The organism is Janthinobacterium sp. GW822-FHT07A03, from assembly GCF_058798815.1.
In genome coordinates this window covers 343,205-456,423 of the sequence record NZ_JBXAKW010000001.1, presented here as the reverse complement: position 1 = coordinate 456,423, position 113,219 = coordinate 343,205, and the positions used below count along the sequence as shown (strand labels likewise).

Annotated in this window: 104 protein-coding genes and 1 tRNA gene (2 of these 105 running past the window's edge); 68 read left to right on the top strand and 37 right to left on the bottom strand. The window is 62.2% G+C overall.

Annotated elements, in window-relative coordinates; translation table 11 throughout:
- From AC1RJW_RS02045 to AC1RJW_RS02030, 4 genes are all read left to right on the top strand, one after another.
- On the top strand, positions 1–240 hold the final stretch of the coding sequence (locus AC1RJW_RS02045) for a TorF family putative porin (protein WP_493043049.1). Its footprint begins 519 nt before the window's first position; only the last 240 of its 759 coding nucleotides appear in the window; its start codon lies beyond the left edge, outside the window; its stop codon occupies positions 238–240.
- A gap of 57 nt (positions 241–297) precedes the next feature.
- On the top strand, positions 298–2,385 hold the full coding sequence (locus AC1RJW_RS02040; protein ID WP_493043047.1) for a methyl-accepting chemotaxis protein: 2,088 nt from the start codon (positions 298–300) through the stop codon (positions 2,383–2,385).
- A 160-nt stretch (positions 2,386–2,545) separates the two neighbouring features.
- Positions 2,546–3,154 (top strand): hypothetical protein, encoded by a 609-nt coding sequence (locus tag AC1RJW_RS02035; protein ID WP_493043045.1) that lies wholly within the window; start codon positions 2,546–2,548, stop codon positions 3,152–3,154.
- A gap of 128 nt (positions 3,155–3,282) precedes the next feature.
- Complete coding sequence (locus AC1RJW_RS02030; RefSeq protein WP_493043043.1) at positions 3,283–4,311, top strand: acyl-CoA dehydrogenase family protein; 1,029 nt, start codon at positions 3,283–3,285, stop codon at positions 4,309–4,311.
- An 80-nt stretch (positions 4,312–4,391) separates the two neighbouring features.
- On the opposite strand, the gene AC1RJW_RS02025 is transcribed toward AC1RJW_RS02030, so the two are convergent.
- Entirely contained in the window at positions 4,392–13,049 is an 8,658-nt protein-coding gene (locus AC1RJW_RS02025) for a putative Ig domain-containing protein (RefSeq protein ID WP_493043041.1), read from the bottom strand.
- A 503-nt stretch (positions 13,050–13,552) separates the two neighbouring features.
- On the opposite strand from AC1RJW_RS02025, the gene AC1RJW_RS02020 reads away from it, so the two are divergent.
- The 3 genes from AC1RJW_RS02020 to AC1RJW_RS02010 are packed head-to-tail and all read left to right on the top strand — an operon-like array spanning position 13,553 to position 15,228.
- Positions 13,553–14,083 (top strand): phage tail protein, encoded by a 531-nt coding sequence (locus tag AC1RJW_RS02020; protein WP_493043039.1) that lies wholly within the window; start codon positions 13,553–13,555, stop codon positions 14,081–14,083.
- Positions 14,084–14,113: 30 nt separating this feature from the next.
- On the top strand, positions 14,114–14,647 hold the full coding sequence (locus AC1RJW_RS02015; protein ID WP_493043037.1) for a phage tail protein: 534 nt from the start codon (positions 14,114–14,116) through the stop codon (positions 14,645–14,647).
- Positions 14,648–14,694: 47 nt separating this feature from the next.
- Positions 14,695–15,228: a phage tail protein gene (locus AC1RJW_RS02010; protein WP_493043035.1), complete on the top strand. Its 534-nt coding sequence runs from the start codon at positions 14,695–14,697 to the stop codon at positions 15,226–15,228.
- Between the two features lie 84 nt (positions 15,229–15,312).
- On the opposite strand, the gene AC1RJW_RS02005 is transcribed toward AC1RJW_RS02010, so the two are convergent.
- The 5 genes from AC1RJW_RS02005 to AC1RJW_RS01985 all read right to left on the bottom strand — a co-directional run bounded on the left by AC1RJW_RS02005 (position 15,313) and on the right by AC1RJW_RS01985 (position 20,546).
- On the bottom strand, positions 15,313–15,606 hold the full coding sequence (locus AC1RJW_RS02005; protein WP_493043033.1) for a DUF6916 family protein: 294 nt from the start codon (positions 15,604–15,606) through the stop codon (positions 15,313–15,315).
- A gap of 180 nt (positions 15,607–15,786) precedes the next feature.
- Positions 15,787–17,799: a S9 family peptidase gene (locus AC1RJW_RS02000; protein WP_493043030.1), complete on the bottom strand. Its 2,013-nt coding sequence runs from the start codon at positions 17,797–17,799 to the stop codon at positions 15,787–15,789.
- A 250-nt stretch (positions 17,800–18,049) separates the two neighbouring features.
- On the bottom strand, positions 18,050–18,331 hold the full coding sequence (locus AC1RJW_RS01995; RefSeq protein ID WP_493043029.1) for a hypothetical protein: 282 nt from the start codon (positions 18,329–18,331) through the stop codon (positions 18,050–18,052).
- Between the two features lie 142 nt (positions 18,332–18,473).
- Positions 18,474–18,776, bottom strand: coding sequence for a hypothetical protein (locus tag AC1RJW_RS01990; RefSeq protein ID WP_493043027.1), 303 nt, complete (start codon positions 18,774–18,776; stop codon positions 18,474–18,476).
- 369 nt (positions 18,777–19,145) lie between these two features.
- Positions 19,146–20,546: an aminotransferase-like domain-containing protein gene (locus AC1RJW_RS01985; RefSeq protein WP_493043025.1), complete on the bottom strand. Its 1,401-nt coding sequence runs from the start codon at positions 20,544–20,546 to the stop codon at positions 19,146–19,148.
- 275 nt (positions 20,547–20,821) lie between these two features.
- Between AC1RJW_RS01985 and AC1RJW_RS01980 the strand changes: the two genes are divergently transcribed.
- Positions 20,822–21,067 carry a hypothetical protein gene (locus tag AC1RJW_RS01980; RefSeq protein WP_493043024.1) on the top strand — a complete coding sequence of 82 codons (246 nt, stop codon included), beginning with the start codon at positions 20,822–20,824 and terminating at the stop codon, positions 21,065–21,067.
- A gap of 1,119 nt (positions 21,068–22,186) precedes the next feature.
- Here the strand turns inward: AC1RJW_RS01980 and AC1RJW_RS01975 are convergent.
- The 5 genes from AC1RJW_RS01975 to AC1RJW_RS01955 all read right to left on the bottom strand — a co-directional run bounded on the left by AC1RJW_RS01975 (position 22,187) and on the right by AC1RJW_RS01955 (position 28,861).
- Positions 22,187–22,834 (bottom strand): hypothetical protein, encoded by a 648-nt coding sequence (locus AC1RJW_RS01975; protein WP_289899292.1) that lies wholly within the window; start codon positions 22,832–22,834, stop codon positions 22,187–22,189.
- Positions 22,835–23,890: 1,056 nt separating this feature from the next.
- Complete coding sequence (locus AC1RJW_RS01970) at positions 23,891–25,057, bottom strand: hypothetical protein (RefSeq protein ID WP_493043022.1); 1,167 nt, start codon at positions 25,055–25,057, stop codon at positions 23,891–23,893.
- A gap of 725 nt (positions 25,058–25,782) precedes the next feature.
- Positions 25,783–25,998, bottom strand: a complete 216-nt coding sequence (locus AC1RJW_RS01965) for a hypothetical protein (RefSeq protein ID WP_493043021.1) — start codon at positions 25,996–25,998, stop codon at positions 25,783–25,785.
- Positions 25,995–27,065, bottom strand: a complete 1,071-nt coding sequence (locus tag AC1RJW_RS01960; protein WP_493043019.1) for a phage portal protein — start codon at positions 27,063–27,065, stop codon at positions 25,995–25,997. Before AC1RJW_RS01960 ends, AC1RJW_RS01965 begins: the two co-directional genes overlap by 4 nt.
- Positions 27,062–28,861 (bottom strand): terminase ATPase subunit family protein, encoded by a 1,800-nt coding sequence (locus tag AC1RJW_RS01955; protein ID WP_493043017.1) that lies wholly within the window; start codon positions 28,859–28,861, stop codon positions 27,062–27,064. The genes AC1RJW_RS01960 and AC1RJW_RS01955 overlap by 4 nt, the downstream gene beginning before the upstream one ends.
- A 135-nt stretch (positions 28,862–28,996) precedes the next feature.
- Between AC1RJW_RS01955 and AC1RJW_RS01950 the strand changes: the two genes are divergently transcribed.
- The 24 genes from AC1RJW_RS01950 (at position 28,997) to AC1RJW_RS01835 (ending at position 48,264) form a co-directional block, all read left to right on the top strand.
- A complete protein-coding gene (locus tag AC1RJW_RS01950; protein WP_493043014.1) occupies positions 28,997–29,785 on the top strand; it encodes a GPO family capsid scaffolding protein in 789 nt (262 codons plus the stop codon).
- Between the two features lie 47 nt (positions 29,786–29,832).
- Positions 29,833–30,852 carry a phage major capsid protein, P2 family gene (locus AC1RJW_RS01945; protein ID WP_493043013.1) on the top strand — a complete coding sequence of 340 codons (1,020 nt, stop codon included), beginning with the start codon at positions 29,833–29,835 and terminating at the stop codon, positions 30,850–30,852.
- On the top strand, positions 30,852–31,568 hold the full coding sequence (gene gpM, locus AC1RJW_RS01940; RefSeq protein ID WP_493043012.1) for a phage terminase small subunit: 717 nt from the start codon (positions 30,852–30,854) through the stop codon (positions 31,566–31,568). Before AC1RJW_RS01945 ends, gpM begins: the two co-directional genes overlap by 1 nt.
- A gap of 96 nt (positions 31,569–31,664) precedes the next feature.
- A complete protein-coding gene (locus tag AC1RJW_RS01935) occupies positions 31,665–32,165 on the top strand; it encodes a head completion/stabilization protein (RefSeq protein WP_493043011.1) in 501 nt (166 codons plus the stop codon).
- Positions 32,165–32,374, top strand: a complete 210-nt coding sequence (locus AC1RJW_RS01930) for a tail protein X (RefSeq protein WP_493043009.1) — start codon at positions 32,165–32,167, stop codon at positions 32,372–32,374. Before AC1RJW_RS01935 ends, AC1RJW_RS01930 begins: the two co-directional genes overlap by 1 nt.
- 64 nt (positions 32,375–32,438) lie before the next feature.
- Positions 32,439–32,810, top strand: coding sequence for a hypothetical protein (locus tag AC1RJW_RS01925; protein WP_099388137.1), 372 nt, complete (start codon positions 32,439–32,441; stop codon positions 32,808–32,810).
- On the top strand, positions 32,810–33,370 hold the full coding sequence (locus AC1RJW_RS01920; RefSeq protein ID WP_493043006.1) for a glycoside hydrolase family 108 protein: 561 nt from the start codon (positions 32,810–32,812) through the stop codon (positions 33,368–33,370). Before AC1RJW_RS01925 ends, AC1RJW_RS01920 begins: the two co-directional genes overlap by 1 nt.
- A complete protein-coding gene (locus AC1RJW_RS01915; protein WP_493043005.1) occupies positions 33,367–33,879 on the top strand; it encodes a lysis system i-spanin subunit Rz in 513 nt (170 codons plus the stop codon). The genes AC1RJW_RS01920 and AC1RJW_RS01915 overlap by 4 nt, the downstream gene beginning before the upstream one ends.
- Positions 33,863–34,351: a phage tail protein gene (locus AC1RJW_RS01910; RefSeq protein ID WP_493043003.1), complete on the top strand. Its 489-nt coding sequence runs from the start codon at positions 33,863–33,865 to the stop codon at positions 34,349–34,351. The genes AC1RJW_RS01915 and AC1RJW_RS01910 overlap by 17 nt, the downstream gene beginning before the upstream one ends.
- Positions 34,348–34,815, top strand: a complete 468-nt coding sequence (locus AC1RJW_RS01905) for a phage virion morphogenesis protein (protein WP_493043001.1) — start codon at positions 34,348–34,350, stop codon at positions 34,813–34,815. Before AC1RJW_RS01910 ends, AC1RJW_RS01905 begins: the two co-directional genes overlap by 4 nt.
- Positions 34,816–34,936: 121 nt before the next feature.
- Entirely contained in the window at positions 34,937–36,154 is a 1,218-nt protein-coding gene (locus tag AC1RJW_RS01900; RefSeq protein ID WP_493042999.1) for a hypothetical protein, read from the top strand.
- A gap of 152 nt (positions 36,155–36,306) precedes the next feature.
- Entirely contained in the window at positions 36,307–36,969 is a 663-nt protein-coding gene (locus tag AC1RJW_RS01895; RefSeq protein ID WP_493042997.1) for a phage baseplate assembly protein V, read from the top strand.
- Entirely contained in the window at positions 36,966–37,310 is a 345-nt protein-coding gene (locus AC1RJW_RS01890) for a GPW/gp25 family protein (RefSeq protein WP_493042995.1), read from the top strand. The genes AC1RJW_RS01895 and AC1RJW_RS01890 overlap by 4 nt, the downstream gene beginning before the upstream one ends.
- Positions 37,307–38,218, top strand: coding sequence for a baseplate assembly protein (locus AC1RJW_RS01885; protein WP_493042994.1), 912 nt, complete (start codon positions 37,307–37,309; stop codon positions 38,216–38,218). The genes AC1RJW_RS01890 and AC1RJW_RS01885 overlap by 4 nt, the downstream gene beginning before the upstream one ends.
- Entirely contained in the window at positions 38,211–38,831 is a 621-nt protein-coding gene (locus AC1RJW_RS01880) for a phage tail protein I (protein WP_493042992.1), read from the top strand. Before AC1RJW_RS01885 ends, AC1RJW_RS01880 begins: the two co-directional genes overlap by 8 nt.
- Positions 38,828–40,552 (top strand): phage tail protein, encoded by a 1,725-nt coding sequence (locus AC1RJW_RS01875; RefSeq protein WP_493042990.1) that lies wholly within the window; start codon positions 38,828–38,830, stop codon positions 40,550–40,552. The genes AC1RJW_RS01880 and AC1RJW_RS01875 overlap by 4 nt, the downstream gene beginning before the upstream one ends.
- Before the next feature lies 1 nt (position 40,553).
- The gene (locus AC1RJW_RS01870; protein ID WP_493042989.1) at positions 40,554–41,060 is read left to right on the top strand and encodes a hypothetical protein; all 507 of its coding nucleotides are present in this window, start codon (positions 40,554–40,556) and stop codon (positions 41,058–41,060) included.
- Between the two features lie 30 nt (positions 41,061–41,090).
- On the top strand, positions 41,091–42,266 hold the full coding sequence (locus AC1RJW_RS01865; protein WP_493042987.1) for a phage tail sheath protein: 1,176 nt from the start codon (positions 41,091–41,093) through the stop codon (positions 42,264–42,266).
- Positions 42,267–42,333: 67 nt separating this feature from the next.
- A complete protein-coding gene (locus AC1RJW_RS01860) occupies positions 42,334–42,843 on the top strand; it encodes a phage major tail tube protein (protein WP_493042985.1) in 510 nt (169 codons plus the stop codon).
- 39 nt (positions 42,844–42,882) lie between these two features.
- Positions 42,883–43,191 (top strand): phage tail assembly protein, encoded by a 309-nt coding sequence (locus AC1RJW_RS01855; RefSeq protein ID WP_493042983.1) that lies wholly within the window; start codon positions 42,883–42,885, stop codon positions 43,189–43,191.
- Positions 43,192–43,199: 8 nt separating this feature from the next.
- The gene (locus AC1RJW_RS01850; protein WP_071650284.1) at positions 43,200–43,313 is read left to right on the top strand and encodes a GpE family phage tail protein; all 114 of its coding nucleotides are present in this window, start codon (positions 43,200–43,202) and stop codon (positions 43,311–43,313) included.
- Complete coding sequence (locus AC1RJW_RS01845; protein WP_493042981.1) at positions 43,314–46,400, top strand: phage tail tape measure protein; 3,087 nt, start codon at positions 43,314–43,316, stop codon at positions 46,398–46,400. It begins immediately after the preceding gene.
- 14 nt (positions 46,401–46,414) lie between these two features.
- Positions 46,415–47,023 (top strand): phage tail protein, encoded by a 609-nt coding sequence (locus AC1RJW_RS01840; RefSeq protein WP_493042980.1) that lies wholly within the window; start codon positions 46,415–46,417, stop codon positions 47,021–47,023.
- The gene (locus tag AC1RJW_RS01835; protein ID WP_493042978.1) at positions 47,020–48,264 is read left to right on the top strand and encodes a phage late control D family protein; all 1,245 of its coding nucleotides are present in this window, start codon (positions 47,020–47,022) and stop codon (positions 48,262–48,264) included. The genes AC1RJW_RS01840 and AC1RJW_RS01835 overlap by 4 nt, the downstream gene beginning before the upstream one ends.
- Before the next feature lie 27 nt (positions 48,265–48,291).
- On the opposite strand, the gene AC1RJW_RS01830 is transcribed toward AC1RJW_RS01835, so the two are convergent.
- The 3 genes from AC1RJW_RS01830 to AC1RJW_RS01820 form a co-directional block, all read right to left on the bottom strand.
- Entirely contained in the window at positions 48,292–48,972 is a 681-nt protein-coding gene (locus AC1RJW_RS01830; RefSeq protein WP_493042977.1) for a hypothetical protein, read from the bottom strand.
- A gap of 66 nt (positions 48,973–49,038) precedes the next feature.
- Positions 49,039–49,446 (bottom strand): hypothetical protein, encoded by a 408-nt coding sequence (locus AC1RJW_RS01825; RefSeq protein ID WP_493042975.1) that lies wholly within the window; start codon positions 49,444–49,446, stop codon positions 49,039–49,041.
- A complete protein-coding gene (locus tag AC1RJW_RS01820; RefSeq protein ID WP_121668706.1) occupies positions 49,443–49,886 on the bottom strand; it encodes a helix-turn-helix domain-containing protein in 444 nt (147 codons plus the stop codon). Before AC1RJW_RS01820 ends, AC1RJW_RS01825 begins: the two co-directional genes overlap by 4 nt.
- Positions 49,887–49,967: 81 nt before the next feature.
- Between AC1RJW_RS01820 and AC1RJW_RS01815 the strand changes: the two genes are divergently transcribed.
- The 12 genes from AC1RJW_RS01815 (at position 49,968) to AC1RJW_RS01760 (ending at position 55,762) form a co-directional block, all read left to right on the top strand.
- Positions 49,968–50,171: a hypothetical protein gene (locus AC1RJW_RS01815; protein ID WP_493042972.1), complete on the top strand. Its 204-nt coding sequence runs from the start codon at positions 49,968–49,970 to the stop codon at positions 50,169–50,171.
- A gap of 10 nt (positions 50,172–50,181) precedes the next feature.
- Entirely contained in the window at positions 50,182–50,385 is a 204-nt protein-coding gene (locus AC1RJW_RS01810) for a hypothetical protein (protein ID WP_493042970.1), read from the top strand.
- Between the two features lie 47 nt (positions 50,386–50,432).
- Positions 50,433–50,621: a hypothetical protein gene (locus AC1RJW_RS01805; protein WP_121668704.1), complete on the top strand. Its 189-nt coding sequence runs from the start codon at positions 50,433–50,435 to the stop codon at positions 50,619–50,621.
- On the top strand, positions 50,618–50,881 hold the full coding sequence (locus tag AC1RJW_RS01800; protein ID WP_493042967.1) for an Ogr/Delta-like zinc finger protein: 264 nt from the start codon (positions 50,618–50,620) through the stop codon (positions 50,879–50,881). The genes AC1RJW_RS01805 and AC1RJW_RS01800 overlap by 4 nt, the downstream gene beginning before the upstream one ends.
- A gap of 123 nt (positions 50,882–51,004) precedes the next feature.
- The gene (locus AC1RJW_RS01795; protein ID WP_493042965.1) at positions 51,005–51,406 is read left to right on the top strand and encodes a hypothetical protein; all 402 of its coding nucleotides are present in this window, start codon (positions 51,005–51,007) and stop codon (positions 51,404–51,406) included.
- Positions 51,407–51,507: 101 nt separating this feature from the next.
- A complete protein-coding gene (locus AC1RJW_RS01790; protein WP_493042964.1) occupies positions 51,508–51,885 on the top strand; it encodes a hypothetical protein in 378 nt (125 codons plus the stop codon).
- Entirely contained in the window at positions 51,875–53,785 is a 1,911-nt protein-coding gene (locus tag AC1RJW_RS01785; protein WP_493042962.1) for a replication endonuclease, read from the top strand. Before AC1RJW_RS01790 ends, AC1RJW_RS01785 begins: the two co-directional genes overlap by 11 nt.
- Positions 53,782–53,934 carry a hypothetical protein gene (locus tag AC1RJW_RS01780; protein ID WP_493042960.1) on the top strand — a complete coding sequence of 51 codons (153 nt, stop codon included), beginning with the start codon at positions 53,782–53,784 and terminating at the stop codon, positions 53,932–53,934. Before AC1RJW_RS01785 ends, AC1RJW_RS01780 begins: the two co-directional genes overlap by 4 nt.
- A complete protein-coding gene (locus AC1RJW_RS01775) occupies positions 53,928–54,149 on the top strand; it encodes a hypothetical protein (protein WP_493042958.1) in 222 nt (73 codons plus the stop codon). The genes AC1RJW_RS01780 and AC1RJW_RS01775 overlap by 7 nt, the downstream gene beginning before the upstream one ends.
- Positions 54,146–54,421 (top strand): hypothetical protein, encoded by a 276-nt coding sequence (locus AC1RJW_RS01770; protein ID WP_289944957.1) that lies wholly within the window; start codon positions 54,146–54,148, stop codon positions 54,419–54,421. The genes AC1RJW_RS01775 and AC1RJW_RS01770 overlap by 4 nt, the downstream gene beginning before the upstream one ends.
- Positions 54,422–54,443: 22 nt before the next feature.
- The gene (locus AC1RJW_RS01765; RefSeq protein WP_493042955.1) at positions 54,444–54,650 is read left to right on the top strand and encodes a DUF4224 domain-containing protein; all 207 of its coding nucleotides are present in this window, start codon (positions 54,444–54,446) and stop codon (positions 54,648–54,650) included.
- Positions 54,647–55,762, top strand: a complete 1,116-nt coding sequence (locus tag AC1RJW_RS01760) for a tyrosine-type recombinase/integrase (RefSeq protein WP_493042953.1) — start codon at positions 54,647–54,649, stop codon at positions 55,760–55,762. Before AC1RJW_RS01765 ends, AC1RJW_RS01760 begins: the two co-directional genes overlap by 4 nt.
- A gap of 126 nt (positions 55,763–55,888) precedes the next feature.
- Here AC1RJW_RS01760 and AC1RJW_RS01755 read toward each other — a convergent pair whose 3' ends face one another.
- The 6 genes from AC1RJW_RS01755 to AC1RJW_RS01730 all read right to left on the bottom strand — a co-directional run bounded on the left by AC1RJW_RS01755 (position 55,889) and on the right by AC1RJW_RS01730 (position 63,253).
- Positions 55,889–56,227 (bottom strand): YegP family protein, encoded by a 339-nt coding sequence (locus AC1RJW_RS01755; protein WP_493042951.1) that lies wholly within the window; start codon positions 56,225–56,227, stop codon positions 55,889–55,891.
- A gap of 317 nt (positions 56,228–56,544) precedes the next feature.
- Positions 56,545–56,621: transfer RNA gene (locus tag AC1RJW_RS01750), tRNA-Pro, on the bottom strand.
- Between the two features lie 103 nt (positions 56,622–56,724).
- Positions 56,725–57,339 carry a TetR/AcrR family transcriptional regulator gene (locus AC1RJW_RS01745; protein ID WP_070219162.1) on the bottom strand — a complete coding sequence of 205 codons (615 nt, stop codon included), beginning with the start codon at positions 57,337–57,339 and terminating at the stop codon, positions 56,725–56,727.
- Between the two features lie 63 nt (positions 57,340–57,402).
- The gene (gene adeC / locus AC1RJW_RS01740) at positions 57,403–58,851 is read right to left on the bottom strand and encodes an AdeC/AdeK/OprM family multidrug efflux complex outer membrane factor (protein WP_489630223.1); all 1,449 of its coding nucleotides are present in this window, start codon (positions 58,849–58,851) and stop codon (positions 57,403–57,405) included.
- A gap of 1 nt (position 58,852) precedes the next feature.
- A complete protein-coding gene (locus AC1RJW_RS01735; protein WP_493042948.1) occupies positions 58,853–62,017 on the bottom strand; it encodes an efflux RND transporter permease subunit in 3,165 nt (1,054 codons plus the stop codon).
- 15 nt (positions 62,018–62,032) lie between these two features.
- On the bottom strand, positions 62,033–63,253 hold the full coding sequence (locus tag AC1RJW_RS01730) for an efflux RND transporter periplasmic adaptor subunit (RefSeq protein WP_493042945.1): 1,221 nt from the start codon (positions 63,251–63,253) through the stop codon (positions 62,033–62,035).
- 424 nt (positions 63,254–63,677) lie between these two features.
- Between AC1RJW_RS01730 and AC1RJW_RS01725 the strand changes: the two genes are divergently transcribed.
- Together AC1RJW_RS01725 and AC1RJW_RS01720 are read left to right on the top strand one after the other, a co-directional pair.
- Positions 63,678–65,189 (top strand): ATPase domain-containing protein, encoded by a 1,512-nt coding sequence (locus AC1RJW_RS01725; RefSeq protein WP_493044197.1) that lies wholly within the window; start codon positions 63,678–63,680, stop codon positions 65,187–65,189.
- 8 nt (positions 65,190–65,197) lie between these two features.
- A complete protein-coding gene (locus AC1RJW_RS01720) occupies positions 65,198–66,745 on the top strand; it encodes a hybrid sensor histidine kinase/response regulator (protein WP_493042942.1) in 1,548 nt (515 codons plus the stop codon).
- Between the two features lie 3 nt (positions 66,746–66,748).
- Here AC1RJW_RS01720 and AC1RJW_RS01715 read toward each other — a convergent pair whose 3' ends face one another.
- On the bottom strand, positions 66,749–68,635 hold the full coding sequence (locus AC1RJW_RS01715) for an MFS transporter (protein WP_493042939.1): 1,887 nt from the start codon (positions 68,633–68,635) through the stop codon (positions 66,749–66,751).
- Positions 68,636–68,881: 246 nt separating this feature from the next.
- Here AC1RJW_RS01715 and AC1RJW_RS01710 point away from each other — a divergent pair, with 246 nt between their 5' ends.
- Both AC1RJW_RS01710 and AC1RJW_RS01705 read left to right on the top strand, forming a co-directional pair.
- Entirely contained in the window at positions 68,882–72,058 is a 3,177-nt protein-coding gene (locus AC1RJW_RS01710; protein WP_493042937.1) for a DUF2339 domain-containing protein, read from the top strand.
- The gene (locus tag AC1RJW_RS01705) at positions 72,055–73,509 is read left to right on the top strand and encodes a DUF3999 family protein (protein WP_493042936.1); all 1,455 of its coding nucleotides are present in this window, start codon (positions 72,055–72,057) and stop codon (positions 73,507–73,509) included. Before AC1RJW_RS01710 ends, AC1RJW_RS01705 begins: the two co-directional genes overlap by 4 nt.
- Before the next feature lie 25 nt (positions 73,510–73,534).
- On the opposite strand, the gene AC1RJW_RS01700 is transcribed toward AC1RJW_RS01705, so the two are convergent.
- On the bottom strand, positions 73,535–74,278 hold the full coding sequence (locus AC1RJW_RS01700; RefSeq protein ID WP_493042933.1) for a helix-turn-helix domain-containing protein: 744 nt from the start codon (positions 74,276–74,278) through the stop codon (positions 73,535–73,537).
- A 160-nt stretch (positions 74,279–74,438) separates the two neighbouring features.
- Here AC1RJW_RS01700 and AC1RJW_RS01695 point away from each other — a divergent pair, with 160 nt between their 5' ends.
- The 3 genes from AC1RJW_RS01695 to AC1RJW_RS01685 are packed head-to-tail and all read left to right on the top strand — an operon-like array spanning position 74,439 to position 76,082.
- Positions 74,439–74,861, top strand: coding sequence for a hypothetical protein (locus AC1RJW_RS01695; RefSeq protein WP_326456809.1), 423 nt, complete (start codon positions 74,439–74,441; stop codon positions 74,859–74,861).
- A 19-nt stretch (positions 74,862–74,880) separates the two neighbouring features.
- Positions 74,881–75,294 carry a hypothetical protein gene (locus AC1RJW_RS01690; protein WP_493042932.1) on the top strand — a complete coding sequence of 138 codons (414 nt, stop codon included), beginning with the start codon at positions 74,881–74,883 and terminating at the stop codon, positions 75,292–75,294.
- Positions 75,295–75,299: 5 nt separating this feature from the next.
- Entirely contained in the window at positions 75,300–76,082 is a 783-nt protein-coding gene (locus AC1RJW_RS01685; RefSeq protein WP_493042931.1) for a DUF2145 domain-containing protein, read from the top strand.
- Here AC1RJW_RS01685 and AC1RJW_RS01680 read toward each other — a convergent pair.
- From AC1RJW_RS01680 to AC1RJW_RS01655, 6 genes are all read right to left on the bottom strand, one after another.
- Entirely contained in the window at positions 76,079–77,125 is a 1,047-nt protein-coding gene (locus tag AC1RJW_RS01680; protein ID WP_493042930.1) for an AbrB family transcriptional regulator, read from the bottom strand. The two genes, AC1RJW_RS01685 and AC1RJW_RS01680, sit on opposite strands and share 4 nt — an antisense overlap.
- A 2-nt stretch (positions 77,126–77,127) precedes the next feature.
- A complete protein-coding gene (locus AC1RJW_RS01675; protein ID WP_493042928.1) occupies positions 77,128–78,201 on the bottom strand; it encodes an ABC transporter ATP-binding protein in 1,074 nt (357 codons plus the stop codon).
- 20 nt (positions 78,202–78,221) lie between these two features.
- Positions 78,222–80,012 (bottom strand): ABC transporter permease, encoded by a 1,791-nt coding sequence (locus AC1RJW_RS01670; RefSeq protein ID WP_070290558.1) that lies wholly within the window; start codon positions 80,010–80,012, stop codon positions 78,222–78,224.
- Between the two features lie 78 nt (positions 80,013–80,090).
- On the bottom strand, positions 80,091–81,188 hold the full coding sequence (locus AC1RJW_RS01665; protein WP_493042925.1) for an ABC transporter substrate-binding protein: 1,098 nt from the start codon (positions 81,186–81,188) through the stop codon (positions 80,091–80,093).
- A gap of 44 nt (positions 81,189–81,232) precedes the next feature.
- Positions 81,233–82,219 carry a Bug family tripartite tricarboxylate transporter substrate binding protein gene (locus tag AC1RJW_RS01660; protein ID WP_493042924.1) on the bottom strand — a complete coding sequence of 329 codons (987 nt, stop codon included), beginning with the start codon at positions 82,217–82,219 and terminating at the stop codon, positions 81,233–81,235.
- Positions 82,220–82,222: 3 nt separating this feature from the next.
- Positions 82,223–83,284 carry a porin gene (locus AC1RJW_RS01655; RefSeq protein WP_493042922.1) on the bottom strand — a complete coding sequence of 354 codons (1,062 nt, stop codon included), beginning with the start codon at positions 83,282–83,284 and terminating at the stop codon, positions 82,223–82,225.
- Positions 83,285–83,498: 214 nt separating this feature from the next.
- Here AC1RJW_RS01655 and AC1RJW_RS01650 point away from each other — a divergent pair, with 214 nt between their 5' ends.
- Both AC1RJW_RS01650 and AC1RJW_RS01645 read left to right on the top strand, forming a co-directional pair.
- Positions 83,499–84,221, top strand: a complete 723-nt coding sequence (locus tag AC1RJW_RS01650; RefSeq protein WP_493042920.1) for a response regulator — start codon at positions 83,499–83,501, stop codon at positions 84,219–84,221.
- Positions 84,218–85,723: a sensor histidine kinase N-terminal domain-containing protein gene (locus AC1RJW_RS01645; RefSeq protein ID WP_493042918.1), complete on the top strand. Its 1,506-nt coding sequence runs from the start codon at positions 84,218–84,220 to the stop codon at positions 85,721–85,723. Before AC1RJW_RS01650 ends, AC1RJW_RS01645 begins: the two co-directional genes overlap by 4 nt.
- A gap of 40 nt (positions 85,724–85,763) precedes the next feature.
- Here AC1RJW_RS01645 and AC1RJW_RS01640 read toward each other — a convergent pair whose 3' ends face one another.
- Positions 85,764–86,741: an alpha/beta hydrolase gene (locus AC1RJW_RS01640; RefSeq protein ID WP_493042916.1), complete on the bottom strand. Its 978-nt coding sequence runs from the start codon at positions 86,739–86,741 to the stop codon at positions 85,764–85,766.
- A gap of 80 nt (positions 86,742–86,821) precedes the next feature.
- Between AC1RJW_RS01640 and AC1RJW_RS01635 the strand changes: the two genes are divergently transcribed.
- Together AC1RJW_RS01635 and AC1RJW_RS01630 are read left to right on the top strand one after the other, a co-directional pair.
- The gene (locus tag AC1RJW_RS01635) at positions 86,822–87,730 is read left to right on the top strand and encodes a LysR family transcriptional regulator (protein WP_493042914.1); all 909 of its coding nucleotides are present in this window, start codon (positions 86,822–86,824) and stop codon (positions 87,728–87,730) included.
- An 81-nt stretch (positions 87,731–87,811) separates the two neighbouring features.
- Positions 87,812–88,177 carry a ribonuclease E inhibitor RraB gene (locus AC1RJW_RS01630; RefSeq protein WP_493042912.1) on the top strand — a complete coding sequence of 122 codons (366 nt, stop codon included), beginning with the start codon at positions 87,812–87,814 and terminating at the stop codon, positions 88,175–88,177.
- Positions 88,178–88,239: 62 nt separating this feature from the next.
- Here the strand turns inward: AC1RJW_RS01630 and AC1RJW_RS01625 are convergent, their stop codons facing one another.
- Together AC1RJW_RS01625 and AC1RJW_RS01620 are read right to left on the bottom strand one after the other, a co-directional pair.
- Entirely contained in the window at positions 88,240–89,562 is a 1,323-nt protein-coding gene (locus AC1RJW_RS01625; protein WP_070219142.1) for a homoserine dehydrogenase, read from the bottom strand.
- 71 nt (positions 89,563–89,633) lie between these two features.
- Positions 89,634–90,863: a pyridoxal phosphate-dependent aminotransferase gene (locus AC1RJW_RS01620; protein WP_034750427.1), complete on the bottom strand. Its 1,230-nt coding sequence runs from the start codon at positions 90,861–90,863 to the stop codon at positions 89,634–89,636.
- A 424-nt stretch (positions 90,864–91,287) separates the two neighbouring features.
- Between AC1RJW_RS01620 and AC1RJW_RS01615 the strand changes: the two genes are divergently transcribed.
- From AC1RJW_RS01615 to AC1RJW_RS01570, 10 genes are all read left to right on the top strand, one after another.
- Positions 91,288–91,680, top strand: a complete 393-nt coding sequence (locus tag AC1RJW_RS01615; protein ID WP_493042908.1) for an Mth938-like domain-containing protein — start codon at positions 91,288–91,290, stop codon at positions 91,678–91,680.
- Positions 91,677–93,350: a glycosyltransferase family 39 protein gene (locus AC1RJW_RS01610; protein ID WP_493042907.1), complete on the top strand. Its 1,674-nt coding sequence runs from the start codon at positions 91,677–91,679 to the stop codon at positions 93,348–93,350. Before AC1RJW_RS01615 ends, AC1RJW_RS01610 begins: the two co-directional genes overlap by 4 nt.
- A gap of 205 nt (positions 93,351–93,555) precedes the next feature.
- Entirely contained in the window at positions 93,556–94,692 is a 1,137-nt protein-coding gene (locus AC1RJW_RS01605; RefSeq protein ID WP_493042906.1) for a DegT/DnrJ/EryC1/StrS family aminotransferase, read from the top strand.
- An 11-nt stretch (positions 94,693–94,703) separates the two neighbouring features.
- Positions 94,704–95,699 carry a glycosyltransferase gene (locus AC1RJW_RS01600; protein WP_493042904.1) on the top strand — a complete coding sequence of 332 codons (996 nt, stop codon included), beginning with the start codon at positions 94,704–94,706 and terminating at the stop codon, positions 95,697–95,699.
- Positions 95,699–96,616: a formyltransferase gene (locus AC1RJW_RS01595; RefSeq protein ID WP_493042902.1), complete on the top strand. Its 918-nt coding sequence runs from the start codon at positions 95,699–95,701 to the stop codon at positions 96,614–96,616. The genes AC1RJW_RS01600 and AC1RJW_RS01595 overlap by 1 nt, the downstream gene beginning before the upstream one ends.
- 21 nt (positions 96,617–96,637) lie before the next feature.
- Complete coding sequence (locus tag AC1RJW_RS01590; RefSeq protein ID WP_070290550.1) at positions 96,638–97,690, top strand: bifunctional UDP-4-keto-pentose/UDP-xylose synthase; 1,053 nt, start codon at positions 96,638–96,640, stop codon at positions 97,688–97,690.
- Complete coding sequence (locus tag AC1RJW_RS01585) at positions 97,690–98,649, top strand: polysaccharide deacetylase family protein (protein ID WP_493042899.1); 960 nt, start codon at positions 97,690–97,692, stop codon at positions 98,647–98,649. The genes AC1RJW_RS01590 and AC1RJW_RS01585 overlap by 1 nt, the downstream gene beginning before the upstream one ends.
- A 75-nt stretch (positions 98,650–98,724) precedes the next feature.
- A complete protein-coding gene (locus AC1RJW_RS01580; RefSeq protein ID WP_493042898.1) occupies positions 98,725–99,195 on the top strand; it encodes a peroxiredoxin in 471 nt (156 codons plus the stop codon).
- Between the two features lie 289 nt (positions 99,196–99,484).
- Positions 99,485–101,296, top strand: coding sequence for a PhoH family protein (locus tag AC1RJW_RS01575; protein WP_493042896.1), 1,812 nt, complete (start codon positions 99,485–99,487; stop codon positions 101,294–101,296).
- 139 nt (positions 101,297–101,435) lie between these two features.
- The gene (locus AC1RJW_RS01570) at positions 101,436–102,110 is read left to right on the top strand and encodes a site-2 protease family protein (protein WP_493042894.1); all 675 of its coding nucleotides are present in this window, start codon (positions 101,436–101,438) and stop codon (positions 102,108–102,110) included.
- A gap of 38 nt (positions 102,111–102,148) precedes the next feature.
- On the opposite strand, the gene AC1RJW_RS01565 is transcribed toward AC1RJW_RS01570, so the two are convergent.
- A complete protein-coding gene (locus AC1RJW_RS01565; RefSeq protein WP_493042892.1) occupies positions 102,149–103,831 on the bottom strand; it encodes a serine hydrolase in 1,683 nt (560 codons plus the stop codon).
- Positions 103,832–104,067: 236 nt separating this feature from the next.
- Here AC1RJW_RS01565 and yidD point away from each other — a divergent pair, with 236 nt between their 5' ends.
- From yidD to AC1RJW_RS01550, 3 genes are all read left to right on the top strand, one after another.
- Positions 104,068–104,550 (top strand): membrane protein insertion efficiency factor YidD, encoded by a 483-nt coding sequence (yidD, locus tag AC1RJW_RS01560; RefSeq protein ID WP_493044196.1) that lies wholly within the window; start codon positions 104,068–104,070, stop codon positions 104,548–104,550.
- Positions 104,551–104,805: 255 nt separating this feature from the next.
- On the top strand, positions 104,806–105,747 hold the full coding sequence (locus AC1RJW_RS01555; protein ID WP_493042890.1) for a bestrophin family protein: 942 nt from the start codon (positions 104,806–104,808) through the stop codon (positions 105,745–105,747).
- A gap of 82 nt (positions 105,748–105,829) precedes the next feature.
- The gene (locus AC1RJW_RS01550) at positions 105,830–106,030 is read left to right on the top strand and encodes a heavy-metal-associated domain-containing protein (RefSeq protein WP_426070799.1); all 201 of its coding nucleotides are present in this window, start codon (positions 105,830–105,832) and stop codon (positions 106,028–106,030) included.
- Positions 106,031–106,076: 46 nt separating this feature from the next.
- On the opposite strand, the gene AC1RJW_RS01545 is transcribed toward AC1RJW_RS01550, so the two are convergent.
- From AC1RJW_RS01545 to AC1RJW_RS01525, 5 genes are all read right to left on the bottom strand, one after another.
- Complete coding sequence (locus AC1RJW_RS01545; protein WP_493042887.1) at positions 106,077–106,805, bottom strand: glutathione S-transferase; 729 nt, start codon at positions 106,803–106,805, stop codon at positions 106,077–106,079.
- Between the two features lie 20 nt (positions 106,806–106,825).
- Positions 106,826–107,245, bottom strand: coding sequence for a Cu(I)-responsive transcriptional regulator (gene cueR, locus AC1RJW_RS01540; RefSeq protein WP_493042885.1), 420 nt, complete (start codon positions 107,243–107,245; stop codon positions 106,826–106,828).
- Positions 107,246–107,247: 2 nt separating this feature from the next.
- A complete protein-coding gene (locus AC1RJW_RS01535; protein ID WP_493042883.1) occupies positions 107,248–109,689 on the bottom strand; it encodes a heavy metal translocating P-type ATPase in 2,442 nt (813 codons plus the stop codon).
- A gap of 91 nt (positions 109,690–109,780) precedes the next feature.
- Positions 109,781–110,542 (bottom strand): FecR family protein, encoded by a 762-nt coding sequence (locus AC1RJW_RS01530; RefSeq protein WP_493042882.1) that lies wholly within the window; start codon positions 110,540–110,542, stop codon positions 109,781–109,783.
- Positions 110,508–113,219, bottom strand: the end of a protein-coding gene (locus tag AC1RJW_RS01525) for a YDG domain-containing protein (protein ID WP_493042880.1). It continues 5,163 nt past the right edge of the window; only the last 2,712 of its 7,875 coding nucleotides appear in the window; its start codon lies off the right edge, out of view — the gene reads right to left on this strand; its stop codon occupies positions 110,508–110,510. Before AC1RJW_RS01525 ends, AC1RJW_RS01530 begins: the two co-directional genes overlap by 35 nt.

Genomic DNA, 113,219 nt, shown 5'->3' with positions numbered 1-113,219 from the left:
GCCGGCAATGGCCGCGTGGCGGGCACGGGCAATGCCATCTGGAACTGGCGTGACGCCAAGGTGGGCGTCACCCGCGCCTTCGACGGCGGCTGGAGCCTGAGCGGCGCCGTGACGCGGGCCTGGGGCGCCACCGACGTCTACGATCACTACACCCTGGGCATTCCGGATGCGGCCGGCCAGTTCGACACCTCGAATCCCGCCGCGGCCACGCTGGTCGTGGCCATCAGCAAGACGTTCTAGGCGCGCCACCCGCGACGCCCATGACACCAATACCCCTCCCCATCAAGGAACAGCATCATGCAACTCTCACTGAACAGTAAAATCTGCGTCGCCGCCACCGCGCTCGCCGTCCTCAGCCTGGGCGTCACGGCGGCCGTGATCGGCTACAAGAGCAGCGCCAGCGCCGAAGCGGCCGCTTTGGAACTGGCGCGCACGTCGGCGCGCGAAGTGGCGGGCGCCTTGCAGGCGCGCATCGCCAGCAACCTGTCCAGCGTGTCGGGCCTGGCCGGCGCCATGCGCGGTACCAGAAGCGCAAATTTGCCCCTGCAGCGCGAGCAGATCAATGAACTGACCAAGGCCACCCTGACCAGCTCGGAAGACTTGCTGGGCGCGGCCGTGACGTGGGAGCCGAATGCGCTCGACGGCAAGGATGCGGATTTCGCCAACCAGAAACCGAATTACGACGCCAGCGGCCGCTTCATGCCCTACTGGACGCGGGGTGCCGGCGGCAAGCTGCAAGTCGAACCCATCGTCTTCGACCCGAAACCGGGCGCCAACGACTGGTATGACGTGCCCAAGCGCACGGGCAAGACCTACTTTACGGAACCGTACATCTACCCCGTCGACGGCAAGAATGTGCTGATGGCCTCGCTGGTGGCACCCATCATGATCGATGGCAGCTTCAAGGGCACGGCCAGCGCCGACTTCATGCTCACGCGCCTGGCGACAATCCTGGCCGGCCTGAAGGTGATCGAGGGCGGCAAGCTGGCCCTGATCTCGAACGGCGGCCTGTACGCCAGCCACCCCGCGCCCGAGCGCCTGGGCAAGAAGGCCGACGACGTGCCGGCGGCCGGCCTGGACAAGGTGCGCCAGGGTCAGCCGTATGAATACGAGGATGGCCAGGGCTACATCCATTTGCTGCAGCCGCTGCAGATCCACCCCGATATCGCGCCGTGGAGCGTGGAACTGAACTTCCCGAAAAGCGTGGCCACGGCCTCGGCGCGCGACCTGATGATCTACACGCTGATCGTCGCCCTGCTGTGCGCGGCGGCCACGGCCGGCATCCTGATCCTCGTCGTCAACCAGCTGACGCGCCCCCTGCGCACCCTGGGCCGCACCATGACGGACCTGTCCAGCGGCGACGCCGACCTGCGCGTCAAGCTCGAAGTCAAGGGTACCGACGAGCTGGCCGTGATCGGCAAGGGCTTCAACGCCTTCGTGGAAAAGATCCACGCCGTACTGCTGCAAGTGCAGGCCAGCGCCGACAACGTGGCCCGTGCCAGCGCGGAAATTGCGCAAGGCAATAACGACCTGTCGGCCCGCACGGAACAGCAAGCCAGTTCGCTGGAAGAAACGGCCGCTTCGGTGGAAGAGCTGACGGGCACGGTGAAGGAAAACGCCGACCATGCGCGCCAGGCGAATCAACTGGCCGCTTCCGCCTCGAGTGTGGCACAGAAGAGCGGCGAGGTGGTCGGCAGGGTCATCGCAACCATGACCTCGATCAATGACTCGTCCAATAAAATCGTCGACATCATTTCCGTCATCGACGGCATCGCCTTCCAGACGAATATCCTGGCCCTGAACGCGGCCGTGGAAGCGGCCCGCGCGGGCGAACAGGGGCGCGGCTTCGCCGTCGTCGCCACGGAAGTGCGCAACCTGGCGCAACGCTCGGCCGCTGCCGCCAAGGAAATCAAGCAGCTGATCGACGATTCCGTCGGCAAGGTGGCGGCCGGCAGCAAGCTCGTCGATGAAGCGGGCGCCACCATGGAACAGGTGGTCGACAGCGTGCGCAAGGTGACCGCCATCATGGCCGACATCAGCGTCGCCACCACCGAGCAAAGCGACGGCATTGCCCAGGTCAACCAGGCGCTGGCGCAGATGGATGGCGTGACGCAGCAGAATGCAGCCCTGGTCGAGGAAGCGGCGGCCGCTGCCGAAAGCCTGCAAGACCAGGCCAGCCACCTGGCCGAGGTGGTCAGCGTGTTCAAGCTGGGCGCGCAAATGCAGCAACAAGTGACAGCGGCGCCAGTGCCAGCAGTCGCGCCGCGCACGCCACCCGCAATGAAGGCGCCGCCGCCAGGCAAGCGCCTCGCTGCGGCCAAACCCGCGCCAGCAGAAAGAACGCAGGCCAAGGCGCCAGCCGGGGATGACTGGGAAGAGTTTTAAGCCTGCCATCCCGGGCGGCAGCCGGCGCCGGTACTGCACCACGCTAATGTTGATCCAGATCAAATCACCAATACATTCGGTGAGAATTGCCCCTGATCCATCCTTTTATACTGTTGCCGCGCCTACGGCACGCATGCTTGCCGAAATAAAAGGATGGGGCATGAAAAAAATCGTGGCAGTATTCCTGACTTCAGGCACGGCACTGCTGGCTGGCTGCGGTGGTGGCGGCGGCAGTGATGCAGGCAATGTCAATGCCGGCGCGACGCTGCCATCCTACGTCGGCACTTGGCAAGCGCCATGCGACGAGCATGAACGCGAGACCATGGTCATCGCAGCCAAAGCCGATGGCAGCGGCACGCTGGAACTGACCTCCACCACCGAAACCTATCTCAAGACGGACTGCAGCGGCACCTTGCTGGGTACGGAAAGCATGAGCGCGAAAATCAGCGCGACACCCGATGGCGTGATCGACGTTTTCGTCAAGCTGACGGAAAACGGTACCGCGAGCAACGTGCGCATCGACAAGCTGAACCTGTCCATCCCCGCCTATGGCTTCAGCGTCACGGGGCCCGGCGTGCAATACGTGAAGAAAGATGGCAAGCAGCAATGGTGCATCGACTATGAAGGCGGCTCCACCTGCCTGCTCGACGAAGGCATGCGCCCGGCGCAAACCATCAAGGGCGGCATCCTCTTGCGCGACAACAAGCTCTACACCTTCTCGCATAACGGCACCAGCTATGTGCCCGACATGCTGTATATAAAAAAGTAAGCACATGACTTGCTGCGGGGCCCATGGTCCTGCGGCTTCATGGCCCCGGGTCCGTAAGCGGGGGCAGGTGTAGAATCGGACAGACATTGCAAAAGCACAAAGCCACCCTGTTGAAAAAGGAGCTTGCCATGTCGCTCAACGCTTTCTCCCTGCCGTCCAACGCTGCGCTGGCCACCCTGCTGCAGCCGCAAGACAGCGCTTTTCTCCCCATCGAAGGTTTGCGGCGCCTGCGCGACGCGGGGCTGGACCAGTTGCCCCTGCCCGGCCACGGCGCCACCCTGCAGCGCTGGCAAATGCTGGCCGCCGTCGCCGCCATCGACCTCTCCCTGCTCAAGCTGTACGAAGGCCATACGGACGCGCTCGCCATCCTGGCGGAAATCGGCGCTCCCGGCGTGCCGGCCGGCAGCCTGTGGGGCGTCTGGAGCGCGGACCTGCCGGGTGCGCGCGTCAGGCTGCGGCAAGCGGCCGATGGCCGCCATGTGCTCGACGGGCGCAAGGCCTGGTGTTCCGGTGCGAAGGGCCTCAGCCATGCCTTGATCAGCTGCTGGAACGACGATCACCAGGCTTGCCTCGCCTCGGTAGCCCTGTCGCAGCCGGGCGTGCACGTCACGGACGAGGGCTGGCAAGCCGTCGGCATGGCCGCCTGCGCCAGCGTCGACGTGACCTTTTCCGCCGCGCGCGCCTTTCCCGTGGGCGCGCCGGGTGCCTATTTGGCCCGCCCCGGCTTCTGGCATGGCGCCGCCGGGATCGCGGCCGCCTGGTATGGCGCCGCCTGCGCCATCGCCAGCCACCTGCATGCGCGCGCGCAGCACGCCGCCCCCGATCCCGTGCGCCTGGCGCAACTGGGGCAGATCGACTGCGCGCTGCACGCCGTGGGTGCCCTGCTGCGCGAAGGCGCCGCCGAAATCGACCGGCACCCGCAAAGCAATGCGATGGCCCTGGCGCTGCGCCTGCGCCTGGCAACGGAAGACGCGGCCACCCAGGTACTGCACCTGGCCACGCGCGCGCTGGGCGCCGCCCCCCTGTGCCGCGACGCCCATTTCGCGCGCCTGGCGGCCGACCTGCCCGTATTCCTGCGCCAGAGCCATGCCGAGCGCGACCAGGCCCTGCTGGGCGGCATCGTCGCCGGCGCGGAAGAACATCCGTGGGCGCTGTGACGGCGCACCGGTAAAAAAAATCGCCGGACCGGAAGTGTCTCCCGGGCCGGCGATCAGGGTTAGCCTGACTGCGTGACTGATTACTTGAGCGGCATGGCGATCCCGAACATCACCGACTGGGTACGCCCGCTATCGATATTCAGATTGCTGTTGTAGTCCAGGGTGATGGTCATGCCGTTCGACAGCAGCAATTTGACGCCCAGCCCCGCCGCCCAGTTGCCCGTCTGCTGCGGCACGGTACGGATCACGTACACGGGGCCGTCGGCCACCAGGTCGGCATATGCCAGGCGCGCATCATCGGCGCCCTGGAACTGGTGGCGATACTCGAGCCGCGCGCGCGGGAACCACGTGCCCAGGCCGCCGACATAGATGCCCTCGGCCCGCACGCCCAGCGCGCCGATGCGCGAACGCACGGTCTGCTTGAAGTAGCTCAAGGCATTGATGCCCGTCGCCTTCTCCGTGTACGGGTCGAGCTTGGCCGACATCAGTTCCACGCGGCCATATGGCGACCACATCCAGGTGTCATGGCGCATCTCGATACCGCCCACCAGCGCACCGAACACCTGTTTGCCGTCGCGTTCGCCCGTGGCGAAACCGCTGCCATCGGACAGGTAGCGCGAAGCGTCGTACTGCAAGGTGCCGTAGCCAAGCACGCCATCGAGGAAGACGCCCTTGCTCGGACGCAGGCTGCCATACACGGCCGCCACGGCGCTGTCGGCCGTGCTGCGGCTGCCGTTCTGGCCCACGTCGCTGCGGTCATGGCTGAAGCCGGCGCCCACGCCCAGGGTCGCCAGGTCGCTGAGGCGGTAATCGCCCCCCACGCTGACGCCATTGGTGCGGAAACGGAAGCCCGTATCGCGGCCATTCACATAGTGCTGGCCGAAGTCGACCGCGCCGCCGAGCCACAGCGCCAGCGCCTGCTTCTGCGTGTCCGGCTTCTGCGGCATGTCCGGCAAGCCGCTCGTGGCCTGGCTGACGTCCGCCTGCTGCCGCTCGCTGCTGAAACCACTGTCAGGCTGGCGCAAGGCCGCCTTGCGCATGAACGGTTTCACCGCCGTGCCGAAGACGCGGTCCGCTTCCTGCTCCTGCCAGCGCGCCAGCGCCGCCGTCGGATTACCGCTGTCGTTCGGCGGCGTCAGGCTCAGGCCAAAGTTCGAGCGTCCCCAGCCATCGCCATGCAGGCTTTCCAGGCGCTGCGTGAAGTTCGACAGCTGCGCGCTGGCGAAGCGCCGCGCCGCATCGGCTTGCGCCGCCTGCAGGCCGATCACTTCCGGATCGACCGACGGGTCGCGGCGCGCCGTCACGGTGACGTTGACCACGCCCGGTTTCGAAGTGGCAAAGGCATTGCTCAGGGTGTAGCTGACGACGGCCGCACCGGAGAACTTGCCCGACGCCGCAAAGCTCAGCTGGTACGACGGCTTGCCGGCCGTGCCCGCGTCGCGCACCACCACCTTGCCCGCCTCCGCCGGCGCCACGCTCAGTACATTCGCCGCCGTGAACGGGCCGCCCGTGGCGCCCGCCGTCAGGTCGACCGTCACCGTCAGGCCGGCCACCACCGTGACGCTCTGGCTGACCACTTGCGGCATCGGATTGACGGTGATCGTCGATTTCACCGGCGCCGAGGTGCCGAACACGTTCGACAAGGTGTAGCCAATGCTGACGTCGCCGCTGGTATTGATGCCCGGCGTGTAGACGATGTCCATGCCATTGACGACCGCCGTGCCGCTGGCAGGCGCCGTGGTGATGGCCACTGCCGTGAACGGCCCGCCCGTCGCGCCTTCCGTCACATGCAGGGTTACCGGCGTGCCGGCCAGTACCGTCGCCGTCTTGGCAACAGGCACCGGCACCGGCTGCGGCGCCACCGTCAGGCTGAACGTGGCCGGCGCCGATACGCCGCCGGGGCCCGTCAGCGTATAGCTGAAGCTGTCAGGACCGAAGTAATCCTTGTTCGGCGTATAGGTGACGATGAAGCGGCTGACAGCAGGGGCTGTTACTGCTGCTGCGACGCCGCGTGCCAGACCTGCCATGCGCGCCGACGAAACGATATCGACCCGTCCATGGCTGGGCGGCGTGACGATGGTCACTGCCGTGATGGGACTGCCGTCGGCCGCATCAATGGTCAGACTCACCTCCTGGTTGGCCGAAGTCGTCCCCGACTCATTGACCACGGGCGGCGGCGCCTGGTTCACCAGCAAGGTCAGCGCTTGCTGCACCGTGAACTGGTGCGCATCTTTCGCTTGCACGGTGAAGCTGAAGCTGCCAAACGCGGTCGGTGTGCCGCTCAGCACGCCACTAGCGGCATCAAGCACGAGGCCGGCCGGCAAGGCGCCGCTGCTCACCGAATACGCATACGGCGCGACGCCGCCGGCCGCCGTGAATGGCTGGCTGTAGGCATCACCGGCACGGATGGCGGCCAGGCTGGACGGTGCCAGGCTCAAGGCGGGTGCCGCCACGGCCAGCGTGTAGCTGTTGCTGGCGCTGAACGGCGCCCCCACGCCCGTGCTGCTGTCCGTCACCTTGATGCCGAACGTGAAACTGCCCGCCACATTCGTCGTGCCGGACAGCACGCCGGTGGCCGCATTCAGGCTCAGGCCAGCTGGCAAGGTGCCGCTGCCGACGCTGAACGCGTATGGCGCCGTGCCGCCCGCCGCCGTCAGGGTCGCGCTGTAAGTCGCTTCCGCCGTCGGATTCGGCAAGGTGGCAGGCGTCAGGCTGACCGTGGCCGACGCCACGACCAGGGTATAGCTTTGCGTGCCGGCAAACAGGTGTGCATCTTCCGCCTGCATCGTCACGGTGAAACTGCCGGCCGCCGTCGGCGTGCCACTGAGCAAGCCGCTGCTGTTCAGCGTGAGGCCGGCAGGCAGGCTGCCGACGGACACGGTGTAGGCATACGGAGCGACGCCGCCGCTGGCCATCAGTTGCTGGCTGTAGGCCGTGGCCACTGTCGCTGCCGGCAAGGTGCCTGGCGTCACCGTGATGGCCGGCGCGCCAACGCTCAGGGTATAACTGTTGGTGGCGCTGAACGGCGCCCCCGCCCCCGTACTGCTGTCGGTAACCTTGATGCTGACAGGGAAGCTGCCGGCCACATTCGTCGTGCCGGACAGCACGCCGGTGGATGCATTCAGAGTCAAGCCGGCAGGCAAGGTACCGCTGCTGACACTGAAGATGTAAGGCGCCGTGCCGCCCGCCGCCGTCAAGGTTGCCGTGTAGGCCGCTTCCGCCGTGGCATTGGGCAAAGTGGCCGGCGTCAGACTGACATTGGCCGACGACACCACCAGGGTATAGCTTTGCGTGCCGGTAAACTGGTGCGCGTCGGCCGCTTGCACGGTCAAGGTGACGCTGCCGGCCGCCGTTGGCGTACCGCTGAGCAAGCCGCTGCCGCTCAAGGTGAGGCCGGCAGGCAGGCTGCCGCTCGACACCGTATAGGTATACGGAGCGACGCCGCCGCTGGCCGCCAGTTGCTGGCTGTAGGCCGTGGCCACTTTCGGCGCCGGCAAGGTACCTGGCGTCACCGCGATGACGGGGGCAGCAACTGCCAAGGTATAGCTGTTGGTGGCGCTGAACGGCGCCCCCGTCCCCGTGCTGCTGTCGGTGACCTTGATGCTGACAGGGAAGCTGCCGGCCACATTCGTCGTGCCGGACAGGACACCGGTGGCCGTGTTCAGGCTCAGGCCAACGGGCAAGGTGCCGCTGCTGACACTGAAGGTGTACGGCGCCGTGCCGCCCGCCGCCGCCAGGGTTGCCGTGTAGACCGCTTCCGCTGTGGCATTGGGCAAGGTGGCCGGCGTCAGACTGATGCTGGGAACGCCCACCGCCACTGTCACAGTGGCGGGCGCCGAGGTACCGCTGGCATTAATAGCCTTATAGGTAAAGCTGTCGGCACCGGCATAACCTGGCGTCGGTGTATAGCTGATGCTGGTGCCGTTGGCCGTCGCCGTGCCGTGCGCCGCGGCGGAGGCCACCGCCACCGACGTCGCCGCGCCGCCCGTCAGATTCAGGGTGATCGCAGTGGCGCCGCTGCCGTATGGCACCGTAGCGTTGACGTTGCCCGCCACCGGCAGCGCCACCGCCACCGTTCCCGTGTAGCGCATCGTGCCAGCATACGGACCGCTGCCCGTGCTGTGGTCCGTCGCCGTGACGGTAAAGTCATACGCGCCTGCGGTCGTCGGTGTACCCGACAAAATACCGTTCGGATTCAGGGTCAGGCCGGCGGGCAAGGTGTTAGAAGTGACCGCAAAGTCATACGAGCCGGTACCGCCCGAAGCGCTGATGGTCTGGCTGTAGACGGTACCAACCATCATTGCCGGCAGGCTATTAGTCGTCACAGTCACCGTCGGCGCGCCGACCGTGATTGTCACGGTCGCCGTCGCGGACGTGCCGCCGGCGTTGATGGCCTGATAGGTAAAGTTGTCCGGACCGGCATAACCTGCCGTCGGCGTGTATGCGATGCTCGTGCCGCTGACCGTCGCCGTGCCATGGCTGGCGGCGGCGACCACCGCCACCGATGTCGCCGCGCCGCCGGTCAGGCTCAGGGGGATCGCCGTGCCGGTGCTGCCGTAGGCTACCGTGGCGTTGACGTTACCGGCAATGGGCGCACTAGGCGTCACCGTGATCGTCACGGTGGCAGCCGCCGACGTGCCGCCGGTATTGCTGGCCTTGTAGGTGAAGCTGTCGGTCCCGGAAAAACCTGCCGCCGGCGTATAACTGATACCGATGCCGTTGACCGTCGCCGTGCCATGGCTGGCGGCAGACGCCAACGTCACCGACGTCGCCACGCCGCCGGTCAGGCTCAGGGGGATCGCCGTGCCGGTGCTGCCGTAGGCCACCGTGGCGTCGACGTTACCGGCAATGGGCGCAACGTTCGCTACCGTGCCGGAATAGGTGCGCGCCCCCGTAAACGGAGCGCTAGCACCGGTGCTGCTGTCGGTCGCCGTGATGGTAAAACTGTACGCGCCTGCCGCCGTCGGCGTACCGGACAAGGTGCCGTTCGACGCCAGGCTCAGGCCCGCCGGCAGGCTGCCGCTGGAGACATAGCCATACGGCAATGCCCCGCCACTGGCAGTGATGGTCTCGCTATAAGCGACGCCGAACGTCATCGCCTGCAAGGCCGCCGGCGCCAACGTGATCACCGGCGGACTGACCGTGATTGTCACGATAGCTTGTGCCGAAGTGCCGACGCCATTGCTCGCCGTGTAGATAAAGCTGTCGGAACCGGCATATCCAGCCGCCGGCGTATAACTGATACCGATACCGTTGATCGTCGTCGTGCCATGGCTGGCGGCGGAGGCCACCGCTACCGACGTTGCCGCGCCGCCGCTCAGGTTCAAGGTGATCGGGTTAGCGCTGCTGCCATAGGCCACCGTGGCGCTGACGGCGCCGGCAATGGGCGCGCCAGCCGCCACCGTGACGGAATAGGCGCGCGATCCCGTGTAAGGCGAACCCACGCCCGTGCTGCTGTCGGTGGCCGTGACGGTAAAGTTATATGGTCCCGCCGCCGTCGGCGTGCCGGACAAAGTGCCGTCCGGCGCCAGGCTCAAACCCGTGGGCAGACTGCCGCCGGTGATGGCATAGCTGTACGCGGACGTTCCGCCACTGGCGACAATGTTCTGACTGTAGGCGACCCCTGCCGTCATTGCAGGCATGACCGTCGGCGTGATACCAATCGTCGGCGCGGCCACCGTCATCGAATAGGCGCGCGCGCCCACGTACGGGCCGCTGCCCGTCGAGCTGTCCGTGGCCCGCACGGTAAAGTTGAAGGTGCCGGCGGCTGTCGGCGTGCCGGACAGCGTACCGCCGCCGGACAGGCTCAGGCCGGCCGGCAAGGCGCCGGCGCTGATCGCATACGTGTACGGCGCCAGGCCGTTCGCGGCGGTGATGCTCTGACTATAGGCCGCGCCCACGGTAGCGCCGGGCACGGTTGATGGCGCGACCGTGATGGTCGGCGCACCGACGGTGATCGTCACGGTGGCTGGTGCCGACGTGCCGCTGCCATTGGTGGCCGTGTAGGTAAAGCTGTCGGGACCGCCATAGCCTGCCGTCGGCGTATAGGTGATGCTGGTGCCGCTGGCCGTCGCCGTGCCATGCGCAGCAGCGGACGCCACGGCCACCGAGGTAGCGGTACCGCCGCTCAAGACCAGGGTGATCGGATTGGCGCTGCTGCCATACGCCACCGTCGCACTGACGGCGCCGGCGACGGGTGCCGCCACATAGGTGAACTGGTCCGCGGCGCTGGTGCTGCTGGTGCCGCCAACCGTGGTAACGCGCACGTCCACCGTGCCCGTGCCGGCCGGCGCCGTCGCCGTGATCTGCGAGGCGCTGTTGACGGTGAAGCCGGTCGCCGCCGTGGCGCCGAAGGTCACGGCCGTCGTGCCGCTAAAATTCGAACCGGTGATGGTGACGCTGGCGCCGCCGCCTGCAGGACCAAATGTGGGGGAAATACCGCTCACGATCGGTGCGCCCACATACGTGAACTGATCCGCCGCACTGGTGGCACTGGTGCCGCCTGGCGTGGTGACGCGCACGTCGACCGTACCAGTGCCGGCAGGCGCCGTGGCCGTGATCTGCGTGGCACTGTTGACCGTGAAGCCGGTCGCCGCCGTGGCGCCGAAAGTGACCGCCGTCGCGCCGGTAAAGCCCGTGCCGCTGATGGTGACGGTGGTACCGCCAGTGGCCGGGCCGGCAGTCGGGGAAATGCTCGTCACCGCAGGTGCCGCCAGAAAGGTGTACTGGTCCGCCGCGCTGGTGGCGCTGGTGCCGCCCGTCGTGGTGACGCGCACGTCCACCGTGCCCGTGCCGCTTGGTGCCGTCGCCGTGATCTGCGTGGCGCTGTTGACGGTGAAGCCGGTGGCCGCCGTGGCGCCGAAGGTCACCGCCGTCGTGCCGCTAAATCCCGTTCCCGTGATAGTGACCGTGGTGCCGCCGGTTGCCGCACCGGCAGTCGGAGAAATGCTGGTGACCGCCGGTGCCGCGACATAGGTAAATTGGTCGGCGGCGCTGGTGGCGCTGGTGCCGCCTGCCGTGGTGACGCGCACGTCCACCGTGCCGGCGCTGCCGGCCGGTGCCGTCGCCGTGATCTGCGTGGCGCTGTTGACGGTAAAGCCCGTCGCCGCCGTGGCGCCGAAGGTCACCGCCGTGGTGCCGCTAAAGCCCGTGCCCGTGATGATGACGCTCGTACCGCCGCCAACCGGGCCCGAGGTGGGCGAAATGCTGCTCACCGCTGGTGCCGCGACATAGGTAAATTGGTCGGCGGCGCTGGTGGCGCTGGTGCCGCCAATGGTGGTCACGCGTACGTCGACCGTACCAGTGCCGGCCGGCGCCGTGGCCGTGATCTGCGTGGCACTGTTGACCGTGAAGCCGGTCGCCGCCGTGGCGCCGAAGGTCACCGCCGTCGTACTGGCGAAACCCGTGCCGGTGATGGTGACGGTGGTGCCGCCAGCGGCCGGGCCGGCAGTCGGGGAAATGCTCGTCACCGTCGGTGACGCCACAAAGGTGTACTGGTCCGCCGCGCTGGTAGCGCTGGTGCCGCCTGCCGTGGTAACGCGCACGTCTACCGTGCCGGTGCCGGCAGGCGCCGTCGCCGTGATCTGCGTGGCGCTGTTGACGGTAAAGCCGGTAGCCGCCGTGGCGCCGAAGGTCACTGCCGTGGCGCCGGTAAAACCAGTGCCCGTGATGGTGACGCTGGTGCCGCCGGCGGAGGGACCCGCCGTGGGAGAAATGCTGGTGACCGTTGGCGCAGGAATATACGTGAACTGGTTCGCGGCGCCGGTGGCGCTGGTGCCCCCGGTCGCCGTAACGGTCACGTTCACGGTGCCGGCACTGCCGGCTGGCGAGGTGGCGGTGATGGTCGTGGAATTGACGACGGTGACGCTGACGCCATTGTTGGCGCCAAACTTCAGCGCCGTGACGCCCGTAAAGCCGGTACCGGTGATGGTGACGGCCGTGCCGCCGGCCGTAGGGCCGGAGGCGGGCGACACGCCGGTGATGGTTGGCGGCGGCTGGGCGTTGATCACCATCGAGTAGCTTCTGGACGTGTTGTACGGCCCATTGCCGCCCGTGACATCCGTCGATTTGATCACAAAGTTATAGGTGTTGATGGCGCTGGGCGTGCCCGATAACAAACCGCTGGACGACAGGGTCAGGCCCGGTGGCAAGGAGCCCGATTCCACCACATACGTGTAGGGCGCGGTACCGCCGGAGGTGCTCAGTTGCTGGCTGTAGGGCGTCGATATTCCACCCGCCGTCAGCGTGGTGGGGGTGATGGACAAGGTGGGCACCGCGATCGACACCGAATAATTCTTGGTGACGGTCAGCGGCGTGCCTGATGTCGAGTCCGTCACCTTGATGGCGAACACATAGGCGCCGGTGGCCGTCACGGTGCCGGAAATCACGCCGCTCGACGACACGGTGATACCTGGCGGCAAGGTGCCGGAATCAAACGCGTAGGTGTAGGGGGCCACACCGCCGCTGGCCGACATGGCCTGGCTGTACGGCACGCCAATCACGGGCGCCGTCAAACTGCCCGGCGACACGGTAAAGGCCGCCGCGGCAGGCAGGACGGTCACCGTAAACGTCATTGTCTGGCTATCCTCATCCAGCAGGACAAAGCTGTCGGACAGCGCCCCGTCGCCATTGTTGATATAAGTCGCGATGCCGGTACCGTTGTTGACAAGGCCGGTAATCGTGCCGTGCTGCGCCCCGGGGTTGTTTTCCGTCAGGCCAAAACTGCTGCACACTGACATATCAATCACATAGGAGCCGCCGGAGGCGACGGTAAAACTCTGATTGGGAGGACATTTTATGCTCGGCCCCGCCTGTGCCGGGCCTGCGGCGAACGCCAGCACCAGCAGGCACAGCGAAGCGAACCAGTGCACGCAACGGCCGGACACTGACGGCCCGTCAGCGGCACGGCCTGGCATGCACCCCTTGTTTCCTGAAAAAAAATGAAACAGAAAAGAAAACGCCGGGCGGACGAGGATATCGTTGCTAGTACGCAACATATTTTCTCCAATACACAGTTTTTTAGACAAAAAAGGAACGTGAATTCAGGCTGCAAGCCAGGCCTGTCAAGGCTCTTCTACAGGGTCAACAGATGTTGACGCTTGCCATATGACAACGTATGCTACTCCGAGATTTCAATAAAGTAACTATAACAAAAAGGGTTTTTCAAAAAACAATATTGATTGCAAATGGAAAATGTTAACCATTTGGCATTTGATGACATTGCAACCGTGGGAGAACGACGATGGCTGATGTATATCTGGGACAAATCATGATGAGCGGATTTGGTTTTGTGCCGCGTGGGTTTGCAGCATGTAACGGGCAATTGCTACCAATTGCGCAGAATCAGGCGCTATTTGCACTGCTGGGCACCTACTACGGGGGCAACGGCTCGACCACCTTCGCCTTGCCCAACCTGCAGGGCACCACCCCTGTCGGCGCAGGCGCTTCGGTGGATGGTTCTTGGCAACCTGCGCCCTATCCGATCGGTATGCGTGCCGGTGCGGAAGCTATCACTTTGACACTGACTGAGATCCCGGCGCATACGCATGCGCTGAATGCCTCGACCACGCCCGGCACCACGAAGAACCCGACCAACACGCTGTACGGCGGCAGCGGCGCGGAAGCCATCTATGGCACGGCGGGCCCGCAAGTGGCCTTGAACAGCCAGACCCTGGCCCAGACAGGCGGCAACCTGGCGCATAACAATATGCAGCCATTCCAGGTACTCAATTTCAATATCGCCCTGAGCGGTATCTTCCCGTCGCGCAACTAACGTGCCAGCCACTTCCCACGGAGCATAGTCATGTCCACACCCTATGTCGGCGAAATCCGCCTGTTTTCCTTTCCCCGTATTCCTTCCGGCTGGTTTGCCTGCGACGGCAGCCTGAAACCGATCGCCAATAACGAAGTGCTGTACACCCTGCTGGGCACCACCTACGGCGGCGACGGCGTCAATACCTTCGGCGTGCCCGACCTGCGCGGCCAGGTTCCCCTGCACCAGGGTACGGGTCCTAGCCTGACGCCACGCGTCCTGGGGCAAAAAAGCGGCAGCGAAACGGTGACCTTGCTGCAGACCCAGCTTCCCGCGCATACGCACGTGGTCAGTGCGCTCAGCTCGCTGGCGACGGTGAATACGCCAGCGGTCAACACGCAACTGGCGGCCCCGGTCAGTAACGACAAGATGTACACCAGTAGTCTGACTGGCCTCACTACCTATGCATTGGCGCCGGCGGCAACGGGCAGCGCAGGCGGCAACTTGCCGCATGAGAACACCATGCCGACCCTGACCGCATCCTTCTGCATCGCATGGGCAGGCATTTTCCCGTCCCAGCAATAACAGCCAGCACGCATACACTGCCAACAGAACCGATCAGGAGAACTACCGTGTCCTCACCATACCTCGGCGAAATACAAGTCTTCGCTTTCAATTTCACACCTTACGGCTGGGCCAGCTGTAACGGCGCCACTCTGCAGATACGCCAATACGCCGCCCTGTTTTCATTAATCGGCACGCAATATGGCGGCGATGGGGTCAACACCTTCCAGCTACCCAACTTCACGGGACGCGCGCCCTGCGGCCAGGGACAAGGACCGGGACTCACCTCGCGCGTGATGGGCGAGACGTTCGGCACCAACACGGTCCAGCTGGGCGCCACCCAGATCCCTGTGCACACCCATCAACTGACATTGAGCCGCCAGACCAATGCCAGCCTGCAACGCAACGTGCCGCAAACGGGCGATGGCCTGACCAGCATCACCGGTACGAACGCCTTCGTGCCGGCGACCACCCCCAACACCACGTTCTCGCCACAGACCGTCGCCTCGGCGGGCGGCGGGCAGGCGCACGAAAACCGCCAGCCCATGTTGGCGCTGAATTTCTGCATCGCCCTGCAAGGCGAGTTTCCCGCATTTGATTGATACTTGAACAGGTGCATGGGCGGCGCCAGCGTGGCGCTCGCCTGGCCCTGCCTGTCCCCGCGTCTGTGCCCTTCGGCAACACGCTCAGTTGAACACCGCCTGATACAGAAAACCGTCGCTGTCACGTGCCACCGGCACCAGGAAAATGCCCACTTCGCCCAACGCATCATGCTGCAGTTGAAAGATTTTTTGGCTGAAGAGGATGGGGGAACGATTGTGGAACACCAAGCTGAACGGCGCGCGCAGCATGCCCTCCAGCGTGGCGGACGGCAAGGGACGCACCTCCTTCAGGATGAAAGCGGCATTCCCGTCGCTAACCGCGGCAAATGTATCGTTGACGCACGTGGCGAAGTGTTCCAGAGTCAATACAGTCATCATTGCAGGTAGTCCATTCCGTGAGCGCCGTGATTGAAGCAATGATTTATTCTAATGGAAGCATTGCCGCTCTGGCACAGCTTTTGACATGAAATTCTCCTCATCTGCACCCGGCAGCAATGCGGCGGCCCGGACCATCAAGCCCGGCCGCCAGCACTGCAACTGCCCTGCGGCTTTCGCCACCTAGCGCATCGCCTCCTGCAGCCCCGGCGCAAACTCGGCGCCATGCTTGACCTGCGCGGTGGACGCCTTCAGGGTGGCGCCGATCGGCTCGGCGCGGCCAGCCAGGCATTGGCCCAGGAAGTTTTCCGTCACGGCATTGAAGGCGATGTTGTTGACGGGCCGGGCAAAACCGTGACCTTCATCGGGGAACAGCACATACGTGACGGGAATATTCTTCGCCGCCATGGCCGCCACGATCTGGTCCGATTCCGCCACGTTGACGCGCGGGTCGTTGGCGCCCTGGCCGATCAGCAGCGGGCGCTGGATGTTCTGCGCAAAGTTCAGCGGCGAGCGCTCCTTGAGCAGCGCCCTGCCCTCTTCCGTAGTCGGGTCGCCCATGCGCTTGTAGAACTGCTGCTTGCCCGCTTCCCAATAAGGGGGGATGGTTTGCAGCAAGGTAAACAGGTTCGACGGACCGACGATGTCGACGCCGCAGGCAAACGTCGTCGGCGTGAACGCCATGCCGGCCAGGGTGGCGTAGCCGCCGTAGGAGCCGCCCATGATGGCCACCTTGTCGGCGCTCGTCACGCCACTCTGCACGGCCCACTGCACCGCGTCGAGCAAGTCGTCATGCATCTTGCGGCCCCACTGCAGGTCGCCGGCCGAGATGAATTGCTTGCCGAAGCCCGTCGAGCCCCGGTAGTTCACCGACAGCACGGCGTAGCCGCGGTTGGCCAGCCACTGGTGGTAGCCGTTGTAGCCGTAGGTGTCGCGCGCCCACGGGCCGCCGTGCACCAGCAGCACCATCGGCACCGCCTGCGTGGCCTTGCCGCCGGCGCTCGCCTTCGACGCCTGCGGCAGGGTCAGGTAAGACACCAGGTTCAGGCCGTCGCGCGCCTTGATTTGCTGTGGATACATGGGCACCAGCGGCGCTCCTTCCAGTTCCGGACGCGTCACGTACAGCTGCGTGAGCTTTTTGGTCTTGCGCTCGTACAGCCAGCTCGATGGCGGCGCCGTGACGGCATCGACGGCCACCAGCCATTTATCGTCGGCATCGGTGCGCGACGTCACCGTAAACTGGCCCTGGGTATTTTTCTTCAGGAAGGCCAGGTCGGCTTTCAGGTCGTCCGCCAGCGGCAGATATTCCTGCTGCAGGTAATTGACCGTATAGGCCTGCACGCGGCCCGTGCGCGTGTCGTACAGCGCATCGGCGATGTCGGCGCGCGGGTCTTGCGCCATGACCGTGGTCTTGCCGCTGGCCACGTCCTGCGCCAGCAGCGCCGACGTATTGCGGCCGCGCGAATCGGTCCAGTACAAAGTCTTGCCATCGACCGTAAACGCCAGCGGTGCCGTCGTCTGCGAGTCTTCCAGACCGACTTCGGTCAGCGGCGTGCTCTCGACCTTGCCGTCCGTCAGGCGGAAATACTGCATGCCGCCATCGGCGCGCGCCTTGCTGGCGATACGCAAGTTGAGCAATTCATCGGCCAGGTAGCCGCCATAGCCATCGTTCTGCTGCACCAGGGTCAGCTTGCCGCTGGCCAGGTCCAGGCTGTACACGTCGTGCCAGCGCGCATCGCGGTTATTGATGCCGACGAGGATGCGGTCCTTGACCTTGCTGCTGATCTGGACGATGCGCACGCGCGTCTTCTCGAACGGCGTGTAATTGATCTGCTTGCCGGTCGCCACGTTCACGCCGTACAGCAGGAAATTCTCGTCGCCGCCCTTGTCCTGGATGAACAGCAGGGTTGTCGAATCGGGCGACCAGAAGCTGCTGCGGATGGGCCGCAACTTTTCTTCCGTCAGCGGCCGCGCCTGCGCCAGGTCGCCGGCCGGCGCCACCCACACATTGAGCACGCCATCGCGCGGCGCGATCCACGACAGCCAACGTCCATCGGGGCTGAGCTTGCCACCGGACTTGCTGGGATTGCCGAACAGCTTGGCCCGCTCGATCAGCGGCGTTTCCTTGACGGGGGCTTGGGCGTGCGCCGGCAGTGCGCCGGCGAACAACAGGACAGGCAGGACATAGCGAATCATGGACACCTCATGGTTGTTGAATGAAGGGAAAACATAATCATTGTGCACGTGCCAGCCCATCATAGGCGAAAGCCGTGTTGCCAGGTTGATGACAGCGACAGGGGACGGAAATCGGGGGACAGAATGGCGAAAACGGGGGCTGGCTGGCGTGCACCGCGCAGCCATGGCGATGCAGCTTGCAGCGATGTCGGGCACGCGGCGGACAGGTCACTCAATTGCCAGCTCGACTAGCAAACCCCGCCAGCCTCGCTCATGCCCGTACGCAGGTCGGGTCCGAGCAGGCAGGTGTGCCGTTTTCCTTGCTGTAGACGCACAAAAGATGCCTTCTGCGCCGCTGGCGGAAATCCGGGTCGCTGCTACAGGCAAGCTCGCGCCGTACGTCAGGCCCGATACCATTGAACAAATCCCGGGCAGTCTGCCCTTTGAACCGGAATGAGACATGGCGGTCGTTCGGTGTCGGCGGCAGCATCTCGGCCAGACTGCCGCCGTACACCTGACGGCCGCTGAGAGCCTTGGCTTCAGCCGTTTCCACGCTCCTCTCGGCAGACTGTGCCAACGAAATCAGTGCGCATGCGCCAACAATTCCCGCTCTGCGAAAATTCACGCATACCTCCTGATCGTTGCCTCACGATCATAGGCAGGATCAAAACGCATCAATCGCGCCGCCGGCCCTGTCAGCTTGTCCCTCCGGACGGGCCGGATATCCATTTCAAGTCCCCTCTGATGCGTGACGTGGCCATCATATTCGGCGCCGCCGGCGAGACTGATGTTACCGATGCCAATTTACGCTCGTCAATCGCTTGCCACTCACGCTCAATGCACAGGATAAGCGTCATCAGGTTGGGGGGAGCATACTGGGCCAGGTGACCGGTATTGAGCCTGCCGCCCACATTTCCATAAACGTAATAGCCCGCCCCTTCAGGCACCTGGGGCAGCATGAAGTAGCCGCGCTTATCTTGCGGTTGAAGCTCCAGCATGATGGACTTCAACAGGTGACCATATGCATGGAAATGCCGAGGATATGAGGAATAGCATCGCTGACGACACGGGCCTCGGACATACACGCCACAAGATGTGACGAGGAAATATGATTGTTGCTCGCTTGCTGGTTCAATGACTTGGGATAAATCAATTCTGCATCGATAACAGAACGCCAGGCCAATCCAGGCCGTCGATATCGGCGTCACTTCTGACAGTGCCGAAGTGAGCGCCCGTGACTTGGAAATCATGTATGGACTGATCAGCCAGTCCGTGTTCCCGGCGCAAAAAAGCGGCGCCAATACCCGCTCCGGCCTCGGTTCGAGGTTGAGAGAATCCCCGGATGAAGCACCGTGTTTCCTGGACAGTCAAACCACGGCAGCGCTGAACGACTCGGGCCGCCGCGCAAGCAGATGAGACAGCCGTTGCAGACCTGCCTGCAGGCGTCCACGGTCCTGGATGCACCCCAAAGAGATCCGGATGGCGTTCACCGATGCGTTGCCCGTGGCGAATGCCTCGGCCGGCGTAACTGCGATGCCGGCGCTGGCGGCTGCGCGCGCAAGCTGCGAGGAGCTCCAATATGCGGGCAACTCGAGCCATACATGCAGGCCGTCGCCACAGCCGCGGTACCGCCCCGCCAGGATATCGCGCGCCATCCGGTGGCGCAGGCGCGCCTCGTTGCGTACGCCTGCCATCAACCCGTCAGCCGAACCGTCGAGTATCCACTGCGTGGCCAGTGCGGCCGTCAGCGGAGCGGCCATCAGCGCAAAGGACCGTAGCGCGACCAGGAAACGTTCGCGTTCAATCGGGTCGCGTAGCAGCACGAAGGCGACACGCAAGCCGGGCGTCAGGCATTTCGACAGGGTCGAGATGTAGACCACGTGTTCCGGGGCAAACGTGGCAATGGGCGGCGGCGGAGCATCGGCGAGGAGCCAGTAGGGATCGTCTTCGACGATGCGTGCATTGCAGCGCTGCGCGATGCTGGCGAGCTCCTTGCGCCGGCGTTCCGGCATGGTGATGGCGGTCGGGTTCTGCAAGGTCGGATTGAGATAGATCAAGCCAGGCTTGTGCTGGCGGCACGCTTCCTCGAGCATCCCGGGCAGCATCCCGTGCTGGTCCGCTTCCACCGCAATGACGTGCCGGCCGAATTGGCTCGCTGCGGCACGCAAGCCGGGATAACTCGTCGGTTCCGCCAGGATCACGTCGCCAGGCTCCGTCAGCGCAAGGATCAATGCGGCGATCGCCGCTTGCGCGCCCGGACAGACCACAAGCTGTCGAAAATCCAGGTATCCGAACATCGGTGCCAGCCAATGGGCTCCAGCCTTGCGGTCGGAATCGCTTCCCCCGCCCAGGTGGTAAGTCATCAGCAATTCATTATCTGCCCGCATCAATACTTGCGACAAACCTTGTTTCAGCATGTCGTCGAAGTCCACGCCCTCCGGCGGTGGCGGGGTGTTCATGCTCAGGTCGAGGATAGCGGTCAATTCGACTTTCGGCGCGGCGACATACGTGCCCCGGGCGCCGCGGCCCTCCAGCAAGTGGCGGCGCCTGGCTTCGTCGTATGCGCGCGTGATCGTCGTCAGGTCAACGCCCAGCTGTGCTGCCAACTGGCGCTGCGTCGGCAGGCGCTCGCCCGGTTTCACCGATCCGTCTGCCACCGCCGCCTGCAAGGCATCCGCAATCTGCAAGAAACGGGGCCCTTTGTTCCCGGCCAGGCGCGGCAACCAGATAGTCAAATGCTCATCTTGTATGGTTTTTATCTGGGACATTTTGTCCTAATGTATGGAAATTGTTTTCAAGTAGTATGCATCAGAACGTGCAGCAACACCATCCTTGCATGGCAGTCGCTGACGTTTTCTCTTCTCTCAACTGCATCATTCGGCAATTCACGGCGCTCGATGCCATGCTTATTTCATAGTAGATATAATGAAAGAGTCAAACAGGATGCCTGGGAGATGGTGTGAACAGAAGCTGCTGAAGCAGCGTGTTGAGGAAGTGCTCCTCACGATAGATAGTGTCAAGTAATAGACTGGAAATACGCAAAATGATCGATTGGACCCCTATAGTCTTCGTGACGTTCAAGGCTCTCGTGCTCGCCACGGGCATGTTCTTCGCCATCAAGTGGCATTACGATCAAGGGAAGAAGGATAAGGACAAGGCGAAGCAGAATCGCGCAGTGCTGCGCGCGAGCGGCAAGGTGGTGGGCGTCTTCGCGCTATTGCTGCTGGCCCTGGGGATCGTCACCTTCTTCGTCGTCAGGATGGTCGGTCTGGACATGACCCTGCCTTGACGGCAAGGAATACCGGCCGATATCCGCTGATGCGGCAGCAATTGCCCGCTGCGGCTCGGGCAGCTCGCCTGACGTCCTGACGTCCTGACGTCCTGACGTCCCGTCATCGCCGCCTCCGCCTTTTGTTTGCCGAGACAGCGGCAAATCGTGGAAATCGCATGCGCAACTGGCGCTCTTCAACGCGCCAGGCCGATAGCGGACATCGCCATGCAGCAATGAAATCATACGTCGCGTAAACGGAAAAACCCGACACCGATATTAGACAATTATCTAATATACAGTGCCGGGTTTTGATACAGCTTGCGCTGTAACTCCTTGAATCTAATGGTCGGGGCGAGAAGATTCGAACTTCCGACCCCATGCACCCCATGCTCGATGATACTTAGCCCGAACCCGCATGGATGCTACATATTGGGGGTGAATCGTATAATATACAGTACTTTTCGATAGGTACTCAAGCCCGCATGTTTCGGCGTTTTTTCTTCGAGAATTATACATTTTCGCGGCTGTTTTTCACGTCTCACTACCTCATGCACGCCGTGCTCAATTCCGGAAAAAAGCCGCTGAAGCGGTGTAATGCAAATGACTAATATTTATGCGGCTTTCCACAAGCTAAATAAGAACCGTACCTACTACGCTACCTACGAACGAACATCGGCACAAAAAAAGAACTTTGCGCACCTGCACCCCACGCGCGATACCTCTAAGCAGGAAAACGTACGGACGCTGTACTTTTTTGGTGGGAGTACCTAGCAAGGTGAGGCGGGTTCGATTCCCGCCGTCTCCACCACTGAATTCTTTAAAATCAAGTAGTTAGAAAAAAGAAGGCTGTCATTATTTGGGTTGTTTTTGGGCTGCTCTAGCCTAGGAATGACAACAAAATGACAGCTTTTTTTCGCCCGCAAACTAATCCTTCTCGCCATCACTCGGTGCCTCGGCTCTTCGCACTGACGTTACATAATTATCTTGACCAGCGCATACAGCGTTCACGAATTGCAACAATTTGGTAGTAGTCTTGCGGCATGAACCCGACTGATAGCTACATCAAAATGATGCCCGAAACACTGGATTGGCATTCCCCCAGTCTGGCGGACACTCTCGCAAGGTATGAAGTCACAATCAAAATTTTTCTGAGGCATCGTTTTGAGTTCGCTGCTCAGCCTCTAACCTTTGTGGCTCACTCATATCCACCTTCATGCTTTCGTTCATCATTTCAGAGTCAACGATGCGAAAACTATAACCGTTTGCCAAGTCTCCCTGGTAATAAATCACTGCAGATATGTACTTACCACCAATAATTTCCCTATCTTTGTAAGGGAAACGGCTAGGACGATAGATGCCTACGGGTGTTCGCAACCCTCCCCAAAGAAACGAAATAAATTTCGACTCAGGATTCACATCAGTTGCAGGAACGACATCTCCAGAAGTTATTCTGGGCTGTCCATACTTGGCCACAAGCATAACAATAAGACTGTCTCGATTAATGGCGGTACTAAAACCCTGGTCAACAAAAACACTGGCCAGAAGATCTCCCTGTGCTTTGCCAGAAAAAATAAAACGCGCTGATATACAATCTTGTTGCAAATCACTGGTTGCCGCGGAGCGGCATGAATTATCTATAATTCCTTGATCATCTCCAGCCATGATCGCAAGAATATCAAATGAATTCTCTCTAGACTCCAACTTAACGCGAGGAAACTCATTTTCTGCTAATTTCAACACTTTATCCGACGCATCGCCGAGAGAAATATTGCGATACTGCAGCATCGATTCAGCTCCTACACCTAGAGGAAGTCCCAGTAAATAGATCGGCAAAAATCGCCGTACCCACCGAGGAAGGTTTATCATTTTCATAGCTATAAAATTATTCAATTATTGCATCACGCACATAGTTTTGCGATCCGCAAGTATAAAAATTGCCATCAAACCAAAGCTGACACTTAACGAAGCCACACATATTACACGCACGGCCTGCTCTGCGACGACCTGTTCGAATGGCAGGGGATCAGCACGGAATTGAACCGTAGCGCGAATACGCCGCAAGCTGCCTCGCCGTTCGCCAGCCTCGAATAGATTTGGACCACAAGTCCGCAATACAGACCCGCTAGGACACGCAGGCTGAGGGTCAGCCCGCCATTCAGACACCGACTGATGCGTCGGGTGCTGTGAAAGCCGGCTCAGTCGAAAAGCTAATTGGAACCACAAACGCGCGCCTGGGGCGCGCGAAGCTGCCGCGCAGCGGCAGCTGGTGGCGGATTCGGGGCGGGCTGAGCTGCTAAGCCTCGCCCTTCGAATCTCACGAACAATTTAACCCGGCACTAGTTTTCAAGTCTTCCAAATACTTCATACACTTCAACGGCCTACGTGTAATTTCGTTCCGCACGTAATGTTTTTCCATCACCTTGCAACGTACTGTTTTCACTGCCCCACAACGGCGATGCGGAAACGTTTTTTTCGAGGAAGAGTGGTCAGTGCAGCCAACGTTTAGCCGTTGGATCGACCAGGTTCGCAACATCCATGATGCGGGTTCGACTCACGCCGTCCACCAATAAATTATTTAAAATCAAGTAGTTAGCAAAAAGAAAGCTGTCATTATTTGGGGTGCTTTTGGACTGTTTTAGCCTAGGAATGACAACAAAATAACAGCCTTTTTTCTATTCATGGGCTTCATACCATACATCGGGTATCGCACCTTGATCATAATTCCGCGACAATACTCAATGAAGCGGCAGTGCTAGCACTTACTTAGCGCCATGCGTGTTCATCATTTTTTGAAATTACATACGTGGCACACAAGAGTGACTATTTGCAAACCAACTCTCATCACTTGATTTGCTTCTGCAACCAATTACATATCGACATCTGCGCGACTCTAAAAAGAAGATCGTAGGTCGGCAATAATTCTTCAACAACGTCGTGGCCCTTATGAACGTAGCGGCTTTGAAAAAATCTTTCCATAGGTACAGATTCGGCGTTTGGCGGTTGCTTACCAGCATGGACAAATTGCGATCGATATTTATATGACGATCCTAAAGCTTCTCGTATAGCTGCATCATCTACATCGCCTGGGTACTTCTCATTTCCAGCCTTCAGATTTCCTGAAAAAACTGGGCCACCTTTACTTTGCACTTCACGCCAGAAGTCAATATTATGTTGCTGTATAGAGGGAATCGGGACACTTTTTTCCCATTCATCAATAGGACAAAACGTTAAAATAAAATGAAGATATCGCTCCTTCAAATATTGATTATTTCCGCGCAAATCCTTATAGGCTTTAAATATCTCCGCAAAATCTGAGTCATTTTTTGATCGCTCTGCCCAGGCGAGATCCTTTTCTTGTTTTATTTTAATCTTATCGCGGGGAACAGCGTTTTGTGCAATAGATTCTATCGCAGCTACTATTAACATGTAGGCCAAGCCAAAATCCTCTCGCTTCGCCAAGAGAGATAGGTGGGAAAGACGTACAGCTTGCATAACGGCCACGTATTTTTCATGGTCAACAGCCTGTAAAGCAGCGATAAATTCAGTAAGCTCAATTCTATATTGAGCTTGGACTTCGGGCGAAATATTGGTTTCGGTCAAGCCGGGTCCAAACATCTTAATAGGATGCAATAATCCCATTCCTTCTAGCTCGATGTCCATCTGCTCTCGGTAAAAACCAAATCCGTCTCGGGGTGATCGACAAACTCTACCCGTCACAAAAGAAACTATCGATGAAAGAGCAATACCAAAAAGATGAGATCCATCGCCATTCCACGATTCTGGATTATCAATTTTCGATATAAACGCCATAGCACGCATCGGCAACTCAATTTTCTTTGATGGGTAGACTTTAAAATCTGATAGATCCCACTCTGCTGTAAGCTCGAAATCAGTTAAGATGTATGACCAATACGGTTTTGATCTCTTCAAATCATTACCTGCCCCATTCGGGCGAAATGCGCGAATACACTCATCGAACATTATGTGATCTGCGCTAACCCTCGGCATAGAATTCTCCTAAAAATGTTTACGATACCCGATTTCCGAACGCTCAAGAAAAACAGCGGGGATATTTTTTTCCTATTTTCTAATACTCGGGCATAACCTCGTAGAAACTGGCTTCGTTTTGATAATTACAGATTCAGTAGGTAGCATGGCTGATATTCGCCATCACCGCCCGCCGTCGTAAGCACCGAAGATGCGCGCCGCTGGCTCAAGCGCAAGCTGGCGCCCGATGAGGCAATGCACGTTGCGCGCACGGCCATGCTCGACGGTGACCTTTTCGATGGCATGCTGTGAGCACGGAGTTGAACCGTGGAACGGGGGGCCGCAGGTTGCAACACCGAATAGAAATGGGCGTGCGACTGCTATACAGCCCTGCCAACGCACGAAAACCAGCCCTCCCACGCTAGTACACCGCCCGCACGAAAAACCGCTCAAAGTGCGTCAAAATGCGTCAAATCGCATGTCCCCTCTTCGCCCCGCCGCGCCAGTCCTCATGCGCCTTCGGCCATGGTGCAAATTTGAGTCAAAAGAGCCCTATATAGCGGGCAGGTGTGGAGGGGGGACAACTGCGCGCGCCGGGCCGAAATGGGCTTTTTTCTTGCTTATGATGCAACATCAATCGTCGGGACGTGAAAAAGCCGCCTCGTGGGCGGCTTGTGCGGTGGCTGGGGCGCTCTGGCGCGGCTGGGCTGCGCGGCCCCGCCCTGCCCGCTATCGCGGCGTGGCGCTCATCCTGCGCGGCCGGCGCGCGCCTTGGCCGCCTGCTCCTTCTCGTAATCGTCGCGGCAGTCCACGTTGCAGAACAGCAGCACGGGCGCCAGCGCCTCGTCGCAGTAGTGGCAGCAGCCGTGCGGCGCCAGGGCCGGCCGGCGGCGCACGGCGGCCAGGCCACGCGCCACCTCGGCGAAGATGATCTTGTCGGTGTTGTCGATGTGATCGCTCATGCTGCGCCCTCCCCGCCCGTGGCCAGGTCATACGGGGCGAAGCGCACCACTTCCACTCCCGCCCATTCGTTGATCGCCATGAACTGCGCCTGCAGCGGCACCAGCTCGTTACGCGCGAAGACGCGCGCGGCCGGTTCCACCGCGCCGAAGCCGCCGGCATTGTTCGGCAAGATGCCCATGAGCTGCGGCGGCACGCGGTGCGCGGCAAGCTGATCGTCGCGCGTGACGCTCTTGATGTTGAAAAACTCGTCCTTGGCGGCCACGTCGGACACGGGCAGAATCTGGATACCGTCCTTCTTGCCGTTCGGCGCGTACATGAACAGGTTGCGGAAGTTGCCCGGCCCCTTGCTGTCGCGCATGGCCTGGCGCAGGTTGTCCACGTCCTGCGTGTTGGCGGCGGCGTCCGTCATGTAGAACACGAAGCCCGCATGCGAGCCGTTCTTGTAGTACTTGCGGCGGAACAGGGTGGCCGCCTCGTTGAGCCAGGCCGATTGCAAGGCGCTCAGGTACTGCGGCACGCCGTACAGCTCTTGGTTCACGTCCGGCTCCATCAGGTGGAAGACGCGGCCTTTGTCGAACTGGTGCACGGCCTGGTAGCCGTTCACGAAAAAATACGTGTCCAGGTCGACGCCGCGCCGCATGTACTTGGCCAGCGCATGCTGGTACGCCAGCGCCTTGCCGCTGCGGCTGGGGCGGTCTTCCAGGTAGGCATTGCCGAAGGTCAGATAGTCCAGGGCCATGCGCTTGAATCCATCGCGCGACAGGTATTTCGTCGGCATCAAGGTGGAGGTCAGCACGTTGGCCTTGAAGTGGATGGCGCTGCTGTGGTGCACGCCGGCGTTGAATGACTTGGCCAAGCCGGCCAGGTTGACGGGCGGCTCGTACCAGTGGCCATTCTTCCAGCATTCGAAGCAATCGAGAATATCGGCGTGCTCGAGCACGGGCGTCGGGTCGCCAAAGGAAAACGCCTCGATGCCGGCGGCGGCCGGCGCCGTGGCCTTGGCCGCTGTTGATGGTGCGCTTCCGGCCTGGCGGCCGCGCGCGCGCAAGTGTCGTGCTTTGCTCAAGAATAAATCTCCATGAAAGAGTGGTGGTTGTCGGTCGTGCCTTCGAAGGGCTCGTGATCGAGGGCGTGCATGCAGGCCCACGCCAGATCGGCATGGCCGGTTTCATCGCTGCGGCCGGCGACATAGGTCACGTGCCGCCCGCTGGGGGTCAGGGTCTTGTGGATGGCCATGAAGGACTGCGCGATGTCGGTCCAGCCGGCGTCGAATTCCAGCCGGCCCTTGCTGATGATGTTTTTGGCTTTCAGCACCATGCGGGTTTTGACTTCGGGCGAGTAGTTCAGCGGCGTGACGGCCGGGAAGAAGCCGCGCACGATAGGCAGCACGCCAATGCCCATGCCAGTCGTGTCGATGCCGATGTACTCGACGTTGTAGCGCTGGGTCATCTGGCGGATGGCGTCGGCGTGATCCTCAAAGCTCTGCCCGCGCCACTGGTGGCGCTCCAAGATGCGGAACTTGCCGCCGGCCGTCATGGGCGGCGCCAGCACCACGCAACCGGCGCTGTCGCCGTTCAAGGCCGGGTCGTAGCCGATCCACACTGGCCGGTTGCCGAACGGACGCAGGCCCAGCAAGGGTTTGTAGTCGTCCCACTCGACCCAGGAATCGACCATGCAGCGCTGCAGCTCGGCCAGCGGGAAGACGCTGGTCGAGTCGTCGATAAAGTTGCACATCAGCAGGTTGTCGAACTGGTCCGGGCTGTATTCGAAGTTCCGCAGCTCGTCGATGTCGAACAGGTTGCAGCCGCCGCGCTCGGCATCCAGGATCGTGACAATCTGGCGCCAGATCTTGTCCTCGCCGGTAAAACCCGACGAGAGGCGGCCATGGCTGACGTCGATATTGACCTGGTCCGCCTTGGCGCGGCGCTTGTTGAACAGCTCACCCGTCCAGAACGGATAGGCCTGATGCGTGGTCGAGGATGGCGTCGAAAAATACGTCTTGCGCCATTTCTTGTGGATGGCCATGCCCGAGGCCACCTTGTTGAGCTCCTGGAAGTTCTGCGTCCAGAAAAATTCGTCAAAGTAGAAATTGCCGTGGTAGCCCTGCGCCGTGCGCGCATTGGTGCCCAGGAAGTACAGATGCGCGCCGTTCGGCAGCACGATGGGGTCGCCCGTCAGCTCGATGCCGGCCGCCTCGCGCGCGAATTGCACGATGTATTGCTTGAAGACGTGCGCCTGGCTCTTGGAGGCGGACAGGAAAATCTGATTGCGGCCCGTCGCCATAGCGTCGGCCAGCGCCTCGCGCGCGAAGTACCAGGTGGCGCCGATCTGGCGCGACTTGAGGATGGCGCGCGTGCGCTGGTCGCCGTTGCGGAACCAGACCTTTTGATAGTCGAAGAGCGAATCCTGGAAGGCGTCAAGCAGCTGAATGCGCTGCTCGTCGCTGAAGTCGTTGCGCGTCGGCTTCTTCTTCGGGCCAGCATTGCGGTTCGCCAACTTGGGATTGAGATCGACCTCGTTGCCGCCAGGCTGCTCATAGCGGCGCACGCGGGCCATCTGCACGATAGTGCGCGCCAGCAGGTCGATTTCCTTGTAGTCGCTGCCGCTCTTGACCTCTTTTTCGATCAGTTTCACCAGGCGCAGCTCGGCCGACGCCTCGACGTGCTCGATGGCCTGGGCCTTGTCCCATTCGTCGCGCTCTTTCCAGCTATTGATCGTGCTGCGCTTGATCCCCAGGTGGCGGGCGATGGACGAAATGCGCCAGCCCTTCCAGTACAGGGCACGCGCGGCACGGCGCGGCTCGGATTCGGGCACAGCCAGTTCGGCGATTATTTCTTCGGGTTTTTGTTCAATGGCTAGCATGCCGCCAGCGTAGGCCGCGCGCGCGCGGAGCGGGGAAAGGCAAAAGTCGCTATGGCCCATAGCAACCCGCGCCACATTGAATCGCAGCGCCAAGACGTTGACCATGGCGTTATCCGATCAACCGAGAGCGCCACCATGCCTAAATCCCAATTCTTCCGCGTCGCCACCGAAGGCGCCACCACGGACGGCCGCAACATCGACCGCGCCACCATCGAGCAGATCGCCGCGACCTACAACCCGAAAACTTATGGCGCCCGCATCTGGCTGGAGCACATTCGCGGCATCCTGCCCGACAGCCAGTTCAAAGCCTACGGCGACGTAATCGCCGTCAAGGCCGAAGAGGTAGACACCGATAGCGGCAAGAAACTGGCCCTGTTCGCGCAGATTGAACCGACGCCAGAGCTGGTCGCCATCAACAAGGCGAAACAGAAGCTCTATACCAGCCTGGAAATCCAGCCCGACTTTGCCGACTCGTCGCAGCCCTACCTGGTCGGCCTGGGCGTCACCGACAGCCCCGCCAGCCTGGGCACCGAAGCGCTGAAATTTTCCGCAGGCCGCAAGCAGCAAAGCGCCAACCTGTTCACCTCCGCCGTCGAGGTGACGCTGGAATTTGACGAGCCGCAGGGCATCAAGCTGGCCGATGCCGTGAAAAACCTGCTGTCGCGCTTCTCCAATAAATCCGGCACCGACGCCGCGCAGTTCGCCGACATCAGCGAAGCGGTGCAGGCGCTGGCCGGCCACGTCGTCACCGCCAACGACAACTACGCGGACGCCATGACGCGCCTGGAAAAAACCGAAACAGCATTGAAGGCCACGCAGGACGAGCTGGCCGCCTTCAAGGCGCAGATGGACGAGGCGCCCGGCAACGGCCCGCGCCGCCCGGCCGCCACCGGCAACGACGGCGCCGTGCAGACCGAGTTCTAAGCGCGCGCCATCCACCAATACCCCATTCAACAACGGAGCACTGATTTATGAAAAAGCAAACGCGCCAGGTATTTGGCCAGTACGAAACCCGCCTGGGCCAACTGAACGACACGGACAATGTGGCCAAGACGTTCAGCGTCACGCCCAGCGTGCAGCAAAAGCTGGAAACGAAGATGCAGGAGTCGAGCGAGTTCCTGTCGAAGGTCAACATCATCGGCGTGACCGAGCAGGAAGGCGAAAAGCTGGGCCTGGGCGTCTCCGGCCCGATTGCGGGTCGCACCAACACCAAGGACAAGGAACGCAAGACGCGCGACCTGTCCACCCTGGACGGCACCAAGTACCGCTGCGAACAGACCAACTTCGACACGCATCTGAACTATGCCAAGCTGGACGCCTGGGCCAAGTTCCCCGACTTCCAGTCGCGCGTGGCCAATGCCATTTTGACGCGCCAGGCGCTGGATCGCATCGTCATCGGCTTCAATGGCGTGAAAGCCATGGCCGACACCGACCTGGATGCCAATCCGCTGCTGCAGGACGTGAATAAAGGCTGGCTGCAGCACCTGCGTGAGCTGGCGCCCGAGCGCGTGCTGGGCCTGGTCGCCAACGGCATGCCGGGCAAGGTCATCATCGGCGACGTAGACGGCGCCGACTATGCCAACCTGGACGCGGCCGTCACGGATGCCGTCAACCTGCTGGACCCGTGGTATCAGGAAGACACCAATCTGGTGGCCATCGTCGGGCGCAAGCTCTTGAACGACAAGTATTTCCCACTGGTCAACACCAAGCAGGCGCCCACGGAAACCCTGGCGGCCGACATCATCATCAGCCAGAAACGCATCGGCGGCTTGCCGGCGGCGCGCGTGCCCTTCTTCCCAGATAACGCCATCCTCATCACGCGTTTCGACAATCTGTCGATCTACTTCCAGGAAGGCGCGCGCCGCCGCCGCGTGGTGGACGAGCCCAAGCGCGACCGCATCGAAAACTACGAGTCGTCGAATGACGCCTACGTGATCGAAGACCTGGGCCTGGCCGCGCTGGTGGAAAACATCGAGCTGAAAGACAAGTGATGGCGAATATCTCCCCTGCCCTGCGCCACCGCGCGCGCATGCTGGCCGAGCGCACGGCCGGCGCCGCCGCGCCGCAGGGCGTCACCACCGGCACGGCCTACGAGCTGATGCTTTATAAATTGTCCGACGACCGGCGCCGACTGAAGGCTATCCAGTCCGTCGAGCGCAAGATCGAAGTCAAGGCGACCTTGCTGCCGGATTACGCGCAATGGATCGACGGCGTGCTGGCCGGCGGCAAGGGCGCGCAGGATGACGTCTTCGCCACCCTGCTGGTGTGGCACATCGACACAGGCGAGTATGCGCGCGCCCTGGTCATGGCCGAATACGCGCTGGCGCACAAGTTCACCCTGCCAGATGGCTACAGCCGCGACATCGCCACCCTGATGCTGGACGAGTTTGCCGAAGGCTACTTGCACGGCAAGCTGGCCGCCGATCCACAGCACGCCGCCCAGGTGCTGGGCGCCGTCGAAGTACTGACGGCCGCCAGCGACGCGCCGGACCAGGCGCGCGCCAAGCTGCACAAGGCCATCGGCCTGGCCATGATCGCCGTGCTGGACCAAGCCGACGATACGGACATCGCCCCGGCGCTGGTGGCGCAGGCGGAAACGGCCATGGGCCAGTTGAAACGCGCCCGCGCCCTGTCGGAGTCCTGCGGCGTCAAGAAAGATATGGAACGGCTGGAACGGCGCCTCAAGCGCGCGGCCGGTTCCACGTAAAGAGCATCCCCCGCAGCACGGCGGCACGGGGGGATTCTGGCCAAACCAGCGGCCTGATGAGCCCCGTCCACCGCCCACTTTTTGAAAGCGCCCCGTATGTCCTTCATGGCCCTGCCCCCGTCCATCCCGCCCGGCACCGCCCCGGTGCCGGCGCCCTCCCCCGGCGTGATCGAGAACGATGGCTGGTTTCCCGACATCCTGCTCACCGATATGCGCGACGCCATGCGCCTGGACGGCACCGTCACCGACGCGCGCCTGGTGCAGGCCGTGGTCGATGCCATCCTGCAGGTCAACCGCGAGCTGGCCGAGTGGCAGGGCAAGCAGGCCGCTGCCGGTATCGCCTCCCTGGTGGACGTGCCGGCCACGCGTATCAACCGCGAGTCCCGCTTGCTGGCGCAGTACCGGCGCGCCGTCTACAGCACGGCGAAGGCCGACCTGATCGAGCGTTACCGCGACTACGACAGCACGGCCACGTCCGTCAGCGACAAGAAAAGCATGGAATGGCTGGACGAGGCTCCCGGTGCGCAGCGGCGCAATGCGCAATGGGCCATCGCCGATATGGTCGGCCGTACGCATCTGACCGTGGAACTGATCTGATGCAGGTGCGCACGCGGCAGCACGACACGGTAGACGCCCTGGTGTGGCGCTACCTGGGCGACGGCGCGGGATACGTCGAGCAAACCCTGGAAAGGAATCCCGCGCTGGCGCACCACGGCGCCGTGCTGCCGGCCGGCCTGGTCGTCACCCTGCCCGAGCCGGTGCCCAGCACGGCGCAGGTCGCGGACATCGTGCAGCTATGGGATTAACGCACGAATCAACCTTTTTACCCTTATGAAAAATCTCTCACCCCTCTCACCGGAGAATCAAGCAATGTCCGCAGAATCGTTTGGTGGTTTCGCCACCCTGGTCAAACTGTACGGCTTCAAGGCGGCGCTGGGCATGGTCGGCGCGGCCATGCTGTACATCGTGCTGCCGCCGCTGAACAGCGACGGCACCTTCAACAAGGGCGAATTCGTTGCCCGCCTGGCCTGCGCGGGCGTGTTCTCGTGCCTGCTGGGCGGCACCGCGTACCAGCTGCTGTGCGCCCAGCTCCCCGCCATCGGCGCCATGGTCAACGCCTCCGCCATCGACTTGATCGTGGGCGCGCCCGGCTGGTGGGTATCGCGCGCCGTGGCCCTGTGGTTCCAGCGCCGCAGCGACAAGGACATCGCCGAGCTGGTCAAGGACGCGAAGGAGCATTGATGGCCACCATGGACAATCCCCTGATCGCACGCGTCATCGACGCCATCCTGCGTGCCGAAGGCGGCTATGTGAATGACCCGCAGGACAAAGGCGGCGAAACCAATTACGGCATCACCGTGGCCGTGGCACGCGCCAACGGCTACACGGGACCGATGCGCGACCTGCCCGAGGCCGTGGCCCGCGCCATCTACACGGCCCGCTACATCACGGAACCCAAGTTCGACCGTGTGCTGGCGATCCACGCCGGCATCGGCGCCGAGCTGATCGACACGGGCGTGAACATGGGGCCGCACCGCGCGGCCGAGTTCCTGCAGCGCTGGCTGAACGGGTTCAATGACACGGGCGCGCGTTACCCCACCCTGTTTGTCGATGGCCGCCTGGGCGATATCTCGCTGGGCGCGCTGGCTACCTTCCTGAAATGGCGCGGCCAGGATGGCGCCACCGTGTTGCTGCGCGCCCTGAACGGCTTGCAGGCGGCGCGTTACCTGGAAATCACGGAGGCCAACAAGACCCAGCGCCGTTTCCTGTTCGGCTGGATCAAGGAACGGGTGGCCATGTGAGCACCACCACCTGGCGCCCGCTGGCGGCTTTTCTCCTGTGCGGCGCCCTCGCGGGCTGGGCGGCGCAGGGCTGGCGCAAGGACACTGCCATTGCCGAACTGCAGCGGCAGGTGGCCACCAGCAAGACCGCCGCCGCCACCGCACTGGCCCAGGCCACCGCCCGCGTGCTCACCCTGGAGCGTGCCGCCGGCGCCACCCTAGCGCAGCACGCCGACCACCTCAACCAGGAGCAAATCCATGCGAAAACTGAACGTGACCGTTTTAACGATGACGTGCGCAGCGGCACTGTGCGCCTGTCAATTCCCGTCGCCAGCGGCCACTGCGCCGCAACTACTGATACCGCCGCTGCCGCAGGCCATCAGCACCAAGCGCGCGCCGAAGTTGACCCAGCGACTGCGGCAGCTCTTGACGCCATTGCCGGCGACGGCGACGACGCCACCCGCCAGCTGAACGCCTGCATCGACGCCTACAACACCGTGCGAGACACCTACCATGTACAAACCGAATAGCCTGCGCCAGCACCTGGCCGCCGCGATTCCCCAGCTGCTGCGCGACCCCGATCGCCTGCTCGTCTTCTCCGACGAGGGCAACGTGGTGGCCAGTGCCACCGCCTCGCTGTCCTTCGAGTACCGCTTCAAACTCAACCTGATCGTCACCGATTACGCGGGCGACGCCGATGCCATCATGGTGGCCCTGATCGCCTGGCTCAAAGTCCACCAGCTCGACCTGATGGCCAACGAAGAAACGCGCAAGCACGGCATCGCCTTCGAAGTCGATTTTAATAACCATGAGACGGTCGATATTTCCATCAAGCTGAACCTGACCGAGCGCGTGGCCGTCAAGACCGGCGAGGCGGGCCGCCTGGACATCAAGCACCTGGCCGAGATACAGCACATGCCGGCCTACGCAGACGAGTTCTGGAAGCTGTATGACGGCGAGACGCTGCTGGCCGAATGGCGCACGCCCGAGGCGACTGCATGAGTGGCGACCTGCACGCGCTAGAAGCCTGGGCCGGCGCCCTGCTGGCCAAGCTGCAGCCAGCCCAGCGCCGCGCCATCAATCACAAGGTGGCCATCGACCTGCGTCGCAGCCAGGCGCAGCGCATCAAGGCGCAGCAGGGACCGGATGGCGCAGCCTATCCGGCACGCAAGCGGCGCAAGGAATTCAAGGGGAAGAATGGGCGGATCAAGCGGCAGAAGGCAGCGATGTTCGCCAGGATTCGCACTGCCAAACACCTGAAAGTAAAGGCGACTGGCGACCAGATCGAAGTCGGGTTCTTTGGCTGGGTGGCACGCGTGGCGCATGTGCATCAATTTGGCCAACCAGACCGCCTGTCAAAAAAAGGACAGATGTACAAGTACCCGGAGCGGCCGCTATTGGGAACAAACGAGGCGGATCGGACGTTGATACGCGAATCGCTGCTGCGTCACATGGAAAAAAACTAAGATGCTTCAATGCAATCATCAACTGACATTAGTTATCAAATGAGTTAGAGTTGTGTGGCATTGATCGCGACCACCGCCATTCGACTGTTCAAACCAGATAGCAAAAGGATATTTATTATCTATGCTCACCTTAACTTTCCCCCAAGTACACGCCTATATACGTGACGATTTTCATACTGGGCTACTCCCACTGAGATTCCTAAAAGACAATAAAATAATTTTAGTTATAAAAGCGCCGAAAGAAATGCTTTTAGCCGCAAAAATGAGGAAAGAATTTAGGATACACGTTGTACCAATTATGGAAAATGGAGCTAATGGATTTTCTCTCATAAGTGCATTCTATGACACAGATGCCGATCCACTTACCATCACAACACCTTTATTTGCAGAACTAAATACTGAACTTCTTCAAGAAATCCTTTTAACCGACGAAGTTGATGTATATTTTTTCGATGAAAATAGCGTCGAATATTTTGGATATCAAGCGAAAATTCAGTCTGTTGACGCAATTAGAAAAATTATTGCGGAGGCCAAATTCATAGAAATCAGCATAAATTCCGCAAAAAAAATAATTGAAAAGACAAACAATTGGTACATCCATAGGACAAATAGTGAAGACGCAATGGCAATAACAATAAAACTTGAAAACCCATTATACCCAGATGATCTTGTCATATTAGATGCTAGACCATCCAGCTCTCGCTATATATCTGATAGTGAAGTCTCAATTAACCAACTGGAAAGAGTTGAACCTGGTGCCTACCAGGAACGAGATATAGCGACGGTATTTTCTAGAATCTTCCCCGCTCATCGCATCTACCTAAATCCTTTGCGATGTGAAGACCGTGAAGAAATTGCCGACATTCTAATTATCGGTCAAGATCACATTCTTTTCGTCCAAGCAAAAGATAGCCCGAACACAGAGAAGGTTTTGCAAAATACAATTCAAAGAAAAAAATTAACGGCGGAAAAACACTTAGATAAAGCACTACGCCAGATGGAAGGTGCAATTAAGTACTCCCTTAGAACATATAAGCTAGATTTCCTAATAGGAGATCGTAAATTTTCAGTTCCTATAGATAAAAATAAAGTATATGGCCTCGTAATAATGAAAGAGCTATTTCTTGATGAGTATAAGAAATACACTGACGAAACAATGAAAATATGTGAATCCACCGAAAGGCCAACCATACTATTAGAATATAACGAACTCCATTCTTACACCATGAATCTCACTGATGAAGACAACCTCTTTGGCGCTTTTGACAAGGTTTTTTCTATTGGAAAAGAAAGCAAGATATTTCCTCGCCTTAGATTTGGTTTAGCGGTTAAAGATTAAATTCCAATTCAACAATCCTATTTTTAAATGACGAAATCAATTGGATTTTCAAGGCAGTCTAATTGAGGTGTTGGAAACAATAAGAGTCACTAAGTTTCATATCAACCCGCCCCCGCGTGCATCCGCACGCGGACTTCGGCAACATGCATTGCATGAACGCCGACCAGTCCGACCTCCTCCGCTTGCTGCAAAACCTGATCCGCCTGGGCACCATCGCCGAGGTCGACGGGGCCAAGGCGCGCGTGCGGCTCGGACCAACACTCACCACGGAATGGCTGAAATGGGCCACACGGCGCGCCGGCAGCACCCGCACCTGGTCAACGCCCACCATCGGCGAACAGGTGATCGTCTTTTCTCCCGGCGGCGACCTGACGCGCGGCATCATCCTGCCGGCGCTGTACTCGCAGGCGTTTGACGCGCCCGAAACCAGCCCCACCGTCCACACCACGCACTACCCCGACGGCGCCGTGGTCCAGTACGACCATGCGGCCCACGCCCTGACGGCCAATCTGCCCGGCGGCACGGCCACCATCACCGCCGACAAGGTGACGTCGAACGCACCGAGCACCATTTGCACGGGCGACCTGACCGTCATGAAAAACCTGATCGTCATGCAATCGGCCACCGTCAACGGCGCCACCGCCCTGAATGGCGGCGTGAACGCCAAGGCCGGTGCCGCTGGCGGCGTGGCCATGGCCGTGCAAGGGACAATAAAAGCGACCGATGACGTGCTGGCCGGCGCCATCAGCCTGGCCAGGCATCCGCACGGCGGCGTCAAACAAGGCGAAGACCAATCGGGCGGGCCGCAATCATGATGGGCATGCACGCCGCCACCGGGCGCAGCCTGACGGGCCTGGGCCACCTGCGCCAGTCGGTCACTGACATTCTCACCACGCCCATGGGTTCGCGCATCCGGCGCCGCCGCTATGGCTCCGAGGTGCCCGAGCTGATCGACCAGCCCCTGAACAGCGCCACGCAGTTGCGCATTTACGCGGCCACCGCCTTTGCCCTGCGCCGCTGGGAACCGCGTTTGCAGCTCGCCAGCGTACAGCTCACGCGCGACACGGACGGCGCCATGGCGCTGCTGCTCGATGGCACGGCGAATGGCCAGGGCATCACCCTGTCCGTGCCCGTCAAGCAAGGGGGCGCCGTATGAGCACGCCCATCGACCTGGCCCAGTTGCCCGCGCCCAGCGTGGTGGAGGTCCTGGACTTTGAGTCCATCCTCGCCACACGCAAAGCCCACTTGGTGAGCCTACTGCCGGAAGCCGAGCGCGCGGCCGTCACGGCCCTGCTGGAACTCGAATCGGAGCCGGCCACCAAGCTGCTGGAAGAGAACGCGTATCAGGAAACCATCCTGCGCAACCGCGTCAACGAGGCCGGCAAGGCCGTCATGCTGGCGTTTGCCCTCGATGGCGACCTGGACCAGCTGGGCGCCAACGTCAACGTGGCGCGCCTGGTCATCACGCCGGCCAATCCCAACGCCCTGCCGCCCGTGGCCGCCGTCATGGAAGACAACGACGCCTACCGCCTGCGCATCCAGGAAGCGCCGGATGGCCTGTCCGTGGCCGGCCCGAAGGCGTCGTATGAATTCCATGCGCGCAGCAGCGACGGCCGCGTCAAGGACGCGAGCGCCACCAGCCCCGCGCCCGCGCACGTCACCGTCACCGTGCTGGCCAACAACGACACGGGCATCGCCGACGCCGCGCTGCTGGCCATCTTGGCGCGCGCGCTCAACGCCGAGGAAGTGCGCCCCCTGGGCGACCGCCTGAGCGTGCAGGCCGCCCAGGTTATCGATTACCAGATCGAGGCCACCTTGTTTATCGGCGTCGGCCCGGAAGTGCCGATTCTGCTGGACGCCGCGCACGCCAACGCCGTGCGCGTGTCGCAGCCGCGCCGCCCGCTGGGGCATAGCATTTATCGATCCGCCTGCAGCGCTGCCGTGCACGTCGAAGGCGTGCGCAAGGTCGTCTTGACCAGCCCGGCGGCCGATATCGAACTGAACGCCACCCAGGCCGCGCGCTGCACGGCCATCAAGCTCAATGTGGTGGTGCTCGATGAATAGCTTTGTGCCCACCCTGCCGCCCAACACCACGGCGCTGGAACGCGCCATTGCCGTGGCCTGCGCCGAGCTGGTCAACGTGCCCGTGCCGCTGCGCGACCTGTGGAACGCCGACCGCTGCCCGGTCAACTTGCTGCCGTTCCTGGCTTGGGCCTGCTCCGTCGACCGCTGGGATGACAGCTGGCCCGAATCGATCAAGCGCGGGGCTATCAAGGCGGCCTATTTCATCCACAAGCACAAGGGCACGATTGCCGCCGTGCGCCGCGTGGTGGAATCTCTGGGCTATTTGATCCGCATCACCGAATGGTGGCAAACCACGCCATCCGGCGTACCGGGCACTTTTCGCCTCGACGTTGGCGTGCTGGACACGGGCATCACCGATGCCATGTTTCAGGAAATGGAACGGTTGATTGCCGACGCCAAGCCCGTCAGCCGCCATATGACGGGTCTGGCCATTTATCTGGAAAGTCGCGGCAGCATCTACGCGGGCGCTTGCGCGTACCACGGCGACGCCATGACCGTGTATCCGTGGATCGCGAAAACCATCGAAGTGCGCGGCACGCTGTTGCAAGCCGGCGCATCCCATACCATCGACACCCTGACCATCTATCCATGAGCACATATTTCGCCATTCTCACCGAAGTGGGCGAGGCCAAGCTGGCCAACGCCATCGCCCTGGGCCAAACCCTGAAACTGAAAAGCCTGGCCGTGGGCGACGGCAACGGCAATCTGCCCATGCCCGTGCGTACGCAAAAGGCACTGGTGCGCGAGGTGCGCCGCGCCGGCCTGAACCAGTTGACCGTCGATCCGGCCAACGCCAGCCAGATCATCGTCGAGCAAGTCTTGCCCGAGGACGTGGGCGGCTGGTGGATACGCGAGATCGGTATCTTCGACGAGGCCGGCGATCTGTGCGCGGTGGCCAACTGCCCGCCCAGCTACAAGCCCCTGATGGCCGAAGGCAGCGGGCGCACGCAAGTGGTGCGCATCGTGCTGATCGTCGCCAGCACGGCCGCCATTGAGCTGAAAATCGACCCGGCCATCATCCTGGCCACGCGCAAATACGTCGATGACCAGGACATTACCGTGCGCGCCTACAGCGACACGCAACTGGCCAAACACCTGGCCGCTGCCGACCCGCACCCGTTGCTGGCCAAGGTCACCTACGTCGATCAGCAGGACACCAGTGCACGCACCTACGGCGACCAGCAACTGGCCAAGCACCAGGCTGACGCCGACCCGCACCCGCTGCTGGCCAAAGTCGCCTATGTCGACCAACAGGACACCAGTGCGCGTACCTATGGCGATCAGCAACTGGCCAAGCACCAGGCCGCTGACGATCCCCATCCACTGTTGGCCAAGCGCAGCCACATGGATCAACAGGACAGGGCCGTCATGGACTACGCAGACGCGCAACTGGCCAAGCACCAGGCTGCCGCCGACCCGCACCCGCTCCTGGCGAAAGTCGCTTATGTCGATCAGCAAGACACCAGCGCACGCACCTACGGCGACCAGCAACTGGCCAAGCATCTGGCCGCTGACGATCCCCATCCACTGTTGGCCAAGCGCAGCCATATGGATCAACAGGACAAGGCCGTCATCGACTATGCAGACGCGCAACTGGCCAAGCACGCAGCGGCTGCTGATCCGCATCCGCAATACAGCATGAAGGAGGTGGCGACGCCACCAAAATTTGACGCATCGAACAAGTTGGTCAATGCCGATTTTGTGCAGCGCGCGCAAGGCAACATGGTGCGCTATTCCCACGTACTGGAGAGCCGCACGCTCATCGCTGAGGATATGGGCTGCGCCCTGTACTTCCCGTACCCGGGCAAGACTCTCACCATTCCCGATCCAGCATCGCTGGGCATTCCCCCCAACTCTGGCAAGTGCGTCCGGTTCTTCGGTGTCGCCTATAGCGGCACCATCCTTGCCGCGCCCGGTGTCGTCATTGGATTTGATGTGGGCAGTGTGCAAAACATCACGATCAAGCCGGGGCAATACCTGACCCTCATGGAGACCGGCCCCAACGCCTGGCAAGTCATCGAATCGACCGCCGAGCTGTGGCGCAATGCGGACTTTGCATCCAAGCTGCTGCCCGAAGGCGATCTGAAACTGCCGGGTGACTTCATCATGCAATGGGGTTCCGTGACGGCAGGGCCGGCTGGCACGCGCGTGGCTTTTCAGTTTGCTTTTCCAAAGGAATGCCTGCGCGTCTTCCTCACCGTATCGAACGGCAACTACCCTGGCTATGTCAGCTCGGACTCTCCCACCATTACCGGATTTAACGCCTATGCCGCCGCAGATGCCTCCGCCAATTTCCTTGCCATCGGAAAATAACATGACGATGCTTTATTCCAACAAGGTCCGTGGTTTCTTTCCGGCCAACATGCAAGCCGTGTATGAAGCGGCCGGCACCTGGCCGGCCGATGGGGTCGAGGTCACGCCCGAGGATGAAGCCAAGCTGCGCGCGGCAATTACCGCCGGCGCGACCATCCGTAAAAAATCCGGCGGCAAGTGGGACATCAGCGCACCGCCGCCGCCACCGTTTTCCGTGCTGGCCGCACCGTACCTGGCCAGCGTGCGCCAAACGCGCGACGCCATCCTCAACCGCCTGGCCGGCATCGGCTTTGCCGCCATGGCCGACGGCGACGCGGAGACCGTGCAAGCCATCGCGGCGGCGCGCGCCGGCCTGCTTGACATCACCATCTACCCGACGGTTGCCTCCGCGCGCGATCTGGACGAGCTGCAAGTGGCCGTCAACGCTGAATTCGCACGCATCGCCGCCACCCTGTCCGGCGAGGCGCGGCGCGCCTTCGATGATGCCGACACGGCAGCACCCCAGTAACGTCTTTTCACCACTCACCAGGAGAGCCCTATGGCCACCGACTACCACCATGGCGTGCGCGTCATTGAAATCAACGAAGGTTCGCGCCCCATCCGCACCGTGTCCACCGCCGTGCTGGGCCTGATCGCCACGGCAGACGATGCCGACCCGGCCGCTTTCCCGCTCGACACGCCCGTGCTCGTCACCAACGTGCTGGCCGCCATGGGCAAGGCCGGCAAGACGGGCACCCTGTACCGCAGCTTGGCGGCCATCGCCGCGCAGACCAAACCCTTGACGGTCGTGGTGCGCGTGGCCGAAGGCGAGACGGAAGCGGAAACCACCACCAACGCGGTGGGCGGTGTATCGCCTGACGGCAAGTACCTGGGCGCCAAGGCGCTGCTGGCAGCGCAAAGCAAGCTGGGCGTGAAACCGCGCATCCTGGGCGCGCCGGGGCTGGATACCCAGGCCGTCACCAATGCCCTGGCGAGCGTGGCGCAGCGCCTGCGCGGCTTCGTCTACGCGTCGGCCTATGGCTGCGCCACCGTCACCGCCGCCACCACCTATCGCGGCCAGTTCGGCCAGCGCGAAGTGATGGTCATCTGGCCCGATTTTGTGAACTGGGATACCGCCATCGATGCCGAGGCCAGTATGTCCGCCGTCGCTTACGCCATGGGCCTGCGCGCCAAAATCGACGAGGAAACGGGCTGGCACAAGACCTTGTCGAACGTGGTCGTCAACGGCCCGACCGGCATCACCAAGGACGTGTTTTTCGACTTGCAAGACCCGGCCACCGATGCCGGCGTGCTCAACGCCAAGGAAGTGACCACCCTGATTAACATGAGCGGCTACCGCTTCTGGGGTTCGCGCACCTGCGAGGAGCCGGGCGGCTTCTTCTATTTCGAAAGCTACACGCGCACGGCCCAGGTGCTGGCCGATACCATCGCCGAGGCACATTTCGCCTACGTCGATGTGCCCTTGCATCCGTCCCTGGTGCGCGATCTGCTGGAAAGCATCAATGCCAAGTTCCGCGACCTGAAATTGCAGGGCTACATCATCGACGGCCATGCCTGGTATGACGAGCAATACAACGACAAGACGGCGCTGAAAGACGGCAAGCTGGCCATCGACTACGACTACACGCCCGTGCCGCCGCTGGAAAACCTGAAATTCCAGCAGCGCATCACCGACCGCTACCTGGCCGACTTCGCCTCGCGCATCGCCGCATAGTCGTACCGGCGTCACCATCACCACCCTGCCCGCGCCTGCGCGGGCGCATTGAGCTACTGGAGAACTTATGGGCCTGCCCCGCAAACTGAAAAATTTCAACCTGTTCCAGGACGGTATGTCCTTCATGGGCATGGTGCCCGAAGTCACCTTGCCCAAGCTGAGCCGCAAGATGGAAGAGTACCGAGCCGGCGGCATGAGCGGCCCCGTGTCCGTGGACTTCGGCAACGAGGCGCTGTCGCTGGAATGGAGCGCCGGCGGTCTGATCGTGGAAGCCTTGAAGCGATACGGTGTGCACGCGCACGGCGCCGTGCAACTGCGCTTTGCCGGCGCCTACCAGGAAGACGATGAGGGCACCGTCGCCGCCGTCGAGGTCGTCGTGCGCGGCCGCTACAAGGAAATCGATATGGGCGGCGCCAAGATGGGCGACGACACCACCCATAAGTACACGATGGCCTGCAGCTATTACAAGCTGCTGATCGACGGCGCGACCGTCATCGAACTGGACTTCATGAGCGGCACCGAGAACTTCGGCGGCGGCGACACCAATGCGGCCATCCGCAAGGCCATCGGCCTGTAATCCCCCTTTTACTTACCACAACACCACAAGGACAACACCATGCACAACGATACCCAAAACAGCGCCATCATCGAACTGGACGACCCGATCAAACGCGGCGACACCTTCATCACCTCGCTGACCGTGCGCAAGCCCAAGGCGGGTGCCCTGCGCGGTATTTCCCTGATCGAGCTGGCCAACCTGAACGTGTCGGCCCTGCAGATCGTGCTGCCGCGCATCACCGAGCCGACCTTGACCGCGCACGACATCGCCAACATGGACCCGGCCGACCTGCTGGCCGTGGGCGTCGAGGTTGCCAGTTTTTTGGCGAGCAAAGTAGATCGCCTTTCGGTATCCCCGGCGAAGTAGAAGACGCCATGGCCGACATTGCCGGCGTCTTTCACTGGACGCCGGCAGCGATGGACGGTTTTACGATTGATGAGTTGATGGCCTGGCGCGAACGCGCCAGGCAAAGAAGCGGAGCGGAATAGATGGCTGGTCGGGATCTGAAATTACAGGTGGTATTTGCAGCGCTGGACAAGATTACCGGCCCGCTGAAAAAAATCATGGGCGGGTCCAGCGATACGGCCAAGGCGCTAAAGGCCACCAGCGACCGCCTGCGTGAGCTGAACACCCAGCAGAGAAACCTGGGGAAATTCCGCGAACTGCATAGCGGTATCAATGCGACGCGTACCAAGCTCAAGGAAGCGCAGGACAAACTGAATGATCTTGCTGCGAAAATGAAGCAGACCACGACGCCCACGCGCGCCCTAACGCGCGAATTTAACGCGGCAGTCAAAGTCACGCAGGCATTGACGCTGAAAAGCCGCGAACAAAGCCAGCAATTCCGCGTCCTGCGTACCAGCCTCAAGGAAGCCGGCATCGACACGCGCCAGCTCGGCAAGGCGCAGGAATGGCTCAAAAACAGCATCCAGCTGACGAACGTTGAACTGGCTTCGCAACAAAAGCGCCTGGCCGCCTCCGCCGCCAAGCAGCAGCGCGTCACCAATGCCACCCAGCACGCGGACAAGTTGCGCAACAAGGCGGGCAACCTGGCCATGGCCGGCGCTGGCGCCACCGCCACGGGCGCCGTCATCGGCGCGCCCGTCGTCAAGGGGCTGAACGAGGCCAAGCACTATCAAACGGAAGTGGGCAGGGTCAACGCGCTGGGCCTGGGCGACAAGGTATCCGCCGAGGCCGTCGCCTTCGCACGCAACATGAAGACCTACGGCACCAGCCAGCTCGACAACCTGCAGCTGATGCGCGACGGCATGAGCGCCTTTGCCGACGTGCACCATGCGGAAATGGTCGCCCCTACTCTGGCCAAGATGAAGTTTGCCAATCACGCCTTCTTTGGCGAGGCCGAAGGCGCCGACAACGAACGCAAGTTCATGGACATGCTCAAGGTCATCGAGCTGCGCGGCGGCCTGGAAAGCAAGGAAAAGTTCGAAGCCCAGGCCAACATCGTGCAGCAAGTCATCACCGCCACGGGGGGGCGGGTCGGTCCGAATGAATGGCTGAACATGATTAAAACGGGCGGCATCGCCGCCAAGGGCTTGAAGGATGACGCCTTTTACTACCAGATGGAACCGCTGGTGCAGGAAATGAGCGGCAACCGCGTCGGCACGTCCCTGATGAGCGCCTACCAGAACTTGTATCAGGGCCGCACTACCAAACGCTCGGCCAAGAAACTGGAAGAATTTGGCTTGATCGGCGACAAGAGCAAGGTCACGCATGATAAAGCGGGACAACTTTCCTTCCTCAATCCTGGCGCGCTGCTGGGTTCCGAGCTGTTCCGCGAAAACCAGTTCGAATGGATGGAAAAGGTGCTGTTGCCGCAACTGGCCAAGAAGGGCATCACGGAAAAGAAACAGGTGCTCGACGCCATCGGCAGCATCTTTTCGAACCGCACCGCGTCGAACCTGTATTCGCAGATGTATTTGCAGCGCGGGCAAATCCACAAGAACGAAAAGCTCAACCGTGGCGCCGCCGATATCGGCAAGCTGGAAAAGCTGGGCCGCGACTCGGCCGCCGGCAAGGAACTGGAAGCGCAATCGAAGCTGGCCAACCTCAAGCTCACCATGGGCGAAAAAATCCTGCCGCTGTACGCGCGGGGGCTGGAGCTGGCGATTTCCGCCGTCACGCGCCTGAACGGCTTCATGGAACGCAACCCGACCGTGGCCAAGGTAATGATTACCGCCTTTGCCGTGCTGGCCGGCCTGCTGCTGGTGCTCGGGCCGCTGATGCTGGGCATTGCCGCCCTGATCGGCCCGTATGCCATGCTGCACGTCATGTTCGCCAAGATGGGCGTGACCGGCGGCGTGCTCACGCCCATCCTGCGCAGCCTGGGCGGCGCCTTCATGTGGGCGGGCCGCGCCGTACTGTGGCTGGGCCGCGCTCTTCTGATGACCCCGATTGGCATCGCCGTCACGGTCATTGCCGGCGCCGCCTTCCTGATCTACAAATACTGGGAGCCGATCAAGGCTTTCTTTGGCGGCCTGTGGTCCAGCGTCAAGGAGGCGTTTGCCGGCGGATTCGTCGGCATCAATAGCCTGATCGCCAACTGGTCGCCGCTGGGCCTGTTCTATCGCGCCTTCGCGGGCGTGCTGGGCTGGTTCGGTGTTGCGCTGCCGGCCAGGTTCACCGACTTTGCCGCCGACATCCGGGGCCGCTTTGCCAAGGGTCTGGCGCCGCTGGCTGGCCTCTTCACTGGCATCTGGTCGCAGATCAAGATGGCCTTTGCCGGCGGCATTGGCGGCGTCAGCGCCCTGATCGCCAACTGGACACCGCTCGCCCTGTTCTATCGCGCCTTCGCGGGCGTGCTGGGCTGGTTCGGCATTGCGCTACCGGCCAAGTTCACCGACTTCGGCGCCAGCATCCTGCAGCGTATCACCGCATCCTGGCAACCTATTGGCGCTTTCTTTGCCGATATCTGGTCGCGCCTGCGCACCGTCTGCGCCGGCGGCATGGCCAGCATCAGCGCGCTGATTATCAACTGGTCACCGGTCGGCGTGTTCTACCAGGCATTCGCGGGCGTGTTGAGCTGGTTCGGCATCAAGCTGCCGGCGCAGTTCACCGAATTCGGCGCCAACATCCTGCGCGGCCTGATCAACGGCATCACCGGTTCCATGGGCGCCGTCAAGGACGCGATCAGCGATGCCGGGTCCAGCACCATTGCCTGGTTCAAGGAAAAGCTGGGCATCCACAGCCCAAGCCGCGTGTTTGCCCAGCTCGGCGACTACACCATGCAAGGCCTGGCCGTGGGCCTGGACCGCAGCGAAGCCGCGCCGATTGCCAAGGTATCCGGCCTGGCCCAGCGCCTGACGCAACTGGGCGCCGGCATCGCCATCGGCACGGCCACCGCCCTGCCGGCCAGCGCCTTCGACACGCGCGCGCCGCTGCCCCAGGGCGGGTTCGGCGCCGGCATGACCATCCAGGGCGACAAGATCGAAATCACCTTCCACGTGCAGGCCGGCACCGATCCCCAGGCCATCGCCCGCGCGGTGAGCGTGGCGTTAGAACAGCGCGACCGCGAAAAGGCGGCGCGCATCCGCTCTTCCCTGCGCGACCACGATTAAGAAAGAACAGCACCATGATGATGATTTTAGGAATGTTCGTGTTCAGCCTGCCGACCCTGGCATATCACGAGCTGCAGCGGCAAACGGAATGGAAGCACGCCAGCACGGCGCGCGTGGGCTTGCGCGACGCGCACCAGTACGTGGGGCCGGGCGACGACACCATCACCCTGTCGGGCTGGGTAGCGCCGGAACTGACCGGCTCCCTGTATTCCCTCGATGCGCTGCGCATGATGGCCGACACCGGCAAATCGTGGATACTGATCCAGGGCACTGGCCGCATTCTCGGCTCGTACCGCATCACCAGCATGACCGAGGGGCGCACCATCCTCGACGGCAGTGGCGGCGCGCGCCGCGTCGAGTTCTCGATTGCGCTCAAGCGCGACGACGACGGCGTGCTGGCCATGGTGGGCCTGGGCGACATCGGCGACCTGAAAAACATGCTCAGCATCGACGGCATGACCAGCAGCATTGCGGGCGCGGCCAAGAACGCTGTGGGCAGCGTCGTGGGCAATGTAATCGGCGGCATCACGTCGAAATATGGCGGCGTCGTCAGCGAGATGAAAGACAAGATCGGCGGCAGCGTCAGCGGTGCCATCGGCAGCGCGGCGGACAAATTCAAATGAGCGAGCATATCCCGGCCTTCAAGGTCAGCATCGAGGACAAGGATTTGACGGCCATCGTTTCGCCGCGGCTGATCAATCTGACCTTGACCCTCTGCCGTGGCGACGAGAGCGACCAGCTCGACATTTCCCTGGATGACAGCGATGGCAAGCTGGCCCTGCCGCCGCGCGGCGCGCAGATCGCCCTGGCGCTGGGCTGGCAAGCCACTGGCCTGGTAGATATGGGCAAGTTCACCGTGGACGAGGTGGAGCACAGCGGCGCGCCCGACACCATCACCCTGCGCGCCAGGTCGGCCAACCTGATCGACACCTTCAAGCAGCAGCAGGAACACAGCTTTCACAAGACCACCCTGGGCGCCATCATCGAGGCGATTGCCTTTCGCAACGAGCTGGCGTCGGGCGTGTCGGCACGCCTGCGCGATACCGCCATCGAGCACATCGACCAGACCCACGAAAGCGATGCGGCCTTCCTGCGCCGGCTGGGCAGGAAGTACGACGCCGTGGCCACCGTCAAAAATGACACCCTGCTCTTCATCCCCATCAACCAGAGCCGCACCGCCAGCGGCAAGGCGCTGCCCGTGATCCCCATCACGCGCGCCCTGGGCGACGGCCACCGCTACCACAGCGCCGAAAGCGACGCCTACACGGGCGTGCGCGCGTTCTGGCACGACGAGCGCTACGCGCGCCGCCGCAGCGTGGTGGCCGGCGTGCCCGGCAACAGCAAGCGGCTGCGCACCACCTTCGCCAACGAAACGGATGCGCGCGCGGCGGCCGTGGCCGAATGGCAGCGCATCCTGCGCGGCCTGGCCACCTTCGAAATGAACCTGGCCCTGGGCAACCCGGCCGTGTTCCCGCAATCGCCCGTGACGGTGACAGGCTTCAAGCCCGAGATCGACGCCACCGAGTGGCTATCGGTCAAGGTCACGCACAACCTGGGCGGCAGCGGCTTTACCACGCGTGTGGAATTTGAAACGAAGACGGAAGCGGTCGAGGCCGAGCGAGAGGAAGAGAAAGACCCGGACGAAGGCATCACGGGCGTGGTGGCCAAGTGGAAGGACGTGGCGGCGAAGAAGAAAAAGGTGGGGCAGGAACAGGCCGGCGCCACGGGCCAGCTCAAGACGCTGGAGCACGTCTACAAGAGCAAGCAGGCCGCCAAGCGGGCGGCGCTGCATACGTGGAGGCACATCGAAGAGGTCCGAGAAATCATTCGTGAAAACAAGGAGGATGCGGCCAGCGCTCAATAGGCGCTGCAGACACTCTTCAGCGTTGGCTTATTGTCCTCGATTTGCGTCCAGCCACATAGCTGGCATATCACCTACAGCGCCGACACATTCCATCGCTTTGCCGCGTGATCGCTCAATATGCCCGGCGGTGTAAGCCTTTCCGGCAATGTAGCATTTCCCGTCTTTTGCCGGATTAACATCATGATCAGCAGGTGCTTGAACTTTGTAAAGTAGCCAGCCACAAGCAGTCAGGCATGCAATCAGGGCCGCGAGTTGCAAGCGAGCGGCGCGTTGCAGACGTAAAAAACTCATCGTTTTTTCAGCACAAGCGATGCAGGGAAGCGCAGTGTGCACATGATGAGCTGTAGTTTGGGGGGATTTGACGGCAGAGCTCGGAGCATCAACAAGGGGCTTTCCGGCCTCTTCAATTCTGTCCTCTAGAGTAGTTTTCACTTCTTGATACTTACTTCTAGGCAGCTCTTTAAATCTTTGGAGGCCGTAATCGGTAATCAGTCCTCGATATATCTTTACATCCTCATCGCCAGTTAGGCTGGCAAGCCTGTCCACCAGCAATTTGATGTTTGAACGCTGATAGGAGGTAATCAGCTCAACCTCTTTTTCCTTGTCGCCAACATGTAGCGTGACTACGTTGCTCAAGCGCGGCGCCTCATTCACGTTTCCAATAACCGCTTGCCCTACTTCGCGCTTGAATTCAAATTTTTCAGACATCTGCTAACTTTACTTTCCACAACCAAAACTAATCTACGTTCATCGACTAAAGGATGCTCAGTCGGTCTAGCCTTTGTAATCACACTTGTTGGTCATCAGCCAGTAGGCCGTGCGCGTCTGCGGAATGATTTTCTTGCCGCGTATGACATACGAGGCTTGGCCGCCGCTGATTGGGCAAATGGCTTTCACAATCTGGTTCGGCTCACTTAGAAAAATGTCTATAATTTCATCCCCTGCAAGGATATGTGGCGGTTCGTCTTCGCCTTTAGCGATCTTCGTTATCTTAACGAACTCCACGGCCATGCCAACTTTCGGGAGACGCACACTAAGGTCTTTATAGCCGAGGTCTTTATCCGTCACCGGAATACGGACTAAGGCCAATTTGATTTTTTTTGGGTCGGCGGTAGACTCGTTTGCGTAAGAAGATGAAATTGGCAATGCAGCCAAGAACAGCGATATTAAAATGGCATTCATTTTCTCTTTGTGCCCACGTTGAATGTCTGCTTCCCCGTTACATCACCAGTTACTTGCTGGCCGACTTTACCGTGGAAAATTACAGTGGGGGTGGCGGTGTCCGCCTTTTGCTGCGCCGGCTTGGTCGCAGGAGCTGCAGTCATACCGTCAATCATTCCTAATACTCCCGCCTTGCCGCGAATATCTAAACCACGATAGCCCGACAGCAATTCCTTTTCGTCGTCCGTCAACGATGCCGCTGCCTGATCGCCAGTAAGGATGAATTGGACATCAACACCAATTGCGGATATAGCCCGTAGATAAACGGCGTCTGGAGACCGCTCATCCTGCTCGTACGATATTTGAGTACGTTTTTTCACGCCACCTGCAGCGCCAAAATCTTCTTGATTCATGCCCAAGCGGAGGCGCTCCGCCTTCAATGCTTCGCCGATGGTGCTCATATTTTCACTAAATCTCATTGACAGGTGTACATTCGTACACTATAGTTACGCCATCCTGTAGCGATTACACATCATAACATTATGAAAAACGTATCCAAAATAGGGCGCACTGCCAAGGGCGTCACTTCTCAGCCTTTAGGCGTCCGCTTGGCGCCTGATGAAGTGCTGGAGGTCGAAGCACTTGCCGCACAGCAAGAGCGATCCCGTGCGTGGTTTTTGCGCTTCCTGATCTTGCGCGGCCTCGCCGACTACAAGCGTGAAATCGCTTCCCAAATCACCCACTAAGGACGACGCCATGTACCCCGATGCAAAACGTATCCGCAACCACCGTGTCATGTTGCGCCTGGACGATTACGAACACCAGCTTGTTTCCTCGCTCGCCGACTACCAAGGCGAAGCTCTTGCGGTGCTGGTGCGCCAGATTGTCATGCGTGAAGCCTTGGCCGTTGTTGCCTCAGATGACGCCAACATCGATAGCGTACAGCTTCGCAGTGCTTAATCCGAGACGCTGAATAGTAACTTTTAAGCAACTGCAAAGCTACCCACATGCCAGATCACCAAATTAATCTCAATGACGACGAGCGCGCGCTGCTGGAAATCGTGCGCCAGCGCCAAGGACTGGCCGATATCGAACAGGCGGCGGAATGGCTCATCAAGTCGCGCTTGCGCAAGCAGTTGAAAAACATGACAGGTCGCGGTCGCGCCCTGTACCAAGTGGAAAGAAAGCTGAAATGAGAGTCATCGGCCTGCCCTGCCCGCATTGTGAATACACCGTCCGCGCCGTCAAAAGCCGCACGATGTCCGCCATGTTCAAGGAAATCACCTATATGTGCCAGAACCCGGACTGCGGGCACGTCTTCGTGGCAGGCCTGGAAGTGCTGCGCACCCTCTCGCTGTCGGCCGTGCCCAAGTCTGATATCCGTATTCCGATGTCCCAACATGCGCGCACGGCCGCCACCAATCAGCTGGCCTTTGATCTGACTGCGGGATGCTGATGAACGCCATGGCCATTCTCGCGCCGCCGTAGCCCGGCCGCTGTAACTCCCCTCCATTGCTGTGCCCTGCAGCGCTCCTTTTTGAGCGTGCGGGTTTCGCTCAACCTGAAATAAGGAAAATCGATGTTAAACAGTCTTCAAATGCTCAAAACCGTCACCTTATCGCATGAGTCTGTGCTGGCGGCATTGTGTGCGCTGGGCCGTCAACGCTCAAACGACAAGAAGCTTTTACAGCATTGTCTTGAGTCAAATCATGCATCGGTTGCTTGGGTTCAACGCGAAATTTCCATAGCTGATGCAGCCATCATCAGTCTGAGAGGTGCCATCAATGCTGTTCGCTATTGCTACGCATGCGGCCATGTGGGCGACGTAATCCCCTCGGCGTCAGATTGCTGCCCAGGTGGCACGTATGCGTCCATGGTCCATCCAGAGATCGCGCGCCAGGCGCGAATCGGCGTCATTGGATTGGTATCGCTTGCGGATGGAAAAATTCCATGCAGCGGCGATATGGCGGGAGAGTGGTAATGCTGCAGTTGCTCAAAACCTGCGGCATATGGCTGCTGTCGCTCCTGATCCTCATCACCCCAGCCCTGCTGCGGGCCATCGGCGCCATCAAGGACTGAACCATGCCGGCGTCCCTTATCGACAATCACCTGTCGTTTCTGCCGGCGGCGGCAATCCTCGCCGCACGCGACAAGGACGTGCCGACGCCCCCAGGGGCGCCGGAGGCACTGGCCGCCATTGCTGCGGCGAAAGCCAGCCTGGCCGAACGGGCAAGCTTGCGCGCCATCGAGCAGCGGCGTGCCAGCGAGGCGCGCTTTATCGCCCAGGCCTGGGGATTGTCGCCGCGTGGCGCGCGCCGTTCCGTGCTGATCGCCGCCGGCCTGGACGCCGACCGCTGGGAATCGCCCATCCACTCCTTTACCGAGGAAGAGCGCATCGAACTGCGCGCTGCCACCTCTGCCGCTATCCGTGTGTACGAAAGACTGTTGAATGCAATCTAAACAAATCCTGCTGCCTGCCCCGCAACGCCACGAAGCCTTCCTGCGCTCCGCCCGGTTCGCGCCCGAGCTGGCCCGCATCCCGTTCAAGTGGCGCAACCGCGTCATCGCGGCCGCCATGGCAAAAATGGCCTGGTCGTCCTGGTACAAAGTCTATGAATCCGTCGCCACCAGCTTTGTGCGCGAATTCGCCGAGCAGTACGTCCCTGCCGGCGTCGACCTGTCGCAAAGCGATGCGGACATCGTGGCCACCGCCGAGCGCGCGGCAGCCGGCGTGACCAAAATGCTGTGGATGGCCTTGTCCGACACGCACGCCCTGCAGATCATGGAAGGTGAATGCGCCTCGTATGGCATCGAGCTGCCCAAGTTCGACGCGCTGACCGATACCATCGCCCGCCTAGTGGACGCCCGCTGGTGGCGCCGCCAACTGCGCAAGCGCGTCAAGCGCGCCTTCGAAGCCGGCAAAATCCACCTGGGCTACGTGAACTATCGCGGCGAACCCTACGCCAGCAACGACGCCGTGCTGTCGCGCCTGGCGCAGAACCGCCGCAACGCGGCAGCGCTGGCCGCCACGCTGGTGCAGAACGAAAACGGCCAGCAATTCAGCATCGCCGAACTGGCCGAGAAAACCACCGCCAACAAGGCCATACGGCGCGGCGAACTGATGTTGCGCATCAACGGCTTTGAGCAGATCGCCCGCGAGTGCGGCGACCAGGGCATTTTCATCACCTGGACGTGCCCATCGCGCTTTCACGCCATGCAGCACAGCGGCAAGCCAAACGACAAGTTTGACGGCTCCACGCCTCGCGAGGCCAATGCATATTTAGGCAAGATGACATCGCTGTGCCGCTCCGCGCTGGCGCGCCGTGGCATCGGCCTGTACGGCTTTCGCATCGCCGAACCCCATCACGACGGCTGCCCGCATTGGCATCTGCTGCTGTTCGTGCGCCCCACCGCGAAATACAAGACGGCCCACCTGCAGGACGTGGCGGGCCGCGCCATCCGCATCATGAAGCGCTACGCCTGGCGCGTGGACCGTGGCGAACCGGGCGCCTTCGCGCGCCGCCTGGACGTGAAACGCATCGACTGGACCAAGGGCAGCGCCGCCGGCTACATCGCCAAGTACGTGGCCAAGAACATCGACGGCGTGGCCGAGCACAAGACGAAAGAAGGCTATGTCGTCACGGCCGACACCGAAGGCGATGTCGAGCTGACGCCATCGGCGCGCGTCGAGTCTTGGGCCGCGTGCTGGGGCATCCGTCAATTCCAGCAATGGGGCGGCGCGCCCGTCACCGTCTGGCGCGAACTGCGCCGCATCGAGGAAAGCATGCTCAACGAAGCCCCGGCCGCCATGCGCCGCGCCTGGGACGCCGTGCAAAAGATCGACGGCGAAAAACGCGCCTGCTGGGCCGAATATCTGCGCGCCCAGGGCGGCGCCCTGGTGCCGCGCAAGGAGCTGGTCGTCACGCTGGCCAAGGATGAAAAAACCGTCATCGGCCGCTACGGGGAAACGCTGCGCACCACGCCCTACGGCGTGCGCTGCAGCGACCTCATTGGCGTGGTCTTCAAGTCCGTGCGCCATACGTGGACGCCGGTACAGGCCACAGGCGCTCGCGCGGTGGCTGTTGGGGTTGCCGTTCCTCGGACTCGTGTAAATAACTGTACGCACCCCGACCGCCCTGCCCCGCCGGATCGCAGCCCCGACATCGTGCGGGCGATATGTGATGAAGAGCGAACCGCGATTTGGGCTTGTGCAGCACACAACAATCTATGCCCATTCCCCCGGATCCCGGGCGACCAAGAAAAGATCGATTTGCTTTTCGAAGTGGCGAAGCTAAACGCCTGCCCTTACCCGCGCGTGATCGTCACCGATACGGCTTCCATGAGAGGAAATGCCACATGAGCACCTATGCCGTGATCGTTCGCACACAAACCGAACGCTTTGAATTTTTTGAGGTTGCCGCATCCAGCGGCGACGTGATCGACGCCGCCATCGACCGCTACGGCGTGTGCGGCGTTACCGCCAAACTGAAAGGAGTACCGCAATGCTGACCACCCTGACCGATTCACCGCGGCAAATCGCCCTGGGCGACCGCGTGACATTCGATACCGATGAAGGCTACCGGGCCGGCACCGTCAACGACCTGCGCCGCGACGTGGGCAATGGCGAGCTGCACGCCTGGGTGGAGCTGGACCACCAGTGGCCGGGCATGTTCCGCGCCGTGCCGCTGGCTGCTGTGCAGCCCCTTGCCGCGACAACACCATGACGAAATGCATCACAAGTGATAAATGGCGCGGCGAGCGCGCCGAGCCCTTAGACCCGGCGATGGTGCGCTTCAAAGCGCGGGAAACAGCGGCGGCGAACTGCGAAGGTTGCCTGTTTGAGCGATCGTTCGGTGTGTGCTCCACTGCCGCAGCACTTGCTATGGCCAACGGCCAACCAGTCTGCGAGGAGCGCGCACCAGGCGGCATGACCTATATCTACGTGCAGGACCAGAGCGACCCGCGCCAACTTGACCTGATAAGAACTATTTCATAGCGCAATAAGGAGAAATACCGACATGAATGAATTGGCATTAAGTGATCAAGAGGTTATCGACCTGACACATTACCGACGCGCGGCAGAACAGCTCCGCGCCTTGAAGGAAATGGGCGTGCCCGCCACCAGATTGCACGACAACACAGTTCGCGTGCTTCGCATGCATCTTATCCATCCCGCTACCATGCCGGCGGCCCCCGCCCCTGTAAGGAAATCTGCCAGAAAATGAATCGTCACCGCAAAACCAATCGCGGCCTGCCGCGCCGGGTCTACCTGAAAAACGGTGCGTATCGCTACCTGGCGGCCGCGCCCATGCGCAACCCGGCCAACGGCAAAATGCAAAGCTGGATTCACCTAGCCTATGAGGCCGAGGGGGAAAGCAAAATGCTGACGGCCCTGGCCGCACTCCTGGGTAGTCCGCACCTTGTCGAAGGCTCGATGCCTCATGCCTGCGTAGAATTCAAAGAAAATAAACTGGGCGGCTACGGCAAGGACACGCAAGATGCCTACCGTCGCTACCTGGACGTGATCGCCGACGAGTTCGAAGAATTCCACGCATCCCAGGTCACAACCAAGGACTGCGCCGGCTTCTTGCGTGACAACTTCAAAAATACGCCGAACACGGCGAAGAAGTATGCTGCACTGATGAGCCGGCTGTTCAAGTTCATCATCGGTGAACTGGGCCTGCGCCAAGACAACCCCATAGATCAACTCGACATGTCCAGTTACAAGACCGGACGCCGCGAGGTGCTGGCCACACACGCGCAAGTGCAAGCGATACGCGAAGCCGGCATGATGAGCAAGGAGCGCAAGGGCACGGGCTTGAGCATCCCGACGGCCAGCGGCCCCATGTTCGCCTGCATCATCGACATGTCTTACCTGCTTTGGGCACGCGGCATCGATATCCGCATGCTGAAAGAATCACAGATCGAGGATGGACGGATCAGGATCAAGCCAAGCAAGACGCAAAAAACCAGCGGCAAGGCAGTCGATATTGTTGTCACGGCAGAGATTGCCGAAGTGATAGCCCGCGCCCGTGGACTGAAAATCAAGTATGGGCTGATTAGCCAGTTCGTGTTTCCGACGCAAAAAGGCGGCGCCTACACCCGCTCCGGCCTCAGTTCAATGTGGGACCGCGCAAAGGAGCGCATTGGCATGAAGGATGACGTGGTGTTCCGCGATATCCGAGCCCTGGCGGCCACGGATGCGGCACGGCGAGGCGAGAACCGCAGCGACATTCAAAAGCGCCTGGTGCACACGTCAGGCAAGACCACGGATATTTACATCAAGGAAGTGATTGCGGATGTTTCCGAGATTCCGATGGAATTGCCCTGGCTTTAGTAAGTGCCAACGTCCCTTTGCCGCCGCCATCTTCAGTGCGTGGCAAAGCGTAGCAAAGAACTAAAACCGTAGGACACCAAGTCCTACGGTGTAACGTCAAGAGAACCGCGCCCCCAACGCTAAGCTTTAGGTGTCGTCGCGAATATCTTTGCTTGGACCATTTGCTTTTACCGAAGCGATACCACTATCTCGACCTGCTGCATTCGCATAGTTTTCGCTCCGTCCAATTACTTCGCCATTCGCAGCTTTCAGCACGAAGGAGTACGGCTGACTTGCGGTAGTCTCCTTACGAACATATCGCTCGTCAAACGGACTGTTCACCTGGCATGAAGCGATTCCAGTCTGGGCGCCTTGCTTGGAGGCATAGTTCTCACTCGTCAGAATTACCTCGTTATTGCCAGCACGCAACACGAAATGATACGGCTGGGCGGCGCTAGACTTCTTGATGATGTAATGACCTGGCATTCGATTCTCCTAGATTGGAAGTGATATACACATGAGCCCATTTCTTATGCCGGGCTGTTGAAAAGCATATCATTCGCTATCAGCGGAATATGCGCGGATTGTAACCTCGACATCAGGAAACCAATTACGGCCACTATCAGCTTCACAGCACAAAGCACGCTATTTTAACTACTCACCCTCGGCCGATAAAAGTCACATGTGGGAGTAAGCAAATTTGATGTCACGTAAACGGAAAAACCCAGCACCGATATTATACAAACGTATAATATACAGTACTGGGTTTCTATACAGCTTGCGCTGTAACTCCTTGAATCTAATGGTCGGGGCGAGAAGATTCGAACTTCCGACCCCATGCACCCCATGCATGTACGCTACCAGGCTGCGCTACGCCCCGACGAGGTGGGAATTATAGCAGACGCTTTTAGGTTTTTGCCATGCTTTTGCGCGCGATTCATGTCGATCTGCGCAAACTTTTTTGCATGCGCCGCTCAAGCGCCCTATTCGCTCAGCAGCAACGCCGTCAGGACGATGCGAAAGCCCGCGATCAGCGGTTCGACCTTCACGTCCGGATGGTGAATGAAGCGCACGGGCAACCCCTGGTACAGCGCCACCAGGGCATCGAGGCGCCCTTGCAGCATTTCCTCGTCAGCCGGCAAGCCACGCTTGATGCGCGCGTCGCGGATGATGGAAAGAAATAACTGGCGCGAACGCCGGTCCGAGCATTGCAGCATTTCCGCGATCGCCGGATTGCGCGACGCCTCTGCAAAGATTTCCAGCGGCATCATCCACGTGGTCGGGTCCAGCGCTTCGAGCACATGCTCGCCCGCATTGTCGATCACGGCCTGCAGCGGGTCTTCGCGCTGCGCCAGGTCCTGCATCAAATTGGAGACGCGCTCCGTATTCTGCATGACGAAGGCGGCGATGATCGCATCCTTGCTGTCAAAATAATTATAGATGTGGCCCGCGCTCATGCCGGCCGCCTTCGATATCTCGGCCATGCTGGCGCCGTGGAAACCGCGGCGGCTGAAGCAGCTTTCGGCCGCATCGAGCACCTGCTTGCGCCGCGTGTTGGCGCGCTCGGGATCCGGATGCTTCTTTTCAACTTGGTTCATGACTTTTCCAGTAGCGCGCCGGCCCTGCCCTTGCGGGCAAGGCCGGCGTCGGCGTCCCCGTGATTATTGGGCGCCGCCAGCCGCCGCGACGGCTGTCTGCTCAGGTTGCCAACCGCCGCCCAGCACCTTGTACAAGGTGACCAGGTTGGTCGATTTGGCCAGGCGCGCCGTGATCAGGCTTTGTTGCGCCGTGTACAGCGCGCGCTGGGCCACCAGGGCGTTCAGGTAGGACTCGGCGCCCTGCTTGTAGCGCGCGTCGTGGATGGTGTAGCTCTTCGTCGACGCCTCGACCAGCGAGACCTGCGACTGCAGGCGCTCGTCGATGGTGCCGCGCTGGGCCAGCGCATCGGATACTTCACGGAAGGCGACCTGGATCGCCTTTTCATATTGCGCCACGGAAATTTCACGCTGCACCTTGGCGATATCGAGGTTGGCGCGGTTCACGCCTCCATCGAAGATCGGCAAGCTGATCTGCGGCAAGAAACTCCACGTGCCGCTGCCGCCCTTGAACAGGCCCGACAGGTTGTCGCTGACCGAACCGGCCGTGGCCGTCAGCGAAATGCGCGGGAAGAAGGCCGCGCGCGCCGCGCCGATGTTGGCGTTGGCGGCGCGCAGGGTGCGCTCCGCCGCCAGCACGTCGGGACGGCGTTGCAGCACGTCCGACGGCACGCCGGACGGAATGTCCGCCAGCGCCGTCACGGTGCCGAACTCGGCTGGCGGCAACAGGTCGGCCGGCACGGGGCCGCCCACCAGCAAGACCAGCGCGTTTTGATCCAGCGCAACCTGGCTCGTGAAGACCGCCACGTCGGAACGGGCCGACTCGACACTGGTCTGGGCATCGTACTTGTCCAGGCCCGAGGTGGCGCCGGCACTGAAGCGGCGCACGGCCAGGTCATACGACGACTGCTGGCTCTTCAAGGTGTCCTGCGCCACGCGCAGGCGCTGCTGGTCAGCCACCAGGTTCAGATAGGTGCTGGCCACTTCGGCCACCAGGCTGATCTGCTGTGCACGGCGTGCTTCTTCCGTGCCCAGGTATTGCTCCAGCGCACTGTCGGACAGGCTGCGCACGCGGCCGAAGAAGTCCAGCTCGTAGGCCGACACGCCCAGGTTCGCCGTGTACTGGCGGTTGATGGACGCTTCGCCCGTCGGGCTGGCGTTTTTCGAAATGCGCGTGGCCGACTGGCCGCCCGACGCCGACAGGGTCGGGATCAGGGCGGCGCGTTCGATGCCGTAGGTGGCGCGCGCCTTCTCGATGTTAAGGATCGAGACGCGCAGGTCGCGGTTGTTGGCCAGCGCCAATTCCAGTACCTGGCGCAGGCGCGCATCGGCAAAGAACTCGCGCCAGGCGATGTCCGCCACCGGCTTGGCGTCAGCGGCGGCCGTGTCGGCCTTGTAGGAAGGGCCCGTCGGCCACGCCGTGGGCGCCGGCGCCGCCGGACGCTCGTACGTGGGAGCCAGGCTGCAACCGGCCAACAAGGCCAGTGCCGCCATGGAGAGTAGTGATTTTTTCATATTAATGTGCATCCTTGGAAAGCGTGACGGCTGGCGAACCAGGCGTCGCCGGCGTGGCGGGCGCGTCCGGCTTCGAGAAGAAGCCGCGCACCAGCACGAAGAACACCGGCACGAAGAAGATACCGAGGAACGTGGCCGTCAACATACCGCCCAGCACGCCGATACCGATGGCGTTCTGGCTGCCGGAACCGGCGCCGCTGGAAATGGCCAGTGGCAACACGCCCAGGCCGAAGGCAATCGAGGTCATCAGAATCGGACGCAGACGCAGACGCACCGCATGCAAGGTCGCGTCCAGCAGCGACATGCCCGATTCCTGCATTTCCTTGGCGAATTCCACGATCAGAATCGCGTTCTTCGCCGACAGGCCCACCACCGTGAGCAAGCCCACCTGGAAGTACACGTCGTTCGACAGGCCGAACAGCCAGGTCCCCAGCACGGCGCCGATCACGCCCAGCGGCACGACCAGCAGCACGGAGAATGGAATCGACCAGCTTTCATACAGCGCAGCCAGGCACAGGAAGACGATCAGCAGCGACAGCGCGTACAGCTGCGGCGTCTGCGAACCGGATTCGCGCTCTTCCAGCGAGACGCCGGTCCAGCTGAAGCCGATGCCAGGCGGCAATTTCGCCACCATCTCTTCCATCGCGTTCATGGCGGCGCCCGTGCTCTGCCCCGGCGCCGGCGTACCCAGGATCTCGACCGACGGCAAGCCGTTGTAGCGTTCCAGGCGTGGCGACGCGTAAATCCACTTGCCGGTGGCAAAGGCGGAGAACGGCACCATCTGGCCAGCGGTGTTGCGCACGAACCACTTGTTCAAGTCTTCCGGCTGCATGCGCGATTCGGCATTACCTTGCATGAACACTTTCTTCACGCGGCCACGGTCGAGGAAGTCGTTCACATATGAACTACCCCAGCCCACGCTCAGCACGCGGTTGATTTCCGAGATCTGCAAGCCCAGCGCGGTAGCTTTCTGCTGGTCGATGTCGATCTTGTACTGCGGCGTATCTTCCTGGCCGTTCGGGCGCACGCCCACCATGGCCGGATTCTGCGACGCCATGCCCAGCAACTGGTTACGCGCCGCCATCAGGGCGTCATGGCCGACACCGCCGATATCCTGCAGCTGCATGTCGAAACCGGTGGCGTTACCCAGTTCCAGCACGGCAGGCGGGGCAAACGTAAACACCATCGCATCCTTGATCTGCAACAACTTGCCCATGGCGCGGCCGGCTACGGCCGGCGCTTTTTGCGCCACGTCCTTGCGCAGCGACCAGTCCTTCAGGCGCACGAAGGCGATACCCGTATTCTGGCCGTTACCGCCGAAGCTGAAACCGGCGACGGCAAACACGGAAGCGACGTTATCCTTCTCGCTGTTCATGAAGTGGTCTTCGACCTGCTCGATCACTTTCAGGGTGCGCTCTTGCGTGGCGCCCGTCGGCAATTGAATCTGCGTAAACAGGATGCCCTGGTCTTCTTCCGGCAAGAACGAGGTCGGCAGGCGCATGAAGATGAACACCAGGCCAGCCAGCAGCAGCACGTACAGCAGCATCGAGCGGGCGCGGTGCGTGATCATGGCGCCAACCATGCTCTGGTACTTGTTGCTGCTGCTATCGAAACTGCGGTTGAACCAGCCGAAGAAACCCTTGTTCGTCGCGTGATGGCCCTTCTCTACCGGTTTCAACAGGGTAGCGCACAAGGCTGGCGTAAACACCAGCGCGACGACGACGGACAGCACCATCGACGAGACGATCGTGATCGAGAACTGGCGGTAAATCACGCCCGTCGAGCCGCCGAAGAAGGCCATCGGCACGAACACGGCCGACAGCACCATGGCGATACCGACCAGCGCGCCCGTGATCTGCGTCATGGACTTGCGCGTCGCTTCCAGCGGCGATAAGCCCTCTTCGCTCATCACGCGCTCGACGTTTTCCACCACCACGATCGCATCATCGACCAAGAGACCGATGGCCAGCACCATGGCGAACATGGTCAAGGTGTTGATCGAATAGCCAAACGCATTCAGGATACCGAAAGTACCGAGCAGCACGACCGGCACGGCCATGGTCGGGATCAGGGTGGCGCGGAAGTTCTGCAGGAACAGGTACATCACCAGGAATACCAGGATCACCGCTTCGACCAGGGTCTTGACCACTTCCTCGATCGACAGTTTCACGAACGGGGTGGTGTCGAACGCCACTTGGTAGCTCATGCCTTCAGGGAATTGCTTGCTCAGGTTGCCCAGCATGGCTTTCGCCGCATTGGCCGTATCGAGCGCGTTGGCGCCCGTCGCCAGCTTGATCGCCACGCCGGTGGCCGCATGGCCGTTGTAGCGGGCCACGGTGTTGTAGTTCTCGCGGCCCAGTTCCATGCTGGCCACGTCCTTCAGGTACACCATGGCACCGTTGGTCGTGGTTTTCAGCAAGATGGCGCCGAACTGCTCCACCGTTTGCAAGCGGCTTTGCGCCGATACGGTGGCGTTCAGCTGCTGACCCTTGACGGACGGCGTGCCGCCCAGTTCACCGGCCGACACTTCCGCATTCTGCGCCTGCACGGCCGTGATCACGTCCGCCGGGGTCAGATTGAAACTTTGCAGCTTGGCCGGGTCGAGCCAGATACGCATGGCGTACTGCGAACCGAACAGGGTCACATCGCCCACGCCGGCAACACGGCTCAGCGGATCGACGACGTTGGCGGCCACATAGTCGCTCAAGTCGGTCTGGTCCATCTTGCCGTTTTCGGAAATGAAGCCGAACACCATCAGGAAGTTCTTGGTGGCTTTCGACACGACCAGGCCTTGCTGCGTGACAGCCGTCGGCAGCAGTGGCGTGGCCAGTTGCAGCTTGTTCTGCACTTGCACTTGAGCAATATCAGGATTGGTGCCACTGGTAAACGTCAGCGTGATGCTGATGCCGCCAGTCGCATCGCTCGACGAAGCCATGTAGCGCAAGCCGTCGATACCCTTCATCTTTTGTTCGATGACCTGGGTGACGGCATCTTCCACGGTCTTGGCGGAGGCGCCAGGGTAGGAGCCGCTGATCGAAATCGACGGCGGAGCGATGCTCGGGTACTGCGCAATCGGCAGGCTGAGGATCGAAATCACGCCGGCAAGCATGATGACGATCGCGACCACCCAGGCAAAAATCGGGCGGTCAATGAAAAAACGGGCCATTAATATTCTCCTGAATTAGTGGGCGCTGGCAGCCGATGCGGCGGCAGAAGCGGCAGCGGCGGGCGCAGGCGCAGGAGCAGCTTCGGCCTTGGCCGGCACGGCAACGGCTGGGGCGCCTGGCTTGATTTTTTGCAAGCCTTCCACGATCACGCGGTCGCCTGCGGCCAGGCCGGACGTCACCAGCCAGTTGGTGCCGACGGTGCCGCTGGTGGTCAGCACGCGCTGCTCGACCTTGTTTTCCTTGTTCAGGATCATGGCGGTGGCCTGGCCCTTCTGGTTGCGCGTCACGCCCACTTGCGGCACGGTAATGGCTTTTTCATCCACGCCCGTTTCCAGCTGCGCGCGCACGTACATGCCTGGCAGCAATTCGCCTTTCGGGTTCGGGAACAGCGCGCGCAAGATCACATTGCCGGTGGTCGGATCGACCGTCACGCCGGCAAACTGCAGCTTGCCCGATGCGCCGTACTTGCTGCCATCCGGCAGGATCAGGTCGACCTTGGCCTGGCCTTCGCCCACTTTCTTCAGCGAGCCGTCGGCCATCTGGCGTTTCAGGCGCAGCAGGTCGGTGCTCGACTGGGTTACGTCGACATAGATCGGATCGAGTTGCTGCACGGTGGTCAGCGCTTCGGCCTGGCCCGCCGTGACCAGCGCGCCGGCCGTCACGGTCGAGCGGCTGGTGCGGCCGCTGATCGGCGCCGTCACGGTGCTGTAGCGCAGGTTGATGTTGGCCGATTCCAGCGCCGCGGTGGCGGACTCGACGTCTGCCTTCGCTTGTTCGAACGCGGCGACGGCATCATCGTATTCCTGGCGGCTGACGCCTTCGATGGCCACCAGTTCCTTGTAGCGCGACGCTTTCGGACCGGCCGTCAGCAGGTTGGCCTTGGCTTTCGACAGCGCGGCCTTGGCCGAGTTGTAGGCGGCCTGGTAGGTGGCCGAGTCGATCTGATACAGGGCCGTGCCCGCTTTCACATCGCTACCCTCGACGAACAGGCGCTTCTGGATCAAACCGCCCACTTGCGGGCGCACATCGGCGACCTGGTAGGCATTCGTGCGGCCGGGCAATTCGGCGCTCATCGGCAACGCGGCCGGATTAACAGTAAACACGACCACCTGTGGCGCTTGCTGCGCGTGAGGTGCTTCCTGTTTTTTACTGCAGCCGGCCATGATTACAGTGGCGCACAGAACGGCAATAGCGCCGCTCGTACGCGGCGACGTCAGGGAAAAGGTTGGTTGCATCTTGGACTTTCTGAAAAAGAAGCTGGCTAGTGTCGTTAGAAATGACTAAATTTATTAACGCAGATCAAAGAATGAACGATCATTCTAAAATCGTCAAGCATCGTTACAATTGAAACATAGTAACTATCAAGCGAATTAACTTATCAATGAGGCAATAAAATGAAGACAGCAACAGCGGTGGCACGCCAGCACAGTTGAGCAGGAACCTGGCGAGCTGTGGCTAAAACGGCAAAGCGGAAAAGGTGGATTGAGTGAATACTTTAGCAGGGTCAAGAGTTCTTTGCTGAACTGGCCGACAAGGACGCAACACTCCGCCCTGCCCGCAAGCATGCCGAGGTAATTATTTACCAATGGTATCGAAAAGACATGCAGCGGCGGACGCGCTAATATATTGACCACAGCGTGGCGAAGCGAGGACGCGATGATGACAGCACAGGCGCAAGGAACGGCGCAAGACGATGGCGCGGGCGGCCTGGACGCGCCGCCACTGCTGTCGACGGGCATCCCCGGCCTCGATACCATACTGACGGGCGGCTTGCTGGCCGAGCGCCTGTACCTGGTCGAAGGCGTGCCAGGCACAGGCAAGACCACCCTGGCGCTGCAGTTTCTGGCCGAAGGGGCACGCAACGGCACGCCCGTGCTGTATATCGCGCTGGCCGAATCCGAAATCGAGCTGCGCGGCGCGGCGCTGTCGCACGGCTGGGACCTGGCCGGCATCGCCATCGAAGAAGTGGCGCCCGACGACGACATACTCGACCCCGAGCGCCAGTACACCATCTTCCACCCGTCCGAAATCGAACTGGCCTCGACCAACCAGCGCATCCTGGCCGCCATCGAAAAGCACCGCCCGGCCCGCCTCGTGCTCGATTCGCTGTCCGAATTGCAACTGCTGGCGGAAAACCCCTTGCGCTACCGGCGCCAGGTCGTGGCGTTGAAACAATACCTGGCCAGCCGGCACTGCACCACCCTGCTGATCGATGACCGTTCCGCGCTGGACGACGGCTTGCAAGTGCGTAGCGTGGCCCATTGCGTGATCTCGCTGGAGCTGCAAAACCAGGACTATGGCAATGACCGGCGCCGCGTGCGGGTGGTGAAATACCGGGGCGTGCCGTTTCGCAGCGGCACGCACGACTACCGGATCGCCCGTGACGGCCTGGTGGTCTATCCCCGCCTGGTGGCGGCCGACACGCGCCGGGATGGCGGCCATCGGCGCCTGTCGAGCGGCGTGCCCGAACTTGACGCCATGACAGGCGGCGGCCTAGAAGAAGGCATGAGCACGCTCCTTTCCGGCCCGGCCGGCAGCGGCAAGTCCACCCTGGCGGCGCAATTCGTGCACGCAGCCACGACGCGCGGCGAACCGTGCGCCATGTTCCTGTTCGAGGAAGCACGCAGCAAACTCCTGAACCGGGCCGACAGCGTGGGCATGCACCTGCAGGCGGCGCTCGACACGGGCCTGCTGAGCGCACAGCAAATCGATCCGGCCGAGCTGACACCGGGCGAATTCGCCCAGGCCGTGGTCGACGCGGCGGAACGGGGCGCCAGGGTGATCGTCATCGATAGCCTGAACGGCTACATGCATGCCGTGCCCGATGAACGCTTCCAGAGTACCTACCTGCATGAACTGCTCAATTACCTGAGCCAGCGCGGCGTGACCACCCTGCTCGTCGGGGTGCAGCAAAACATGCTGGGCACCTCGATGACGACGGCGGCCGACGCCAGTTACCTGGCCGACAGCGTCATCATGCTGCGCTACTACGAAACGGAAGGCGAAGTGCGGCAAGCCATTTCCGTCTTCAAGAAACGCGGCAGCGCGCACGAGCGCAGCATCCGTCGCTTCGAGATCAGCCCGCAGGGCATCCGCATCGGACCGGCCCTGGCCGGCTTTCACGGCATCCTGTCGGGCTTGCCCACCATCGGCGGCACGCCTTTGCCTTAGGAGTTGCCATGGAGCAACGTATCCTGATCTACGCGCCTGCCGGCCAGGATGCCGCCCTGGCCGGCACGGTATTGGCCGGCAACGCCATCGCCAGCCACGCCTGCCGCTCGCCCGGCGAGCTGGCCGAGCAGCTGGCGCTGGGCGCGGGCGGCGTGCTGACGGTCGACGAGGCGCTGCATGCAGGCGTCTACTCCGTGCTCGACGCCTATGCCCGGCAGCAGCCGGACTGGTCCGACTTGCCCATCATCCTGCTGACGCACGCGGGACTCGATTCCCTGCCCGTGCGGCAAGCCATCGCCGCCCTGGGCAACCTGACTCTGCTGGAACGCCCCGTGCACATCCTGACCCTGATCACCTCGGCGCACGCCATGCTGCGCGCGCGCCAGCGCCAGTACCAGGTGCGCGAGACGCAGCGGCGCAAGGACGAATTCATTGCCAGCCTCGGGCATGAACTGCGCAATCCGCTGGCGCCCATCAAGTCGTCGGTGGCCCTGCTCAAGCACCTGTTTCCGGCATCGGAGCAGGTCGGCAAGGTGAGCGACGTGATCGAACGCCAGGTGACGCACCTGACGCGGCTGGTGGATGACTTGCTCGACGTGGCGCGCATCACCAGCGGCAAGGTCCTGCTGCAGCGCAAGGAGTTTGAGCTACAACAAGTGCTTGAGCATGTAACCGAGCTGTGCCAGCCTGCAGCCTGCAGCCGGCACATCCGCATCACCCTCGATATGCCGCCGCATGCCGTGACATTGCACGCCGACTATGCCAGGGTGGTGCAGATCTTTGCCAATATCGTCTCGAATGCCGTGAAGTTCACGCCGGACGGCGGGCTCATCCACATTACGGCGCGCCTGGCACAGGGCCAGCTGCAGGTGATGGTCGAAGACAATGGCATCGGCATCGACCCGGACGCCATCGCGCGCATCTTTTCCATGTTCGAACAGGGACGCACGGTGGCGGGCCAGATGACCAGCGGCCTGGGCATCGGCCTGAGCCTGGCGCGCCAATTTGCCGAAATGCATGGCGGCAGCATCGAGGCCTGCAGCGACGGCCCCGGGCTGGGCAGCCGCTTCATCGTCACCCTGCCGGCCAGCACCAGCGGCGCAGCGGCCACACCGGCCGCGCCAGCCGCCGGAAGCGACACGCCCGCCGGCGGCGGCCAAGCAGCTGTGCCAGTGCTGGTGGTGGACGACAACCGCGATGCGGCCGATTCCTTGCAAAGCCTGTTCCAGCTCGAGGGCTATGCCGCCCAGGTCGCGTATGGCGGCGCGCAGGCGCTGGCAGCCGTGGAGATGGCGTGGCCGCAACTGGTGGTGATGGACCTGGGCATGCCGGACATGGATGGCTACGAAGCGGCGCGCCAGATCCGCCAGCGGGCGCACGGGCGCGACGTGCTGATGATCGCCCTGACGGGCTGGGGCCAGGGCGAGGCGCGCGCACGCACGGAACAAGCCGGTTTCGACCATCACCTGACGAAACCGGTGGATTTCGACGCCATCGCCGCCCTGCTGCGCGCCCACCTGGCGCAGCGGTCAGGGACGGCTACGCCAACGCCATAGCGCCTATTTCCACTTGCCGCGCAGTTCCTGCACCTTCTGTTGCAGCAACTCCGGCGTGGCGGCCTCGGGCGCCACGGGCATGCCCACGGCCAGCGACAGACGCGAGCGCAAGCCCGCCTTGAAGGCGCGCTCGAACAAATGGCCGTTGCGATGGCTCAACAGATGCCCCCACAAGCCGCGCAGCGCCAGCGGAATCACGGGCACCTTGCTGCGCTCGACGATCTTGGCGATACCACCCTTGAATTCGCTGATCTGGCCCGTGCGCGTCAACTTGCCTTCGGGGAAAATGCACACCAGCTCGCCCTCGTGCAGCGCTTGCGCAATATCAATGAAGGCCTTTTCCATCAGGAAAGGATCTTCCTTGGCCGGCGCGATGGGAATCGCCTTGGCCGTGCGGAAAATCCAGCCCATCAGCGGCATCTTGAAAATGCGATGGTCCATGACGAAGCGGATGGGACGGGGGCTGGCCGCCATGATGACGATGGCGTCCACATAGCTGACGTGGTTGCATACCAGCACGGCCGCCCCTTCCGCAGGGATGCGCTCGCCATCGACGACTTTGACCCTGTGCACGGTCTGGATCAAAATCCACGCCAGGAAGCGCATGAGGAATTCCGGCACCAGCGAGAAGATGTAGGCGGCCACCAGCGCGTTCAGAATCGCCGTGACGAGGAACAGTTGCGGAATCGTAAATCCTTGTCCCAGCAGCACGATGGCCACGCCGGCGGCCGCCACCATGAACAGGGCGTTCAGGATATTCATGCCGGCAATCGTGCGCGAAATGTGTTTCGGGTCGCAGCGCGTCTGGATCAGGGCGAACAGGGGCACGATGAAGAAGCCGCCGAAGACGCCGATCATGACGATGTCGATCAGAATGCGCGGCACGCCCGCCTGGCCCACAAACGCCAGCGCATCGACGATGTGCGTATTCGCATACGCATTGCTGGCGAAATACAGATCGATGCCGAACAGCGACAAGCCGATGGAGCCGAACGGCACCAGGCCGATTTCGATCTTGTGGCCGGACAGCCGTTCGCACAGCAAGGAACCCGTACCGATGCCGACGGAAAACACCGTCAGCAGCAGCACGAACACGCTGTGGTCGCCATGCAGGAAATCCTTCGAATACACGGGGAACTGTGCCAGGATCAGGGCGCCGTAGAACCAGAACCAGGAGTTGCCCAGCATGGCCAGGAAGACGGGACGGTTCTTGCGCGAAAAATTCAGGTTGCGGAACGATTCGGCGACAAAATTCAAACTCACCTTCAAGTCCGGCTCCGGCGCGGGCGTGCGCGGCACGCGGTAGCTGGCGATCAGGCCGAAGACGGCAACGGCGATCGTCGCGCCCGCCACCAGTTCAACGCCCAGCGGCTTGTGCACGATCAAGACGGCGCCGAGGATTTCACCCAATAAGATACCGACAAAGGTGCCCATCTCGATCAGGCCATTGCCGCCGACCAATTCCTCGGGTTTCAGCTGCTGCGGCAGATACGCATACTTGACGGGGCCGAACAGGGTCGAATGCACGCCCATGCCCACCACCGCGGCCACCAGCAGCCACAGCGTATGCGTCATCCAACCGGCGGCAGCCACGGCCATGATGGCCAGCTCCATCCATTTGACGAAGCGGGCCAGGCCCGCCTTTTCTAACTTGTCGGCCAGCTGGCCCGCCGTGGCCGAGAACACGACGTAGGGCAAGATGAACAGACCGGGAATCAGGTTGGTGATGGTGGACGGGTCGAGCGTGGTCCAGCTCAGCGCATCGTAGGCGAGGATCACCATCAAGGCCGTCTTGAACAGATTGTCGTTGAAGGCGCCAAAGAACTGGGTCCAGAAGAAGGGCCCGAAACGGCGCTGCGACAATAAGGAAAACTGGCTGCTTTGACTCATGGCATGGGGAACCGGCAATTAAGGAATTGCTAAAATACAGCACTATCCTGCGCACGACAATCTGAATGTCGTCATCTTGCTTAGCGTCAATACGGGAAACAGCCTGCCACGCCATGCTGGTCCCATCTTCCTGACGCAGTCCCCGGCACTTGCCCTGACACAACAGAAATCGCCTGTTTCTTGATAATAAGGTAATGTGCGCATACATTGGGCGCCTTCGCCCTGCCCTTTCAGGAAAGCTACTCCATGTTTGGATTGATCACGCTGTTCATTCTTGGCTTGCTGATTGCCGCCTTTGTGCAGGCATTGCAATACCGCAGAAAGGTGGCCGATCTGGAGCTGCTGACGGCGCGCCTGCGCAAGGAAGTCAGCGGCATCCAGCAGCGCCTGCAAGCGCTGGAAGGCCAGGCCGACGCGCCAGTTGCCCCGCCCGCCGAAGAGAATTTTGTGCCGGCGCCTGTGCCTGTTTCCGCGCCGACGCCGGTGCCGCAAGCGGCCATGATCGAGCCGGTCGAACTGGCAAAGGCCGCGCCGGCAGTGCCAGCGCCAGCCCCGCCCATGCCTGCGCCGCCTCCCCCACCGGCTCCCGCCAAACCCGTCCCCGCCGCTCCCAACACCCCGTCCTGGATCGCGCGCCCGGATGGCCTGTTTGCCAAGGCGAAGAACTGGTTGTTTACCGGCAACCTGGTCGCCAAGCTGGGCTTGCTAATCCTCTTCCTCGGCGTCAGCTTCCTGCTCAAATATGTGTCGGCGCAGGTCACGCTGCCCATCGAACTGCGCCTGGCCGGCATCGCGCTGGCCGACATCGCCCTGCTGGCTTGGGCGTGGCGCATCCGCCTCAGCCGCCCCGGCATCAGCCTGCCGCTGCAGGGCACGGCGCTGGCGATATTGATGCTGGTGACATTCGGCGCCTTCCGCCTGTATGAACTGATCCCGGCGGGCCTGGCGTTTGCCATGCTGTTCGTGCTGACGGCGTTCACGTGTTTGCTGGCCGTGCTGCAAAACGCCGTCTGGCTGGCCGTCTTCGGCATCGTCGGCGGCTTTGCCGTGCCCCTGCTCGTGTCGACGGGCAGCGGCAACCATATCGGCCTGTTCAGCTATTACGCGCTGCTCAATGCGGGCGTCTTCGCCATCGCCCTGAAACGCGCCTGGCGCGTGCTGAATGTGCTGAGCTTTGGCTTCACCTTCGTCGTCGCCACCACCTGGGGCCTGCTGCGCTACACCCCGGACAACTACCTGTCGACGCAACTGTTTTTGATCCTGTTCGTGCTGTTCTATATCGGCATCGCGATCGCCTACTGCGCGCGCCAGGCGCCACGCCTCAAGCATTACGTGGATGGCACGCTCGTGTTCGGCACGCCGCTGGCGGCCATGGGCCTGCAATACGGCCTGGTCCGGCACTTTGAATTTGGCCTGGCGTTTTCCGCCCTGGCCGCCGGTTTGACCTACACGGGGCTGGCCGTGGCCCTGTGGCGCAGGAATGGCTTCAAACTGCTGGCCGAAGCCTTCCTCGCGCTGGGCATCGTCTTCGGCACGCTGGCCATCCCGTTTGCCCTCGACGGCCGCTGGACGTCGGCCGCCTGGGCGCTGGAAGGCGCGGGCATCGTCTGGGTCGGCTTGCGCCAGCGCCAGACCCTGGCCTGGGCCTTCGGCCTGCTGGTACAGGGGGCCGCGTGGATTTCCTTCCTCCTCGCCATGCAGGTACTCGATACGGCATCGGCCCTGCAGGCCAACATCTGGCTCGGCTGCGCGCTGCTGGCCGCCGCCGCGCTGGTGATGGCCTACAATTTTCGCCGCCATGGCAGCCCCTTGCATCCGGAGTTCATGAGCAGCATGTCCGTGCTGTTCCTGACGGCCGCCACGGCCTGGCTGCTGGGCGGCATCTGGAGCGAAATCCTGCTGCGAACGGATGCCGCCACGCAACTGAACCTGCTGACGATCAGCGCGCTGGCAGTGGCGGCCCTGCTGGCGGCGCTGGCGCGGCGTGAACAATGGCATGCGCCGCGCGCGCTGCTGCTGGCCGTGCAGGTACTGGCCGGCATGGTCATGCTCAGCCGCGCCAGCTGGGCCTGGGACCAGCATCCTGCCAGCCTGTTCGGCGGTTCCTTCCTCAGCGCCCTGCTGCTGGGCGCCGCCGCCTTTGCCAGCGCCCGTTTCCTGGCGTTGCGCGCGCGCGGCGGCGACGCGCTGCTGGCCCTGGTAGCGCGCCCGCTGCTGGTCTGGAGCGGCTTGCTGTGGTTTGCCGCCATCCTCATCCCGCTCGTCAGCTGGCTGCTGCGTCTGATCGACGGCGACCTGACCATGCAGCCGCACGCGGGCGAGCACTGGCTGGCGCTGTACCTGATCGCCGTGTGCGTCTCGACGCCCGTGTTCGCCATCCTGGCGCGGCGCCTGGATTGGCCGCAACTGCGCTGGTTGACCGTGGCCGCCTGGCTCGGCCTGGGCCTGTGGAGCGCCAACCTGCTGCTGGCGCTGTATGTGCGCGACTACCTGCCGACGGGCTTGAGCTGGCTGGCGCTGGCCTGCGCGCTGGCGGCCGGCGAATACCTGCTGCGGGCCTGGCCGCAAGCGGGCTGGCCACTCGACGTGCGCGCGCTGCGTCTGCTGCATACGCTGCGCACGGCCGCGCCATGGCTGATGCTGTGGCCCGTGGGCGCCATGCACGTCGGCGCCTGGCTGGCGCGCCACGAAGGCAGCGTCAGCCCCGCCTGGGCCCGCTACTTGCCGGCCTGGACCATGATGCTGGTACTGGCCTGGCTGATCCGCCGCTGCCGCGCTGGCGCCTGGCCGGTGGCGCCGATTGCCGCGTGGTACCAGCGCACCCTGATACCGTTGGGCGCGCTGTGGTCGCTGCTGCTGATCGCCGCCTGGAACCTCTTTGACGACGGTTCCATGGCGCCGCTGCCTTACTTGCCGTTGCTCAATCCGCTGGACCTGAGCACGGGCTTTGCCGTGCTGCTGGCCATGGCCAGCTACCGTTTATTCCCGGCCGGCCAGATCCCGCTGCCATCCCTGTGGCAAGCGCGCTTGCCCGTCGTGGCCGCGTGCTTGCTGTATGGCTGGTTCAACCTGATGCTGCTGCGCACGGTATCACACTACCTCGGCGTGCCCTACACCTTTGACGCCATGATGGCCTCGCAGTTCGTGCAAGCGATGCTGTCGCTGGTCTGGAGCGTCACGGCCCTGCTGCTGATGCGCCATTCGGCCCGCCATCAACGGCGCCAGCAATGGAGCATGGGCGCCGTACTGCTGGGACTGGTTGTCGTGAAACTGTTCCTGATCGACCTGTCGAACGTGGGCGGCATCGAACGCATCGTGTCTTTCGTGGGCGTGGGCTTGCTGATGGTCTTGATCGGCTACCTGGCGCCTTTCCCCAAGGCTGCCGCGCCAGCGCCGGCCGAACCAAACCCGGGAGCCGCATGAAACCCATATTGATCTGCTGCAGCCTGCTGCTGGCGGGTGCCGCGCTGGCCGCGCCTGGCCAGGACCGGCCGCAGGACTATCGCTGGAGCATCGCGTTGACGCCGCAGCCCGGTGCCGGCCTGAGCCGCTTAAGCGTCCCCACCGACGTGTACCTGCATGCGCGCTCGGCCAGCCTGGCCGACGTGCGCCTTTTCGACAGTACCGGCAAGCCGCTGGCCTTCGCCCTGACGGCCCCGCCCGCGCAATCGCGCACGCAACGCGACACGCTTGCCATGCGCATCTTTCCCGTCACCGGCAAAAATATCGGCTACTACGAACTGGACAACGTGGATATCCGTACCGGCAATGACGGCCGCCTACTGTCCGTCACGGCGCGTGGCGGCGGAACGCCCGACGCGACGCCGGGCTTGCAAGGACTGATCCTCGATGCGGGCCCGCCCGCCAAAGATAGCCGTATCGGCGCCCTGCATTTTACCTTGCCGCCAGGAACCGATAACTACAATGCGCAAGTACTACTGGAAGTAAGCGACGACCTGAAGCAATGGGATGCCATCGCCACCACCACCCTGAATTGGCTGCGCAACAGCGACACGCAAACCCTGGCCAACGACCGCATTGAATTCGCACCGCGTGCCTTCCGTTATGCGCGGCTGAGCTGGCAGTACGGTGATCCCATCACTTTCGCCGGCATCGCCGCGCAGCAAGTCAGTGTCACGGCCCTTGCCTCGCCGCGCGCCACCATCGCATTGAAAGGGACGGCGGGCAAGGACGTCGATGAGCGCCTGTATGCCACGCCGATCGCCATTCCCGCCGACAGCATCGGCTTGCAGCTGGCCGAAAGCAACACGTCCATGCCCGTCACCCTGGGCATATATCATCCGGCAAGCGAGGCGCCGCGCCAGCGCCTGCATCTGGGCCCGCGAGCACGCGCCACGCAGGCCGCCGATTTCGAACCATTGCTCAACACGACGTTCTATCGTATCAACATGGATGGCAAGGAACGTGCCTCCGGCGACTTGGCCATGCCAGTCGTGCAAACGGCGCAATGGGTGCTGCGGCCGCAATATCACAGCGGCACGAACCCGAACCTCAACTCCGTCTTGCGCCTTGGCTGGACACCGGCAAGCCTGGTGTTCCTGGCCAGCGGCAAGGGGCCGTATCAACTGGTCTTCGGCAGGAATGGCGCAACGCCAGCAGCGCTGCCGCTGTCGCAAGTCGCGCCCGGCTTCACACAGGAGGAATTGCTGGCGCTGCCTGTCGCCACGGCGGCCAGGGTAGTGGCGCTGACCAGCGAGGCCCCCATCGAGAAGACGCCCGACGGCGCAGGCTTGCGCCTGGCCGCACTGTGGGCGGCACTGCTGCTGGGCGTGGCCGTACTGGGCTTTTTCGCCTGGCGCCTGCTGACGCAAATGAAAGAGGAACAAGGCAGTACGGACAAGCAGGAACATTAGCCGCTTGAGCTCGGTACTCGCCGGCTCACTGCCGCAGCAGCGCCTTGAACGTCCGCGGCATCCACGGACGCGCCGCCAGCATGAAGCTGATGGCCAGACGCTCGTCACCAGGCAGGCGCGCGTCTTCCTGGTGCTGCTGCGAAAATTCCACCGCCACTTGCTTCAGGCGCTCCAGCAAAGCCGCTGTGGATTTCTTCGACAGCATCACATTCACCAGGCGCAGCAATTCCGTCTCGCCATCGAATTGCGAATTCAGATAGTCGCCATAGGCTTCCTGTTTGAAATACGTGTGGATGGGACCATTCGGTATCCACGCAAATGTGCGCGCCACCAGCAGTTTGACCCGGTTATTCGGCAGCAGTTCCAGGAAACCTATCTTGTCGAGACGCAGCAGGTATTTCACGGCTTGCGCTTCGCTGATGTCGTAGATGGCGACGATCTGCTCTAGCGGCAGCAGGTTCAGGGCGGAGACAGCCACCACGAACAGCCGGGTGTCCTCGATGATTTCCTTTTCCTGCGCATACGTCAGTCCCGTGATCAGGGTGGGCGCGGCCTGGGCTGACTGCACGGCCAGCGCCAGCTGCTGGAAATCGCTGCCGATGGCGACCAGGATCTGGTCCAGCCGTTGCAGGGTAAATTGTTTCTGCGAAAACATCCGCTTGACGCTGGCTTCGGACACGCCGATGCGCTGGGCCAGTTCGGCATACGTAACGGCGCGCGCTTTCAACAGGCGTTTCAGGGCCTCGATCAGGGCGTGGGTTTGCGGCATGCACTTCCTTTATAAAAATAACATGGATTCAGACGGCAAAAAAGTAGCGCAATACGCTACCTGCGGTATGCCTGCCCGCTACGAGTAGCGTTTCCATTGACCAATTGCCCACAGTCTACAATGATGGCGTTGCCACTTGGCACACTTGAAGGAGAAACACATGAAACGCCTGCTGCCCCTCTGCCTGTCCCTGTCGCTGCTGACGCTTTCCGTGGCCGCCCCCGGCCTGGTCCACGCCGCCGCCTCGGAGAATCTGTCGAAAGGCTCGCAAAACCTCAGCCAGGGTTCCGCCATCGTCGTCGCCGGTTCCATGTCGATGCTGGTCGCCTCCGGCCAGGTCGTCGTTGCCAGCGTGGAAACGGTGGGCGAAGGCATCGTCATCGTGCTGAAAGGCGCGTCCGAAGCGGGCGGCGCGTCCATCCAGATGAGCACGCAAGCGGCCAAGGGCCTGTCGCTGGCGGCCGGCACCGTGGTCAATGTGGTGGCGCTGTCCACCGGCCACATGCTGGTCCTGTCCGGCAAGGCCATCGCCTTCATCCCGAACGAACTGGGCAAGGCGCTGCTGCACCACTCCAAAGCGTAATACCGACAACAGGACCTCCATGAAACACATACTCGCCATGACCCTGCTGTGCGCCGCCGCCATGGCGCCGCTGGCCCAGGCCAACTCCGACACCACCAACGCCTCCGACAATGCCAGCATGGCCTCGGCCATCGTGCTGGTCGGCTCCATGTCGGTGCTGGCCGCCGCCGGTGAAATCGTCATCGACAAGGTGGAAGACGCGGCCGACGGCAGCGTGCTCGTGCTCAAAAGCGCGGCCAAGGGCGCATCGTCCGCCGCCACGGCTTCCGTCAAGCTGAGCCAGAAGGCCATGCAAGGCCTGTCGCTGGCGGCCGGCACGGTGGTCAACATCGTGGCCGTCTCGACGGGCCACATGCTGATGCTGTCGGGCAAGGCCATCGCCTATGTGCCGAACGCGGCCGGCAACGCCATCCTCCACCATTCGAAAGCGTGAACCCCATGAAACGCCTGACCGTCATTGTTCTCAGCCTGGCCCTGGCCGGCGCCGCCCATGCGGGGCGCTCGTGCGAGGAAAAGCAAACGGATGCGACCACCCTCGTGAAATCGATGGACCTGGCGCAAAAGACCCTGCAGGCGCTCGACGCTTCGGGCGCGCAGGTGGCGCTGGTGGCGCGCGCCGGGCAGGACCTGTCGAAGTACAATTTGCGCTATTCGCACATGGCGCTGGCCTGGCGCGACCACCCGAAGGGGCGCTGGCTGGTGGTGCATGAACTCAATGAATGCGGCACGGCGCAATCGTCGCTGTACAACGAAGGCTTGGGCAATTTCTTCATGGATGATGTGTTCATGTATGAAACCCTGATCCTGGTTCCCGGCCAGGATACGCAGCAGCAACTGGCGCGCCTGCTGACCAGCAACACGCCCAAGCGCCTGCATGAGCCGCACTACAATATGCTGGCCTACCCGTTTTCCACCAAGTACCAGAACTCGAACCAGTGGGTGCTGGAAACCCTGGCCGCCGCCAGCAACGAGCCTGGCAAGATCGAAACGCGCGCCGAAGCGCAAGGCTGGCTGCGCAGCGCCAGCTACGCGCCGCAAACGCTGAGCATCCCCGCCGCCACGCGCCTGGGCGCGCGCATGTTCCGCGCGAATATCGCCTTCGACGATCACCCGTTCGAGCGCCGCATGACGCGCCAGATCGACGTCGTCACCGTCGACTCCATCGTGCGCTTCATGCGCCAGCGCGAGCCGCAGGTGCAGGAGATCGTCGTGCGGAACTAAGGACGCTGCAGCCGCCGGAACAGCGGACCTGTCAGCAATACCAGCACCACCATGCGCGCCACGTGAAACGCCGTGACGATGGGCACGCCCAGATGCAGGGTCTTGGCCGTCAGCGACATTTCCGCGATGCCGCCGGGCGAAGTGGCCAGGATGGCCGTGCCGGGGTGGATGCCCAGCCAGTGCGCCAAGCCCAGTCCGAAGGCGGCCGCCAGCAGCACCATCAGGACACTGCACAGGGCAACGCCGGCCAGGTAGCGGGGCGCCGCATGCAGGAAGGCGGGGCTCAAGCGCGTGCCCAGGGCGATGCCGATGAACAGCTGGCCCGCGCGTATCATCCATTCGGGCAGGCGCGACAGATGGATGCCGCACGCCGTCAGCAGCAGCGCGGCCAGCAGCGGGCCGATGACCCAGGCATTCGGCAACTGGCCCCGCTTGAAGGCGATGGCCGCCAGCACCGTGATGCCGACCAGCAACGCCAGCCCGCCATAGTCGACCAGCGCGGCGCCCGGCACGAAGCTTTCATGCCCGGCGGCCAGGCCATGGCTGCCCCAGTAGCGCACGCCGAACGGGATGGTGGCCACCACCAGCATCATGCGCAGGCTGTGCGCGGCGGCGACCTTGCCCACGTCGGCGCCATGGCGCTCGCTCTGTACAGCCATTTCGGAAGCGCCGCCGACGGCCATGGCAAAGAAGGCAGTGGCCTGGTCTACGCCGGAAAGGCGCCGCAGCAGCATGGCGCCGGATACCCCCAGCGCCAGCGCGAACAGCACGGCGCCGGCGATCCACGGCATATAGACAATGAGGACGGCCAGCACGGGCGCCGTGAAATACAGGCCCAGGGCCGTGCCGATGGCCCACTGGCCCGCCTCGCGCACGCGCACGGGGCAGGCCAGTTCGCGCCCTGCCAGGCGCAGGGCGGCCGTGGCAAACAGGGGGCCGATCATCCACGGCAGCGGCGTGTGCAGCCACAGGCAGATGGCGGCGCCCGCCAGCCCGGCGGCCAGCGCGGCAGCAAAGGCGCGCCAGCGGGGCCACCACGGCACCGTTAAAACACCCAGAGCTTATCGGCCGGCATGTGCAGCCAGTACTTGCCCGCTTCGAGCTTGTGGCGCGAATACGCGCGCAGGCTGATGTTCTCGGCGCCGCCGCGCTCGAACAGGCATTCCCAGCGGTCGCCCAGGTACATGCAGGTCAGCAGCGGCAGCTCGATGGCGTTGTCCACCTGCGTGGCGCTGATCTTCACTTCCTCGACGCGTATCATGGTCGTCACTTCCGTGCCCACGTTGGCGCCGCGCGCCACGCCCTGCATGGAGGCGCCATCGACCAGCAGGCGCACCTGGTTCTCTTCGCGCTGCACCACCTTGCCGGGCAGACGGTTGTTGCTGCCCATGAATTCGGCAGTAAACAGGGTGTCCGGCGTTTCATACATGCTTTGCGGCGTGCCCTGCTGCTCGATCTTGCCGTTATTGAGCAGCAAAATACGGTCGGAAATGGCCATCGCCTCGCCCTGGTCATGCGTCACCATCAGGGCGGACAAGCCCAGGCGCACTATCAGTTCGCGCAGGAAGGCGCGCGCTTCCTCGCGCAGCTTGGCGTCCAGGTTCGACAGCGGTTCGTCGAGCAGGATCACGGGCGGGTTGTACACCAGCGCACGGGCGATCGCCACGCGCTGCTGCTGGCCGCCGGACAACTGATGCGGATAGCGTTCGCCCAGATGCCCCAGGCCCAGCTGCGTCAGCACTTCCTTGATGCGCGCGGCGATCTCCGTGCTGCCCATCTTGCGCAACTTGAGGCCGTAGGCGACGTTGTCGAAGACGGTCTTGTGCGGCCACAGCGCATACGACTGGAACACCAGTCCCAGGTTGCGGTGTTCGGCCGGCATCTCGAAGTGCTGCGCGCCGTCGAAGACATTGCGCTCGCCGATCTGGATCGTGCCCGCCTTCGGGCTTTCCAGCCCCGCAACGGCGCGCAGCAAGGTGGTCTTGCCGCTGCCCGAAGGCCCCAGCAGGGCGACCACTTCGCCTTTTTTCAGGTGCATCGAGACACCCTTCAGGATCTGGTTAGCGGCAGCGCCCGTGCCGTAGTCCAGGTGCAATTCATTGACGGTCAATTCATTCATGATGTGGTCTCAGTTTCTAATTAGTTATGCAACTTCACGCCGAAGCGCAGCGCGATGCCCAGGCCGATGGCCACCAGGGTGATATTGATGAAGGACAGCGCCGCCACCAGGTCGGTCGAGCCGCCGGCCCACAGCGACACCAGCATGGCGCCGATCACTTCCGTGCCCGGCGAGAGCAGGTACACGCCCGTCGAATATTCGCGCTCGAAGATCAGGAACACCATCAGCCAGGCGCCCAGCAAGCCGTATTTGATCAGCGGCAGGGTCACGTCGCGCGTCACCTGGCCGCGGCTGGCGCCGACGGCGCGCGCCGCCTCTTCCAGCTCCGGCCCCACCTGCAGCAGCGCCGTGGAAATGAGGCGCATGCCGTAGGCCATCCACACCACCGAATACGCGAGCCACAGCGCGAAGATGGTCGAGCGCAGTTCGCGCAGCACGGGGATCACATGACCGCTCAGCCACAGGGCCACGCCGTTGTCCATGCCTTTCAATATGCCGTCGAGCCAGGCCGGCACGAACAGGAACACCCACAAAAAGGAGAGGCCGGCCAGCAGGCCCGGCACGGCGCGCGGCACCAGCACGCTGTAGTCGAGCAGGCGCGTGATGCCGTCCTGCTTGCGGTGCATGGCCAGCGCGATGAAGCTGTAGCAGCCCACGGCCAGCGCGCCGCCAACGACACCGATCAGGATGGTGTTGACGATGCCGCGCACCAGCGAAGGCTGGTCGAAAATGTCGCGGAAATGCTGCAAGGTCAATACGTCGGCCAGGTGCACGCCCTCGCCCCAGTACTGCACGAAGGAGCGCAGCACGATGCCCGTCAACGGCAGGATGATGGTGAAGATCAGCCAGCCGGCCAGCAAGGCAAACGCCAGCCACTTCCAGCGGCCCAGCGGCATGGCCTTGCTGCGCGCGCCCTTGCCCTTGATCGACACATATTTGTTGGCCGATTTCAGCAGCCAGCGCTGGATCATCACCAGCGGCATGGTCACCATTACCAGGCAGACGGCGACGGCGGCCATCAGGTGGTACGACGGCGTACCGAGCTTGTTCGTCAGCTTGTACAGATAGGTCGGCAGCACCAGATGGCCCTCCGGATCGCCGAGCACCAGCACCAGGCCGAACACTTCGAAGCCGAGGAAGAACACCAGCACGCCCGCATACGCCAGCGCCGGCATGATCATCGGCAGCGACACATTGAGCATCACCTGGATCGGCGAGGCGCCGGCCACGCGGGCCGCTTCTTCCACGTCCGAGCCCAGGCTTTTCAGGGCCGAGGAGGCGTACAGGTAGACGTGCGGCACGTGCGTCAGGCCGGCGATGATGACGATACTGGTGAAGGAGTAAATATTCCAGGGCACGAAGCCGAGCAGCTCCTTGGCCCAGATCGAGTAAAAGCCCACGGGCCCCATCGAGACGACATAGCCGAAGCCCATCACCATCGGCGACACAAAGATCGGCACCAGCAGCATCGGGGCCACCCAGCCGCGGCCAGGCAGGTCCGTGCGCACCATCAAAAAGGCCAGCATGCCGCCCAGCGGCACAGCGATGACGGTCAGGCCGAAGGCCAGCATCAGGCCATTCTTGAAGGCCATGGCGAAATCGGGATCATCGAAGATGAAACGGTAGGAATCAAAGCCAAATTCGCGCACGGGCATGAAAAACGGCGCGTTCAAAAAGCTCTGGTAAAAAATCAGGAACAGCGGCAGGAAAATGGCGACCAGCGTGATCGCCACGACCACGCCGCGCGGCCAGTTCAGGCGCGACAAGGGAGAGCGCGACCGTGCGGGCAGCGGCAAGATGGCAGTTTGCATGATGAATCCAATGAATGAAGGGTACGGCGTGCGCCCGCAAGCCAGGCTCGCGGGCGGCCAAGACGGCATTGGCTATTTTTACTTCTTGCCGGCGGTCTCTTTCCACTGCTTCAGGAACGCCATGCGCTTGGCAGGTCCCAGAAATTGCAGGATGATCGGGTGCACGGGAATCGGCTTGACGTTGGCCGCGCCGATTTCCTTGATCAGTTCCGCCGATGTCGTTTCGCCGGTGACGTCGGCGCGGATGGCGAACAGCTTGGCGCCGTTGGCGATGATGGTCTGGCCGCGGTGCGACAGGATGTAATCGAGCCACAGCTTGCTGGCGTTGACGTTCTTCGCATTCTTGTTGATGAACTGCACGCGCGAAAGGATCAGCGTGTAATCCTTGGGCAGTACCACGCCGATCGACGGGTCGGTCTTGGCGCGCACCAGTGCGTAGGAGCCCAGCACGTTGTAGCCGATCAGGTTTTCACCGGACGAAATACGCTCCATCATGGTGCCGGTCGACGACTGCACGCGCACCTTGGCCGTGCCGAAGGCGTTTTGCAGGGCCAGGAACTGCGGATATTCCTTCGCATCCTGCGCCATGAACATGAAGCCGACGCCCGATTTTTCGATATCGTAGGTGGTGACCTTGTCCTTGAATTTAGGCGTGGCGATCAGCTTGACGAAGTCGTCGTGATTCTTCGGCACTTCCTTCGGATCGAGCAAACGCTTGTTGTAGACGATGGCGGCCGGCTCGAACGTGGTGCCGTAAGCCTGGTCGTCCCACATGGCCCAGCCGGGAATCTTCGCCGCTTCGACCGACTTGTATTTCAGAGCGTAGCCGTCGGAGGCCAGGCGCATCTGCAAGTCCATCGCCGACGACCACATCACGTCGGCCGTATTGCCGCCGGCGGCCACTTCGGAAATGAAGCGGTTATACACTTCCGTCGAATTCATGTCGTTGTATTCGACCGAGATGCCGGGATACAGCGTGCTGAAATCCTTGATCAGCGGTGCGGCCGCCTTGCTGTCGGTGGCGCTGTAGATCACCACCTTGCCTTCCTTCTTGGCCGCGTCGATGATCTTCTGGTAGTCGGCCGGATAGCCGGCTGGCACTTGCGCAAAGGCGGCGCCGGCCAGACTGGCAAACGCGGTGGCAAGGGCAGCTTGAAGCAGGGTCTTGGTTTGCATGGGATTGTCTCCGTCTATGAATAGGTTTTTTAATAGGATGTCGTTCAGCGCATTAATCCGAGCTCGGTGGCCTGTCGCGCATACTCGTCGACCGCCTTCCTGACATACGCGGTCAGCTTCGGCCCCGTCAGCGCGAACGGGTACAGGCCTGCCTGCGCGCGCCATTCGGCGAACTGCGGCGTGGCCATGGCGCGGTCAAAGGTGGCCACCCAACGCTGGTAGTCCGCCTCCGGCACCTGCGGCCCCATCCACACGCCGCGGATGATGGGCCATACCACATCGATACCCTGCTCACGCGCCGTCGGCACGCCGGCCAGCACGCCCGGCAGGCGTTTTTCCGACAGCACCGCCAGCACACGTGCGTGATTGGCGCTGGCGTTCAGGGTGGCTTCGGACGTATCGCCCGAGACCACCTGCACGTAATCGGCCTGCATCGCTGTAAACACCTCGCCGCCGCCTTCGAGCGCGACGAAGCGCAGTACTTTCGGGTCGATGCCGGCATGGCGCGCCACCAGCGCCATCTTCAGCCAGTCCTGGCTGCCGATGGTGCCGGAGACGCCGATCAGCACCGTGTCCGGATGCTGGCGCAATGCCGCGATCAAATCACCCAGCGTCTTGTAGGGCGAATCGTTGCGCACGGCGATCATGCCGTAGTCGGCGCCCAGCGCCGCCACCCAGCGCACGTCGCCCGCCTTGGCGTTGCCGAACTTGCCCTGCGCCAGGTTGAGCAGCGAACCGCCCGAAAAGGCCACCAGGGTGTTCGGCTCCGCGCGGCGGCGCTGCGAGCCCATCGAGTGCCAGGCCACGGCGCCGATGCCGCCGGGCAGATAGCTGATGCGCATCGCATTTGCCACGCTACCGGCCACGCCTGCCACGCCCTCCTGCGCTAGGCCTTTTTTCGCCAGCTTGCAGGTCAGATCCATGGCGCCGCCCGGCTTGGACGGCACCACGCACTCGGCCGATGCCGACGCCGCCGCAAGGGCGGGCAACAGGCACAGCAGCGACAGGAACAGGGAGCGCAGCATCGTCATGGCTTAGAAGCGGTGCTGGATGCCAGCGATCACGCCGCGCTGGGTGTCGCCGAAACCGGCATCGTCACGCGACAGGCTGACCAGCTGATTGTGCTTGGCCTTGGCGTAAGCGCCTGCCACATACAGGTCGGTGCGCTTGGACAGGGCATAGCGCACGCGCGCCACATACATGATCGGATCGGCATCGAGGTTGGCGGCTACGTTTTTCACGTCCTGGTAGTAGATCACGCCCGTCAGGGTGATGACCGGCGTGGTCTTGTAGCTGACGCCGCCCCAGTACAGGGTGCCGCGCACATCAGGCTTGCCGGCTGCCGCAGGATCGAGCTTGTAGTCGCGCGCGGCCGCCTGCACCTTCCACGGGCCGTCGTCGTACATGGCGCCCAGGTGGTACACGACGTTCTTGTCGCGCGCGCCGCCGGCAATCGCATTGCCGTTGACCCGCTCATACGTGGCCAGCAGGCTGACGGGACCCGTCGTGTAGGTAACGGCGGTCGACAGCTTGGCGCTGTCCGAATTGCCCGTCGACTGTTCGCCGAAGCCGTACGATGCGCCGTAGCTGAAGCCCCCCGTCTTGCCAGAGTACTTGACCATATTGTCGAAGGCCGTCGTCATGCCGTATTTGCTCGGGCCCGTCGCGTTGGCCGAAGTGGCCCACGAGTAGAACGGCGCATAGGCCATCGGATCGAACGGCAGCACGAAGTCGTACACGGTAGTGAACGAGCGTCCTAGCACGACGCGGCCGAACGCGCCTTCCAGGCCCACATTGGCCTGGCGCTTGAACAGCGCGCCATCGGCCGCGCCCGTGTCGACCAGGATACCGCCTTCCAGATTGAAGACGGCTTTCAGGCCGCCGCCCAGGTCTTCGCTGCCCAGGATGCCCCAGCGCGACGTGTTCATGCCGCCGGAGCTCACCTGCGTCATCGAGCTTTTGTTCGGACCGGCGTTGCTGGTGTTGCTGATGCCGGCGTCCAGGCGGCCGTACAGGGTGACGTTCGACTGAGCGTGGGCGCTGCCGGCAGCGGCGAGTACCGCCATGGCGGCCAGCGAGAATGCAGTTTTCTTCATGTAGAGTGTCTCCCTTAGATATAGTTATTAGTGATATGCCTGATCAATTTCATGAATCAGGATCACACTATATGATCGCGATCCTTTCAATTCGCTTTCAGACTGACAGGTGTCGCCGGCCAGCCACAAGCAATACCAACAAATTCATTGCGTCCCCTGTCGGTACGGCGCCGGCAGGCTTACACTGCACCAATTCAAACGAATGGCGGAGACCATGCGCATATTATTAGTGGAAGACCATCTGGAGCTGTCGCACTGGCTGGCAAAGGCCCTGCGAGACGCGCACCTGACGGTTGAGACCGCCCACAACGGCGCCGATGCCGACGCCCTGCTGCATACGCAGGAATATTCTTTGGTGCTGCTCGACCTGACCCTGCCGAAGATGGACGGCCTGGACGTGCTGCGCCGCCTGCGCGCACGCGGCGGCACGCGCGGCAAGACTCCCGTCATGATACTCACGGCGCGCGGCGGCCTCGATGAAAAAGTGCAGGGCCTGAACCTGGGTGCGGACGACTACATGGCCAAGCCGTTCGAACTGGCCGAACTGGAAGCGCGCGTAAAGGCCCTGCTGCGCCGCAGCCAGGGCAACGAAGCGCTGGTGCACACCTGCGGCGCGCTCAGTTTCGATACCGTCACGCGCATGTTCAGCTATGCCGGCGCCCCTTTTCCCCTGACGCCGCGTGAGCACGCCGTGCTCGAGGCGCTGATCACGCGCTCGGGGCGCGCCGTGTCGAAGGAAAAGCTGTTCGACGAAGTGTTCGCGCTGGCCGACGACGCCAACCTGGACGCCATCGAACTGTATATCCACCGCGTACGCAAGAAACTGGAAAGCGGCGTGGAAAGCGGCTCGCCCGACGGCGCCGTCATCACCACCCTGCGCGGCATCGGCTACCTGCTGCAGCCGCGCAGCGCGATGGCGCCGGCCACGCCAAAATGAGCGCTGTCACGCCGCGCCTGCCCCTGTTCAAGCGCCTGCGCCGGCGCTGGGCGCAGGGCCGGCCGCTGGGCAGCCTGCGCAGCCAGCTGCTGCGCTGGCTGCTCATCCCGCTGGTGATGCTGGTGCTGCTCGATGCCGTTTTTGTCTACCGCAACGCGCTCGACGCGGCCGACATGGCCTACGACCGCTCGCTGCTGGCGTCGACGCGGGCACTGGCCGAGCGCGTCTCCATCGTCAACGGCAAGGTCGTGGCCGAAGTGCCTTACGTGGCGCTCGACAGCTTCGAGACCGACACCCTGGGCCGCATCTACTACAAGGTCACGGGCATCAACGGCGAACTGGTGTCGGGCTATGGCGACCTGCCGCCCGTGCCGAAAAACGTGCCCCGCTCGCAGAATTATCCGGCACTGGTGCGCTTCTACCACGCCGACTACCACGGCAAGCCGATCCGCATCGCCGCCCTGCTGCAGCCCGTGTATGACGACTCGATGCGCGGCATCGCCCTGATCCAGGTGGCCGAAACGCTGGACGCGCGGCGCGGCCTGTCGAACCAGATCCTGTTCGATACCCTGAGCTGGCAGGCGGCGATGATACTGGTGATGGGCGCCCTCGTGTGGTTTGCCGTGCGCCTGGTGCTGCGCCCGCTGATGCGCTTGAAAACGGAAGTCGAGACGCGCACCCTGTCCGACCTGTCGGACGTCGACCCCACCTTGGTGCACAAGGAAATGCGCCCGCTGGTGAGCGCCATGAACGGTTCGATGTCGCGCCTGCAGCAGCTGATCGCCAGCCAGCGCCGCTTCATCGCGGACGCCTCGCACCAGCTGCGCACGCCGTTGACGGTGCTGAAAACCCAGGCCGAACTGGCCATGCGCGAATGCGACCGCCAGGCGGGCGCGCCGCCGGACATCGCCGCCCTGCGTGACATTGTGCGTTCGATCGCCGCCACCACCGATTCCACCGTGCTGTTGGCCAACCGCCTGCTGACCCTGGCACGCATCGAGCATGGCGGCGACAGCCTGGCCATGGACACCGTCGCGCTGCGCGACGTGGCGCAGCAGGTGGGGCTGGAAATGGCCATGGCCGCCGTCGGCAAGCATATCGACCTGTCGCTGGAAGCACCCGACGAGGCGCCCGTGCATGGCCAGGCCCTGCTGCTGCATGAACTGGTGGCCAACCTGGTCGACAACGCCCTGCGCTACACGCCGCAGGGCGGCAGCGTGATCCTGCGCGTGCGCGCGGCGCAGGCAGCGAACGGACACGAACACGGCGCCGTGCTGGAAGTGGAAGACAGCGGCAAGGGCATCCCGCTGGCCGAGCACGAGCGCGTGTTTACGCCGTTCTACCGGGTCGGCGCGGCGCTCGAGAGCAACCCGGGTGGCGCCGGGCTGGGCCTGGCCATCGTGCGCGACATCGCCGCCCTGCACGGCGCGCGGCTGGAACTGGCCACGGCGGCGAATGGGCATGGACTGAAGGTCAGCGTACATTTCGGCGCCGCCGCATGAAGGGCGGCGCCTGGCCAGGCCGGCCCGGCAGTGCTGGCCGCTAGGCCCCGTGCGTGCGGAACCAGTCGGCGGCATGGCCGACGGTACGGTCCACCACGTCGGGCTGCTCGTAGTACTGGAAGTGATGCGTGCCGTTTTCCCAGATCAGCTTTTTGTCTTCCGTCGGAATCGACTCGAAATGCCGCCGGGCCGATGCCGGGTTCATGCAGGTATCGGAATGCACGACCAGAGCCGGCTTTTTGAGCCTGGCCACGCCAGGCACGGTCGTGTAGGCGAAGTGATCGAGATCGCTCATGATGGCGTAGCGGTTATCCCAGCCCTTCAGCGTCCACGGTCCATACCAGCTCCACACGAGAGGCCCCGGCAAGCCGGCATTGGATCCGGCAACCGGGTCGCCCAGATCGGGAGAGACCAGCGGCTGATATACGACCGTGCCGTTCGCCTCGTATTCCGCCTTCGCCGCGCGGGCACGCTCCAGGCGTGCCGCCAGCAAGGCTTCCAGCTGGGCCGTCGTCGGTGCGCTGGCGACGTCGAAAGGATTCTCGGTGACGCCGGCGGCGATCATGAACAGATCCGTTTCGCGGTCGCGGTAGTAGCCCGTGACCGAGGCGACCGCCTTGACGCGGTCTTCATACGAGGCGATGTCGAGCATCTCCGGACCGCCCTGGCACACGCCGAGCAGAAAGACGCGGGCCGGGTCCACATCGTCGCGGGCCAGCAGGTAGTCGAGCGCCGCCACCACATCCTCATTTTTCATCTGCGGGTTTTCCAGCCGTCGCGGCATGCCGCCGCTCTCGCCCACCGTGCGCGGATCGAAGGCCAGCGCGGCAAAGCCCTCGTCGGCCAGGCGCGTGGCGTACTGGGTCGGCGCCTGCTCCTTGGAAAACGAGTAAGGACCCAGGATCACGACGACGGGAAATGGTCCCTGGCCCTTGGGGCGGTAAAGCACGCCGACCACATCGTCGCCATGCGATTTGAACGTCACCTTCTCGGGCAGATAATTGCCGTGTGTGGACATGGGTTCCTCCAAAGTTGTCAGTTCATTCAGTATATGAGACACTGATTAGCAAAACTATCTCCACAATTCTTTACACACCAATGAGCAATACTCATCAATTGAATGGCACGGATCTCTTTACGCTGGACGTATTTCTGACGGCGGCCAGGCATTGCAACTTCCGTGCGGCAGCGGTGGAACTCGACGTCACGCCATCGGCCATCAGTCATTCGGTGAAAACCCTGGAGCAGCGGCTGGGCATACGCCTGTTCAACCGGACCACCCGCAGCGTGTCGCTGACCGATGCGGGCGAACGGCTGGCAGCCCGGCTGCGGCCCGCCCTGTCGTCGATCGCCGAGGCGATCGGGGAAGTCGATGAGCAGCGCGCGGCGCCCAGCGGCACGGTGCGCATCAATGCCAGCGAGGGCGCGATCCGCATGATCCTGCGGCCGGTACTGGCGCGCTTCCTGCGCACCTACCCGCAAGTGCATCTCGATATCGTCACCGATGGAAAGCTCAGCGATATCACCGCCGGCGGCTTCGACGCGGGCATACGGCTGGTCGAGGCCGTGCCGCAGGACATGGTGATGATACGGCTGACCGACACGGTGCGCTTCGCCGCGGTGGGCGCACCCGCCTATTTCGCCGCGCGCGGCCGCCCCGGCGTGCCGCAAGACCTGCTGCGGCACGACTGCATCCGCTTTCGCTTCGACAGCGGGGCGATCTACCGCTGGGAATTCGAACATCGGGGCACTGTTGAAACGATCAATGTCACCGGCCCCCTCACCCTGACCGACCACCCCCTGATGGTCGATGCCGCCATCGACGGCATCGGCATCGCCTTCGTGCCCGAACACCTGGCGCTCGATGCGCTGCGCGATGGCCGGCTGGAACGGGTACTCGACGACTGGTGCCCCGGCATGCCGGGCCTGGCGCTGTACTATCCGGGCCACCGCCATGTATCGGCCGGGCTGCGCGCGCTGATCGCCGCAATCCGCCAGCCGCAATGACATATGCGTTCCGGGCGCATGGCGCCGGCGCAGGCGCGGTGCTACTATCGCGTCCTGAGATTTTAAGGAAGGCCCATTGCCATGATGACCAAAGAAGATGTAACCGAACTGTTTGCCAATATCGCCGAGAACGCGCCGTGGGATCTGTCCCAGCCGCTGCTGTGGGGCTATTACTTCACCAACCCGACCTCCGAACCGCTGGAACAGGCTGCCACCCTGTTGGCGCTGCAGGGCTACCGCCCCGTGGAACTGTACCAGCCGGAACTAGACGACCCGGCCGCCGCCCCCGTGTGGGTGCTGCACGTGGAAAAGGCCGAAGTGCATGGCGTCGACAGCCTGCACGCGCGCAATGGCGAATTGATGGCATTTGCGCAGGACAACCAGCTGGCCAGCTATGACGGCATGGATGTGGGCCCCGTCGGCGCGCCCGATGTGCCGCAGCTGTAACACCGTTCGCAGATAAAAAACGGCGCCCGCGGGCGCCGTTTTTCATGGATCGCTGAAAACGCTCAGCTGAGGTTTTCCAGGCGGATCTTGGTGACCGTGCCCACCACGCTGTTCAAGGCTTCCATCTTCTCGATGGCGGCCGTGACGTTCTTTTCCTGCGTCTGGTGCGTCAGCATGATGATGTCCGTATGCGTCTCGCCCTCAGCCGGCTCTTTTTGCAGCATGGCGTCGATCGAGATGCCGCGCTCGGCCAGGATGCGCGTCAGGTCGGCCAGCACGCCCGGCTGGTCGGCCACGTGCATGCGCAGGTAGTAGCTGGTGGTGATTTCCGACATCGGCAAGATCGCGATATCGGTCATCGCGTTCGGCTGGAACGCCAGGTGCGGCACGCGGTGTTCCGGATCGGCCGTGGCCAGGCGCGTGATGTCGACCAGGTCGGCGATCACCGACGAGGCGGTCGGCTCGGCGCCCGCGCCGCGGCCCGAGTACAGGCTGGCGCCGACGGCGTCGCCGTGCACCAGCACCGCGTTCATGGCGCCTTCCACGTTGGCGATCAGGCGCTTGGCCGGAATCAGGGTCGGATGCACGCGCAACTCGATGCCTTCCACGCCGTTGACGGTGGCGCGTTTGGTGATGCCCAGCAGCTTGATGCGGTAGCCCAGCTGCTCGGCATAGCGGATGTCGACGGCATTGAGGTTGCTGATGCCTTCCACGTAGGCCTTGTCGAACTGCACCGGGATGCCGAAGGCGATGGCCGACATGATGGTGGCCTTGTGCGCGGCGTCGACGCCTTCGATGTCGAAGGTGGGGTCGGCTTCCGCGTAGCCGAGTTCCTGCGCCTGTTTCAGCACTGTGGCGAAATCGAGGCCCTTGTCGCGCATTTCGGACAGGATGAAATTGGTGGTGCCGTTGATGATGCCGGCGATCCATTCGATGCGGTTGGCCGTCAAGCCTTCGCGCAGCGCCTTGATGATGGGGATGCCGCCGGCGACGGCTGCCTCGAAGGCCACCATCACGCCCTTGTCCTGCGCGGCGGCGAAGATTTCGTTGCCGTGTACAGCCAGCAGGGCCTTGTTGGCCGTGACCACGTGCTTGCCGTTGGCGATGGCCTGCATCACCAGGGTTTTCGACAGGTCGTAGCCGCCGATCAGTTCGACGACGATGTCGATCTCGGGATCGTTGACGATCAGGTAAGGATCATTGACGACCTTGCAGCCGCCGGCGACCAGCGCTTCGGCGCGCGCCACGTCGCGCACGGCGACGGCGACGACGTCAATGCCGCGGCCCGCGCGGCGCTTGATTTCTTCCTGATTACGTTTCAGGACGCTGAACGTGCCGTAACCGACATTGCCCAGGCCCAGCAGGCCGATCTTGATGGATTTCATAGTTGTGCTTGACTGCTCATAAGTGGCGCCCCCTTGGGCGGCGCCAGGTTGATCGGTATTGCTACTGACTCTCAGCCGCGGCCGTGACGCTTGCGATAGCCTTCCAGGAAGCGCGCGATGCGCCCCATGGCCTCGGTCAGGTCATCGGAGTTGGGCAGGAAGACGACGCGAAAATGGTCGGGCGCGATCCAGTTGAAGCCCGTGCCCTGCACGATCAGGACCTTGGCTTCGGCCAGTAATTCATAGGCAAACTGCTGGTCGTCGGCGATCGGGTAGATCTCCGGGTCCAGGCGCGGGAACATGTACAGCGCGGCCTTCGGCTTGACACAGGTGACGCCCGGAATATCGGTCAGCAGCTTGTGCGCCAGGTCGCGCTGTTTCAACAGGCGCCCGCCGGGCCCCACCAGGTCTTGTATGCTCTGGTAGCCGCCAAGCGCCGTCTGGATGGCAAATTGCCCCGGCGCGTTGGCGCATAGCCGCATCGAAGCCAGCATGTTGAGGCCCTCGATGTAATCTTTGGCGTGACGCTTTTCGCCCGAGACCACCATCCAGCCGGAACGGTAGCCGCACGAGCGGTAATTCTTCGACAGGCCGTTCATGGTAATGAACAGCACGTCGTCGGCCAGCGAGGCGATCGACACGTGCTCGGCTTCGTCGTACAGCACCTTGTCGTAGATCTCGTCGGCGAAAATGATCAATTGATGCTGGCGCGCCAGTTCGACGATCTGCAGCAGCACGGAAACCGGGTACAGCGCGCCCGTCGGGTTGTTCGGGTTGATGACGACGATCGCCTTGGTCTGCGGCGTGATCTTGCGACGCATGTCCTCGATGTCGGGATACCACTCGTTCTGCTCGTCGCACACATAATGCACGGGATTGCCGCCGGACAGGCTGACGGCGGCCGTCCACAACGGGTAATCGGGCGCCGGCACCAGCACTTCATCGCCACTGTTGAGCAGGGCGTTCATCGACATGACGATCAATTCGGAAGCGCCATTGCCCAGGTAAATGTCATCGATGGTCACGCCGGCGATATTCTTGCCCTGCGTGTAGTGCATGACGGCCTTGCGCGGCGCGAACATGCCTTTCGAGTCCGTATAGCCAGCCGCGTTCTGCAGATTGAGCATCATGTCGCGCACGATCTCGTCGGGCGGATCGAAGCCGAATACGGCCAGATTGCCGATATTGAGCTTGGTGATCTTGTGGCCTTCTTCTTCCATTTGCCTGGATTTTTCCAGGACCGGGCCGCGGATGTCGTAGCAGACGTCCGCCAATTTATTCGATTTCTGAATCGGTCGCAAAATAAATCCCTGTCGTGATGCGGCGCGGAGACTTGAGCTTGCAGCGTGGCCGCCGCGCCAGAACTATGAACCCGTGAAACTGCGATGCGAAAGACTGCAAGGCGAAAACAACCATTCTCGCCGAAAACAGGCCATTTTATCAAATTAAACATGGCGAACTGCAGCATTTGACGCCGATTCTGCCACGCTGGCGCAGCCGGACGACAATCCGGGAGCGCGCCATCTTCATCTTCCCTTAATCTTGCAGCATTACCATGGCGCAGGCATGCACCGCCACTGTGGCGCCGAACATTGCAATTTGGAAAGGATATTGCTTTTCAGTCGCTCTTTTCTGTCATTTATGGCATGCTTACGCCCTTGGCCGCGGCACCCAGTTTGGCCGCGCGCGTACCGATCAACCGACACGACCAGCCCCGATATCGCCATGAAACTCCACGCCAGCAGCACCCAACAATACCAGACTGTCACCGGCTATGACGAAAACGGCGTCGAGATCAATGCCCAGCCGTTCAACTACAGCCTGATCGTCATGCCGGAAATGCCGCCACGGGCGTGGGAGGTGGACAGTTTCGAACAATTGAACGAGGCGCATTTCGCACAGATCCTGGCCGATGCGCCCGACGTGGTCATCCTCGGCACGGGCGAGCGCCAGCGCTTCGTGCATCCGAAGCTGACGGCCGCGCTGACCATGCGCCGCATCGGCGTCGAATGCATGGATAGCCAGGCCGCCTGCCGCACCTACAATATCCTCATGGGCGAAGGCCGCAAAGTCACCCTGGCCCTGATCCTGGCCCCGGCCGCAGGCAAGGCCGCATGAAAATCAATGTCAACGAGCTGCACTCGTCGCGGGTGCTGATGTGGTCCCTGCTGAGCATCTTCATCGTCGTCACCCTGTATGCGCTGGGCGTGCGCACCCTGGTACCGCCCGACGAGGGCCGCTACGCCGAGATGGCGCGCGAAATGTTCGTCACGGGCGACTGGATCACCACGCGCCTGAACGGCATCAAGTACTTTGAAAAGCCGCCGCTGCAAACGTGGATGAATGCGCTGACCTTCGCCGCCTTCGGCCTGGGCGAGTGGCAGGCACGCCTGTGGACTGGGCTGTGCGGCATCATCGGCGTGTGCATGACGGCCTATGCGGGCAAGAAAGTCTTCGGTCCGCGCGTGGGCCTGTATGCGGGCCTGGTGCTGGCGTCGAGCCTGTTCTGGCTCGCTTCCGGCCAGATCAATTCGCTGGACATGGGTCTGTCGGGCATGATGACCCTGACCCTGGGCAGCTTGCTGATCGCCCAGCGCGACGACGCCACGGCGCTGGAACGGCGCAACTGGATGCTGGCCTGCTGGGCCGCCATGGCGCTGGCCGTGCTGGCCAAGGGCCTGATCGGCATCGTGCTGCCGGGCGCCGTGCTGGTGCTGTATTCGCTGTGCGCGCGCGACTGGCGCATCTGGACGCGTCTGCACCTGGTCAAGGGCTTGCTGGTGTTCTTTGCCATCGCCACGCCGTGGTTCGTGCTGGTCGCCCTGCGCAATCCGGAGCAGCCGCATTTCTTCTTCATCCACGAGCATTTCCAGCGTTTCCTGATGAAGGGGCACAAGCGCGAAGGCGCCTGGTACTACTTCCTCGTGCTGCTCATTCCCGGCATCCTGCCATGGATAGGCCTGCTGCCGCAAAGCCTGGCCGCCGCCTTCCAGCGCCAGCCGGGCGCCTTCCAGCCCCGCTTGATGCTGCTGGTCTGGGCCGTGTTCATTTTCTTCTTCTTCAGCTATTCGACCTCGAAGCTGCCCGGCTATATCGTGCCCATCTTCCCGGCGCTGGCCTTGCTGGTGGCGCTGTACCTGGAATCGGCCTCGCGCCGCCAGCGCCTGTTCGCGGCCGGCCTGCTGTGCGTGCTGGGCGCGGCCATCCTGATCGGCGGACCGATCGCGTTCGGCAAGGCCAGCGCGCGCGATCCGGCAGCACTGATCGCATTGAAAGGCTACCAGCCATGGCTGATGGCGGCCGGCTTCTTCGCCCTGGCCGGCGGCGCCCTGGCCTTGCTGCATGCGCGCCAGTTGCGCCGCGATATGACCGTGCTGACGATCGCCGGCGCCGGCTTCCTGGCCACGCACTGCATCCTGGCCGGCTCCGAACTGTATGGCCAGAACCGCGCAGGCACCGACATGCTGCCGCAGATCCAGGCGGAACTGACGGCCGATACCAAGCTCTATTCGGTCGGCATCTATGAACAGTCGCTGACGTACTACCTGCAGCGGCCCGTGATCCTCGTCGATTACTGGGATGAATTCACGTTTGGCCTGAAACAGCAGCCCGAACTGTCGATCCCGACCATCGAGCCTTTCATCACGCAGTGGACGAACGACGCCAACGCCGGCGTGCACGACATGGCTATTATCAGCCTGGGCCGTTACAAGGAATTGCAAGAGCGCGGCGCGCCCATGCGTGTCATTGCCGAGGATGCGCGCCGCATGGTCATTGCCAACAAATAAAGAGGTAACTGGGGCGCGAGGCAGCATGGATCGCGCCCCCGGCCAGCTTGCCCCGCCCGCAGCAGCAGGATTTTTCACCGCTGAACCGGTCGCGCCGCCATATGAACGATATAAAATAGCCATGCCTGCCGGCGGTTTTTGACCGCACTGGCAGCCTCGGCGACACCGATACCCTGACACCATACAGACCCAAGAACTGCGCCCCATGACCTCTACCCTGCCCTTTTTGCCTTTTTCCAAACCCACCATCGATGAAGCGACCATCGCCGCCGTCGGCGAAGTGCTGCGCTCGGGCTGGATCACCAGCGGCCCGAAAGTGCAGGCATTCGAAGCCCAGCTGTCCGAGTATTTCGGCGGGCGTCCCGTGCGCACCTTCAATTCGGGCACGTGCACCATGGAAATCGCGCTGCGCATCGCTGGCATCGGCCTCGGCGACGAAGTCATCACCACGCCCGTATCGTGGGTCGCGACGGCCAACGTGATCATCGAAGTGGGCGCCACGCCCGTGTTTGCCGACATCGACCCCGTCACGCGGAATATCGACCTCGACAAGCTGGAAGCGGCCATCACGCCCCGCACCAAAGCCATCATTCCCGTCTACCTGTCCGGCTTGCCGGTCGACATGGACCGCCTGTACGCAATTGCTGAAAAGTACAATCTGCGGGTCGTGGAAGACGCGGCGCAAGCGTTCGGCTCCACCTGGAAAGGCAAGCGCATCGGCGCGTTTGGCGACTTCGTCTCGTTCAGCTTCCAGGCCAACAAGAACATCACCACAGGCGAAGGCGGCTGCCTCGTCCTCAACAACCTGGAAGAAGCGAAGCTGGCCGAGAAATACCGGCTGCAGGGCGTCACCCGCAGCGGCGTCGACGGCATCGACGTCGACGTGCTGGGCGGCAAATACAACATGAGCGACATCATGGCCGCCATCGGCCTGGGCCAGTTCGCCAATATCGACGCCATCACGGCCCACCGCCGCGCGCTGGCACGCCACTATTTCGCGCAGTTCGGCAGCGACTTCGAAGCGCAGAGCGGCGCCCAGCTGCCCGTGCAGGACTTTGAAAACAGCAACTGGCATTTGTTCCAGATCATCCTGCCCGACAATGGCCCCGGCACGCGCGCCGCGTTCATGCAGCAAATGGCGCAGCAAAACGTGGGAACGGGCTATCATTACGCACCGATCCACCTGTTTACCATGTACCGCGAACGCGGCTTTACCGAGGGCATGTTCCCCGTCTCGGAAAAGATCGGCCGCCTGACCGTGACCTTGCCGATGTTCTACGCCATGACGACACAGGACGTGGAACGCGCCGTCGCCACCGTCAAATCCATTCTCATCAAGTGAGCAGCGCGCCGATGAAACCTGAACTGTCCATTATCATTCCGATCTACAACGAGCAGGATGGCCTGGCCAGCCTGTTCGCGCGCCTGTATCCGGCACTCGACGCCTTGCAGACGAGCTACGAGATCATCTTCATCAATGATGGCAGCCGCGACAATTCGGTGGCCATCCTGGCGGAACAGTTCCGCCAGCGCCCCGACGTCACGCGCGTCGTCTTATTCAACGGCAATTATGGTCAGCACATGGCCATCCTGGCCGGCTTCGAAGCCTCGCGTGGGCAGATCATGATCACGCTCGACGCCGACCTGCAGAACCCGCCCGAAGAAATCGGCAACCTGGTGGCGAAGATGCGCGAAGGCTACGATTACGTGGGTTCGATCCGGCGCAAGCGGCAAGATTCCGCCTGGCGCACCCTCGCCTCGAAGATGATGAACCGCCTGCGCGAGCGCATCACCAACATCAAGATCACGGACCAGGGCAACATGCTGCGCGCCTACGGCCGCAATGTGATCGACCTGGTCAATCAGTGCGCCGAAGTCAACACCTTCGTGCCGGCGCTCGCCTACACGTTTGCTCGCAAGCCGACGGAAATCACCGTCGAGCACGAGGAACGGGCCGCCGGCGAGTCGAAATACTCGCTGTACAGCCTGATCCGCCTCAATTTCGACCTGGTCACGGGCTTTTCGCTGATTCCCCTGCAAATCTTTTCCATGCTGGGCATGGCAATGTCGCTGGGTTCGGCATTGCTGGTCATCTTCCTGCTGATACGCCGCTTCCTGCTGGGCGCTGAAGCCGAAGGCGTGTTTACCCTGTTTGCCATCGCCTTCTTCTTCATGGGCGTGATCCTGTTCGGCATCGGCCTGGTGGGCGAATACGTGGGACGCATCTTCCAGCAAGTGCGTGCCCGTCCCCGCTATGTGGTGCAAACTATCTTGCAGGACGGCATGACCCAGGCGGAAGCCGAGGCGCCATCGTATGTGCGCCTGGAAAAACGTCAGGTGGGCCGCTGATGGGCGCCCCACGCGCCGTCGTCTTCGGCTACCACAATGTGGGCGTGCGCTGCATCAAGGTGCTGCTGGCCGGTGGCGTCGATATCGCTCTGGTCGTCACGCACGAAGACAGTCCCACGGAAAACCTGTGGTTCGAATCCGTCGCCAGCCTGTGCCAGGCGGAAGGCATCCCGTACATCACGCCTTCGGACGCACGCGCGCCCGAACTGCTGGCGCAGGTGCAGGCGGCACAGCCGGACATGCTGTTCAGCTTTTACTACCGCCACATGTTGCCCGCTAGCATCTTGGAAGTCGCTCCCGCCTACAATATGCATGGTTCGCTGCTGCCGCAGTTCCGCGGCCGCGCACCTGTCAACTGGGCCGTGCTGCACGGCGCCACGCAGACGGGCGCCACCCTGCATGAAATGACGGTCAAGCCGGACGCCGGCGCCATCGTGGCGCAAACGGCCGTGCCCATCTTGCCCGACGACACGGCCTTCGAAGTGTTTGGCAAGGTAACTGTTGCTGCAGAGCAAACGCTGTGGGGCGTGCTGCCAGTCTTGCTGGACGGCACGGCGCCGCGCCAGCTCAACGATCTGCGCCAGGGCGGCTATTTTGGCGGCCGCACGCCGGAAGACGGCCGCATCGACTGGAAGTTACCCGCGCAGCAGGTGTACAACCTGCACCGGGCCGTCGCGCCGCCCTATCCCGGCGCATTCACCGAAGTCAACAATGTCATTTACACCATCGAAAAAGCCCGTTTAAGCAAGCATTCAGCAGGAAGTTTGCCAGCGGGCTTGGCGGTAGTGGATAATTGCATCTTTGGCGTCTGCGGAGACGGCCGCATGCTGGCCATTTCCGCGCTGAGGGCTGCCGGGGAGCCGATTTCGGCTCAGCAATTGCAAGCAAGTCTGACCGCCCGCGTCAGCACACACTGATATCACTCAAGAGAATCTCACATGAAAAAAGTCCTCATCTTAGGCGTCAACGGCTTCATCGGCCACCACCTGTCCAAGCGCATCCTGGAAACCACCGACTGGCATGTCTACGGCATGGACATGAACACGGACCGCATCACGGAATTGCTGGAAGATGACAACTACAAGTCGCGCATGCACTTCTTCGAAGGCGACATCACGATCAACAAGGAATGGGTCGAGTACCACGTCAAGAAATGCGACGTGATCCTGCCGCTGGTGGCCATCGCCACGCCATCGACCTACGTCAAGCAGCCGCTGCGCGTCTTCGAACTGGACTTCGAAGCCAACCTGCCTATCGTGCGCTCGGCCGCCAAGTACGGCAAGCACCTGGTCTTCCCGTCGACGTCGGAAGTGTACGGCATGTGCCATGACGAGGAATTCGACCCGGAAAACTCGGAACTGATCTGCGGCCCGATCAACAAGCCGCGCTGGATCTATTCGAACGCCAAGCAGCTGATGGACCGCGTGATCTGGGGCTACGGCATGGAAGGCCTGAACTTCACCCTGTTCCGTCCATTCAACTGGATCGGCGCCGGCCTCGACTCGATCCACACGCCGAAAGAAGGTTCCTCGCGCGTGGTGACGCAATTCTTCGGCCACATCGTGCGCGGCGAGAACATCTCGCTGGTCGACGGCGGCGCACAGAAACGCGCGTTCACCTACATCGACGACGGCATCGATGCATTGATCCGCATCATCGCCAACAAGAACGGCATCGCCAGCGGCAAGATCTACAACATTGGCAATCCGACCAATAACTACTCGATCCGCGACCTGGCCGGCATGATGCTGACCCTGGCCGCCGAATACCCGGAATACGCCGAAGGCGCGAAACACGTGAAAATCGTGGAAACGACTTCGGGCGCCTACTACGGCGCCGGCTACCAGGACGTGCAGAACCGCGTGCCGAAAATCACGAATACCTGCGAAGAGCTGGGCTGGGCGCCGACCACCACCATGGCCGATTCCCTGCGCAATATTTTCGACGCCTACCGCAGCCAGGTAGCCCAAGCCAAAGCCCTGATGGATTAATGTTGAGCAAGCCGTTCCTGACCCTGAAAATCGACGTCGATACCTATCGCGGCACCCGTGAAGGCATGGGCAATCTGGTGCGCATGCTGGCCGCACACCAGGCCAAGGCCACCTTTCTGTTCTCGCTGGGCCCCGACCATACGGGCTGGGCCCTGCGGCGCGCCTTGAAGCCCGGCTTTTTCAGCAAGGTGTCGCGCACCTCGGTGGTCGAGCACTACGGCTTGAAAACATTGATGTACGGCACCTTGCTGCCGGGACCCGATATCGGCAAGCAGTGCGCGGCGCAATTGCGCGCCGTGCGCGATGCCGGTTTCGAGTGCGGCATCCACACCTGGGATCACACCCTGTGGCAAGACAACGTGGCCAAGCGCAACGCCGCCTGGACCATCAACATGATGCGCAAGGCCGCCAACCGCTACGAGCAGGTGTTTGGCAGCAAGCCGCATACGCACGGCGCGGCCGGCTGGCAAATGAACGTCAGCGCCTTTGTCGAGCACGACACGGCCGGCTACCGCTTTGCCTCCGATGGCCGCGCCATGCTCGATGCACGCGGCGCCATGGTGCACCCGGGCAATGGCCCGCACCGCGTGCGCAATGGCAACACCATCCTGCGCTGCGTGCAATTGCCCACCACCCTGCCCACCCTGGATGAATTGCTGGGCTGCGAAATCGACGGCAAGCTGATCACGACCGGCAATGTTGCCGCGCATATATTGTCGCTGACGGCGGATAATCCCCGCGACCACGTATATACCTTGCACGCGGAACTTGAAGGACAGAAACTCGCCCCCATTTTCGAACAACTGCTTGCAGGCTGGAAAGCCCAGGGCTACCAGTTTGCAGCGATGGGCGATTATTATGAAAAGATAAAAAATACGGACTTGCCCGTTTGCCCCATCACCTGGGATGAGTTGCCCGGGCGTTCGGGACGCCTGATTGTGCAGGGCAAAGCGGCCTGAATGCTGTATTGTTGCACCTGGATGCGTTGCCAGATTAAAAAACAGCGCTGATGATCACCGTTCAGGAGAGAACCTGTGGCTGATAGCCAATCCCTCATTAGCATACCCGACTTTAGCGCCGCGATGACCAGCGGCAAGACCTTTCAGTTGCTGGGCCGCCCGGCCAAGGCCACGGTGCTGTTTTTCTATCCGAAGGACAACACTCCTGGCTGCACCACGGAAAACATCGCTTTCCGTGATGCGTATGCGCAATTCATCGCCGCCGGCGTGGAAATCTACGGCATCAGCCGCGATTCCCTGCGCTCGCACGAAAGCTTCAAAGCCAAGCTGGAACTGCCGTTCGAGCTCATTTCCGACCCGGACGAAGCCGTTTGCCTGCTGTTTAACGTCATGAAGATGAAACAGATGTACGGCAAGACGGTACGCGGCGTCGAGCGCAGTACGTTTGTGATTGACGCCCAGGGCCGATTGGTGAAAGAATGGAGAGGCGTGAAGGTCGCAACTCACGTGGAAGAAGTGCTGGAATTCGTAGCGCATCTGAATTGATCGTCCATTTTGATCCAATGCGCGTTGTCGGCTTCCAGCGAGCCTGGTTCAACCGCAGTTCAGTTCACGGTACCTATCGCCATTTTGAGTCAACGAAGCGCCTCCATCCACTCCGCCAGGCGGGCCTGCAGCCCGCCGATGGCGTCCATGACCGGCCATGCTGCCGGCCTCCCGGCAGTTATTCGTCCTGTAGCATTGTTGTTCCCCCGCATCCACCCCATGAGAAGTGCCGCCAGAAGCTGGCTGCCCATGGGCGATTCATTCCAGAAATTTTTTGATTGAGATCCTGATGCCACTGCCAAAATTACCGAGCAAGCCAGCCACCATCCTGGCCACCCAAGATTACCCAACCGCAGGCGCAGCGCGCCCGGCCACCAAAACCCCGGCAGCCAAGAAAGTGGCTGCACCGATTATTGAAGCGGCGATCGCCGAAGTTGCCAAGCCGGTCCGCAATGCGGCCACGAAGATCAAGCAAGTGGCGGCCCTGATGGTCGCCAAGCCATTGCCAGCCCCGGCGCCGGTTGCGGCCGCGCCTGCCGCCGTTGCCGCGCCTGCAGCGAAAGCCAAGCCGGCGGCCAAAGGCAAGGTCACGCCGATCAAGCCCGTCAAGCAGGCAGAGCAGCCGCATCCGGCCAAGCACAAGCCTGTGGAAGTGCAGCTCAAGTCGTCCGCCAGCCGCGCCGCCGATCAGCGCGGCATCAGCAAGCTGTTCGTGCTCGACACGAACGTGCTGATGCACGATCCATCGTCGCTGTTCCGCTTCGAGGAACACGATGTGTACCTGCCGATGATGACCCTGGAAGAGCTGGACAACCACAAAAAGGGCATGACGGAAGTGGCCCGCAATGCGCGCCAGGTGTCGCGCACGCTCGATGCCCTGATCAGCAACACGGATGACGACGCCATCGAACACGGCATCCTGCTGTCCAAGCTGGGCAACAAGGACGCCAAGGGCCGTCTGTTCTTCCAGACGCGTTTGCAAAGCGCCGACCTGCCGGCAGGCTTGCCAGTGGGCAAGGCCGACAACCAGATCCTGGCCGTCGTGCGTTCGCTCGAGTCGGAACAGGAAGGCCGCCCCGTCGTGCTGGTGTCGAAAGACATCAACATGCGCATCAAGGCGCGCGCTCTGGGCTTGCCGGCCGAAGATTACTTCAACGACCATGTGCTGGAAGACACGGACTTGCTGTACTCGGGCATCGTGCAATTGCCGGACGACTTCTGGAACAAGCACGGCAAGGACATGGAATCGTGGCAGGAAAGCAAGAACGGCTACAGCTCCACCTTCTACCGCGTGACGGGCCCGTTCATTCCATCGCTGCTGGTCAACCAGTTCATCTACCTGGAACCGAAAAACGGCGAAACGCCGTTCTACGGCCAGGTGAAGCAGATCAACGGCAAGACGGCCGTGCTGCAAACCCTGCGCGACTTCAGCCACACGAAGAACAATGTGTGGGGCGTGACGGCGCGCAACCGCGAGCAGAACTTCGCGCTGAACTTGCTGATGAATCCGGAATGCGACTTCGTCACCCTGCTGGGCCAAGCCGGTACCGGCAAGACCCTGCTGGCCCTGGCCGCCGGCCTGGCGCAAGTGCTGGAAACCAAGCTCTACAATGAAATCATCGTTACCCGCGTGACGGTACCGGTGGGCGAGGACATCGGTTTCCTGCCGGGCACGGAAGAAGAAAAGATGTCGCCATGGATGGGCGCCTTCGACGACAACCTGGAAGTGCTGAACAAGTCCGACTCCGATGGCGGCGAATGGGGCCGTGCGGCAACGCAAGACCTGATCCGCTCGCGCATCAAGATCAAGTCGCTCAACTTCATGCGCGGCCGCACCTTCGTCAACAAGTTCCTGATCATTGACGAAGCGCAAAACTTGACACCTAAACAAGTCAAGACCCTCGTCACGCGCGCCGGTCCCGGCACGAAGATCCTGTGCCTGGGCAACATTGCGCAGATCGACACACCGTACCTGACGGAAGGCTCGAGCGGCCTGACCTACGTGGTCGACCGCTTCAAGGGCTGGACGCACAGCGGCCACGTCACCCTGGCCCGCGGCGAGCGTTCGCGCCTGGCCGACCACGCCAGCGAAGTGCTGTAAATTGCCGCGGGCGGCGCCAGCTGCCCCAATTATGCAAAAGCCCCGGCTGCAGCGATGCAGGCGGGGCTTTTTTCATGTGCGCAACTTTTTCCTGCGACATGTTCTAATACCGCTCCTTTCTTCCTGGACAACCCGCCCCATGCATCCCGCCCTGCAGTTGCTGCTCTGCTTCATTGTCTTCATGTTCATCCACATTTCCGTCATGGCGGTCTGCGCCAGGCTGTTCGGCATCAGGGTGCGCAGCATCCGCTACGGCGTGGGCCCCACCTTGCTGAGTTGGAGAAAAGTCCACCTCAAGCTGCTGCCGCTGGCCGGCAATCTGGTGCTGAAGGATACGCGCGAGGAAACCTTGTATGACGACGATCCCTGCCTTGACGCCTACAACTTCCAGCCGCTGTGGAAGCAGGTGCTGCTGCCCTTGAGCGGCGTGGCCGTGCTGCTGGCCTTGTCGCTGGGCATCATGGGAGCCTCGGGCTGGGAGCGCTTTATCGCCGCCTTCGGGCAAATCGTCGCTGGCGCGCTGGCGCCGTTGTCGACGGCGCAGGAATTGCTGGGTGAAGGGGAAACATTTGCCCGCACGCATGGCTTTGCGCCGGTGTTCGCCCTGTTCTCGCTGAAACTGTGCGCCTTTAATCTGCTGCCGTTTGCCGGCCTGAATGGCGGCCAGGCGCTGCTGGCCATCGCGCGCGGCGGCAAGCCGTATGTGGCGTGGGAAGAGACTGCAGCAAAATGGCTGTTGCTGCCGGGGCTGGCGATCTTGCTGGCCTGGGTGGCGGCGTTCGGCTGGCATGGCTGGCAAGCCATGGGGGCGTAGACCGGCTCGCGCACAAGCGCCAAGCCGGCCTTCACACATCAATTCACCCTTCTGGCCGGCATGTCCTGCCCTTCCTGGCGCAGCACCAGTTGCTCGGTCTTGCCGCTGGCATCCTTGCTGAAACGCACTTCCGCATCGACTTCATTCGAGAAGAAAGCCGTATCGCTCATCGGCAGCATGGCCAGCTTGCGGAAGCCCGTCACTTGGGCGAAGAACTTGTCGCCTTCGCGCGTCACTTCCAGGTAGACCTCGGGCGCCAGCGCATAGCGTCCCACGTAGGCATCGAATTGCGCAGGCGTCATGGCGACCACGGTACGCGCCGGCTTGACGGCGCTGGCACGCTCGTGCACGGATTTCGATTCGCCGCCATTGTTGAGGATCAGCTGGGCTTCGCCCTTCGCCCCCCGCTCGAACTCGGCGGTGGTGAGGGTGTTCTCAATCAGAAAACCATTGGGCGAATAGGCCAGCAGGCGCTGCGCGGGACGGCCCGTGCGCTGCAGCAACAGATTACCCTCGAAGTTGCGGATCGTGTAGCCAGCCTTGTCATTGATGGCGTACACGCCCGCGTAGGCGTCGAGGATGGCGGGCTTGAGCGTGATGACCTTGATCTCGGGATATGGCCGGCCCACGGCGATGGCGGCCGCCTTGCGGGCCACCACATCGGGATCGACCAGGCCCGTATCCGAATTTTCCAGCACGGCCACGTAGACTTTTTCCTTCGGCAAACGCATCGCATACGTGGCAAAGCCATTGATGCCGCCGCTATGGTGAATGACGGGCGTGTTTTGCCAGGTTCCCACCTTCCAGCCGTAGCCGGAGCGGGTTGTTTTACCATCGTTCAGCTTGGCCGGCGTGAACGCCTGCTCCCAGGTGGAGGCCTTGAGCAGCTTGCCGTCCGAAATGGCCGCATCCCAGCGCGCCAGGTCGTCCACGGTGGAAACGAGCGCGCCAGCCGCATACGGCTGCGTCATGCTCAAGGGCAAGTTGGGCACATAGGTCTCGCCCGAACGGATATGCCCGGCCGCACGCCTGGCAGGCCGGCGCTCGTGGCCTTCGTAAGCCGTGTCGTTCATGCCCAGTGGCACGAATATCTGCTGTTCCACAAACCTGGCATAGGGCTGGCCCGAAGCTTTTTCAATGATGGCGCCCAGCAGGAAATAGCCGGAGCTGCTGTAACTCCATTGGGTGCCCGGTTCAAAGTCCAGGGGATCGTTCTTGAAGAAATCGATCATCTGCGCCACGCTCAAGTCTTTCGTGCTGTTGGGCACAAATTCCGGCTTCCTTGTGTAGTCGTGGATGCCGGACGTGTGCGCGAGCAGCTGATCGATCGTGATTTTCTTGCCGTGGGTCGGATAGCCGGGCAGGAATTTCGTGATGTCATCGGTGACGGCCAGCTTGCCCTGGTCGGCCAGCAGCAGGATGGCGACGGCGGTAAACTGCTTGGAAATGGAACCCAGGCGCAGCGACATGTCGGGCGTCAGCGGCTGGCCATCCTGCACGCTGGCCAGGCCATACGCCTTGCGCAGCAGCGGCTGCCCATCCTTGACGACGATGACGACGGCGCCCGGTTCGCTGGACTTGTAATACGGCGCGATGCTGGCGTCGATTTGTGCGGCCAATGCTTGCTGCCGCTGGCTCAGTGGGGCGGGCTGGTCGGCCCAGGAGATCGGTGTTTGCAACAGGATCAGAGTAGCGAAGCAGATACTGGAAACTTTAAACATGCAGATCACTTTCACTGTAAGGATAAACAAGCTGGCCATGCCCCTGGCGGCGGCTATCGGGATGATGGATTTACCGTAGGAAATATTTTCATTTAGCTCAGCCAGCCTAACAGACGCCCCTGCAGAAAATCTCTCCCTTTGTCACGTGTCGCCATGCACGCCAGCTTGCCGCTATTCTTTTTCGCATACCTGTCGTATGCTCGACTCAGTGCCGCAAGGCAAACGGTAAAGGAAGCATTATTTTCACCTTCGAATCATGCGGCAAGCACCTGACCCTGTGGGCGATCCGTGCCTACCAGCGCCATCTGTCGCCCTGGAAAGGCTACTCCTGCGCCTATCGCGTGCTGACGGGGCGCGACAGCTGCTCCGCCTATGGCTACAAGGTCATCGCGCGCCACGGCTTGCACCCGGGACTGGCGCTGTTGCAACGGCGCCTGCGCGCCTGTGGCGAACGCCATCGCCGACACCTGGAACTGCATCCGCAGGCGCGGCGCAGCGCGCGCCGCCAGGCCCAGGCGGGATTTTGCGACTGCGACGTGCCTCTGGTGGACTGCGCTTGCGACTGCGCCGACGTGGCCAGCCTGGCTGACTGCTCCCGGCCGGGCCGCGGCAAGAACCCGACGTGGTTCCGCAACGACTATACAGCCAGTGCCGCACTGAAACGGCAGCAGGAAGAACACCGCAAGAAGATCAGGCAGCGACAGGATTCGGACAGCTAAATTCATACAATAAATTACAAATGAAATATTCATTCATGAAATGAATAATACCCATTATCACTGTGAATTGGCTGGAAGCGGCACGGCGGCCTATACTCATGCCGTCTCCCCTACACTGCTCCCCATGCACACCCAGCTCAGCCCGCACACGCCGCGGGCTTTTTGTTCCCGGCAATTGCCACTGCATCTTTCCTCTTTTACCGATCACCGGGCGCGCCGTTCCTCGCCAGCCCAGCTCCCGGCAGGGAGACCAGCATGATCGTGCGCGAGCGCCCATCGGCGCTACGGCTGTTCCTGGTCGTGCGCGGCTCCGTCCTGCCGCGCATCCGCACCACGCTCATCGTCAATACCCTGATCGCCACCCTCGTCACCTGGTGCCACGGCACCTTGTTCGACCACAAAGTCATCCTCACCACCATCCCGTTTACCCTGATCGGCTTGCCGCTGGCCATCTTCCTGGGCTTTCGCAACACGGCCGCCTATGACCGCTACTGGGAAGCGCGCAAGCTGTGGGGCGAACTGGTGTTGCGCAGCCGTAATTTCTCGCGCCAGTGCCAGACGATGATACGCAGCGACACGCCAGCCCATGCCAGGCTGGGCCTGGAAGATGTGCGCGTGCGCATGATTTACCGCACCATCGCCTTTTGCCATGCCCTGCGCCACCAGCTGCGCGACACGCGCGGACCGGCCGACTTGCAGCCGCTGCTGCGCCCGGCCGAATGGGAAGCGGCCTGCAAGGCGGCGAACCCGTCCGACTACCTGATGCTGCAGATGGGCCATGACCTGGCCGACTGCATCGGGCAAGGCCGCATCGACAGCATCCTCGCCACGCAGATCGATAACACGGTCTCGGCCATGGTGGCGGCGGGCGCCTCGTGCGAACGCATCCGCAGCACGCCGATTCCGTTTTCGTATTCGCTGCTGCTGCACCGCACGGCCTATCTGTACTGTTTCCTGCTGCCCTTCGGCCTGGTCGACTCGCTCGGTTTCATGACGCCCTTCGTCGTCGCCATCGTCGCCTACACCTTCTTTGGCCTCGATGCCCTGGGCGACGAGATCGAGGAACCGTTCGGCGAAGATGCCAACGACCTGCCCCTGTCGGCCATGTGCCGCGCCATCGAAATCAGCTTGCGCGAATCCGTGCAGGACGAGAACGTGCCGCCGCCCATGCAAGCCGTCGACTTCCTTCTCCACTAAAACGCGACAACGCTTCCGCTTGACCTTCCCACCGGGGCAAGGATTACAGTGGAAGCACTTAATCATTCAAGGAGTGCTTGTCATGTATCAGTTACAAGTTGAAAACATGAGCTGCGGCCATTGCGTCGGCTCGGTCACGAAAGCAGTGCAAGGCATCGATCCGCAAGCCCAGGTGCAGATCGACCTGGCCAGCAAGCGCGTCACGGTGGAATCACCCGCCGAACTGGGCGCCATCAGCGCCGCCATCGTGGAGGCGGGCTACCCCGTTACCAGCGCGCAATAAGCGCCAGACACGTAAAACAGCCGGCCTTTGCGCCGGCTGTTTTTGTTTACCCGTCCAGTTCCGGGTAATGGCGGAAGATGCCTTCCTGATTGAACGGGATTCTGCGCTTCGACTGCAGGTAGCGGGCGATGTTCGGCCGCGCCGCCACCATATCGTGCAACTCGGACAGGAAGGGATATTCGGGCGCCAGGCGCGCCATGGCTTGCGGAAACGCAAAGCGCAAGCCGGCCAGCATCTGGAACAGCGACAGGTCGCCATACGTGAGCTTTGCGCCCACCAGATAATGACCGCGGCTGCGATTATTCAGCAGGACTTGGGTGAAATAATCGAGGAATTTCGGCAGGCGCGTGCTGCGGAAATCCGCGCTGCGCAGCATGGCCGCCTGTTTCTGCTCTTCATAGTATTGATTCATCGACAGCGGGTGATGCGTGTCGTGCACTTCCGTCAGCCAGTCGGCCATCGTCAGTTGCAGCTGGTTCAGCCACAAACGGCCGCTTTCCGCGCGCGGCGCCAGGCCCAGGCGCTTGCCCAAGTAGAGCAGGATATTCGTGGTCTGGCCGATCAGCAAGTCGCCGTCGCGCAGCACGGGCGGCGCGTAGGCGGCCTGTGGCGTAGTGCCGCCATCGAGGCAGGCCAGCATGGCCGGTATTCCTTGCCCCTTGCGTTCAGGCAAACGGGCGACATCGCGGTAATCGGCACCCGCCTCTTCCAGGGCCAGGCGGATGAATTCGCCGCGCCCCTGTATCGTAGGCCAGTAATACAGTTCATACGCCATACCACCTCCGTTGATTTACCTCAATGGCAGCAAGCCTTCGCGTCCGTGTCACCGGCCAGCCCCAGGCTTTGCAGGATGGGGCAATCGGGCTTGTCGTCGCCATGGCACGATTGCGCCAGGTGGGCCAGGGTATCGCGCATTTCCGTCAGTTCGGCGATGCGCTTGTTGAGCTCGGCGACATGGGCCAGGGCGATGCCTTTCACGTCCGCGCTGGCGCGCTGGGCGTTTTGCCATAGCGACAGCAGTTCGCGGATCTGTTCCAGCGAAAAGCCCAAGCCCCGCCCGCGCTTGATAAAACGCAAGGCATGCAAGTCGTTCGGCGTATAGATGCGGTAACCGGCGTCGCTGCGCGCGCTGGGTTTTAACAGGGCAATACTTTCGTAGTAGCGTATCATTTTTGCCGATACGCCCGTCTCGCTTGCCGCCTGACCGATATTCATCCTTATTGCTCCTTGGTATGCGCGTTACCTGCATGACTGCGGGCTTTCCAGCGGCGCAGCAACAGGGCATTGCTGATCACGCTGACGGAACTGAAGGCCATCGCCGCGCCCGCCACCATGGGGTTGAGCAAGCCGAAGGCGGCCAGCGGAATGCCGATCAGGTTATAAATGAAGGCCCAGAACAGATTCTGCCGTATCTTGCTGTAGGTGCGGCGCGAGATATCGATGGCGTCCGCCACCAGGGCCGGATCGCCACGCATCAGGGTGATGCCGGCCGCATGCATGGCCACGTCCGTGCCCGTCGACATGGCGATGCCCACGTCGGCAGCGGCCAACGCGGGCGCATCGTTGATGCCGTCGCCCACCATGGCGACTTTCGCGCCCTCGCCTTTCAATGCGACAATTTTAGCGGTTTTATCGGCCGGCAGCATTTTTGCCGCCACCGTATCGATGCCCAGCAGCTTGCCGACGGCGTCGGCGCTGCCTTGATTGTCCCCGGTCAACATTACCGTGCGGATGCCCAGGCTGTGCAGATGGGCGATGGCTGCCTGCGCATTCGGCTTGACCTGGTCGCTGAAGGCGAACAGGCCCAGCAGTTCCGTTCCCGAGGCCAGCCACGAAATCGTGTTGCCTGTGTTTTCCAGCGACAAGGCCTGTGCCGCCAGCGGCGTCATGTCCACGTTTAACTCCTGCATCAGGCGCGTACTGCCCAGTTTCAGGTCCAGGCCGTCGACATTTGCCGCCAGGCCGCGCCCCGGCAAGGCCGACATGGCCGTGGCCGGCAAGGGTTCGATATGGCGCGCGCTGGCCGCGTCCAGCACGGCCGTCGCCAGGCTGTGCTCGCTACCACGCTGGATGCTGGCCGCCAGCTGCAACAGCCGGGCATCGTCGATGCCGTACGCATGCAGGGCCGCCAGGGCTGGCTTGCCAACGGTCAAGGTGCCCGTCTTGTCGAACACGACGGTATTTACGGCGTGCGCCACTTCCAGCGCTTCCGCATCCTTGATCAAAATGCCGTAGCGGGCGGCAACACCCGTGCCGGCCATGATGGCCGTCGGCGTGGCCAGGCCCAGCGCGCAGGGGCAGGCGATGACGAGTACGGCCACGGCATTGATGATGGCGTTCTCCAGTTCGCCGGTAGCAAACCACCAGCCCAGCATGGTCAGCAGCGCCAGCACCAGCACCACGGGCACAAAGATCGCGCTGACCTTGTCGACCAGGTGCTGGATCGGCGCCTTGGCCGCCTGCGCATCTTCCACCAGGCGGATGATGCGCGACAGCGTCGTCTCGCTGCCCACGGCCTGCGTGCGTACCAGCAACAAACCATCGGCATTGATGGCGCCGCCCGTGACCTTGTCGCCCGGATGCTTATCGACCGGCAAGCTTTCGCCCGTGATCAGCGATTCGTTGATCTGGCTGGCGCCTTCCACCACCACGCCATCGACGGCCACCCGTTCGCCGGGGCGGATGACCACCAGGTCGCCCACTTTCACCTGCTCCACCGGCAAGTCGAGCTCGACGCCGTCGCGGCGCACGCGGGCCGACTCCGGACGCAAGACCTGCAGCGCGCGGATGGCCGAGGCTGTTTGGCGCTTGGCGCGGCTTTCCAGCCATTTGCCCAGCAGCACGAGGGTGATGACGACGGCCGAGGCCTCGAAATACAGATGCGGCAGCATCTCGCCCGCCGTCAGCCACTGGTAGACGGACAAGCCATACGCGGCGCTCGTGCCCAGCGCCACCAGCAAATCCATATTGCCGCTGCCGGCGCGGGCCGCCTTCCAGCCCGCCTTGTAGAAACGCGCGCCAAAGTAAAACTGCACGGGCGTGGCCAGCGCGAATTGCATCCAGCCGGGCAGCATCAGGTGGATGCCGGCCCACTCGAGCAGCATGGGCAGCATCAAGGGGAAGGCCAGCACGGCCGCGAACGCCACTTTCATGCCGTCGCGGTTGGAGGCCATCGCGGGCGCGCTGGTCTGGCTGGCGGCAGGTACCGTGGCGGCATAGCCGGCCTTGTCGATGGCGGCGATCAGGGTGGCGGCATCCGCGCCGCCCGTGACCTCGATGCGCGCGCTTTCCGTGGCCAGGTTGACGCTGGCGGCCAGCACGCCCGGCACTTTCAGCAAGGCTTTTTCCACCCGGCCCACGCAAGAGGCGCACGTCATGCCGGCGATGTTCAGGTCGATCTCGCGCTGCGCCACCGTATAGCCGGCCTTTTCCACGGCGGCCTGCAAAGCGGCCAGTGGAATCGGCGTGTCGGAGCTGATTTTGGCCACTTCGGTGGCCAGGTTGACGCTGGCCTGGGTTACGCCCGGCACGGCGGCCAGGGCCTTTTCCACGCGGCCCACGCACGAGGCGCAGCTCATGCCTTCGATGGCCAGCGCCTGCGCGTGCGCATGCGCAGTAGCGGGAGGGGAAGCGGCGGGAGCGAGTGCACTCTGGTTCATGGCAGATCCTGTACGAAAGATTAACTAATATGTACAGGATCTGCTATCCCATGATGGGAAGGTCAAGCTCTATTTCAGCCTGCAGCACACCTTAGCGCACCACGCAGTCGATGGTGGCAGGCTTGCTGCCGCCTGCCGCGCTGCCTGGGCCCGGTGACGACGATGAAAAGACCGGCGGCGGCGTGAACGGGATGCCGGGGTTGACGGGCAAGGGCGCGGGCGGCTGCCTGAAGTTGGGCGTATAGCCAAATTGCCCGGCAGCAAAATTACTCGTACCCGCTGGATTCGTCACATGAATCAGGCCATCAAGCACCTGCACATACAAACCGGGTGGTAGCGCCACGGGCGCCGGTGCATTGGGCAGTGCTGGCCCGCCAGGTGCCGCTGGCGGCACATAGCTGGCAATGAAGGTCGTGCCGCGAATGCCGATAGTGGCGGCCGGCGTCTTCATCTCGAAGCGCTCCTTGTTGCGTTTGCCCAGCAGCCCCGTGACAGAACGCAAGCCTCCCTTGAGCAGACTGAAGATGGCATGGTCGCCATCGGGCTGCTCGGCCGTGTAGCTGAATTGCTCGATCACGAAACTGGTATTCGGTTTCAAGGTGATTTCGCTATTGTCGATCAGCTTGATCAAGGCATAGGTCTCCTTTTCCGTCAGCAAGGTGTCACCCTGCTCGACTTCGGACTTGATGGCCAGGATTTTCACCTTGCCATCGGCCTTTTTCGCCATCAGCGGACCGCTCAATTGCATGACGGTACCGGCCACCTGGCCTGCCCAGGCGTGGACGCCCACGCACATCAGGGCCAGCCACAAGAAGGCCTTAATTGCAGTACATTTTTTTAGCGGCATCATCATATTTGTATCCTGTCGGTTTATCTGTGGCATCGGCAACATCCTTGCTGTCTTTCTTCTTGTCATCAGGCTTGGCGGGCGTCGTGGATGCGAGCGGGGTGTTGGCGCGGTCGGCCTGCTTGATGATGCGCAAGGCGTCGTCGATAGCCGCGTTCATACTGGAGTCGATGACGGGCTTGTCGATGGTCGTGGCGGGCAGGAAGATGGCATCCGCCATGCTCACCGTGCCGGCCGGCGCCAACAGGGTCACGCCGCTGCGCTGGCGGTTGATGCGCACACCCGAGTCGCCCGTGATGCTGCCCGTTTTCGCCAGCACGCTCATGCTGGCCGCTGCCGGCAAGGTGACGCTGGCCGTGTCCGCAAAGCGCACGTTGGCGCCTGCGTTGGCGCTGAAATTGCCGCCGCTAACGATATTCGCATTGCCGCCGACACGGATGTCGCCTCCTGCCAGCAGGCTGATATCGCGCGCTGCCGCCAGTTGCGCGCCATCGCCCAGCACCACGTCCGTACTGGCATTGAGGGCGATATCATTGCCCGCGATCTTGCCATTGACGGAGACGGGGCTGTGCGCCGTCAAGGTGACGTTGCCGCCATTCGCATTGACATTGCCAGCCACAACGCCGCCCGTGTTGTCGATGGCGATATTGCCCGCGCCCGTGGTGAGCGTTCCCAGGGTCAAGGTGCCCGGCGCCGAGGTATTGTTCAGCGCAATGCCGCCGCCAGCACTATTGCTGGCATTAAAACTGCCCACCTGATTGCCCGCAATCCCCAGCACGATGCCGTTTTGCGCCCGTGCCGTCAGGCTGCCGGCGAGCAGCGCGCCGTCCTGGCCGATGGCGCCGTTCAAGGCGCTCAGCTGCACATCGTTGGCCGCCAGGCTGGCAAAGCGCAGGTCGCCAGCTGCTTGCGTGATGGCCAACTGGCCCGCCAGCCGGATGGCGCCGGCAGTCTGATTAAAACTGTTGGCGACGAGCAAGTTGCCATTGCCGCTCAACACGCCGCCGCCTTGCGCGTAGCGGTCCGCCGACAGGCTGCCGTTCAGCAGCAAGCTGCCGCCGTTGATTTCCAGGCCGGCCAGGCCGCCCAGGACGGAACGGTCCAGCGCGCTTTCACCGAGGGTCAGGCTGCCGCCCGTCAGCAGCAAGCCCGTCGCCGAGTTCAGGTTTTTCAGGATGGTATTGCCGGCCGCCGCGCTGTAGGTGACGATGCCCTTGCTGTTGCTAAAGTCGACAGCCAGCACGTTCGCGCCTTCCGGCACCACGCCGCCATCCCAGTTGGCGGCATCGCTCCACAAGCCATTGCCGCTGCCCACCCAGGTCGACAATTGTTTTTGCGCAATCGTTGCCTGCGCCGTACCGCCCGTCGTCTCCAAGGTGTAGTTACCCGCATCGGCGCCCGCGAGGCGGAAACCGCTGGCCGTCACCAGCTTGCCCGCGCCCGCGTTCTTGTCGGCAAAGCTGCCGCTGCCGCCTACCACGCTGACCATGTCCTGGCCCAGCACACCATTCGCCGTGGCGCTGACAGTGGCGGAAGTCGTGCCGTCATACACCTTGCCGGCGGCGCTCAAGCCTGCCAGGGTCAGGCTGGCGGGCGTGATGCTGGCCAGCAAGCCTGCCGGCAAGACGATAAAGTAATTGCCCGCATCGGCGCCCGTCAGTGTCGCGCCGCTCAGCTGCACGGCCTTGCCTACGCCGACGTTCTTGTCCGCGAAGTTGGCCACTGCCGAGGCTATCAAGCTGTCGCCAGCGACACGGTCATCGCCCAGGCTCAGTTGCGCACCCGTCGTACCATCGTAGACCTTGCTGCCCGCCACGCCAGACAGGTTCAGCGCGCGCGCGCCGATATCGGCCGTCGTGTTGCCAGAGTTGGCGCCCAGCACATAGTTGCCGGCGTCGCTTCCGCTCACGCCCACGTTCGTCACCGTGACAGCCTTGCCAACACCTGCGTTCTTGTTGCCGAACGCGGCGCTGCCCACCACCGTCAGGCTATCGCCCTGGATGCGGTCGTCGCCAAAGCTAACTTGCGCGCCCGTCGTGCCGTCATACGTCTTGTTGACGCCAGTAAAGCTCACGTTCAGGGTGCGTGCCGCGATGTCGGCCGTGGTGCTACCAGAGTTGGCACCCAGCACATAGTTGCCAGCGTCGCTACCGCTCACGCCCACACTGGTCACATTAACGGCCTTGCCAGTACCCGCGTTCTTGTTGCCAAAGGCGGCGCTGCCCACCACCGTCAGGCTATCGCCCTGGATGCGGTCGTCGCCAAAATTCACTTGCGCACCTGTCGTGCCGTCGTAGGTCTTGTTGACGCCATTAAAGCTCACGTTCAGGGTACGCGCCGTGATATCGGCCATCGTGCTGCCCGCATTGCTGTTCAGCACATAGTTGCCGGCGTCGGCACCGCTCACGCCCACACTGGTCACATTGACGACCTTGCCAGTCCCTGCGTTCTTGTTGCCAAAGGCAGCGTTGCCCGCCACCGTCAAGGCATCGCCCTGAATGCGGTCGTCGCCAAAATTCACCTGCGCGTCCGTTGTGCCATCGTAGGTCTTGTTGACGCCATTAAAGCTCACGTTCAAGGTGCGTGCCGCGATGTCGGCCGTGGTGCTGCCCGCATTGCTGTTCAGCACATAGTTGCCGGCGTCGGCACCGCTCACGCCCACATTGGCTACATTGACGGCCTT

What these genes read in the sequence shown, in the direction of transcription:
- AC1RJW_RS01725 (WP_493044197.1), top strand. Translation starts at nt 63,678, where the DNA reads ATGACAGCACAGGCGCAAGGAACGGCGCAAGACGATGGCGCGGGCGGC.
- AC1RJW_RS01595 (WP_493042902.1), top strand. Translation starts at nt 95,699, where the DNA reads ATGGGCGCCCCACGCGCCGTCGTCTTCGGCTACCACAATGTGGGCGTG.
- AC1RJW_RS01865 (WP_493042987.1), top strand. Translation starts at nt 41,091, where the DNA reads ATGGCCACCGACTACCACCATGGCGTGCGCGTCATTGAAATCAACGAA.
- AC1RJW_RS01920 (WP_493043006.1), top strand. Translation starts at nt 32,810, where the DNA reads ATGGCCACCATGGACAATCCCCTGATCGCACGCGTCATCGACGCCATC.
- AC1RJW_RS01670 (WP_070290558.1), bottom strand. Translation starts at nt 80,012, where the DNA reads ATGCAAACTGCCATCTTGCCGCTGCCCGCACGGTCGCGCTCTCCCTTG.
- AC1RJW_RS01975 (WP_289899292.1), bottom strand. Translation starts at nt 22,834, where the DNA reads ATGCTGCAGTATCGCAATATTTCTCTCGGCGATGCGTCGGATAAAGTG.
- AC1RJW_RS02035 (WP_493043045.1), top strand. Translation starts at nt 2,546, where the DNA reads ATGAAAAAAATCGTGGCAGTATTCCTGACTTCAGGCACGGCACTGCTG.
- AC1RJW_RS01790 (WP_493042964.1), top strand. Translation starts at nt 51,508, where the DNA reads ATGCCGGCGTCCCTTATCGACAATCACCTGTCGTTTCTGCCGGCGGCG.
- AC1RJW_RS01945 (WP_493043013.1), top strand. Translation starts at nt 29,833, where the DNA reads ATGAAAAAGCAAACGCGCCAGGTATTTGGCCAGTACGAAACCCGCCTG.
- AC1RJW_RS01550 (WP_426070799.1), top strand. Translation starts at nt 105,830, where the DNA reads ATGTATCAGTTACAAGTTGAAAACATGAGCTGCGGCCATTGCGTCGGC.
- AC1RJW_RS01895 (WP_493042997.1), top strand. Translation starts at nt 36,307, where the DNA reads ATGAACGCCGACCAGTCCGACCTCCTCCGCTTGCTGCAAAACCTGATC.
- AC1RJW_RS01805 (WP_121668704.1), top strand. Translation starts at nt 50,433, where the DNA reads ATGCCAGATCACCAAATTAATCTCAATGACGACGAGCGCGCGCTGCTG.
- AC1RJW_RS01720 (WP_493042942.1), top strand. Translation starts at nt 65,198, where the DNA reads ATGGAGCAACGTATCCTGATCTACGCGCCTGCCGGCCAGGATGCCGCC.
- AC1RJW_RS01600 (WP_493042904.1), top strand. Translation starts at nt 94,704, where the DNA reads ATGAAACCTGAACTGTCCATTATCATTCCGATCTACAACGAGCAGGAT.
- AC1RJW_RS02020 (WP_493043039.1), top strand. Translation starts at nt 13,553, where the DNA reads ATGGCTGATGTATATCTGGGACAAATCATGATGAGCGGATTTGGTTTT.
- AC1RJW_RS02005 (WP_493043033.1), bottom strand. Translation starts at nt 15,606, where the DNA reads ATGATGACTGTATTGACTCTGGAACACTTCGCCACGTGCGTCAACGAT.
- cueR (WP_493042885.1), bottom strand. Translation starts at nt 107,245, where the DNA reads ATGAATATCGGTCAGGCGGCAAGCGAGACGGGCGTATCGGCAAAAATG.
- AC1RJW_RS01710 (WP_493042937.1), top strand. Translation starts at nt 68,882, where the DNA reads ATGTTTGGATTGATCACGCTGTTCATTCTTGGCTTGCTGATTGCCGCC.
- AC1RJW_RS01835 (WP_493042978.1), top strand. Translation starts at nt 47,020, where the DNA reads ATGAGCGAGCATATCCCGGCCTTCAAGGTCAGCATCGAGGACAAGGAT.
- AC1RJW_RS01860 (WP_493042985.1), top strand. Translation starts at nt 42,334, where the DNA reads ATGGGCCTGCCCCGCAAACTGAAAAATTTCAACCTGTTCCAGGACGGT.
- AC1RJW_RS01635 (WP_493042914.1), top strand. Translation starts at nt 86,822, where the DNA reads ATGAGCAATACTCATCAATTGAATGGCACGGATCTCTTTACGCTGGAC.
- AC1RJW_RS01530 (WP_493042882.1), bottom strand. Translation starts at nt 110,542, where the DNA reads ATGATGATGCCGCTAAAAAAATGTACTGCAATTAAGGCCTTCTTGTGG.
- AC1RJW_RS01935 (WP_493043011.1), top strand. Translation starts at nt 31,665, where the DNA reads ATGTCCTTCATGGCCCTGCCCCCGTCCATCCCGCCCGGCACCGCCCCG.
- AC1RJW_RS01570 (WP_493042894.1), top strand. Translation starts at nt 101,436, where the DNA reads ATGCATCCCGCCCTGCAGTTGCTGCTCTGCTTCATTGTCTTCATGTTC.
- AC1RJW_RS01565 (WP_493042892.1), bottom strand. Translation starts at nt 103,831, where the DNA reads ATGTTTAAAGTTTCCAGTATCTGCTTCGCTACTCTGATCCTGTTGCAA.
- AC1RJW_RS01615 (WP_493042908.1), top strand. Translation starts at nt 91,288, where the DNA reads ATGAAACTCCACGCCAGCAGCACCCAACAATACCAGACTGTCACCGGC.
- AC1RJW_RS01545 (WP_493042887.1), bottom strand. Translation starts at nt 106,805, where the DNA reads ATGGCGTATGAACTGTATTACTGGCCTACGATACAGGGGCGCGGCGAA.
- AC1RJW_RS01840 (WP_493042980.1), top strand. Translation starts at nt 46,415, where the DNA reads ATGATGATGATTTTAGGAATGTTCGTGTTCAGCCTGCCGACCCTGGCA.
- AC1RJW_RS01980 (WP_493043024.1), top strand. Translation starts at nt 20,822, where the DNA reads ATGATCGATTGGACCCCTATAGTCTTCGTGACGTTCAAGGCTCTCGTG.
- AC1RJW_RS01890 (WP_493042995.1), top strand. Translation starts at nt 36,966, where the DNA reads ATGATGGGCATGCACGCCGCCACCGGGCGCAGCCTGACGGGCCTGGGC.
- AC1RJW_RS01555 (WP_493042890.1), top strand. Translation starts at nt 104,806, where the DNA reads ATGATCGTGCGCGAGCGCCCATCGGCGCTACGGCTGTTCCTGGTCGTG.
- AC1RJW_RS01850 (WP_071650284.1), top strand. Translation starts at nt 43,200, where the DNA reads ATGGCCGACATTGCCGGCGTCTTTCACTGGACGCCGGCAGCGATGGAC.
- AC1RJW_RS01625 (WP_070219142.1), bottom strand. Translation starts at nt 89,562, where the DNA reads ATGAAATCCATCAAGATCGGCCTGCTGGGCCTGGGCAATGTCGGTTAC.
- AC1RJW_RS01930 (WP_493043009.1), top strand. Translation starts at nt 32,165, where the DNA reads ATGCAGGTGCGCACGCGGCAGCACGACACGGTAGACGCCCTGGTGTGG.
- AC1RJW_RS01735 (WP_493042948.1), bottom strand. Translation starts at nt 62,017, where the DNA reads ATGGCCCGTTTTTTCATTGACCGCCCGATTTTTGCCTGGGTGGTCGCG.
- AC1RJW_RS01700 (WP_493042933.1), bottom strand. Translation starts at nt 74,278, where the DNA reads ATGCCGCAAACCCACGCCCTGATCGAGGCCCTGAAACGCCTGTTGAAA.
- AC1RJW_RS01675 (WP_493042928.1), bottom strand. Translation starts at nt 78,201, where the DNA reads ATGAATGAATTGACCGTCAATGAATTGCACCTGGACTACGGCACGGGC.
- AC1RJW_RS01705 (WP_493042936.1), top strand. Translation starts at nt 72,055, where the DNA reads ATGAAACCCATATTGATCTGCTGCAGCCTGCTGCTGGCGGGTGCCGCG.
- AC1RJW_RS01690 (WP_493042932.1), top strand. Translation starts at nt 74,881, where the DNA reads ATGAAACACATACTCGCCATGACCCTGCTGTGCGCCGCCGCCATGGCG.
- AC1RJW_RS01910 (WP_493043003.1), top strand. Translation starts at nt 33,863, where the DNA reads ATGTACAAACCGAATAGCCTGCGCCAGCACCTGGCCGCCGCGATTCCC.
- AC1RJW_RS01665 (WP_493042925.1), bottom strand. Translation starts at nt 81,188, where the DNA reads ATGCAAACCAAGACCCTGCTTCAAGCTGCCCTTGCCACCGCGTTTGCC.
- AC1RJW_RS01605 (WP_493042906.1), top strand. Translation starts at nt 93,556, where the DNA reads ATGACCTCTACCCTGCCCTTTTTGCCTTTTTCCAAACCCACCATCGAT.
- AC1RJW_RS01760 (WP_493042953.1), top strand. Translation starts at nt 54,647, where the DNA reads ATGAATCGTCACCGCAAAACCAATCGCGGCCTGCCGCGCCGGGTCTAC.
- AC1RJW_RS01870 (WP_493042989.1), top strand. Translation starts at nt 40,554, where the DNA reads ATGACGATGCTTTATTCCAACAAGGTCCGTGGTTTCTTTCCGGCCAAC.
- AC1RJW_RS01810 (WP_493042970.1), top strand. Translation starts at nt 50,182, where the DNA reads ATGTACCCCGATGCAAAACGTATCCGCAACCACCGTGTCATGTTGCGC.
- AC1RJW_RS01645 (WP_493042918.1), top strand. Translation starts at nt 84,218, where the DNA reads ATGAGCGCTGTCACGCCGCGCCTGCCCCTGTTCAAGCGCCTGCGCCGG.
- AC1RJW_RS01795 (WP_493042965.1), top strand. Translation starts at nt 51,005, where the DNA reads ATGTTAAACAGTCTTCAAATGCTCAAAACCGTCACCTTATCGCATGAG.
- AC1RJW_RS01650 (WP_493042920.1), top strand. Translation starts at nt 83,499, where the DNA reads ATGCGCATATTATTAGTGGAAGACCATCTGGAGCTGTCGCACTGGCTG.
- AC1RJW_RS01745 (WP_070219162.1), bottom strand. Translation starts at nt 57,339, where the DNA reads ATGAACCAAGTTGAAAAGAAGCATCCGGATCCCGAGCGCGCCAACACG.
- AC1RJW_RS01535 (WP_493042883.1), bottom strand. Translation starts at nt 109,689, where the DNA reads ATGAACCAGAGTGCACTCGCTCCCGCCGCTTCCCCTCCCGCTACTGCG.
- AC1RJW_RS01715 (WP_493042939.1), bottom strand. Translation starts at nt 68,635, where the DNA reads ATGAGTCAAAGCAGCCAGTTTTCCTTATTGTCGCAGCGCCGTTTCGGG.
- AC1RJW_RS01970 (WP_493043022.1), bottom strand. Translation starts at nt 25,057, where the DNA reads ATGCCGAGGGTTAGCGCAGATCACATAATGTTCGATGAGTGTATTCGC.
- AC1RJW_RS01730 (WP_493042945.1), bottom strand. Translation starts at nt 63,253, where the DNA reads ATGCAACCAACCTTTTCCCTGACGTCGCCGCGTACGAGCGGCGCTATT.
- AC1RJW_RS01775 (WP_493042958.1), top strand. Translation starts at nt 53,928, where the DNA reads ATGCTGACCACCCTGACCGATTCACCGCGGCAAATCGCCCTGGGCGAC.
- AC1RJW_RS01655 (WP_493042922.1), bottom strand. Translation starts at nt 83,284, where the DNA reads ATGAAGAAAACTGCATTCTCGCTGGCCGCCATGGCGGTACTCGCCGCT.
- AC1RJW_RS01825 (WP_493042975.1), bottom strand. Translation starts at nt 49,446, where the DNA reads ATGAATGCCATTTTAATATCGCTGTTCTTGGCTGCATTGCCAATTTCA.
- AC1RJW_RS02040 (WP_493043047.1), top strand. Translation starts at nt 298, where the DNA reads ATGCAACTCTCACTGAACAGTAAAATCTGCGTCGCCGCCACCGCGCTC.
- AC1RJW_RS01855 (WP_493042983.1), top strand. Translation starts at nt 42,883, where the DNA reads ATGCACAACGATACCCAAAACAGCGCCATCATCGAACTGGACGACCCG.
- gpM (WP_493043012.1), top strand. Translation starts at nt 30,852, where the DNA reads ATGGCGAATATCTCCCCTGCCCTGCGCCACCGCGCGCGCATGCTGGCC.
- AC1RJW_RS01900 (WP_493042999.1), top strand. Translation starts at nt 34,937, where the DNA reads ATGCTCACCTTAACTTTCCCCCAAGTACACGCCTATATACGTGACGAT.
- AC1RJW_RS01640 (WP_493042916.1), bottom strand. Translation starts at nt 86,741, where the DNA reads ATGTCCACACACGGCAATTATCTGCCCGAGAAGGTGACGTTCAAATCG.
- AC1RJW_RS01660 (WP_493042924.1), bottom strand. Translation starts at nt 82,219, where the DNA reads ATGACGATGCTGCGCTCCCTGTTCCTGTCGCTGCTGTGCCTGTTGCCC.
- AC1RJW_RS01955 (WP_493043017.1), bottom strand. Translation starts at nt 28,861, where the DNA reads ATGCTAGCCATTGAACAAAAACCCGAAGAAATAATCGCCGAACTGGCT.
- AC1RJW_RS01800 (WP_493042967.1), top strand. Translation starts at nt 50,618, where the DNA reads ATGAGAGTCATCGGCCTGCCCTGCCCGCATTGTGAATACACCGTCCGC.
- AC1RJW_RS01820 (WP_121668706.1), bottom strand. Translation starts at nt 49,886, where the DNA reads ATGAGCACCATCGGCGAAGCATTGAAGGCGGAGCGCCTCCGCTTGGGC.
- AC1RJW_RS01925 (WP_099388137.1), top strand. Translation starts at nt 32,439, where the DNA reads ATGTCCGCAGAATCGTTTGGTGGTTTCGCCACCCTGGTCAAACTGTAC.
- AC1RJW_RS02025 (WP_493043041.1), bottom strand. Translation starts at nt 13,049, where the DNA reads ATGTCAGTGTGCAGCAGTTTTGGCCTGACGGAAAACAACCCCGGGGCG.
- AC1RJW_RS01950 (WP_493043014.1), top strand. Translation starts at nt 28,997, where the DNA reads ATGCCTAAATCCCAATTCTTCCGCGTCGCCACCGAAGGCGCCACCACG.
- AC1RJW_RS01585 (WP_493042899.1), top strand. Translation starts at nt 97,690, where the DNA reads ATGTTGAGCAAGCCGTTCCTGACCCTGAAAATCGACGTCGATACCTAT.
- AC1RJW_RS02015 (WP_493043037.1), top strand. Translation starts at nt 14,114, where the DNA reads ATGTCCACACCCTATGTCGGCGAAATCCGCCTGTTTTCCTTTCCCCGT.
- AC1RJW_RS01830 (WP_493042977.1), bottom strand. Translation starts at nt 48,972, where the DNA reads ATGTCTGAAAAATTTGAATTCAAGCGCGAAGTAGGGCAAGCGGTTATT.
- AC1RJW_RS01985 (WP_493043025.1), bottom strand. Translation starts at nt 20,546, where the DNA reads ATGTCCCAGATAAAAACCATACAAGATGAGCATTTGACTATCTGGTTG.
- AC1RJW_RS01885 (WP_493042994.1), top strand. Translation starts at nt 37,307, where the DNA reads ATGAGCACGCCCATCGACCTGGCCCAGTTGCCCGCGCCCAGCGTGGTG.
- AC1RJW_RS01590 (WP_070290550.1), top strand. Translation starts at nt 96,638, where the DNA reads ATGAAAAAAGTCCTCATCTTAGGCGTCAACGGCTTCATCGGCCACCAC.
- AC1RJW_RS01765 (WP_493042955.1), top strand. Translation starts at nt 54,444, where the DNA reads ATGAATGAATTGGCATTAAGTGATCAAGAGGTTATCGACCTGACACAT.
- AC1RJW_RS01755 (WP_493042951.1), bottom strand. Translation starts at nt 56,227, where the DNA reads ATGCCAGGTCATTACATCATCAAGAAGTCTAGCGCCGCCCAGCCGTAT.
- AC1RJW_RS01990 (WP_493043027.1), bottom strand. Translation starts at nt 18,776, where the DNA reads ATGCTGGAGCTTCAACCGCAAGATAAGCGCGGCTACTTCATGCTGCCC.
- AC1RJW_RS01905 (WP_493043001.1), top strand. Translation starts at nt 34,348, where the DNA reads ATGAGTGGCGACCTGCACGCGCTAGAAGCCTGGGCCGGCGCCCTGCTG.
- AC1RJW_RS01780 (WP_493042960.1), top strand. Translation starts at nt 53,782, where the DNA reads ATGAGCACCTATGCCGTGATCGTTCGCACACAAACCGAACGCTTTGAA.
- AC1RJW_RS02030 (WP_493043043.1), top strand. Translation starts at nt 3,283, where the DNA reads ATGTCGCTCAACGCTTTCTCCCTGCCGTCCAACGCTGCGCTGGCCACC.
- AC1RJW_RS01965 (WP_493043021.1), bottom strand. Translation starts at nt 25,998, where the DNA reads ATGAGCGATCACATCGACAACACCGACAAGATCATCTTCGCCGAGGTG.
- adeC (WP_489630223.1), bottom strand. Translation starts at nt 58,851, where the DNA reads ATGAAAAAATCACTACTCTCCATGGCGGCACTGGCCTTGTTGGCCGGT.
- AC1RJW_RS01630 (WP_493042912.1), top strand. Translation starts at nt 87,812, where the DNA reads ATGATGACCAAAGAAGATGTAACCGAACTGTTTGCCAATATCGCCGAG.
- AC1RJW_RS01875 (WP_493042990.1), top strand. Translation starts at nt 38,828, where the DNA reads ATGAGCACATATTTCGCCATTCTCACCGAAGTGGGCGAGGCCAAGCTG.
- AC1RJW_RS01845 (WP_493042981.1), top strand. Translation starts at nt 43,314, where the DNA reads ATGGCTGGTCGGGATCTGAAATTACAGGTGGTATTTGCAGCGCTGGAC.
- AC1RJW_RS01685 (WP_493042931.1), top strand. Translation starts at nt 75,300, where the DNA reads ATGAAACGCCTGACCGTCATTGTTCTCAGCCTGGCCCTGGCCGGCGCC.
- AC1RJW_RS01695 (WP_326456809.1), top strand. Translation starts at nt 74,439, where the DNA reads ATGAAACGCCTGCTGCCCCTCTGCCTGTCCCTGTCGCTGCTGACGCTT.
- AC1RJW_RS01880 (WP_493042992.1), top strand. Translation starts at nt 38,211, where the DNA reads ATGAATAGCTTTGTGCCCACCCTGCCGCCCAACACCACGGCGCTGGAA.
- AC1RJW_RS01610 (WP_493042907.1), top strand. Translation starts at nt 91,677, where the DNA reads ATGAAAATCAATGTCAACGAGCTGCACTCGTCGCGGGTGCTGATGTGG.
- AC1RJW_RS02000 (WP_493043030.1), bottom strand. Translation starts at nt 17,799, where the DNA reads ATGATTCGCTATGTCCTGCCTGTCCTGTTGTTCGCCGGCGCACTGCCG.
- AC1RJW_RS01815 (WP_493042972.1), top strand. Translation starts at nt 49,968, where the DNA reads ATGAAAAACGTATCCAAAATAGGGCGCACTGCCAAGGGCGTCACTTCT.
- AC1RJW_RS01785 (WP_493042962.1), top strand. Translation starts at nt 51,875, where the DNA reads ATGCAATCTAAACAAATCCTGCTGCCTGCCCCGCAACGCCACGAAGCC.
- AC1RJW_RS01770 (WP_289944957.1), top strand. Translation starts at nt 54,146, where the DNA reads ATGACGAAATGCATCACAAGTGATAAATGGCGCGGCGAGCGCGCCGAG.
- AC1RJW_RS01575 (WP_493042896.1), top strand. Translation starts at nt 99,485, where the DNA reads ATGCCACTGCCAAAATTACCGAGCAAGCCAGCCACCATCCTGGCCACC.